This is a genomic window from Stenotrophomonas sp. MH181796 (assembly GCF_009659995.1).
GTDB lineage: Bacteria > Pseudomonadota > Gammaproteobacteria > Xanthomonadales > Xanthomonadaceae > Stenotrophomonas > Stenotrophomonas riyadhensis.
In genome coordinates this window covers 222,146-333,377 of record NZ_RAHU01000007.1, presented here as the reverse complement: position 1 = coordinate 333,377, position 111,232 = coordinate 222,146, and the positions used below count along the sequence as shown (strand labels likewise).

The window sequence follows — 111,232 nt, the reverse complement described above, 5'->3', positions numbered from 1 at the left end:
TACGCAACCCGGGCAGCTCGGCCGACTGGAGCACTCCGCGCTGGGACTACGTCAATCCCAAGCAGGACATCGACTCGGAGATTGCTGGAATGGGCGCAGGGCTGCTGTCGCCCAGCGAATCCCTGCGGCGGCGCGGCTATGACGCCGACGCTGTCTTTGTCGAGATGGGCAAGGACTACGCCCGCATGGAGCAGACGGGCGCGCTCAAGCTCATGAGCTTCCTGCAATCCAGCGCTGCCCGGTCGATGCCGGCCGCAGCCCCTTCACTCAACGAGGAATAGTCATGCCTCAGGCAACACAGCCTTCGGCTATCGAGGGAACCCGGCTGATGCCACAGCAGCTGCGCGAGGCGCGGCTGCTGCCCGCCAGCTTCAACAAGGATGCGCGTACGGTCGAGCTGGTTTGGACCGAGGGTGCTCGCGTCCGTCGCTACGACTGGTGGAACGATACGGCCTATTGGGAAGAACTGGTCGTCGACGACGCTTCCGTGAACATGTCGCGCCTGGAGTCGGGGACCGCGCCTGTCCTTGACAGCCACAACACCTGGAACCTGAGGTCGCAGATGGGCGTGGTCGAGCGTGCGTGGCTTGCCGATGGCAAGGGTCATGCGCTCATCCGTCTTTCCGAGCGCGAAGAGTTGGCCGGGGTCGTGGCCGATATCAAGGCTGGGATCATCCGCAACATCTCGGTTGGCTACAGCGTCCAGCGCTATGAAGTCGAGCGTGCGGTGAACCCGGGTGATCTTCCCGTGTACCGCGCGGTGGAGTGGACACCGACCGAAATCAGTTTCGTCACCGTGCCCGCCGACCAGGGCGCAGCCACCCGCAGCAACCAACCCGCGCAGGGAACCCCTTGCGTGTTCACCCGTAGCGCATCGTCGCAGGAGACCGTTATGCCCCAGCCCACCGCCCGTGCCGCCGATCCGGTGGTGCAGCAGGAGCCCACCCCCAGCACCTCTACCCCGACCGCAGCAGCTCCTGCCGCGCCGGTTCAGCCGCCCCAGGCTGACACCCGCGCAGCGGACATCGTCGATCTGGCTCAGCGCCACGGCCAGAGCGAGCACGCCGCCGACTGGATCCGAGCGGGTCACAGTGTCGACCACGTGCGCGGCCTCATCCTCGACAGCTTGGAGCGCGCGGACAAAGCCGCCGGCGGCAATATCAACCGCATCAGCGTCACCGAGGATGAAAGCGAGCTGCAGCGGGCCGCAGTTACCGATGCGCTGCTGTCGCGTGCACAGGTCATTGATCCCAGCACGAAGCGCACGTTCGTTCTGACCGGCGACAACCCGGTACGCGGGCTGACGCTCATGGACCTGGCACGACGCAGTCTGGAGCGCAGTGGTGTGCGCACCGATGGTATGTCGAAGCTGGAGCTGGTGGGCCGCGCCTTCACCCAGACCGGCAGCGATTTCCCGATCCTGCTGGAAGCGACCATGCACAAGGCACTGCAGTCGGCCTACGCCGTGGCGCCTGATACCTGGTCGCGCTGGTGCGCTACCGGCACTGTCAGCGACTTCCGCCAGCATTCCCGCTATCGCGTGGGTAGCCTCGGCAACCTGGATCCGCTGAACGAGGCCGGTGAGTTCAGGAACAAGACGATTCCGGATGGCGAGAAGGCGACGGTCATTGCTGGCACCAAGGGCAACATCATCAACCTGACCCGCCAGGCCATCATCAACGATGACTTGGGTGCGTTCATCGGATTGGCAACGGCATTCGGTCGCGCGGCCAAGCGAACCATCGAAGCGGATGCCTATGCGTTCCTGGCCAGCAACCCCAAGCTGGAATCTGGCAAGGCGCTGTTCCACGCCGACCACGGCAACATCCTGGCTGCTGCCCTGCCGGGCGTTGAATCGGTGGACGCCCTGCGCGTGCAGTTGGCTGGCCAGAAGGATGTGGGTGGGAACGATGTGCTGGATCTGTCGCCAGCCCTGTGGCTGGGCCCGACCAAGTATGGCAGTGCGGCACGGGTGACCAACAAGGCCGAGTACGACCCGGACACGGCAGGGAAGCTGCAGCGCCCCAACGCAGTGCAGGGCTTGTTCCGCGACATCGTGGATACCGCGCGAATCAAGGATGACAAGTGGTACCTGTTCGCTGATCCCGCCGACTGCCCGGTTATCGAGGTGGCCTTCCTAGACGGTGTTACCGAGCCGTTCCTCGACTACGAAGAAGGCTTCACCGTGGACGGCGTGCGCTGGAAGGCTCGCTTGGACTTCGGCCTGGCCGCCCTCGACTACCGTGGCGCGCAGCGCTGCGGCTAACCCCTCTGGAGCACAACGACATGGCAAAGAACTTCGTTTCCGATGGGGACGTGATCCTCTGGACCAACAACAGCGGGCAGGCCGTTGCCTCCGGCCAGGCGGTGGTGATCGGTCACCAGCTGGGGGTCGCTCTGGTGTCCATCGCTGTCGATGCCGCTGGCAGCGTGGCGCTGGGTGGTGTCTTCACCCTACCCAAGGTGCCGGCCGCGACCTTTGAGCAGGGCGAGAAGCTGGTGTGGGATGCCAGCGCCAATGCCTTCGACGGCAGTGACGCGACCGCTGCGGCTGGCGATATCACGGGTGCGGCGTTTGCCTGGGCTGCTGGTGCTGCCGGGCAGGCCACCGCCGAGGTGCGCCTCTCGCCGGGTAACGCCACCAAGGCGTAACCGAATAGGCCGGCACCGCTCACAGACGCCCGGGTGGCATGGGCGGTGCCGGTTCTTCCACAGCGACAACAGGGGATCGCATGAGCACCACCAGCGCGCCGCGCGGCGTACGCAACAACAATCCTGGCAACATCGACCGCACCAGCACGCCGTGGCAGGGTGAGGATCGATCCGCCGCGGCCATCGCCCGCGAACAGCGCTTCTGCGTGTTCCTGACCCCGCAGGCCGGGTTCCGCGCCCTGGCGAAAACCCTGCTCACCTACCAGCGCAAGCACGGCCTGCGCACGGTGAAGGAGATCATCGGGCGCTGGGCGCCGCCGGTGGAGAACGATACTGGCGCATACGTGCAGCAGGTTGCAAATGCCGTAGGCGTGTCTCCGTCCGAAGTCATCCGGTTGGACAACCCTGTGACGCTGGGTCGTCTTGCGACCGCCATCGCAAAGCACGAGAACGGTGGCATGTACTGGAACGCCGACGTAGTTGCTGCAGGCATCGCCGAGGCGCTGAAGTGATCGGGGGCGCCGAGGCTGCTGGTGCTCCTTGGTGGCTGGCTGCCAGCGCAGTCGCGCTGTGGCTGCTCCGGGAAACGTGGGGTGCGGTTCTGGCGCGTCGCAAAGAGCGCACCGAGACCGATGCCAACGTCGATCTGCTCAACGGGCTCGTTGAGCGGGTGAAATCGTTGGAAACCTCCCAGGCGGAGGTGGTCAAGCAGTACAACGAGGAGGTCCGCTTGCGTATGAAGGCGCAAGAGGACGCCCATAGGTTGAGGCTTCGTGTCATCTCGCTGGAGTCCGCTCTCAAGCAGTTGGGAGTGGTCGTCCCTCCCGTCGAGGAGCCTGTGGCATGAATCGGGTGCTTCTGGCGCTGCTGCTTGGCTTGAGCGTCCTGGTCATTTGGCAGAGGGGTTCGGTTGCTCAAGCGCGTCGGGTTGCCGACATCGCATCGGCTGCCCGAGACAAAGCTCGCGATGAGCGTGATGCCGCTGCCACGGCACTGGCTGACGCGAATGACGTGCTTGCGGCTGAGCGCGGAAGCGCTCAAGCAGCCAATCACCTGGCTGCCACATATGAAAAGGAAAAGAACGATGCACAGAAAGCATCTGATCGCCTTATCGCTGATCTTCGCGCTGGCAACCAGCGCCTGCACCAGCGTTGGCAAGCGTCCGTCGCTACCGCCGAGCTGTCCGCAGCCGCCGCTGCCGCCAGCCAGCCTGATGGTCGAGCCGACGACCGAATTGAGAGTGCGGGCCGAGCTGTTGGCGCCGCCGCCCAGTGCGACGCCCAAGTGAGGGCGCTGCAGGCATATGCGTTGCTTTGTTCGGGAGGTGCCCAGTGAGCGAGGTGGATTTCCTTCGTGACATGGACGCAACCATTCACGCGTCGCTGGCCCTCGCGGGGATGGCTTCCACCGCCAAGGTGACTGCGCTGAAGACGGGGGTGGTTACTGAAGGTGTGCGGGTCTACATCGATCGCGACGTAGAGACCATTGGCGATCTGCGGCAGTTCGTCTCGGGCCGTATCGAAATAGCCTTTCTGCGTGCGGATGTCGAACCGGAACAGGGCGATCTTGTTGAGGTTGGTGGCGAAGTGTTCGTGAATTCGAAGAGGCTCAGTGATGACGGCTCGCGCAGCCTCTGGTTGGTGCGCCGTGGTTGAGCTGGTCGAACCACTCTCCTGGCAGCTGGTCGAGTTCCTGCGCGATCGCGTGAAACTGATCCGTACCTCGGCCGGTTTCCGCACCGATATCGGCAGTGGGCTGATCGTGGTGGACGATGATGAGGTGAGCGAGGACGAATCCGAGCCCGCCACCGTCATCTCGGTCCCGCAACTCTCGCGTAGCGGCGGCAGTAGCGCCCAGGTCAGCTCCGATGCGGCAATCACCATCGAGTTCGAAGTGCCGCGCGGAAGTGGACAGGCGAATCCGAAGCTGCTTGTGCACCGTGCCAGGCACGACTTGATCCGGGTGCTGACCTTCAACCCCAAGCTGCTGCCGAAGGGTGTCACTGCGTTCGAGCTGGTGTCAACCCAGATGGCAACCCTGGAAGACGACGCAGGGCATACCGCCGTCGTCGCTCAGATCACCGCGCGGGCTGGTCTGACCGAGACCTTTGAGCCCGTCCCCAACCCGTAGGAGCAATACCATGGCACAGCCCAAAGTCCGCAAGTTCGCAGGCGATCTGCGTTTCTGGGAGCACGGCGCGAACGGCGCCCGCATTCCTGTCATCCCCGAGCCGGCCGACAAGTTCGGCAACCAGCCGCTCGAACAGTCGTCGCTGACGTTCAGCTACGAAGCTGGCGACTCGGTGGAGATCAAGAGCAAGCGCCGTGATGCGCGGTATCAGCAGATCATCCACAAGGACTCCAATCCCGGTGTCACCAGCGTCTCCATCACTGCGCTGGAGGTGCCGACTGCCATCCTGGCCCGCATGCTGTACGGTACGCTGGTGTCCACGCAGGTCGCTGCCGGCACTGCGACTGACGTTTCCGTAATCGTGGGTAGCTTGGACACGCCGGTGAAGCTGCCGCACAACTTCCTCTTGGCCGATACCGAGCCGACTTTCAAGAAGGGCGCCGTCGACCTGGTCAAAGGCACGGACTACACCCTGGACTCGGTGCATGGCCTGCTGATCCCGAAGCCCGGCGGCGCACTGCAGGCCGATGACGCCGTGGTGGCCAACTACAAGTACGACGCGTACCTGGAAACGGCCATCAGCGGCGGCACCACCCCGAGCAAGTCGTTCCAGATCCTGGGCGACATGCAGGACCGCATCAGCGGCGACGAGGGCCTGCTGACGATCCCGAACGTCGACCTCACTGTGGATGGTGACGTGGACTGGTTCAGCGACGAGCCGATCCAGGTGACCCTGACCGGTCCGGTGATCTTCCAGTCCGGTGAGGCCGATCTCTACACCTTCAAGATTGCCGCGCAGTCGGCGGGCTGAGCGAGCTGGTGACCTTGGCAAGGGGAGGGCGCCCGTACGGCGCCCTCCCCGCATGAATCAGGAAGGGCTTAGTGGCATCCAATCGCGCCAACAACCTGCTCAAGTACTACGTCAGCGGTCGGCGGGCTAAAGGCTTCCACGGCCTGACCGATCTGGCCGGCGAGGTGCTGAACCGGTATGACCTTTCGGTTCAGCGGGCCTTTGTCGGTCTGCAGCGCCGTGCAGGGCCGGCCACCACGCAGGAGGTCCGGGCGTCCTACAACATCCGTGCTGCGGCCCTCCGCGGGAAATACCGCGTGGAGACGGGTGAACGGGGCTACAGCACCGGCAAGCGCAGCAGGGATGACTTCCTGTCGATCTGGGCCAGCACCCGGCAGATCTCGCTGATCGAGTTCGGTGGCCGCTGGGCTGGCAGGAAATCAAAGGGCGCGACGGCCAGCATCGGCCTAGGCGAATCAAAAACCTACGACGGCGCCTTCATCGCCACGATCAAGGGGCGCAAGGCCATCCGGGTGCGCAGCTGGGATCGGGCGCAGCAGAAGCGGTACGGCCGTGGGCCGGTTCGCATCCTGCGCGGGCCTAGCCCCTTCGAGATGCTCTCCGGCGCCGACGGTAACAGCCGCGCCCTCACCGCACGTGGCCGGCTGATGGACCGCCTGCACACCACCTACGTGACTGAACTGCGCCGCCAGTGGCGCATCAACGGAAATACCAATGGCTGATCGGCTGGAAGAAGCAATTCGGGTTGTCATTGAAACCCAGGGCCGCGAGGGTGTGGACGAACTGCGCGCGGCGTTCGGCGACCTGGGTGACGTATCGGTCGAGACGGCCGGCAAGGCCTCGAAACTGCTTGACTCTCTCACCGGGCTGAACGCCGCTGCAGCGAAGGCGGATGCCTTTGATGGCATGTTGACCGACCTGGCCGAGTTGGAACGGCAGTTTGGCGACAACCAGAAGGCCGCGCTTTCGCTCAGCCTCAGTATCGGCGAGATGGAGAAGCCCTCGCGCGAAGTGCTGGCGGCCCAGCGCGACTTGCGCAAGGAGGGTGAGCGGCTGCAGAAGGCACTTACCGAGCAGTGGGATGCGGTTGCCAAGGCTGATGACGAACTGTCCTCGCTTGGCGTCAACACCGCCAACCTGGCTGACCACCAGCAGCGCCTGCGTATCGAGGCAACCCGCAGCGCGGCGGCACTCACTGAGCAGGCGCGGGCCGCTGCGGCAGAGGCCGAGGCGGGGCGTCGGCGCAAGCAGCAGATCGAGGAAGGCGAGGCTGCCTTCCGCAAACAGGCCACCACCAGTAAGGCGGCGGCCAAATCGCTGGCCGAATACCGCGAGCGCGCCGCTGATGCTGCAGCCGGCAGCGGCGACCTGGCCTCGGCTACCGAGAGCACGGTCAGCTGGTTCGGTAAGCTGAAGGCTGTGGCTGCGGGTGCGATCGCGTTTGTCGGCCTGAACCGGGTGGTCGAGGGCATCAAGGCCATCGTGAAGGAAGGCAGCGACGCCGAGCAGGAGCTGGCGCAGCTGGAAGCTGCCTTGCACGCCACGGGGCGCACCAGTGAATTCACGGCGCAGAGCCTGGCCGCCATGCGGAAGGAGCTTCAGGGTGGGTTGTTTGACGATGGGGAAATCAGTGCAGCTCAGGTGCGCCTTCTGTCCTACACCAACATCGTCGGTGAGCAGTTCCCGGCGGCGATGCAGATCACCATCGATCAGGCCCAGCGGTTGGGTATGTCGCTGGAGCAGTCGGCCGAGGTGGTGGGCAAGGCGCTGCAGACGCCGTCCAAGGCCATGGAGAGTCTGAGCAAGCAAGGCTTCACCCTGGATGACAGCCAGAAGGCCCTGATCAAGAGTCTGGAAGCGACGGGTCAGGTTGCGCAGGCACAGTCCATCATCTTGGACCTGCTTGCCGAGTCGTACGGCGGCGCGGCCGCAGCGGCGAAGGTGGGCACCATCGCCGGCCTGTGGAAGGCGGCCACTGATCGGTTCAAGGACTGGAAGCAGGAAGTCGCCGACCAGGGCGTCCTGACCTACTTCAAGGAACAGCTCACCACGCTTCTGGAAACGCTGGACCGTCTGGCCAAGGACGGTAGTCTCACCCGATGGGCCAGGCAGACGGCCCAGGCCATCATCACCATGGCCGAGGCGGTAAAAGGCACGACGCAGTTCGTATTCGAACATGTTCGTGTTATCGGAATGATGATTGCCGTATACGCCCAGTTCAAGATTGTTGGTGCATTGCTTCAGCTCAACGCATGGCGCTTGGCGTTGATCGCGACGACCCAGGCTCAACTTGCGAACAATGCAGCAGTTGCGACTGGTCGGCGGGGGATCAGCAGTTTCGGGGCGCTGCTAAGCAGTCTTCCGAAGACTATCAAGATCAATCTTCCTCTTCTATTCATATGGGCCGCGATTGAAGGGTTGAAGCGGCTGAAGATATTCACCGAGGACGTACTTCGTCACAACAGCACTGAGTTGAAGGCAGCGGGGGAGGCACAACGCGCCTACATCAGCCAAGTGCGTGATTCCGCGTTGCAACTCCGCCAGCAGGCGGTGTCCTTCATTGCTTACCGTGACGTGGTCATCAAGTCAGCCGAGGAAGTCACTAAGCTGGGAGAGGCAGAGCGGCTGGCCTATGAAAAGCGTCTGTCTGGACTTGAACAGTACCTGACCGCGCAGGAGGGCTTCCTGCTAATGCAGAAGAAGTCCGGTATGGCGACGGCAGAGCAGCTGCAGCAGTTGGGCCAGGTGACGCAGCAGCTGCTGGACGTCTCGACAGGTTTTGCAGCGCTGCGGACCGCTGTCCGGACGGCGTCCGACGCGATGAAGAACGGCATCGGCGGCGCGGCGCAGCTGGTTGTCCAGCAGCTGGAGGGGATTGATGGCAACGCCAAGCTGGCGGCCGAGTCCATCCGCAAGATGTTCTCCGGGCTCAATTTTGCCGATACGGCTAGCCTTGCCTCAGTAGGAGAAGCGCTGGGCTTCATCGCTACTCAGGGTGCTGTGGCCGAGCGGAACGTGCGCGATGGCCTTCTCGCTACGCTGCAGCAGTTGTCGGGTGAAGAGCTCGCCCGGTTCCAGGGTGCGACGCAGGCGGCGTTCAACTCGCTGCCACAGGGCGCTGTGAACGCTGCTGCGGTACTGCAGACCACTCTGCTTGCCGCGATGACCAAGCTGGGCGTCGCCTCGGGAAAGCTGGGGGTCGGCTTCACCCAGGCCGGCCGTGATGCTATCGCCGCATTCGGGGCAATTACCGAGAACGCGGTGGCGACCAGCGCCCAGATCGAGGCTGCCTTCAAGGCTGCGCTGGGCAACGTCGCCACGCTGGACGAGGCGCGCACTCTCGGCAATCTGCTGCAAGCAGCGGGCGAGCAGGGACGGGTCGGCTTCGATTCGGCGGCCCGCGCGGCTGCGGCGCTACGTGCGCGGCTTCGCGAGATCGAGGCGGGCCTGAACCCGCTGGCCGATGAATTCCAGCGTCTCGGTATTCAGTCGCAGCAGTCGCTGAATGCTGCACGCGACTCAGCCTGGGAAGCGTTCGAGACTATCCGCAAGGGGGCCTCCAGCGGGAAGGCCTCTGTTGATGACGTGCGCCGTGCGTTCCGCGCGTATGCCGATACCGCCAAGGCCGCTGTGGCCGACAGTGATGCATGGCGCCGGAACCAGGTGCAGTCGCAGCTGGATGTGCAGGGCGCCATCTACGAGACGGGTGACGCGTTGGGTGAACTCGGCACGAAGGGCGAGTCGGCTATGGGGCGCGTGGAGCAGGGAGCGCAGAAGGTCACGGGTGCGCTGAAGGAAGTCAAGCAGGCGTCTGATGAGGCGGGTAGTGGCGTGGAGCGGGTGGCTGCCGGCGCCGCTGCGGCTGGCGACAACCTCGGTAGCGCATCCACAGCTGCCCGTGGATTCTCCCTCAACATGGGAGAAATCTCCGACAAGACCCGAGAACTGTTGGGTCAAATGAACGGGCCGAACAGCCTGCAGCAGTTCGCGAACATCTGGAATTCTCTCTACAGGCAGCGTCAGGACCTGGCGAAGTACACGGAGGAACAGAAGAAGCTGCTGGACGGCATGGACGAGATTTCCGGCAAGCGGAAGGAGCTGGCCGAGCGCTTCGACTTGGTTGGAGCGGGTGAGCTGGATGCCATCGTTCAGCTCGAAAACCAGATCGAGTCCAAGCGATTGGAAAAGGAGAAAGCGGCACAGCAGGCTGCCCAAGAGCGCCGCAAGGCGGCGTTGGCCGAGGCCGAGGCGCAAGCCAAGGCCGATGCTTCTCGCATTCAAGCAGGCGATACGAAAGAGCAGGTTCTGACCATCGATTGGAAGGCTCCCAGCAAGGAAGTGGTAGCGGGCGCGACGGCGGCAGAAATCCAGCAGGCCGAGCGCATTGCAGGTCTGGTTGCCCCCATCGTGCTGCGAAAGATCGAGCGAAGCCGTGCGGTGTCGGTCAGGGGGGCGCGATGAGTCGAGTTGTCCTGGCCGGGGTTGAGCTTCCGGCAGATATGCAATGGACGGACGAGTTCACTGCTTGGCGCGTCGGGCAGCAGGTTCGCACCAGCCTGACTGGGGCGCTGATCGTCCAGGAGTCCGCGCGACAGGCCGGTCGGCCGATCACCCTACAGACCACCCGGGATGGCCAGGCGTACGTCGGCCCGGTGCGGCTGGATGTGCTGCGCCAGCTGCAGGAGCTGAGCGGGCAGCTGCAGGTTGCCCCGTTGACGCTGATTCTGCCGGCGCACAACGGCGGTGACCGCACGTTCCAGGTCCGGTGGCGCCGGACCGAGGGGGCTGCCGTCGAGGCTGAGCCCTGCCGATTCGCGGTGCCGGCGCTCGATGCCGACTACTTCTCCATCACCCTTCGCCTTATGACGGTCTGAACCAATGACGATCCTTGCAACCGATATCAAGATGCGCCAGTCGCAGCGCCTCACCGACAACCCTGATGGCGGCGGCCGTATGGTCCAGGCCGAGATTGTCGATGGAGCGATGAACAACCTGTTCCCCGACATCGGTGATGAAGAGCGGACCACGGGACGCTCCACGCTCCGCAAGATGTTCGTGCATGTGGACACGCCCGGACCGGACGTGCTCAAGGATGCGATCGCGGTGCTGATCGACCCGCCGTCCGACCCGCGCGTCACCGTGACCATGTTCGCCACCGGCTCCTACAGCGATGTGCGCCTGGACGCCAAGAACCGGGTGGAGAGCTACATCACCCGCGGCACAGAATCGCGATTCATCCTGCTGGGCGACCACTTCATCGGCCAGATGACGATCCAGGTCTACACCACCAAGGATGCGCCGAGCCCGGACATCAACGACAACCTGAGCCTGCTGACGCTGGCTGCCTCGGGGCGCGATCCCGGCGAGCAGTACGTGCGGGTGAAGAACGTGCTTTCTCGGACGACACGGACGTTCACCGACGACCAGGGCGCTTTCGAACGTGACGTGCTGGTGATCGAGCTGGTCAACGCGCTGCTGCTCAACTTCTACGGTCAGGAGGTCATTCGGTACACCGCGACGAAACCGGCCACCCGGGTCTATGAAACCAATGTGGTTGATGCCACCAGCTACCACAGCGTGAAGCGCCTCACGGCTGCCGGGAAACCCGGTGACCTGTCCGTGCAGATCGACTCGCCCTATGTGCCGATCGTCCCCACGTCCACCGCTGAAACCGCCGTGAGCGACGTTCTGGCTGGTATGGGGACGTTGAGCCACGTCCCCTCGGGGCCGGTCAACAGCCTGGCCCTGAGCTTCACCAGCGCATTCGTGGCCGGTGTTTCCGTCACTCGCTTCCTGGGCACGGGCATGGCTGTCGGCAGCGTGAAGGTGCTGGTGGGCAGCGTCGAGCTTTCAGATGACGGCACCGGCGGCCTGGCGTCTGGAGCGGTCACGCCCTGGTCGGGCACCGTGGATTATCAGACTGGCGCTGTGTCGCTGGTTCATTCCACCGGTGTGGGCAGCACAAGCGTCAGCATCACCGCCACGCCCGCCGGCACCATTCCCATGCAAGGCTTCACCGATGAGATCGCGGTGACCCAGAACAATCAGGGCATGGTCTGGCTGGCACAGTTGGCGCCGCTGCCGGCGCCGGGCACTGTCGTGGTGGACTACCGTGCGCTTGGACGCTGGTACCGCCTGACCGACAACGGTCGTGGCCAGCTCGTTGGCAAGCCCGGGCAGGGCAGCGGCACCATCAACTACATGACCGGCTCTCTGGTGCTGACCACCGGTGCGCTACCCGACCTGGACAGCAGCGTCATCAGCGCCTGGGGCACATCGATCATCGCCGAGGCCCGTGCAGGCGACACCAACATCAAGCCCCCTGCATTGCGGTTCATGCTGGGCAATGCCGGTGCCGTGCCTGGCACCGTGCGCCTGACGGTGCGGGTGGGCGGCGCGGATGTGAACGTGGTCGACAATGGCGTCGGTGGCCTGCTCATCGCTGGTCAGCTTCGCGGCTCAATCGTCTATGCAACGGGAGAGTGCCTGCTGCAACTGGAGACGCTGCCCGACGCCAATAGCCAGGTGGCGGTCAATTACGACTGGGGTGAGCCGCTTCATGCCGCGCCGCAGCCGGTGCCGGATGGAAACGGCCTGGTCTCATTCACGCTGCCGCAGGGTCCGGTCAAGCCTGGCTCGGTGATGCTGGATTGGGTAATCACCGTCATGCGCGACGCGTACGATCTGGCTTCCGCGCCACAGCCCATGCGCGTCATCGCCAAGGACGACGGCAACGGCAACCTGGTGGCTGTCTCGGTGGGCGACACGGCCGCCACCACCGCGCTGGGGGCTATCAATTACAGCACCGGCGCGGTGAGCCTGCAGGCCGGAAAGTTCATGGTTCGTCAGGTGTCGTACCCGCAGTACGAACTGCGCTCGGGAAGGTTGAAGGTGGTGGGCTATGGCCGCGTGGACGTGCTGGCGCAGTTCTCCGCAGGCACGCTCGTCTCGGTTGGCTGGATTCTGGCTGGTGCTGGCACGGAATCGGCCGAGGAATCGCTGCCACTGCCGCCGGTGTCCCTGCAGCTGACACCGACCATCAGCGACAGCATCGTGCCAGGCAGCGTCAGGTTCAGCTTCCGTGGCCGGACCTACGTGGACCGCAGTGGCGGTCTGTATCACACCGTCGACCCACTGACCGGGGCGGGTGTGTACGCCGGCACCATCGACTACACCGCTGGCGTGGTGAGCTTGACCCAATGGCTGGCCGGTGGCGCCAACGGCGTGCAGATCCAGTCTCTGCTGACGCGTATCGGTGACCCGGGCGTTGCCAACAGCTTCTTCCGTGCGCCCGGCTCGCCGCTGCGGCCGGGTATGTTCACGCTGCGCGCCAACCGCCTGGACGGCGAGCTGCTCACGGCAACGGCCGATATCAACGGCGTGATCTCCGGTGCGCAGATCCGCGGCATGGTGGACTGGGAGAGTGGTGTCGCCAAAGTGCAGTTCGGCCAGTTGGTGCCGGTGGCTGGCAATGAGGGCCAGCCCTGGTTCGATCCAGACCTGGTGGAGGGCGACCGGATCTGGCGCCCGGCGCTGGTGTTGGCCGGCTCCATCTACATGGGGGCGGTCGTCTACCGCTCGATTCCGCTGTCGGAGGTTGTCATCGGCCTGTCGTCGGTGCGGCTCCCGAGCGACGGGCGCGCCCCGGCCTTCAAGCCCGGGCAGACAGTCTTGATCCACCACACCGCCAAGCATGTGGTGGCCTCGCCCCAGGCGAATCAGACAGTTTCCTTCGGTCGTGGGCGGGTGGCGGCCATCGAGGTTCGCGACTCGCTGGGCGCGCCTGTGGATGCGGCATGGTTCGTGGCTGACCTGGACGTGGGCACGCTGAAGTTCAGTGATCCGCTGAACCTTTCTGCCTACGCGCTGCCCATCACGATCAGCGAGCGCGTTGAGGATCGGCGGCTGGTGGTGCAGCCGCAGATCACGGGCGAGATTGAGATCAACACCGGCCTGACCCATGACTATCCAGTGGGCGAGGCGATGATCAGTACCGCCCTGCGTCTGGGCGAGGCCAATGGCTCGCTGGATCTGCAGGCGCGGGTGGTGAACCTGTTTGATCAGGCCGCCTGGTCAAACGTATGGGCCGATGCGCCCTCCGGCAGCGTGGCCCCTGGTACCTACAACGACACCGACTATCCGCTGGTGGTGACCAATGCGGATGCAATCACTGAGCGTTGGGCTGTGCGGTTCACGTCCGCGACGCAGTTCGAGCTGATCGGTGAAACGGTGGGCGTGATCGCTTCAGGCAACACAACGTCTGATCTTGCGCCGGTGAATCCACGCACAGCGCAGCCTTACTTCCGCATGCGGAAAGAGGGGTGGGGCGGTGGTTGGTCGACCAACAATGTGGTGCGGTTCAACACCGTGGGTGGTCTGGCTCCGGTGTGGATGATTCGCACGACGCTGCCTGGGACCCCGGAAGTGGTTACCGATTCAACTCGTATCCAGGTAATCGGCAATATCGAAGGAGCCGCATAATGGCCTCGCTGCCTCGAATCTATCGTTCTACTGACCCTGGTGCCCCGCAGTTGAGCGGCGTGGCTGGCAGCCTTGTGGCACTGCTGGATGCGGTGCTGGTTAATGGGTATGGGGTCGGTGCCGATTTCAAGCCTGGCGCAGGCTGGGTTCGAACCTTCACCGCGACTAACAAGCGCGTATACCGCAACAATCACGTGGATGGTTCGGGCGGCTATCTTCGTGTTGAGGAGCCGAGCGCGACGCCCGGATACGCGTACGCGCGAGCTTACGAAACGATGAGTGATGTCGACGCCGGGACTGGGCCCGCACCCACCACCGGGCAGCGCGCCAATGGAATTCTCCTGTTGAAGTCAAGCGAGAACAACGGAAATTCTCGGCCCTGGGAGATCATTGCCACGGATCAGGCGATGTACCTCTTCGTGAACTATTACAGCCTGCCGTCTTCCAATCCGTACATGGCAATCCCGGCATTTCCATTCTTTGCCGGGGACATCGAGTCATTTCTTCCAGGGGACAAATCGCACTTCATGGTGGGCGGAAACGCGATGGTCACCCCGGCCAACAGTGTTGGGGATGGTTTGCTGCACACGACAACCTCGCTCTATGGTGGCATGCCTAGCAGTGTCTGTTGTTATGCACTCAGGGCCTACACACAGCAGCCCGGATCGATCCCTTTGCATCTGGTAAATCCGAGCTACGGCACCGACGGAAATGCGATTGGATCGGGTGGCGTTGTGTTTCCAGATCCGATCTCTGGCGGTGTCTTGATCGAACGGCCGCTGATGAAGGAAGGGGCCTATCTGGCAAGGGGGTGTCTGCCAGGTGCGTACTCCCCATTGCATGCGCGGCCATTTCTGAGTGGTGAGATGTTGGTCGATCTCGATGCGTTTCCGGGGAAGACTCTTTACGTCAAATCCTTCAATGTGCTGAACAGCAATTCGCCGTCTGCGATAGGGCCGTACGCAGGTCAGTTTCTGATCGATATGACGGCAAAGTGGTGAGCCATGCGTGCCCAAAATCGTTCTTTCAGGATTTCCAAGGCAGTTATTTTCAGGGGGGCTTTCTACCTTGGGGGAGACTTGCCGAGTGACCCGGGAAACCCGGACAGCCCCGATGGCCGTGCGCGCGTGCTCAACCAGCCGGCCGTGGTAAGGGTTCGAGTGTTGGAGCGCCGTACGATGGCTCTCGTGGCCGACGTTCGCAGCAACCCCGATGGCACGTGGCGGGTCGAGCGAATCGCTGACGTTGAGTACATTGTTCTTGGCTTGGATGAGGCTGGCCGCGTTAACGCTGCGATTCAGGATTGGGTCCGGCCTGCTCCCATGGTGCGCTGATGGCAAAGCCTGGTGCGTTTGCATCGCTCAATCTGGGCCCCAAGCATTTGGGGTCTGGCGCATACCTACCTCTGAACTTGGGGGTGGAGTGGGACGACCAGCCTGTCGAACCGGTGATTCGGGGCATTCGACAGCAGTCTCGGCTCACGTGGACGCGTCCAGATCGCCGCAGGACGCTGAGTCAAATTGGATGGGGAAGCGGCGCTTCGCTAACCGTCCAGACCAGTGCTGCGTGGGCGCTCGGTGAGCGCGTTGGGCGCGACACCGCTATTTGCTGGGCCGCATCCGACCTTGCCAGGCAAGAGGTTTCGAGCGCATGGCGTTCCGAGATGGGTTGGGTGGGTAGCGGGACTGACCTGCGGTGGGCGCAGCAGGGGCTACTGACGCCGAACCTTGCATTGCCGTGGGGTGGGCGTCTGCGTTCGGTCGGTCTAGGTAGTCAGCTCCCTTGGCGCGCGCTCGCTACAGCTCGGGAATCGAGCCTTCTTCGCTGGCATGGATGGTGGCCGAAAGCGGACGCGATCACTGAACTGGCGTGGCGCGTTCCTCCCGCGAGTCGCCGTTACGCAAAGTTGCCGTGGGGGGCTGCAGCCAAGCTCTCGTGGGGTGTGCGCCCCGGGCCTGGACCAGACCCTGACCCAGATCCTGAAAGTCCCTTCCCTCGGGGGGATCAGGTCGGTCTGAATCTGGGGTGCTCTGTCGTGGGCGTGCTGGGCCTTGTCCCTCTCAATCTTGGCGTCGCCGCTTGCTATGTGGTGCGCCCTCAACGCAGGACCTATGTCGTGATCAACTCCGTATCTCTTGTCCGCCTCCCTGATCGCGTCCCCATCGAGGTGACCCGCATCTCGCTTGGTGCCAGTCGCGGCACGTGGGGGTGGACGTTCGATATCGAGCTGGCAGATCCGCAGCAGCTCGCGTTGCTGAAGCCCACCGCCGCAGGGCCCAGGCAGTTCGAGGTCAATCTCAATGGCTACGTCTGGACGGGCATCATCGAGAGCTTCCAGAAGCAGAGGGAGTTCAATGGCGGAGGTGTTCGCTTGAGCGGTCGTTCCCGCACCGCCCTCCTGGCAGCGCCGTACGCGCCGGCTCGGGTCAAGGCCACCACGGAAGAACGCAGCATGGCGCAGCTGGTGGCAGAGGAGCTGGCCGATACCGGCTTCACCAGCACGTACGACACCGTCGACTGGAACGTGCCGGCAGGCGCTTGGTTCTACGACGCCAGCACGCCGCTGGACGCCATCAGCGCGCTCGCCGAAGCGAGTGGGGGTGTTGTCCAGTCGGACCCCGCCGCGCTCGCCATGCGCGTGCGGGCTGCCTATCCGGTCAGTCCGTGGGATTGGCGCACCACGCAGCCAGATCACGTACTGCAGGAGGACATCGTGCTGACTGAAAGCCTGCAGATGCGCAGCGCGCCGTTGTACGACGCGGTGGTGGTGACGGGGGAACTGGCAGGGAAGGGAGTGACGTGCAAGGTGCGCAAGTCGGGAGAGGAGGGGCGCCTTTACGCCCAGCAGGTCAGCAGCCCCTTGATCACCGTGCCGGCAGCCGGCGCGGAGCGGGGCAGGAACATCCTGTGCGATCGCGGAGAGCAGGCTGCCGTTGACCTGACGGTGCCGTTGTTCGCGAAGCCACTCAAGGCTGGGGAGGTTGGGCTGCTGCTGCCCCTGGACCTGGTGGAGGTGGTCGGTGCTGATGGCACGTGGCACGGCCAGTGCGAGTCGTTGCGGATCGAGGTGTCTGCCGACGACCGGGCTGTGGTGATTGAGCAGACAGCAACCCTGGAGAGGCACTACACCGATGCGGACTGACCTGTGGGATCAATTCGGTGACCTGGTAGGCGGCAGCCCGAGGCTGATCGCTACCGTCACCGCGCACAACTCTGATGGCACCAGCAGTTTGACCACCTACGACGGGGTGCAGATGCGCGCCTTCGGGCAGCTGCAGCTGACGGTTCCGTACAACGTCTGGGTGCGTGGCGGCAGGTTGGTGGAAGCTGCACCGAATCTGCCGCTCTATGAATTGACTGTCTGACGAAACAGGGCGCTGCCCAGATGCCGGCAAGCATCCAGGCAGCGCCGCAACACAGGTGATCTCAGCACCTGGCATTGGCCGTGGCCCCGTCGCCCTCGCGAGAGCGGCGGGATTGTCGGCTCCTCCTATCGCAAATACTGAGAACCCATGCCCAAGCCCATCATTTCCTGGCCGGGCGGCAAGCGCCGCCTACTGAAGCACCTCTATCCGCACTTCCCAATCCACGACTGCTATGTCGAGGCTTTCGCCGGCGGCGCTGCATCGCTGCTGATGCGGCCATACCCAGCCCAGATGGAAGTGCTCAACGACATCAACGGCGAGCTGGTGTCCCTGTACCGCTGCGTGCGTCATCACCTGGACGAATTCGTGCGCATGTTCCGCTGGTCGCTGGTGTCGCGGCAGATGTTCGAATGGGCACAGATGGAGCGGCCGGAGACCTTGACCGACATTCAGCGCGCAGCGCGCTTCTACTACCTGCAGAAGCTCGCCTTCGGCGGCAAAGTGCAGGGGCAGTCGTTTGGTGTGGTGACTGCCGGCGGTCCACGGTTGAACCTTCTGCGCATCGAGGAGGAGCTGAGCGCCGTGCATCTCCGCCTGGCGAACACGGTGATCGAGTGCCTGCCATGGCAGGAGTGCGTGCGGCGCTACGATCGCCCGGGGACACTGTTCTACCTGGACCCGCCGTACTGGGAGACGGAGGGTTATGGCGTTGAGTTCCCGTTTGCTGAGTACGAGGCGATGGCCGAGCTGATGCGCACCTCGGCCGGCCGCTTCGTGGTCTCGATCAACGACCATCCTGAGATCCGCGAGGTCTTCGCTGGCTTCGACCTGGTGCCGCTGCAGCTCGACTACACCATTGGCGGCGGGCAGGGGAGGGGGAAGAAGTTCGGAGAGTTGATCATCAAGAGCTGGGACGACAGCCAGGCCACCCTGCTGTAGGCGTCACGCAACTTGCTGGAGTAGATCCTCGCGATTGTTGCGTGGCGTGTTGACGGTGCGGCTTACCCGGTACGCTTCCATGGATGGAGGCGAGCTTGCCAGCAGCATCGCCATGGCATCGTCCGGGCTGGCCGCCATCCAGTCATCGATCTGGTCGGCCTGTAGCCAGACCGGCATGCGGTCGTGGATGTCGGCCGAGACGCCGCTACTGTCGCCGGTGATGATGGTGAAGGTGCCCAGGTTGCCATCGGGCAGTAGGGGGCTGGTGTCCTCCCACAGGCCGGCGGCCAGCAGCGGCCCGATTGCATGAATGAACCACGGGTCCTTCTTTCCGTCCTCGGGGCTCACCGACCACTCGTAATAGCCCGCCATGGGGATCACGCAGCGCCGCTTCTTGAACGCCGACCGGAAGGCGGGCTTGGTGGCCACCGTCTCGATACGGGCGTTGATGGTCGAGCCCTGCAGGCCCTTGGCTTTCGCCCAGAAAGGGAGCAGGCCCCACGCTAGGCGGGTAACCTGCCGGCCTTCGCCCCGATCCAGAATCACCGAGGCGCGCTGCGTCGGCGCCAGGTTGTAGCTGGGCTGGATCTCGGCCAGACCGGGGGCAAGGTCAGCCAGCCCCGGCTGGCCGAAGTCGATCACGGGGAGCTGGACGAATCGGCCGCACATGGCCGGAGGGTAGCCCGGCTGAGCGTGGCCGGGACGTGTAGGGCCCGGGCGAACTGTGACGCCGGTCAGGCGGCCTCTACGCGAAACTTACGGTAGCGGTTCTACGCTCGGACTCCCCATGGAGGCCGGAGAGAGACATGCCCAACAGGGCTGTTGTATTTGTCAGCGAAGCGGTCGGCGACCTGACCACGGCCAACCTGTCCAAGATCATGGCGGACGCAGAGCGATTCAATCGCACTGCCGGGGTTACCGGCGTCACGCTGTTTGATGGGCGGAGGTTCCTCGCGTACATGGAGGGGCCGCCCGACGGCCTGGATGTGGCCTTCTCCAGAGCAGCGGGCGCCACAAGCCATTCAAGCCTGATCGAGATTGCACGGGGGCGGGTCGGGCAGCGCCGGCTTCCCTACTGGCCGATGCGTTGCATCCCCCTGTCGCCGCCGGAGCTGGTGCAGCTGGTGCGGGCCGACTGGACTTCCTTCCTGCAGCGGGGAGGCGATCAAGCTGGCCCAGCCACCGCCATGGAGATGCTGGTGGCACTGGTCGAGCCGTTCGCCGAGGCTGCCTGAGCAGCGCCGCACCGGCACCCCGCAAGGCGATTCGGGCAAATTGACGATTTCGTCAAATCGCTGATGCAGCGCTTAACAATCCCTTCCCAGAACGGTTCAGGCAGGTCGCCACTGCGTTCGCAGGATCTGCGACGGCCGGCCGTATCCTTCCGCCCATGCAACACTCCCACGGCTTCCGCACCGCACCTATCCCCTCTGGCTGGGTCCAGACCGGTGAGCGCTGGGCGCTCTGGTACAACGGCCGGGAAACGGCGAACGTCACGCTCGATGGCGGTCCCGGCGTCCGGCTCTGGATGGAAGGCCAGAAGATGTGGCACACAAAGGAAGCGCGCGCCGCCAACGTCCGACAGGCGAAGCGCTACGCGGAGCGCTGGTGCGCGGCCAGGCTGTACCCCGACCTACCGCTGCGCGAGGCCGTCGCCCGTCTGACCGACAGCACCCCGATCCTGCCGCCGCCGCCACTTCCTGGTCTGCCGCCGACCCGCGAGCAGCAGCAACAAGCCCGGCGCTTGGCTGAGGCTGGGGCGGAGGAGGTGGAGCGCATCAAGGCAGCGCTGGAGCCGCGTAAGCCACCGGCCCAGATGAAACCCCGTCCGAGGGACGCACGTAAGGCATGGGTGAGGGCAGGGTTGCGCGATCTACGTGGTTGGTGAGCGGAGAGGGTTCCCGAATACACGGGAGCTGCTCATTGCGAGACTAGGGGCCTGTCCGCAGGCGTCCTGAATTGAACTCAATCTAAGCTATTGACTACAATGCAGAGTCCGCCAGCCTTCTAAGCCGGCGGTTACAGGTTCGATTCCTGTCGGGCGCGCCATCGGCGAGCACCGGGATCGCATCGGCGGATGTGAAGAAGTGCTTGCAAAAGGGTAAAGACTCCACCAGAATATCGGACTCGCTTCGGCGGACCGGAACTTCGGTGACAGTCTCCAGGCAACGGTTTGAGGTTCCAGCGTCAGCGGTATCGGCGATGGAGCAAAAGTTTCAGTGGTGGCTGTAGCTCAGTTGGTTAGAGTACCGGATTGTGATTCCGGTGGTCGGGGGTTCGAATCCCCTCAGCCACCCCACTGATTCAACCGCATCGGCGCAGCCGAAACGGTATTGCAATAAACAGAAAGCACGCTACAATGTGCGTCTGAGTTTCACGGGCCGTTAGCTCAGTTGGTAGAGCAGTTGACTCTTAATCAATAGGTCCAAGGTTCGAATCCTTGACGGCCCACCAAGACGGAAGCCACCTGGTACGCCAGGTGGCTTTTTTCTTATTAGTGTGACCCTTTCGTTTCGATGGATCACAGGTTGCAGAGCCCCGCCTGGCGTGGATCTGCAACGCAGCGGGATCGCAGTGCTGGTTTCAACGATGTTGAAGAAAGTGCTTGCACCCTCCGAGCGGATCGGGTCATAATTCGCGCCCCGATTTCGGGCTGTTAGCTCAGTTGGTAGAGCAGTTGACTCTTAATCAATAGGTCCAAGGTTCGAATCCTTGACAGCCCACCAGACAAAAGCCACTTGGTTCGCCAAGTGGCTTTTTTCTTGCCTGTACGCCGGGTTGCGCGTCATCCACGCATGGCGTGGATCTGCTGAAGCGATGCTGAAATCAGGGGCATACGCGTCATCAGTGTTTTCAATGCTGTGCGCTGCTTCTCAGCGCATCGCGTCCTGCATCGCACCCAATGGATCTTCCGCGTCGATGGCGCATGCACGAAGGAAGATGTTGATGACTGGTATCAATCGATTGCACCGCACGCTGTGGGTTCCCTTCGCGCTGATGGCGCTGGCTGCCTGCACGCCGGGCAATGATCCCGCGCAGACCGTCGAACGCGATGCTGGCACGGAGAGCACTCCGGCGCGCCCGGTGGGTGACGCCATGCAGATGCAGCCGGCTCAGCCTGCGGAAGGGGAGGTCCTGCCCGACGCGGTGGACGTGCAGCGCAATGCGGAGGGTTCGGTGGATGTGCGCAAGGCCGCGCCGGAGTCGGTGGCCCTGCGCCGTACCGACGACGGGGGCGTGGAGATCCGCAAGGTGGATCCTGCGGCCGGGCAGGGGGCCGATACGGCGCCTGCCGAGGCCAGGCCGCAGCACTGAACCACCGCCGCCCCGGCTGAGCGGGCGCTCGCCGGGGCGGTCCCAGCGCGCCAGTCGCGCGCGGATGGCCATGTTCAGTTTTGTGCAGGTCTTCCGCTTCCAGCCCCTGCCTGCGACAATGAACGCCTGTGCCGGCCACGCGAAAGTGGCGGAATTGGTAGACGCCCTGGATTTAGGTTCCAGTGCCGCAAGGCGTGGGGGTTCGAGTCCCCCCTTTCGCACCAGTGCCGGCCTGTCCCCGCCCTGATCGGGCCATCTGCGCCCACTTGACCGGCACGCGCTGGCAGTGCAGGCCGAATTGGGCGAAACTAAAGGGCTGCGGCAAGCAGGCGCGTCCCAGACGTCGTGTCCTTACAACCGTTTCATCCCAATCATCGAGCCGGGGGCCTGGGCCACCGGTGGCAGGAGTCAACATGCAAGCTTCGATCGAATCCACCGGCAACCTGGAACGCCGCCTGAGCTTCTCGCTGCCGGAAGAGCGTCTGCAGAGCCACATCGTCGGCCGCCTGGGCGAAATCGCCCGTACCACCCGCATCAAGGGTTTCCGTCCGGGCAAGGTGCCGGCCAAGGTGATCGAGCAGCGCTTCGGCGCGCAGGTCCGTGGCGAGGCGCTGGACGGCCTGCTGCGCGAAACCTTCGATGCCGCCGTGCGCGAGCACGACCTGCGCATCGTCGGCAGCCCGCGCATCGACAAGGGCGACGAGGGTGAATTCTCCTTCGTGGCCACCGTGGAAGTGGTGCCGGACTTCGGCGATATCGACGTCAGCAAGCTGACCGTCGTGCGCCACAGCGCCGAGATCACCGACGCCGACATCGACCAGATGATCGAGAACCTGCAGAACCAGCGTCGTACCTGGGCCCCGGTCAGCCGTGGCGCGCAGGACGGTGACCTGGTCGCGGTGGAAACCTGGTCGCAGGCCGGCGAAGAGCGCCTGCCGGCCGAAGGCACCGAGAAGGGTTCGATCGTGCTCGGCCAGGGCATGATGTTCGACACCATCGAAAAGGGCCTGGTCGGCCTGGCCAAGGGTGAAGAGAAGACCCTGGACGTCGAGTTCCCGGCTGACTGGCGCGTGCCGGTGCTGGCGGGCAAGACCGTGCAGGTCACCGTCAAGGTCGCTGAAGTGTCCGAGCCGGTCGTGCCGGCGGTCGACGAAGCCTTCATCAAGAGCTTCGGCGTGAAGGGCGGCGACGTCGAGCAGTTCCGCAGTGACATCCGTGCCAACCTGGAGCGCGAGCTGAAGGGGGCCCTGATGAACCGCCTGCGCCGCGAAGTGGGCGAGCAGCTGATCGCCGCCTATTCGTCGGTGGAAATGCCGCCGCGCCTGGTCGAGAACGAAGCCCGCGCCATGCTGGCCCAGCAGGTCGAGCAGATCCGCCGCAACGGCCAGAACGTCGGCGAGATCCCGGCCGATGCCCATGAAGGTTTCAAGGAAGCGGCCGCCAAGCGCGTGCTGGTCGGCCTGCTGGTCGGTGAAGTGGCCCGCATCAACGACCTGCGCCTGGAAGCCAAGCGCCTGAACGAAACGATGCGCCTGATCGCTTCGACCTACGAAGAGCCGGAACAGGTCATTGAGATGTACCGCAACGACCCCCAGCTGATGTCTGGCCTGCAGAACCGCGTGATGGAAGAGCAGGTGATCGACTGGATCGCCGAGCGTGCCCAGCACACCGAAGAGAAGCTGTCGTTCCAGGACGCGATCCGCCAGTAAGCCCGGGCGGATCACCGGATGCCCCGCGCCTTTGCCGGCGCGGGGTTGTTGCCCCCCAAGATAGGTACCTCACGTAATGGACAACCGAACCAAAGCCCTGAACCTGGTTCCGATGGTGGTCGAGCAGACCAGCCGCGGCGAGCGTGCCTACGACATCTATTCGCGCCTGTTGAAGGAGCGCCTGATCTTCCTCGTGGGCCCGATCGACGATCACATGGCCAACGTGGTGGTGGCGCAGTTGCTGTTCCTGGAATCGGAGAACCCGGAAAAGGACATCAACATCTACATCAACTCGCCGGGTGGCGTGGTCACCGCCGGCATGGCGATCTACGACACCATGCAGTACATCAAGCCGAATGTGAGCACCACCTGCATCGGCCAGGCCGCCTCGATGGGCGCCCTGCTGCTGGCCGCGGGCGAAGCCGGCAAGCGCTATGCGCTGCCGAACTCGCGCGTGATGATCCACCAGCCGCTGGGTGGCTACCAGGGCCAGGCCACCGACATCGACATCCACGCGCGTGAGATCCTGACCCTGCGTTCGCGCCTGAACGAGGTGCTGGCCAAGCACACCGGCCAGTCGCTGGAGACGATCGCCCGCGACACCGAGCGCGACAACTTCAAGAGCGCCTTCGAGGCGCAGGCCTACGGTCTGGTCGACCAGGTCCTGGAGCGTCGTCCGGATGAGTCGATCCAGGCCGGCTGACCGGCCTTCACGGGGCCAGGGAGGCCCCGTTCCTGCAGGGTCGGGCGGGACTGGTGTCCCCTCGGCCCTGTGCTATTCTCGAATCGAACCCCCGTTCAGCGGGTGGGGTAACTGGGTAAGCGAAGCATGAGCGAAGACCGCCAAGGTCGTTCCACGGACACCGGCAAGATCCTCTACTGCTCTTTCTGCGGCAAGAGCCAGCATGAAGTGCGCAAGCTGATTGCGGGTCCGAGCGTATTCATCTGCGATGAGTGCGTGGAGCTGTGCAACGACATCATCCGTGAGGAACTTGAGGAAAAGGCGCAGTCGGCGCGCAGTTCGCTGCCCAAGCCGCGCGAGATCCTCGAGGTCCTCGACCAGTACGTGATCGGCCAGAACCGCGCCAAGCGCACCCTGGCCGTGGCCGTGTACAACCACTACAAGCGCATCGAGAGCCGGCAGAAGAACGACGACGTCGAACTGGCGAAGTCGAACATCCTGCTGGTCGGCCCGACCGGTTCGGGCAAGACGCTGCTGGCCGAGACCCTGGCCCGCCTGCTCAACGTGCCGTTCACCATGGCCGACGCCACCACGCTGACCGAAGCCGGTTACGTGGGCGAGGACGTGGAGAACATCATCCAGAAGCTGCTGCAGAAGTGCGACTACGACGTCGAGAAGGCACAGCAGGGCATCGTCTACATCGATGAAATCGACAAGATCTCGCGCAAGAGCGAGAACCCGTCGATCACCCGCGATGTGTCCGGCGAAGGCGTGCAGCAGGCCCTGCTGAAGCTGATCGAAGGCACCGTGGCCAGCGTTCCGCCGCAGGGCGGCCGCAAGCACCCGCAGCAGGAATTCCTGCAGGTGGACACCAAGAACATCCTGTTCATCTGCGGCGGCGCGTTCGCCGGGCTGGACAAGGTGATCCAGGCCCGTTCCACCGACGTCGGCAGCATCGGCTTCGGCGCCAAGGTCAAGAGCAGCGAGCGCAAGCAGGAAGTGGGCAAGGTGCTGGCCGAAGTCGAGCCGGAAGACCTGATCAAGTTCGGCCTGATTCCCGAGTTCGTCGGCCGCCTGCCGGTGGTGGCGACCCTGGAGGAGCTGGACGAGCCGGCCCTGATCAAGATCCTGACCGAGCCGAAGAACGCCATCACCAAGCAGTTCAAGAAGCTGTTCGAGATGGAGAACGTCGAGCTGGAGTTCCGTCCGGACGCGTTGTCGGCCATCGCCAGGAAGGCGCTCAAGCGCAAGACCGGTGCCCGTGGCCTGCGCACCATCGTCGAATCGGTCCTGCTGGACACCATGTATGACCTGCCGTCGCAGGAAAACGTCAGCAAGGTGGTGGTGGACGAGTCGGTGATCGAGCACAAGTCCGAGCCGTACCTGATCTACCAGACCCCGGCGGCCCCTGAACAGAAGGCCGCAGGCGCCGAGTGATCCTTCCAGGTTGTTGATTGGAAAGGATTTTCAAGGAATGCCTTGCATCTGAAAGCCGATGGCCCCATAACGGGGCCATCGGCTTTTTTTGTCTCCGGAAGATGCCCTCCCGGAGGCGGTTTTCCCCTTCCCTGGAGCCCCCATGGCCCGTTCCCCAAGTGAAACCCTCGACCTGCCGGTCCTGCCGCTGCGCGACGTAGTGGTGTTCCCGCACATGGTCATCCCGCTGTTCGTCGGTCGTGACAAGTCCATGCACGCGCTCGAACAGGCAATGGAAGCGGACAAGCGCATCCTGCTGCTGGCGCAGAAGTCGGCCGAGACCGACGACCCGCATGCGGCCGACCTCTACCAGGTCGGTACGCTGGCGCAGGTGCTGCAGCTGCTGAAGCTGCCCGACGGCACCATCAAGGTACTGGTCGAAGGCCTGTCGCGCGTGCAGGTCACCCACGTCGACGAGCGCAACGGCTCGCTGCATGGCCAGGCCGTGGAGATCGACGCCACCGACGAGCGCGAAGCACGCGAGGTGGAGGCGATCGCCCGCTCGCTGATGTCGCTGTTCGAGCAGTACGTGAAGACCAACCGCAAGCTGCCGCCGGAGCTGCTGCAGACGCTGTCGGGCATCGATGAGCCGGCCCGCCTGGCCGACACCATCGCCGCGCACATCAGCGTGCGCCTGGCCGACAAGCAGCGCCTGCTGGAAACGCTGGCCGTCGGTGACCGCCTGGAGATGCTGGTCGGCCTGGTCGACGGCGAGATCGACGTGCAGCAGATGGAAAAGCGCATCCGCGGCCGCGTGAAGTCGCAGATGGAGAAGAGCCAGCGCGAGTACTACCTCAACGAACAGATGAAGGCCATCCAGAAGGAACTGGGTGACCTGGACGATGCACCGGGCGAGCTGGAAGAGCTGGCCCGCAAGATCGCCGAAGCCGGCATGCCGAAGGCGGTTGAAGCCAAGGCACGCAATGAACTGAACAAGCTCAAGCAGATGTCGCCGATGTCGGCCGAAGCGGCGGTCGTGCGCAACTACCTGGAGTGGTTGCTGGGCGTGCCGTGGAAGAAGCGCAGCAAGGTGCGCAAGGACCTGAAGGCCGCGCAGGACACCCTCGATGCCGACCACTACGGCCTGGAGAAGGTCAAGGAACGCATCCTTGAGTACCTGGCGGTGCAGTCGCGCGTGAAGCAGATGAAGGGCCCGATCCTGTGCCTGGTCGGGCCGCCGGGCGTGGGCAAGACCTCGCTCGGCCAGTCCATCGCCAAGGCCACCAACCGCAAGTTCGTGCGCATGTCGCTGGGCGGCGTACGCGACGAGGCCGAGATCCGTGGCCACCGTCGTACCTACGTCGGTTCGATGCCGGGCCGCATCGTGCAGAACCTCAACAAGGTCGGCAGCAAGAACCCGCTGTTCGTGCTCGACGAGATCGACAAGATGTCGATGGACTTCCGTGGCGATCCGTCGTCGGCGCTGCTGGAGGTGCTCGACCCGGAGCAGAACAACGCGTTCAACGACCACTACCTGGAAGTGGACCTGGACCTGTCCGAAGTGATGTTCGTGGCCACCTCGAACTCGCTCAACATTCCGGGCCCGCTGCTGGACCGCATGGAAGTGATTCGCATCCCCGGCTACACCGAGGATGAGAAGCTCAACATCGCCACCCGCTACCTGGTGCCGAAGCAGATCAAGGCCAACGGCCTGCAGCCGGAAGAGCTGGAGATCGGCAGTGATGCGATCCAGGACATCGTGCGCTACTACACGCGCGAATCGGGCGTGCGCAACCTGGAACGCGAGATCGCCAAGATCTGCCGCAAGGTGGTGAAGGAGATCGCGCTGGCTGGCCCGCAGCCGGTGAAGGCGAAGAAGGGGGCGAAGAAGTCCAAGGCGCTGGTCAGTGTGTCCAGCAAGAACCTGGACAAGTACCTGGGCGTGCGTCGCTTCGACTTCGGCCGCGCCGAGGAAGAAAACGAGATCGGCCTGGTCACCGGCCTGGCCTGGACCGAAGTCGGTGGCGATCTGCTGCAGATCGAATCGACGCTGGTGCCGGGCAAGGGCCAGCTGATCCTGACCGGCCAGCTCGGCAACGTGATGAAGGAATCGGCGTCGGCGGCACTGTCGGTGGTACGTTCGCGCGCCGTGGGCTTTGGCATCGACAGCGACTTCCTGCAGAAGCACGACGTGCACCTGCACGTGCCCGATGGCGCCACCCCGAAGGACGGCCCGAGTGCCGGCGCGGCGATGGTCACCTCGCTGGTGTCGATGCTGACCAAGGTGCCGGTGCGCGCCGATGTGGCGATGACCGGCGAGATCACCCTGCGTGGTCGCGTCACCGCCATCGGCGGGTTGAAGGAGAAGCTGCTGGCCGCACTGCGTGGCGGCATCCGCACGGTCATCATCCCGGAAGAGAACCGCAAGGACCTGGCCGACATTCCGGCCAACGTCACCCGCGATCTGGAGATCGTGCCGGTGAAGTACATCGAAGAAGTCCTGGACCTGGCGCTGGAGCGTCCGCTGGCACCGAAGAAGGCGCGCAAGAGTGCGCAACGTGTCACGGTGCGCAGCAAGGCCAAACCGAGTGGAAGCGCGCGCGTCAAGCATTGACGCGCGCTGTCCAATGGCCCGAAACCCGCGTCGTTGCTGGCTTTTCACCTTGCGTGGGGGTAGGGCCGCTGGTATAAAAGCAGCACTCGCGAATGAGTGATCGCTGTCAGCGATCACTGAATCGGCGAACCGTTTCCACATGGCGGCCGCATGCAGAACGCGTGCGGTTGCTTCCCTGTCGAATAAGCGGAACCCACCGCCAAAGGAGTTGTAGAGAATGAACAAGACCGAATTGATCGATGCCGTTGCTGAAGCTGCCGACCTGACCAAGGCCGAGTCCAGCCGCGCTGTCGATGCCGTCGTTGCTGCCGTCACCAAGGCGCTGAAGGACGGCGATGCGGTCACCCTGGTTGGCTTCGGTACCTTCCAGGTCCGCGACCGTGCTGCCCGCACCGGCCGCAACCCGAAGACCGGCGACACCATCAAGATCGCTGCTTCGAAGAATCCGTCGTTCAAGGCTGGCAAGGCCCTGAAGGATGCTGTAAACTAAGCGGCTCGCTGGGGTGCTTAGCTCAGCGGTAGAGCGTCTCCTTTACACGGAGAGGGTCGGGGGTTCGAAACCCTCAGCACCCACCACAGCACCGCGGTAAAAGTTTGAGTGCGGAGCGGTAGTTCAGCTGGTTAGAATGCTGGCCTGTCACGCCGGAGGTCGCGGGTTCGAGTCCCGTCCGCTCCGCCATTCAACGAGGCCTCCGGCCAAAAGCTGGAGGCTTTGTTTTCTTCCCGGCCCAGGCCGGTGGAAAACAAGCAAGGTAACAGTGCGGAGCGGTAGTTCAGCTGGTTAGAATGCTGGCCTGTCACGCCGGAGGTCGCGGGTTCGAGTCCCGTCCGCTCCGCCATTGCAGAATTCTTAAGTCCCTGTGAAAAAACTTTGAAAAAAGTGTTCATCGGGCTGGGTTTCCAGGAAGTCTTCGGATATACTGGGCGCCTGCAAAGTTTCAGTGCGGAGCGGTAGTTCAGCTGGTTAGAATGCTGGCCTGTCACGCCGGAGGTCGCGGGTTCGAGTCCCGTCCGCTCCGCCATTACATCGAGGCCCCCGGCCTAAAGCTGGGGGCCTTGTCTTCTCACCGACAGGCTCGGGAAGAAGACGAAAGGGTTTTTGCAAGAACGGAGCGGTAGTTCAGCTGGTTAGAATGCTGGCCTGTCACGCCGGAGGTCGCGGGTTCGAGTCCCGTCCGCTCCGCCATTGCAGAATTCTTAAGTCCCTGTGAAAAAACTTTGAAAAAAGTGTTCATCGGGCTGGGTTTCCAGGAAGTCTTCGGATATACTGGGCGCCTGCAAAGTTTCAGTGCGGAGCGGTAGTTCAGCTGGTTAGAATGCTGGCCTGTCACGCCGGAGGTCGCGGGTTCGAGTCCCGTCCGCTCCGCCAACTTTAAAAGCCCTCGGCGCAAGCCGGGGGCTTTTTCTTTGTGTCGTTCGCGCGGTCGGACGTGAGGCATGCATCTACCAGTGACGCGTTGCTGCAAGGATGCGGCGCAGGCCGCGCCGGCGCTGCTTTTGGTCCCTGCGGCGAAGCGGGTTACACTGCCGGGCTCGCCAATCAGGCCTTGTGATTCCTCACCATGCTGCAGAAACTCCGCGACAAGACCTCAGGCTGGATCGTCACCGTGATCCTGGGGCTGCTGATGATTCCGTTCCTGTTCGTGATCGACAACAGCTACCTCGGTGGCGTTGGCGCACAGAACGTGGCCAAGGTTTCCGCGCCTCCGACCTGGTGGCGTTCGGCACCGTCGTGGTGGCCGGTGCGCATGCTGTGGCAGCACCACGAGATCAGCGCGCAGGATTTCCGCACGCGTTTCGAGCAGGAGCGCATGCGTGAGCGCCAGCAGCAGGGCGAGAACTTCGACCCGCGCGCGTTCGAAAGCACTGAGAACAAGCTGGCCGTGCTCGATCAGCTGATCGACGAGCAGGTCGTGCGCCTGGTCGGTGAACAGGCGGGCGTGGTGATCGGGGACGGCGCGGTGCGCGAGTACATCGCGACCATGCCGGCGTTCCTCGATTCGAACGGCAAGTTCAACGAGAACAACTACCGCCTGGCCCTGGCCGGTGGCAATCCGCCGCGCACCCCGACCCAGTTCCAGGAGCTGGTGCGCGAGAGCCTGCAGCAGTCGGTGATCCCGTCGGGCCTGCAGAACTCCGGCTTCGTCACCCAGTCCGAGACCGAGCGTCTGCTGAAGCTGCTGGGCGAAACCCGTGACGTCGAGCTGGCCGCGCTGCCGGAAGTGCCGGCCGATACCGCGCCGGTCACCGATGCGCAGATCAAGCAGTGGTACGACGGCCACGGCAAGGATTTCCGCCAGGCCGAGAGCGTGTCGCTGGAATACGTCGAGATCAATGGCGCCAACCTGCCGGCACCGACCGCGGCTGACGAAGCGACCCTGCGCAAGCGCTATGAAGACGAGAAGGCGAAGTTCACCTCGCCGGAACAGCGCCAGGCTGCCCATATCCTGATCACCGGTGACGGTGCCGAAGCCAAGGCGAACAAGCTCGCTGCCGAAGCCAAGGCGGCGGGTGCCGACTTCGCGGCGCTGGCCAAGGCCAACTCGGAAGACCCGGGTTCGAAGGACCAGGGCGGTGATCTGGGCTGGGTCGAGCGTGGCGCGATGGTCAAGCCGTTCGAAGACGCCCTGTTCGCCGCCAAGGCGGGTGACGTGATCGGCCCGGTGAAGACCGACTTCGGCTACCACATCATCAAGGTCGCCGCGGTGCGTGGTGGCCAGGGCAAGTCGTTCGAGGAAGTGCGTGACACGCTGGCCGCCGAGCAGCTGAAGGCCGATGGCGAGCGCGGCTTCAACGAGCTGGCCGGCCACCTGGTCGATGCCATCAACAAGAGCCCGAGCGACCTGGCCGCTGCCGCCAAGGAAGTGAACCTGCCGCTGCAGACCCTGGGCCCGATCACCCGCGCGACCGCCAGTGGCATCGCCGCTGATCCGGCCGTGCTGCGCGCCGCCTTCTCCGAAGTGCTGGTGCAGGACGGTACCGCCAGCGATCCGATCGCCCTGGGCGGTGCCACCAACCACAGCGTGGTCATCCGCGTTGCCGCGCATACCCCGGAACAGGCGATGCCGCTGGACAAGGCCCGCGAGCAGGTGATCGCTGCGATCCGCGCCGACCGCCAGCGCCAGGCCAGCGACAAGGCCGCTGACGCCGTGCTGGCCAAGCTGAAGGCGGGCGCCACCCTGCAGTCGCTGGCTGCCAGCGAGAAGCTGCAGCTGAGCCCGATGCCGGGCCTGCCGCGCAGCCAGCCGGTGCCGACCCCGGAAATCAACCGCGCGATCTTCAGCGCGCCGGTGCCGGCCGAGGGCAAGCCGAGCTACGGCAAGGTCGACGTCAATGGCCACGCGCTGCTGTTCGCGGTGAACAAGGTGAACCCGGGCGACGTGAAGGAAGTGACCGCCGAGCAGCAGAAGCAGCTGAAGGACCAGCTGAGCCAGATCGATGGCATGGCCGCGGCCAAAGCCTACATCGAGGCGATGCGCAAGAAGTTCGTGATCCAGACCACCGAAGCGAACCTGTAAGCCCACCGGCTGCAGGTACGAAAAGGCCCGGCAATGCCGGGCCTTTTTTTGTGCCTTCGCCTCGTTTGTGGCGCGCTTGAGCTCTGGTAGTGGTCGAGCTTGCTCGACCGCCTTTTGTAGAGTCGAGCCGTGCTCGACTGCAGCTGCCGGGCGCAGGCATGAAAAAGCCGAGCATGGGCTCGGCTTTACAGGGAGGGCCTGGCTGGCGCGTCAGTCCTCGACGCGCAGTACCGCACCAGGCTTCAGCACGCTGCTGCCACTCAGGCCGTTCAGCGACAGCAGGGCCTTCACCGGCATGCCGTAGCGGCGGGCGATGGTCCAGGCCGATTCGCCATCACGCACCGTGTGGCGTCGGCTGCGCGGACGATCGGCGATCGCGGCGACGGTCTTGGCCACCTGCGGCGTCGGTGCGGCGGTGGCGACCGGCGCAGCGCTGGCGACCAGGGCCGTTGCGGTGTCCGCCACCGTCGCATTGGCGGCCGAGACCGGGGCCAGCACGCGGGTGGTGCCAGAGGCACGGCTGCCAGAGGCCAGCGCTGGGTTCAGGCGGGCGATCTTCGCCGGGTCCAGGGCGCGCTGTGCGGCCCACTGCTGGACGCTGGTGCCGGCCGGCAGGGTGTGGTCCTTCAGTACCGGCACGGTGCGGTCCAGCGAGGCCATCACGCCGGGCTGGTCTTCCACGTCTTCCAGCACGCAGGCCAGGGCATGCAGCTTCTCGACGTAGGCATGGGTCACCGGCGACAGGCCGGGCAGAGCCGACGGCTTGGCGTTCTGCGCGTTCATGCCGGCCTTGCGCATGGACTGCAGCACCCGGTATTCGCCGGCGTTGTAGGCCATGGTGGCCAGGCGCCAGTCGCCGCCGAACATGCCGTGCAGGGTCTTCAGGTAACGCACCGCGGCCTGGGTCGAATCGACCGCCGACAGGCGGCCGTCATAGCCGTTGGCCATCGGCACGCGGTGGTTGCGCGCCGTGGTGGCGATGAACTGCCACAGGCCGGTCGGGCCACTGCCGTTGCGGGCATTGGGCCGATAGCCGCTTTCCACGAACGGAATCAGCGCGAATTCGGTGGGCAGGTGGGCTTTGCGCAGCTCTTCGACCACGTAGCCGAACAGCACCAGCGCATCGTCATCCTGGTTGGCCAGGCGCGAGGGGGCATGGGCGAACTGCTTCTGCCAGCGCGGGCTGGTGGCCTCGGCGTCGCAGCTGGGCTCGGCCAGGCCGTCGCGGAAGCTGGTGAAGATCTCCTGGCCGTTGCGCACCGAAGCGGCGGGCAGCGCAGCCGGATCCAGCGGCAAGGCCGCAGCGGCGGTCAGGTTCTGGCTGATGCCGGCGCCCAGCGACTGCGCGCCCGCGGTTCCGGCCAACCCCAGGACAAGGCCCAGGGCCAGCGGCAGACTTCGGCGCATCATGCGCGGAAGCCGTCTTTCCAATGCCGGAGACCGGCCATCACGTCGACGTCGTCCACGACGTCACGGCCCAGGTGTGCAGACACCGACGCACGGATCGGCGCCGCGTGCACACGCAGGAAGGGATTGCAGTCGAATTCGTTGGCCAGGGTTACCGGCAGGGTGGAACGGTCATCGCGGCGCATGGCCAAAGCCTCCTCTTGGCGCTGCCACAGGGCAGCGTTGGCGGGGTCGACATGCCGCGCGAAGACGGCATTTGACACGGTGTACTCATGAGCGCAACAAAGCAGCAGTTGCGCGGGCAAGGTACCCAGCTTGCGCATCGATGCCAGCAGCTGGGACGGCGTACCTTCGAACAGACGTCCACAGCCCAGGCTGAACAACGAATCTCCGCTGAAAAGATGTTCAGCAGTGTGAAACGCGATGTGGCTGCGGGTATGCCCGGGCACGGATAGTACGTGGAACGTCCGGCCCAGTGCCTGAACGCGTTCACCTTCGCCGACCCGCTCGGTGGCCGTGGGGATGCGCTCTTCGACCGGCGCGATGACCCGTACACCGGGAAAACGTGCCTGCAGTGCGGGCACGCCACCGATGTGGTCGTCGTGGTGGTGGGTGAGTAGGATCGTGTCCACGCGCAGGCCCTGATCGGCCAGCGCGAGCACTGGCGCGGCATCGCCGGGGTCGACGACCACGGCAGTGCCATCGTCGGCGATCAGCGTCCAGATGTAGTTATCCGCAAATGCGGGCAGGGCAGTCAGTCGCATAGAATTGGACCATGCCCGCGCTGCAGAGCACCCGTCAAGCGAGCCAGACCCCGTGGTTCGACAGTGAACCGGCGGCAGCCTTGCGCGTGCTGGAGCGGCAATTGCTGCTGCCGCAGTTGTCATTGCTGCCAGCGCAGCCCTGGTTGTGGATCGCGCCGAGTGCGGCCTGGCTGGATGACGCGCAGCTCGGTGGACGCGGTCTGCGCCTGTATCGGCAGGGGCAGGGCTATGCAGGCGATACCCGCTGTGCGCTGCCGCTGCCGCTGGCCAATGAGAGTGTCAATGCGATCGTGCTGCAGCATGTCACTGCGGCCGACGCTGATCGGCTGCTCGACGAGTGCGAGCGCGTACTGATGCCGGGCGGCCATCTGTGGCTGAGCAGCCTCAATCCGTTCAGCCCGTATCGCACGCGCTGGCGCCAGCATGGACTGGTGGTGCGTACGCCACAGCGGATCCGTCTGCTGCTCGGCCGGCATGGGCTGGAGTGCGACGATATGCGTTACCTCGGTCCACTCTGGCGCGGGGCTGGCAGCCGCCGTGCCGATGGCTGGGCGCCACTGCGCGCGGCCTGCCTGTTCCATGCGGAAAAACGCACGCTGGCCCTGCCCGGGCCGAAACCGTTGCCGGTGCGTTGGCACGGCACCGTTGCTACCTGATCTGGAGTTGTATTGAAAACCATCGAAATCCACACCGACGGATCCTGCCTCGGCAATCCCGGCCCCGGCGGCTGGGCTGCGTTGCTGCGTTACAAGGGGCATGAGCGCGAACTGAGCGGTGGCGAAGCGCACACCACCAACAACCGGATGGAGCTGATGGCGGCCATTTCGGGGCTGGAGACGCTGACCGAGCCGTGCAACATCGTGCTCTACACCGATTCGCAGTACGTGCGGCAGGGCCTGACCCAGTGGATGCCGGGTTGGATCCGCAAGAACTGGAAGACCGCTGGCGGTGATCCGGTGAAGAACCGTGAGCTTTGGGAGCGGTTGCACGCGGCCACGCTGCGGCACCAGATCGACTGGCGCTGGGTGAAGGGTCATTCCGGCGACCCCGACAATGAACGCGTGGATACCCTGGCGCGCAACGCGGCGATCCAGATCCGCGACGCCAGCCCGGTAAACTGAGCCCATGCGTCAGATCATCCTCGATACCGAAACCACCGGCCTGGAGTGGAAGAAGGGCAACCGCATCGTCGAAATCGGCTGCGTGGAGCTGTTCAAGCGCCGCCCGACCGGCAACAACTACCACCAGTACATCAAGCCGGACTGCGAGTTCGAACAGGGCGCGCAGGAAGTCACCGGCCTGACCCTGGAGTTCCTGGCTGACAAGCCGGACTTCGCACAGATTGCCGACGAGTTCCTGGCGTTCATCGACGGCGCCGAGCTGATCATCCACAACGCGGCGTTCGACCTGGGCTTCCTCGACAACGAGCTGTCGCTGCTTGGGCCACAGTACGGCAGGATCACCGACCGCTGCACGGTGATCGATACCCTGGTGATGGCGCGCGAGCGCTTCCCGGGCCAGCGCAATTCGCTGGATGCGCTGTGCAAGCGACTGGGCGTGGACAACTCGCACCGTGCGCTGCACGGCGGCCTGCTCGATGCGCAGATCCTGGGCGACGTCTACATCGCACTGACCTCGGGTCAGGAAGAGATCGGCTTCGGATTGGGTGACGAAGAGGGGGGCGGTGCCGGTGCGGCGCTGCAGGCCTTCGACACCAGCAAGCTGCTGCCACGCCCGCGTGTGGTCGCCACGCCGTCCGAGTTGGAAGCGCATGCGGCGCGACTGGAGCGGCTGCGCAAGAAGGCCGGCCATGCGCTGTGGGATGGCCCGAAGGTGGAAGAGCCCGCCAGCGCGTAATGCCTGGGATGGGGGAGTGCCGGCCGCTGGCCGGCAGCGCCGCATCCACGCATGGCGTGGATCTACGGGTTAATGGCAGCGCACCAGGATCACGCTGATGTTGTCGCGGCCACCGCCGTCGAGCGCGGCCGCGACCAGCGTGTCCACGCATTCCTGTGCGCTGGCATCCTCAAAGGCGAGGGTGCGGGCAATGCCGCGGTCGTCCACTTCCTCGGTGAGGCCGTCACTGCACAGCAGCAGCTGCATGCCCGGGCGCAGCTCACCACTGGTGGTGGCCACGTTCAGATGCGCCGGATCGGTCACGCCCAGTGCCTGGGTGACCACGTTGCGATGCGGATGCGCGCGTGCCTGTTCGGCAGTCAGGTTGCCCTGGGCGACCAGCTCCTGCACCACGCTGTGGTCCTGGCTGAGCTGCGCCAGTTGGCCATCGCGCCACAGGTAGGCGCGGCTGTCGCCGACCCACGCCACTTCATAACGGTTGCCCTGTACCCGTGCGGCGACCACGGTGGTGCCCATCGGCAGCGTGTCGTTGCGCCGGCGCGAGGCGCGGATGATCTCTTCGTCGGCGGTGCGGATGGCCTGCGCCAGCGGCGCGCCACGGCGGATCTCGCGCACGATGGTTTCGCGCGCCAGCGCGCTGGCCACTTCGCCGCAGGCGTGCCCGCCCATGCCATCGGCCACCAGCCACAGGGCCAGCTCACTGTCACCGTAGTAGGTGTCCTCGTTGAGCTCGCGGCGCATGCCGGGGTGGGTGAGGTGTCCGAATTCGATCATGGGGGCTGTGGCGGGGTATTGCTGGGGAGATAGGCATCATCGGGTGGCTGCAGGCATCCGGCAAGGCATGCGCTCAGGAAATTTTCACTTCGTTGGCCGGAATGACTTGTCGTCGGCCCCACTTCCTCGTATGATGCGCGTCCCCGGTCCGCCGGGGACCACCCGGAGAGGTGGCAGAGTGGTTGAATGTACCTGACTCGAAATCAGGCAGGCGTTTATAGCGCCTCGGGGGTTCGAATCCCCCCCTCTCCGCCAGATTAAAGAAAAAGGGCTGCCGAAAGGCAGCCCTTTTTCTTTAATCTGGCGTGGGACGCGCCGCGCGTTTCGTGCGTCGCCCCACACGTTGCTGCGCAACCTGTGGGCCCCTCCCTTTGCCGGCCTCTCCCCGCCCCTGTCGGGGCAGGTGCATCAGTAGATCCACGCCATGCGTGGATGCTGTTCCTGCCGAGCTGAANCCCCCTCTCCGCCAGATTAAAGAAAAAGGGCTGCCGAAAGGCAGCCCTTTTTCTTTAATCTGGCGTGGGACGCGCCGCGCGTTTCGTGCGTCGCCCCACACGTTGCTGCGCAACCTGTGGGCCCCTCCCTTTGCCGGCCTCTCCCCGCCCCTGTCGGGGCAGGTGCATCAGTAGATCCACGCCATGCGTGGATGCTGTTCCTGCCGAGCTGAACCATCCACGCATGGCGTGGATCTACCCATTCCATCGTGAGCTGCGGGTTAAACTGCCTGCATCACCTGCTGGAGCTTTCCCCATGACCGCTGAAATCCTCGTCCCCGTTTCTTTCGGCGAGTTGCTGGACAAGATCTCGATCCTGCAGATCAAGTCCGAGCGCATCAGTGACGAAGGGAAGCTGGCCAACGTTCGCAAGGAGCTGTCGGCGCTGGAGCAGACCTGGATGGCACACCCGGCGGCGGTGAAGGACATCGCCAAGCTGCGGGCCGAGCTGAAGACGGTCAACGAGCAGCTGTGGGACATCGAAGACGACATCCGCCTGAAGGAAAAGGCGCAGGCATTCGACCAGGGCTTCATCGACCTGGCGCGCAGCGTCTACCTGCGCAACGACGAGCGCGCGCGCATCAAGAAGGCGATCAACCTGGCGCTGGGTTCGGCGTACGTGGAAGAGAAGTCCTACCAGGATTACGCGCAGCGCGCGTAATCCCGGCCAAGGGGTTGATCCACGCCATGCGTGGATGGGGACTGCCGCTCAGCCCAGGTGGTCGGCCACGTAACGCTCGAACGCAGCGATACCGTCTTCCACGGTGATCAGTTCCATCACGTCGTCGAACTCGATCTTGGTCCCCCACTTCAGATCGGTGGCCTGTTTGGCCAGATACTTGCGCGCGGCATCGTCATAGCGGTCCACGCAGTAACGGCGGTCCGAGTACGGGCCACTGCGGTTCGGATTGCTGGCCGCATGCAGGCCCAGTACCTTGGCACCCATTGCATTGGCGATGTGCATCGGGCCCGAGTCCGGCGTCATCACCAGATTGGCGCGGGCCAGCAGCGCGGGCAGTTGCTTCAAGGTGTCCTTGCCGACCAGATCCAGTGCCGGGGTACGCAACTGCGCCTGGATGGCGTCGGCCATGCTGCGTTCGAGTTCACTGCGGCCACCGCACAGCACCACCCGCCAGCCACGCGTGAGCGCGTGGTTGGCCACGGCGGCATAGCGGTCGGCGTACCAGTTGCGGCGTACATGGCTGGAGCACGGCGAGATCATCAGCACCGGGCGGCCATCGTCCTGCCACTGCGCGGCGGCCCACTCATACGCAGACGGTGGCACCGCCAGATCCCAGCTGACCTCGGTCTGGCGCAGGCCCAGCGGCTCGCAGAAGCTGCCGATGGCATCGAGCACGTGGATGCCGGGACGATCTGGGATGCGCTCGTTGATGAAGAGACCGTGCAGGTCCTTCGATCGGCTGCGGTCGTAGCCGATGCGACGCTCTGCGGGAATGAAGGCCGACAGCAGGTTGGCACGGAACGCCACCTGCATCTGCAGCAGCGCTTCGAAGCGCCCCGGTGGCAGCTGCCGGCGCAGCTCCTTGACCCCGGCCATGCCGCTCTTCTTGTCGTAGGCATGGAAGGTGACACCGGGCAGGCCGTCGAGCAGCTTGTGGCCGGCCTTGTCGATGATCCAGTGGATCGGCGTATCCGGGCGCGCAGCCTGCAGGGTGCGCACCAGGGGCACCACATGGGTGACATCGCCGAGTGCGGACAGGCGCAGGAGGCACAAGGAGGAGGACGCTGATGCCATGTGTTGTTAGACTCAATGAAATGGTCGCATTCGACGCCAATGAAGCGCTGACGCCATGCCGCGAGGGTCGCGGCATCGGGGCCATTCTGTTCGACCGCGAGCGGCTGCGGCAAGCCGAGATCGGCCTGTTCTCGCCCCAGCACTGGGGCAGCAGGGCCCGGCCGGTAGGGGACGGTGGTCGTGGCAGCGCCTGGTTCATCGATGCGCCGTTCGGCGCCAGCGTGCTTCGCCACTACCTGCGCGGCGGCATGGCGGCCAGGATCAGCCACGACCAGTACCTCTGGCGCGGCGCGGACCGGACCCGCAGTTTCGCCGAATTCCGGCTGATGCGCGCCCTGCGCGAGAAAAAGCTGCCGGTGCCCCGGCCACTGGCGGCGTTCTACATGCGCGAGGGCCTGCGCTACCGGGCCGCGATCCTGATGGAGCGGATCGAGGGTGTCCGTTCGCTGGCCGACCGCGCGCTGGTCGCCGGCCGCGGCGCGCCCTGGGAGGAGACCGGACGGCTGATCGCCCGCTTCCACCGTGCCGGCCTGGACCATGCCGACCTCAACGCGCACAACATCCTGTTCGATGGCAACGGCCACGGCTGGCTGATCGACTTCGACCGCGGGGTGATCCGCATTCCGGCGACCGCCTGGCGCGAACGCAACCTCAAGCGCCTGCTGCGCTCGCTGGTCAAGCTGCGCGGCGAGCGCAGCGTGGAAGACGTGCAGAAGGACTACGCGCGGCTGCGCCGCGCCTATGACATGGCCTGGAACCGGGGCACCTGATGGACTGGTCGTTGCGTTTCCTCGGCGTCGGCAATGCGTCGGCGGTCGAGCTGGGGTCGCCGATGTCGGTGATCGAACGGGACGGTCGGCCGTGGCTGACCATCGACTGTGGCGGCGAAGGCCTGACCGCGTTCAAGGCGCACTACGGGCACATGCCGCAGGCGCTGTTCGTCACCCATGTGCACCTGGACCACGTGGCCGGCTTCGAGCGCCTGTTCGTGGACACCTTCTTCAATGCGCACCGGCGCGGCAAGGTACGCCTGTACGTGCCCGCCACGGTGGTGCCGCTGCTGCACAAGCGCATCGGTGACTATCCGAACGTGCTGGCCGAGGGCGGTGCCAACTTCTGGGATGCGTTCCAGCTGGTCGTGGTGGGCGAGGCGTTCTGGCACGAGGGCGTGCGCCTGGAAGTGTTCCCGGTGCGCCACCACTGGCCGGAGACGGCCTATGGCCTGCGCCTGCAGGGCGCGCTGACCTGGAGCGGCGATACCCGGCCGATTCCGGAGATGCTGGCCCGCTTCGCCAACGACAATGAACTGATCGCCCACGACTGCGGCCTGCACGGCAACCCGTCGCACACCGGCGTGGACGACCTGGAACGTGAGTACAGTGCCGAACTGCAGGCGCGGATGATGCTCTACCACTACGCCAGCGAGGCCGACGGCCAGGCGCTGGCCGCGCGTGGGCACCGCGTGGCGCAGCCGGGGCAGTGCGTGCCGTTGGCTGACCCGACCGCGCCGCACGTACTGGCGCAGGATCCACCGTGAGCGGAACCGGCCGGCCCGTCGATACGGCGCTGGCCGCCGAGCTGGAAACGCTGGAGCGCGCGCTGCATGCATCACCGGTGCGTGTCGACCGTGAGCGTCTTGCTGCATTGCTGGATGAGGATTTCAGCGAGATCGGAAGTTCCGGCCAGTGCTATGGCCGTGATGCGGCGTTGCAGGAGATCCCGCTGGAGCGCGCGCAGGTGCTGATCGAGTCCGATCAGTACGCGGTATGGCTGTTGGCCGAGGGTCTGGCCCAGGTGCGCTACCGCAGCCGCCATCACCTCGATGGCCATGCGCAACGCTGGGTGCTGCGCAGCTCGCTGTGGCGCCGTCACGGGGACGAATGGCGCATGGTGTTCCACCAGGGCACGCCGGAAGCGCAGTAGCTTGGGGCCATGTCCGGTGCGAACGGCATAAGGGTCAGAGCCCTTTGCCGGGCAAAGGGATCTGACCCCAGTGCAGGAAAGGCGGTGGCCCCGCCGGCTGGCCTCGGCGCCCGCGTCGATCGATACCGTTGCTGCCTTCCGGCCCTGGCGGGGTTTTCGACCTAGCGTCGCGAGGGGCCGACGGGGCCACCATAGAGACGTTGGCCGCCCAAGGGGCGGCCAGTTCACGGATCAGGGGAAGCAGCGCGTGTCGCGCCGGAGACCACAGCCGGACTGCACATCGGCTGGCCGATGGCAGACCGCAACTATAGCGCAGGCAGGTACATCGACGCCAGCTTCGTGCACTGAATCGGCTGTAACCCGCGTCTCCCGACAACGCCCCGTGCCGACCGGCGTTGCTAGAATGCCGGCCAGGAGGAACGACCTCCCCCGCATCGGGAATCAATGACCAGGACGGCCTGGCCCTACCAAGAGGAGGGCTGTCATGGCCTGGATCTATCTGTTGTTCGCCGGCCTGCTGGAAATCGTCTGGGCCGTGTCCATGAAGCAGTCCGAAGGCTTCACCAGGCTCACCCCCACCGTGGTCACCATCATCGGCATGATCGCCAGCTTCTGGCTGCTGGCGGTGGCCATGCGCAGCCTGCCGCTGGGCACCGCCTATACGATCTGGACCGGCATCGGTGCGGTTGGCGCGTTCGTGGTCGGCATTGTGTTCCTCGGTGAGCAGGTCAGCCCGATGCGGATCGGTGCGGCGGTGCTGATCGTTTCCGGCCTGGTGCTGATGAAACTCTCCAGCAGCTGAATGCATTTAGTTGAGCGGGGAATGGATTCCCCGCGTCCTGCAGGTATATGCATTTTCGGCAAAACCATTTTGTCCGCCCGTTTTATTTGACGCGCGTCATGAAAATAACGAGCGTGATTCACATGCCGCTGGCGCCATCGGTCGCACAGTGCCGCCATTCGTCATGCGAAACCGGGGAGTTTTCGCCTTGACGGACACGCCGGCGCACCTTTTCCACGGGCGTCGCGTGAAGATGTGAAGATTTTCAGGAGTTAATGCCGCCACGCCTTGTTCCCGTATCGGGAGCCGGGATGGGCCGCATCGTCTTCAAGAAACCTGCCCGCAGTGCCATCCGGTCTTTTCATGGAGATTCACCGATGAACCGCATTTACCGTCTGGTTTTCAATCGCGCCCTCGGCGTAATGCAGGTTGCATCGGAGGTCGCCCAGAATCCTGGCGGAAGTGCGATTACCGCGAAGCGGCCACCGCGATTGCGGGCGCATCAGCTGGCGGTTGCACTGGCGGCCACCCTGGCCAGCGGTTCGGCGTTCGCAGCGTGCACTACCGCAGGCACCACGGTGACCTGCGCGACTGGCTCCAATACCAATTCGCTGGCCAACAGCATCAATGGCGTGACGCTGGATATCCAGACCGGCGCTGTGCTCAGCGTGCCGCCGATCGTTGGCGGAAGTGCCGTGAATTTGAGCGGTAACGGCATCACCGTGAACAACCAGGGCACGATCGATCCCACCCTCAACGGTGGCCTGAGCCTGGCGGCGTCGGGCATGGTGCTGGGTAACAACTCCGTCGGTGGAAACACGATCAACGTCAACAACCAGGCGGGCGGGGCGATCAAAGGCCTGGTCAATATCGGCTCCATCCTCGGTTTCGGTGGACAGGCGCTGGTGGTGCAGAACGCTTCCGGCGGTGTCAGCAACATCGTCAACGCCGGCAATGTGGACATGTCGATTCTTGGCGCAGGCCTGTTGACCACGGCCGATGCGGCATCGATCGTCAGCTACGGTGGTGCGCAGACCAATCTCAACAACACCGGCACCATTACCGGCCGCATAGGGTTCCAGGGTTCGGCCACGGCGGGGGCCGGCAATACCTTCCTCAATGCGGGAACCATCAACGGCAGCGTGAACCTGGGCAGTTCGGTCACCGGCAACACCTTCACCGCCGTGTCTGGTTCCAGCGTCAATACCGCCGGTATCGGCGTGGCTGGGCAGGTCGGCGCGCTTGCAGTGAATCTGGCCGCGGCCGGCATCGTCGACGGTGGTTCGGCGTCCAACAACAGCCTGGTGCTGCAGAACAGCCCAACCGGCCCGGGCAGCGGTACCGGTGGGGCGGTGACCACGCTGGGCTGGAACCAGTACATCAACTTCCAGAAGCTCACCGTCAACAGCGGTACCTGGAACCTGCAGGGTGCGTGGGCTGGCGCAGGTACGACCACGCTCAATGATGGTCTGATCAATTTCAACAATGCCGGTTCCTTCGGCACAGGGCTGTTCACCGCCAATGGCGGTGCCATCGCCTCCTCCACGGCCGGTCTGAACCTGGCCAACGCTTTCAGCCTCGGTGGCAATCTATCCTTGGCAGGGACCAATGCGTTCGGCCTGGGCGGCGTGCTGTCCGGTACTGGCGGGCTGACGGTCAACAACACCGGCATCGTTACTCTCGGCGGCGCAAACCTGTTCTCCGGCGGCGTCAACCTCAATGCCGGCGGCCTGGTACTGGGTAATGCCGGTGCACTGGGCACCGGCAACCTGACCGTCGGTGGCAGCGCTTCGCTGGATACGACGGCGGGCTTCAGCCTGGGCAACAATCTGGTGATCAATGGCGGGGGCTCGCTGAACCTGCTTGGCAGCAATGCGTTGTCATTGAACGGTTCGATCTCCGGTGCCGGCAACCTGACCAAGAACGGTGCCGGCACGCTGACCTTGAACGGCGCCAATTCGCTGACCGGCAACTTCAACCTGGCCGGAGGCGCGTTGGCGCTGGGCGCGGGCGGCAGCCTGTCGCCCACCGGTGCGATCACGGTCGGCGTCGGTACCACCCTGAACCTGTCGGCGGCCGCCGACCAGACCATCGGTTCGCTGGCGGGCCTCGGCGGTTCGGTCGACCTTGGCAGCCATACGCTCACTCTCGCCGGGCTGGGCGATACCAGCTACAGCGGCACGTTCGCCGCAGGCACGGGTGGCCTGGTCAAGCTGGGCACCGGCGTGCAGACCTTGTCGGGCGTGAACAATCTCAGTGGCGGCGTGGCACTCAACGCCGGTGGCCTGCTGCTGGGCAATGCTGCTGCGCTGGGCAGCGGTACGCTCTCTGTTGGGGGCAGCGCCACACTCGACGGCACGACGGCGCTGGCGCTGACCAATACAGTCAACCTCGGTTCGGGTGCCAGCCTCAATCTGCTCGGCAACCAGGCGCTGACGTTCAACGGCGTGATCGGTGGCACCGGCAGCCTCGCCAAGAATGGTGCGAGCACGCTGACACTCAACGGTGCAAATACCTTTGGTGGTGGGCTGGCGCTCAATGCCGGTGGCCTGGTCCTGGGCAATGCCGGCGCGCTCGGAACCGGCGCGTTGACTGTTGGCGGTGTGACAACGCTCGATGCCAGCGCGGCGCTGAGCGTGGGCAATGGCATCAACCTCGGTGCAGGTGGCCTGCTCAATGTATTGGGTAGCAATGCACTGACGCTGGGCGGCGCCATCGGCGGCACCGGCAGCCTGGTCAAGAACGGTGCCGCCACGCTGACGCTGGGTGGCGCGAATACCTTCACCGGCGGCCTGGCGATCAATGCCGGCAAGGTTGCGGTGAGCAGCGGTGGAAGCCTGTCGGCCGGCGGTGCGGTCAACCTGGCCGGCGCTGGCGCGGACCTGGACATCTCGCTCGGCGGCAACCAGACCATCGGCGCGCTGTCCGGTATCGCCAGCAGCACGGTGACGCTGGGCAGCAGCACGCTCACCTTCGGTGATGCCACCAACCAGACGTTCGCGGGCGTGATCGGTGGTACCGGCGGCCTGGTCAAGCAGGGGACGGGCATCCAGACCCTGAGCGGCGCCAACAGCTTCAGTGGCGGCGTGAATCTGACAGCGGGCGGCCTGCTGCTGGGCAACAACAGTGCGATCGGCAGCGGGGCGCTGACGATCAGCGGCAACAGTTCGCTTGAAGGCAGCGCTGCACTGAACCTGGCCAATGCCATCAATCTGGGCGCGGCGTTGACCTTGCCGGGCAGCCAGAACCTCACCCTCGGCGGCAACATCACCGGCACCGGCAGCCTGACCAAGAACGGTGCCTCGCTGCTGACCCTGAATGGCACCAACACCTTCAGCGGAGGACTGAATCTCAACGCGGGCGGGTTGCTGCTTGGCAATGGCGGCGCGCTTGGCACTGGTGCCCTGAACGTGAGCGGCAGTGCGTCGCTCGATGGCAGCGCGGCGCTGAGCCTGGCCAACAATGTGACCCTGGGCAGTGGGGCCGTGTTGTCGCTGCCGGGTTCGCAGGCGATCACGCTCGGCGGTGTGGTTTCCGGCGCGGGCGGCCTGGTCAAGAACGGTGCCAGCACGCTCACGCTCAACGGTGCCAATGCATTCACCGGAGGCCTGGTACTCAATGGTGGCGGCCTGATGCTGGGCAATGCCGGCGCGCTGGGAACCGGACTGCTTGCAGTCGGTGCAAACGCCACCCTCGACAGTTCGGTGGCATTGAACCTGGGCAACGCCATCGATCTCGACACCGGTGCGCAGCTGAGCCTGGTGAGCAACCAGAACGTCACGCTGGGCGGACTGATCACCGGCACCGGTGGCCTGGTCAAGACCGGTAGCGGTGTTCTGTCATTGAACAACAGCAATACCTTCAGTGGTGGCCTTGCGTTGAACGCGGGCAGTGTGTCGGTGGGCGCCAACGGTGCGCTCGGTACGGGGGCGCTGAACATCGGCGGCAATGTTTCGCTCGATGCGGGCGCAGCGGTTTCGCTGTTCAATGCGGTGAACCTGGGCGCCAACACGCTGACCCTGCCGGGCAGCAACAACCTCACCCTGACCGGTGTGGTGGGAGGAACCGGTGGCCTGATCAAGAACGGCGCCTCGACGCTGACGCTGTCCGGTGCGAACACCTTCCTGGGCGGTGCCACGGTCAATGCCGGCACGCTCGCGCTTGGCGCCGGTGGCAGCCTTGCCGCAACCGGTGCGGTGGACCTCGCCGGTGCCGGCGCGACGCTGGACATCTCCGCGGCGGGGGCCGGGCAGACCATCGGTGCATTGAACGGCATCGCCGGCAGCCATGTGGCGCTGGGTACGCAGACGCTGACCTTCGGCGGCGCCGGCAACGGCAGCTTTGCCGGCCTCATCGATGGCAGTGGTGGATTGATCAAGGCTGGCGCGGGCGTGCAGACGCTGTCCGGAGCCAATACCTTCAGTGGCGGCGTTGCGCTCAATGCCGGCGGCCTGGTCCTCGGCAATGCCGGGGCGTTGGGTACGGGGGCGCTGGGCATTGGCGGCAACGTCAGCCTGGACACGACGGCTGCGCTGGATCTGGCCAATGCGGTGAACTTCGGCGCGGGTTCGCAGCTGACGCTGGGCGGCAGCAATGACCTCAGCCTGGCGGGCGTGCTGGCCGGTGGCGGCAGCCTGGTCAAGAACGGTACGGGCCTGCTGACCCTCAACAACACCAATACCTTCGGTGGCGGCCTGACCTTGAACGGTGGTGGCCTGGTGGTCGGCGCCAATGGTGCGCTCGGTACCGGCTCGCTGGCGGTGAATGCCAGTACCACGCTGGACACGAGTGCTGCGGCGACGCTCGGCAATGCGGTCACGCTGGGCTCGGGCGTTGCACTGACGTTGCCGGGCAGCAACGCGCTGACGCTGTCGGGTCCGATCACTGGCAACGGCAGCCTGATCAAGAATGGTGCGACGACGCTGACGCTGTCCGGTGCCAATCTCTACAACGGTGGCACCACCATCAATGCCGGTACGCTGGCACTCGGTGCGGGTGGCAGCCTTGCCGCAGCGGGTGATGTCACTCTCGCCAACGCCGGTGCGGTCTTCGATATCTCCGCTGCAGGCGGCAGCCAGACCATCGGCGCGCTCAACGGCGTGGGTGGCACCACACTGGCCCTGGGCGGAAACTCGCTGACCTTCGGTACAGCGACGAACGCCGCGTTCGACGGCGTGATCAGTGGCGGCGGCGGTCTGGTCAAAGTGGGCGCGGGCGTGCAGACGTTGTCCGGTGCCAACACGTTTGGCGGCGGCGTGACGCTCAACGCAGGCGGGCTGGTGCTCGGCAATGACGCGGCGCTGGGCACGGGTGCATTGACCGTCGGCGGTGCCGCCACGCTGGATACCACCGGCCTGGCAACGCTGGCCAACAACATCGCGCTCAATGCCGGGCTGACCGTGCTCGGCAGCAATGCGCTGACACTCAACGGTGTCCTTTCCGGGGCTGGCAGCCTGACCAAGAATGGCGTCGCGACGCTGACCTTGAACGGGATCAACACCTACACCGGTGGCACCAACATCAACGCCGGCACGCTGGCGCTGGGTGCCGGTGCCAGCCTGGCGGCGAGCGGTACCGTGAACCTCGCCACCGGCGCCACCCTGGATCTGTCTGCCGGCAGCGGCACGCAGGTGTTCGGCACCCTGGTCGGCAACGGTACGGTGAACCTGGGTGCCAACTCGATCGCAGTCGGCGGGGCCACCAATGGCACGTTCAGTGGCTCGATCGCAGGCACGGGTGGCCTGACCAAGGTCGGTTCGGGCATTGAAACGCTGACCGGCACCAATACCTATACCGGCGGCACCTTCATCAACGCCGGCACGCTGGCGATTGGTCCGGGTGGCAGCCTTGCCGCGACCGGGGCGGTGAACGTGGCTGCACCCGGTGCGGGCTTCGACATCTCGGCCTCCGGTGCCAACCAGACCATCGGTTCGCTGTCCGGCGTGGCCGGTGCGACGGTCAGCCTGGGGGCCAACTCGCTGACCCTTGGCGGTGCCGGCAGCAGTACCTTCGACGGTGCGATTTCCGGTACCGGTGGACTGGTCAAGAACGGCGCAGGCATTCTCACGCTCGGCGGCGCCAACCTGTTCAGCGGTGGCGTTGCATTGAACGGTGGCGGACTGGTGGTCGGCAACAACGCTGCGCTCGGCACCGGTGCGCTGACGGTGGGCGGCAACGCGACGCTGGATGCATCGACAGGCGTCAACCTGGCCAACAACATCGGGCTTGCAGCGGGCGCCAACCTCGACCTGCTGGGTAGCCAGGCGCTGACACTGGGTGGCGTGATTTCCGGTGCCGGCGGCTTGATCAAGGACGGTGCGGCCACCGTTACCCTGAGCGGTGCCAACACCTACACCGGTGGTACCACCATCAACAACGGCACGCTGGCGATCGGCGCCGGTGGCAGCCTGGCGTCGACCGGCGCGGTGAACCTGGCAGGTGCCGGTACCCTCGATATCTCCGCGGGCAACCAGGCCATCGGTTCGCTGGCCGGCGTGGTCGGCAGCACGGTGGCACTCGGTGGCAGCACGCTGACCCTGGGCGGCACGGTGGACAGCAGCTTCAACGGTGCGATCAGCGGCAACGGCGGCCTGATCAAGAACGGCGTCGGCGTGCAGACGCTCAATGGCGCCAGTACCTTCAGTGGTGGGGTAATGCTCAATGCCGGTGGCCTGGTGGTCGGCAACAATGCTGCGCTGGGCACCGGCGCGGTAACGGTGGGGGGCAATGCCACGCTCGATTCGAACACCGCGGTGACGCTGGCCAACAACTTCATCCTCAACAACGGGTTGACTGTACTCGGCAGCAACAACCTCACCCTCAACGGCAGCCTGAGTGGCACCGGCAGCTTGACCAAGGAGGGTGCCGCAACGCTGACCTTGAACGGCGTCAACACCTATACCGGTGGCACCAACATCAACGCCGGCACGTTGGCATTGGGTGCGGGCGCGAGCCTGCACGCCAGCGGCGTCGTCAACCTGGCTTCGGGGGCGACCTTCGACCTGTCGGCGGGCAGCGGCACGCAGCAGTTCGGCACCCTGATCGGCAACGGTACGGTGAACCTGGGCGCCAACACGCTGACGATCGGTGATGCCAGCAACGGCACGTTCAGTGGTTCGGTGGCCGGCTCCGGCGGCCTGGTCAAGGAAGGATCGGGGACCCAGACGCTGACCGGCACCAACACGTTCACCGGGGGTACCACCATCAATGCCGGTACGCTGGCGATCGGTGCAGGCGGCAGCCTGGCGGCAACCGGCGCGGTGAACCTGGCCAATGCCGGTACCGCCTTCGACATCAGCGCGGGCGGCGCGCAGACGATCGGCTCACTGGAGGGCGTGGCCGGCTCGGCCGTGGCGCTGGGCACCAGCACGCTCACCCTCGGCGGCGTCGGCAACACGACGTTCGCCGGCACCATCGGGGGGACCGGTGGCCTGGTGAAGAACGGTGCAGGTGTGCAGACCCTGAGTGGCAGCAATACCTTCAGCGGCGGCGTGGCACTCAACGCCGGTGGCCTTGCCCTGGGCGACAACGCTGCACTGGGCACCGGCACGCTGAACGTGGGCGGCGACGCCAGCCTGGACGCCACCACCGCGCTGACGCTGGCCAACACCGTGCAGTTGAGCAGCGGCACGCTGACCCTGGCGGGCAGCAATCCGCTGACGTTGAATGGTGCAATCAGCGGTGCCGGCGGCCTGCTCAAGGACGGTCCGGCGACGGTTAGCCTGGGCGGTGCCAGCACGTATACCGGCACCACCACCATCAACAGCGGCACATTGGCGGTGGCGGCCGGTGGCAGCCTGTCCGCTGCCAGCACGGTCAACCTGACCGGTGCCAGTACGCTGGATATCAGCGCAGGTGGCAGCCAGAGCATCGGCGGCCTGGCCGGTGTGACCGGATCCAGCGTGGTGCTGGGCGGTGCAACCCTGACCACCGGCGGCAACAATGGCAACACCGTCTTCGGCGGCGTGCTCAGTGGCACCGGCGGCCTGGTGCAGAGCGGTACCGGCACGCTGACCCTGAGCGGCGACAACGTCTATACCGGCGGCACCACCATCAACGGTGGCAGCACGCTGCAGATCGGCAACGGTGGCAGCACCGGTTCGGTGCTGGGCGACATCACCAACAACGGCAGCCTGGTCTACAACCTCGGCACCACGGCAACCGTGGGCGGCGTGGTCAGTGGCAGCGGTGGCCTGACCCAGGCCGGCAGCGGCACGCTGGTGCTGACCGGCAACAACACCTATACCGGCGGCACCACCATCAATGCCGGCGGTACGCTGCAGATCGGCAATGGCGGTGCGACCGGTGCGATCGTTGGCGACATCACCAACAATGGCGCGCTGGTATCCAGCGTGGCCGGCAGCACCACGCTGGGTGGCACCATCAGCGGCAGCGGTGGCCTGACCCAGGCCGGCGCCGGCACGCTGACCCTGACCGGCAACAACACCTATACCGGCGGCACCACCATCAACGCCGGCGGCACGCTGCAGGTCGGCAATGGCGGCGCCACCGGTGCCATCACCGGCAACGTCGCCAACAANCCCAGGCCGGCAGCGGCACGCTGGTGCTGACCGGCAACAACACCTATACCGGCGGCACCACCATCAACGCCGGCGGCACGCTGCAGGTCGGCAATGGCGGCGCCACCGGTGCCATCACCGGCAACGTCGCCAACAACGGCAGCCTGGTCTTCGACGTGGCGGGCAACACCACTGTCGGTGGCGCGATCAGTGGCAGTGGTGGCCTGACCCAGGCGGGCAGCGGCGTGCTGACCCTGGTCGGCAACAACAGCTACACCGGCGGTACCACCATCAATGCCGGCGGCACGCTGCAGGTCGGCAACGGCGGGGCAACCGGCGCCATCGCCGGCGACATCACCAACAATGGTGCGTTGATTTCCAACGTGGCCGGCAACACCGCGCTGGGCGGCACCATCAGCGGCACTGGCGGCCTGACCCAGGCCGGTAGCGGTACGCTGCTGCTGACCGGCACCAACACCTACACCGGCGGTACCACCATCAATGCCGGCGGCACGCTGCAGCTGGGCAACGGCGGTGCGACGGGCTTGATCGTTGGCGATGTCACCAACAATGGCACGTTGCTGTCCAACGTGGCCGGCAACACCACGCTGGGCGGCACCATCAGCGGCAGTGGCGGCCTGACCCAGGCCGGCAGCGGCACGCTGACCGTGACCGGCAACAACACCTATACCGGCCCGACCACCATCAACGCCGGCGGTACCCTGCAGGTCGGCAATGGCGGCGCCACCGGTGCGATCGGCGGCAGTGTGACCAACAACGGCAGCCTGGTGTTCAACGTGGGTGGCAACACCACCGTCGGCGGCGCCATCAGTGGCAGCGGCGGCCTGACCCAGGCCGGCAGCGGCACGCTGACCGTGACCGGCAACAACACCTATACCGGCCCGACCACCATCAACGCCGGCGGTACCCTGCAGGTCGGCAATGGCGGCGCCACCGGTGCGATCGGCGGCAGTGTGACCAACAACGGCAGCCTGGTGTTCAACGTGGGTGGCAACACCACCGTCGGCGGCGCCATCAGTGGCAGCGGCGGCCTGACCCAGGCCGGCAGCGGCACGCTGATCCTGGGCGGCAACAACACCTACACCGGCGGCACCACCATCAACACCGGCGGCACGCTGCAGGTCGGCAACGGCGGCGCGAGCGGATCGATCGCCGGCAACGTCAGCAACAACGGCAGCCTTGTGTTCAACGTGGGTGGCAACACCACCGTGGGTGGCACCATCAGTGGCAGCGGTGGCCTGACCCAGGCTGGCAACGGCACCATTACGCTTACCGGAAACAACACCTACACCGGCGGCACCACCATCAACANGCGGCAGTGGCGGCCTGACCCAGGCCGGCAGCGGCACGCTGACCGTGACCGGCAACAACACCTATACCGGCCCGACCACCATCAACGCCGGCGGTACCCTGCAGGTCGGCAATGGCGGCGCCACCGGTGCGATCGGCGGCAGTGTGACCAACAACGGCAGCCTGGTGTTCAACGTGGGTGGCAACACCACCGTCGGCGGCGCCATCAGTGGCAGCGGCGGCCTGACCCAGGCCGGCAGCGGCACGCTGATCCTGGGCGGCAACAACACCTACACCGGCGGCACCACCATCAACACCGGCGGCACGCTGCAGGTCGGCAACGGCGGCGCGAGCGGATCGATCGCCGGCAACGTCAGCAACAACGGCAGCCTTGTGTTCAACGTGGGTGGCAACACCACCGTGGGTGGCACCATCAGTGGCAGCGGTGGCCTGACCCAGGCTGGCAACGGCACCATTACGCTTACCGGAAACAACACCTACACCGGCGGCACCACCATCAATGCGGGCGGCACCGTGCAGGTCGGCAACGGTGGGGCCAGCGGTTCCATCACCGGCAACATCACCAACAACGGTGGCCTGGTCATCAACACCGGTGGCACCACCACGCTGGGCGGCACCATCAGCGGTGGCGGCAGCATCGTGCAGGCAGGTCCGGGCGGGCTGAATCTCGGCGGCAACAGCGGTGGTTTCAGCGGCACCGGCCAGGTCACCGGCGGTGGTCTGAATGTCACCGGCACTATCGGCGGCCAGTGGACCATCGGCAGCGGAACCACGCTGTCCGGCACCGGCACCATTGGTGGCACAGGCGGCGGGGTGACGGTGTCCAGCGGCGGCGTGCTGTCGCCGGGCAATGGCCCAGGCAACGGCAGTGGTGCGGGCAACGGCACCGGTACGATCACCGTGGGTGGCAATCTCACCCTGTCGCCGGGCAGCACGCTGGGCATCGATCTGGGCGCCACCGGCAGCGATACGGTGCAAGTGGGGGGCAGTGCCAACGTGGGTGGCAGCAGCGTGCAGGTGAACACGATTTCGCCGAGTACCAGCTACCAGCAGGGCCAGCAGTACACCGTGGTCAATGCGGGCGGTGGTGTAAGCGGGCAGTTCGCCTCGGCGACCTCGCCGTCGGCCTTCCTGACCATCACCCCGGTCTACACCGCCAACACCGCCAACCTGCAGATCGACGTGGCGCAGACGGCGGCGTTCACCACGGTGGCCAACACGCGCAACCAGTACAACACCGCTGCAGCGCTGGACAGCCTGCCGCAGAGTGGTCCGGCGCTGGGCCTGTACAACACGGTGCTGATGTATGACGCCGGCACCGCGCGCAGCGCATTCGACCAGCTGTCCGGTGAAGTGCATGCGGCCAGCCGCGCGGTGCTGCTGTACGACAACTACCTGGAAGAGGGCATCCGCCAGCGCCTGGGTAGTGAGCTGCCGACCGTGCGTGGTGAGCGCGCCTCGGCCTGGTTGGCCGGCAGCGGCAAGGTGTTCAAGCAGGATGGCGATGGCAACGGCGATGAGATCCGCTCCAACCGCAATGCGCTGATGGCCGGCGTGGACTGGCAGCTGGGCGAGCACGTGGTGCTGGGTGCAGCGGCCGGCAATGAACGGCTGGATACGCGCCTGTACGATCGCAGCTCGCGGGCGCGCCTGCGTGGCAACACCTTCGGTGTCTACGCACAGGGCCAGTGGAACAACGGCTTTGCGGTCGGTGGCAGCGTATCGCGCGGTGACTACCGCACGCGCACCACGCGAGAGGTGCCGTTGCTGGGCCAGACCCTGTACAGCCGCCAGGATTCGGATGTGACCATCGCGCAGGTGGAGGGCAGCTGGACCTGGACCCACGGCAGGACCCAACTGCAGCCGTACGTGCAGTTCACCAAGCACTGGGTCGACAGCGATCGCGCTGTGGAGCAGGGCGGCACTGCTGCGCTGGAGCTGGAAGGCGGCAAGGACACGCTCAATGTCAGCACCGTGGGCGTTCGCGGGCGCTGGGACGTGGGCAGCGGCGAGCGCTTCCCGGCACAACTGACCGTCGGCCTCGGCTGGCAGCATGCTTCGGGTGACACCGATGTGGCCAGCCGCAACCGCTTCGCGGTCGGCGGCAATGCCTTCGACGTCTACAGTGCAGTGATGGCGCGCAATGCACTGGTCAGCCAGGTGGGCGTGGCAGTGGGACTTGGCCGCAACAGCCAGCTGTCGATGTTCGTGCAGGGCCAGCACGGCGATGGTCGCCGTGATGTCGGTGGCCAGATCAATCTGCGCGTGGGCTTCTGAGCAGGGGAGGCCAGCGGTAGATCCACGCCCCGCGTGGATCTACCTGCTGCGCGAGGCTACAGCACCCGTTCCATGTCCACGGCGTCGATTCCGGCGCCATGGCCATCGCTCACCACGCGCGTCACCTGGAAGCCCAGGCCGGCATAGAAGCCCTGGGTGTGCTGGCTGGTACTGAGCGTGACGCGATCGATCGATGGATCGCCTTCAGCCTGGCGCAGGCGCGCCAGCGCCAGTTCGCGTCCCAGACCGTGCCGGTGCAGCGCGCGCTGCACCATGCCCCAACAGAAGCCGGCGCTGCCGTCGCCACGGCGCGACAGGCCGCCGCAGGCCACGACGCGGTGATCGCGCTCGATCACCTGGAAGGCGCAGTCCATGGCCTGCTCGCGCAGGAAGCGTTCGAAGTCGTTGCGTTCTTCAGGCGCGAAGTAGGTGGGCACGTTGCTGTCGAAGATCGACAGGCAGGCGGGTGCGTCGGCGGGCTGGTAAACGCGAAGGCTCATGCGATCACCATAGCGTGCTGCGGGACCTGGTTGCATCTGGGCTATGCTGTCGGGCGACGGGAGTGACCGTGCGGGAGGAACCCGCCGCCCCCGTTTGTCTTGCCCTACGCAAAGGAGTTGACCAGTGGTACCGGAAATTCCCCTGTCCCGGACCGGTGAGATCGTGCGCGGTCTGCTGTTCGGCATGGTCGGTGTACTGATGCTCGTCGTTGTCGCCTTCGAGTTGAACCATCGTCTTGAATTCCTGCAGGTCGCGCAGAGTGCCGATGGCCATGTCGAGCACTTGAACGCGGGTGGCTCACATCCGGAGGTGGCGTTCACCACCGACAAGGGCGAACAGGTCTCCTATCCGCAAGGGGGCATGATCTTCGGATACAAGCCCGGGCAGGCGGTACGCGTGTTGTATCGACCTGCGCAACCGGCTCTGGAGCCGGTGATCGATACCTTCGGCGCGCTGTGGGGGATGACGCTCATGGTGGCGGTGATCGGGCTGACGTTTGTCTGTATATGCGTGCGGGCACTGATCAAGCGCGGGTGATCGGTACCCGGCTGAGTGCTGCCACCCGACGGGGCGGTCATTGGCGGCAGGCCTCGCACTCAGGCTGAAATGCCCGCCAGCACCGCATACATCACCACGAAGCTCACCAGGAACAGGTAGACGCCGCCGATAGCGAGGTAGCGCAGCACCGTCAGTGCCTTGTTGCCGCCGTACACGCGTTGCTGCATCCACAGCAGGTAGACCGGAACCGCCAACCACAGCAGTGCATACAGCCATTGGCTGGCGGCGGCGAAGGCGGGAGATGCGAGCGCGCTGTTGATGCCCGCGACGAGAAAGGTTGCCAGCAGCACCATCATCAGCCAGCAATGGCTGTACAGCGCCACCACCAGATGTTCCAGATAGCCCATTGGCCGCGGGACGTAGGCGATGCGCAGCACCAGCGCGAACACCGGCATCAGGAAGAACAGGGCGCCCGGCAGTGCAGTCAGGATCGCTTGCATGTACAGGTCGGTCTTGCCGCCCATGCGCTGGATGTTGGCGTTGCTGTTCTGCAGGCGCTTGTTGAGCCAGTTGTTGGCGAACTGTGGCCAGCCGTTGAGGACGATGGGATTGCTATTCGCGTCCCACGGCTTGCCGTTGACGGTGTGGCTGAAGAAGGTGCCGGGCTCGATTGCGGTGGCGTCCTTGCGGGTGCCGGTGAGCTCGGCCCTGCGCTGTGCTGCCGCCGCGTTCACCGCAGCCCTGGCCATCGCGAAGCCGGCGTTGCCGGTGGCGGGTGAGCTGGCCTGCTGTTGGTCGATCATCATCAGCTGTTGCGTGCGTGCGGCTTCGACCTGTTCAACCGTCGTGGCCTTGGCGTACAGCGAATCGCCGCCGCCCATGCGGATGTCGTCGACGTGCACGAACAGCTTGCCGATGAAGAACGTAAACAGGGTGAGGATGACGAACAGCCGCAAGGGCTGCACGTATCCGACCCGGCGGCCCTTGAGGTAGTTCTGCGTGATGCGGCCGGGCACCCAGAGATCGCGCAGCGTGCGGAAGATGCGCCCATCCAGATGCCAGAACGATTCGAACACTTCCTCGATGGCGTGGCCCACGTGCTTGAGCGGGTTGTGCGCCGATTGCCCGCAGCGATGGCAGTAGTGGCCCTGCAGGGCGGTGTTGCAGTTCTCGCAGTCGGCGTGAGCGCTGTCGGTCGAGCTCATGGGCAATGGGCCAGGCGTCGGTTGAAGGCGCCTACCATAGCGAATTTTCAGGTTTCGTTCAGTTTTGTTTTGGGGTGCCTGGAGCGTGCGGAAGCCGATCAAAAGCATCCCCGCGTGGCGTGGGTCTACTGATCGGTCTGCGACAGCGTCGAAGGGGGGATTGTCGGCCGTGCATCCATGCATGTCGCGCATCTGGAGGAACAAGCCCCTCTGTTGAGGGGCTGCCCCGACAGGGGCGGGGAGAGGCCGGCAAAGGGAGGGGCCCAAAGGTTGCGCAGCAACGTTTGGGGCGAAGCGCGCGCAGCGCACTTCGCGTCCCGCGCCAGATAACTGAAAAAGGCCGCCCCCAAGGGCAGCCTTTTTCAGTTATCTGGCGGAGAGAGGGGGATTCGAACCCCCGAAGCGCGGTTTAGACGCTTACACACTTTCCAGGCGTGCTCCTTCAACCACTCGGACACCTCTCCGGATCCCTGCCATCGGCAAACGCCTCAGCAGGGGCGCAGATTCTAGCGGGCTGCGCGGCACTTCACAAGCACCCCGGTCAGGAACCTGCGAAGGACGTGCCGGAGGCGAGGGGGCTGGACAGGCATGGCACAATGGAACATCCGATGGAAAACGGTGGCCTGATGTCCTATCTCGTCCTTGCCCGCAAGTGGCGTCCGAAGCGTTTTGCCGAGCTGGTGGGCCAGGAACACGTGGTCCGTGCGCTCAGCAACGCGCTGGACAGCGGCCGGGTCCACCATGCGTTCCTGTTCACCGGCACCCGCGGCGTGGGCAAGACCACCATCGCGCGCATCTTCGCCAAGTCGCTCAACTGCGAGCAGGGCACCAGCGCAGACCCATGCGGTCAGTGCGCGGCCTGCCTGGACATCGACGCCGGCCGCTACATCGACCTGCTGGAAATCGACGCCGCGTCCAACACCGGCGTGGATGACGTGCGCGAGGTGATCGAGAACGCGCAGTACATGCCCTCGCGCGGCAAGTACAAGGTCTACCTGATCGACGAAGTGCACATGCTGTCCAAGGCGGCGTTCAACGCGCTGCTGAAGACGCTGGAAGAACCGCCGGAACATGTGAAGTTCCTGCTGGCCACCACCGATCCGCAGAAGCTGCCGGTCACCGTGCTCAGCCGTTGCCTGCAGTTCAACCTCAAGCGACTGGACGAGGATCAGATCCAGGGCCAGATGACCCGCATCCTGGCGGCCGAAGAGATCGAAGCCGATGGCAGCGCGATCGTGCAGCTGGCCAAGGCCGCCGACGGCAGCCTGCGTGACGGCCTGTCGCTGCTGGACCAGGCGATCGCCTATGCCGGCGGCGCGCTGCGTGAGGACGTGGTGCGCACCATGCTGGGCACCGTCGACCGCACCCAGGTGTCGGCCATGCTCGATGCGCTGGCCGAGGGCGATGGTCCGCGCCTGTTGCAGGTGGTGGCTGCGCTGGCCGAATTCTCGCCGGACTGGAGCGGCGTGCTGGAAGCGCTGGCCGAAGGCCTGCATCGCATCCAGGTGCAGCAGCTGGTACCGGGTGCCGCAGCGGCTGCCGAAGGCCTGGACGCGACGGCGTTCGCCGAGCGCCTGCGTCCGGAAGTGGTGCAGCTCTGGTATCAGATGGCCTTGAACGGCCGCCGCGATCTGCCGCTGGCGCCGAGCCCGCGCGCCGGCTTTGAAATGGCCGTGCTGCGCATGCTGGCATTCCGTCCGGCCGCAGCGGTACCGCCGGTACCGAAGTCGGTGGAAGGTGCTGCGGGTGGCAACGTTGCCGGTGGTGGCAGCGGAATCGGTACCCAGGAGGCGCCGCCGGCTGCCGCCGCAGCGTCGGCCAGCCCCGCCGTGGCGCAGGTGGCCGCTCCGGTGCAGGCCGCACCGCGCGAACCTGAACCCGAACCTGAGCCGGCTCCGCAACCCGAACCGGACCCGACGCCGGAGCCCGAGCCGGTTCCGGTGGAAGAGCCGGTGTCACCGCCGCCGGTAAAAGCCGAAGCGCCGCCGCCGACCGCCAGCGCAGAGACCAACGACGACCTGCCGCCGTGGGCCACCGACGAAGCTGCGGCCCGCGACGAGGCGCTGGCGGCGGAGATGTCCGGCCCGGACGCCGCCATGGCTGCGCCCTGGCACGAGCCGCCGGCCCTGCCGGTAGCAGCGCCGGCCGAAGCGGCGCCTGCCGAGCTGGAGCGCCCGTTCCGTGCCGATGGCATCGCCATCGCGCCGGTCGAACCCGCGCCAGTGCAGGAGGCCGCGCCGCTGGAAGGTGTCAGCGATCTGGCCAGCGCCGAGGACTGGCTCGATCTGGTCGCCAACAGCGGCCTGAGCGGCCCGTCGCGGCAGTTGGCCGCGAACGCTGCTTTCATCAGCTGCCAGCACGGAACCTTGAAACTGGGCCTTTCGCCCGGATTTGAATACCTGCGTTCGGAGCGCGCGCTGGCCGCCCTGGGCGAGATGCTGGAGAAGGCCCTCGGCCAGGCGCCGAAGATCGTGGTCGAGACCGTGGAAATCGAACACGTTCCGGCTGAGACCCTGCACCAGCGTGCCGACCGCCAGCGTGGCGAGCGGCAACAGGTGGCAGAGGCTGTTTTCATGGACGATCCGGAAGTGCAGGTGCTGATCCAACAGCACGGTGCCCGGGTTGTTTCCGATTCCATCCGTTCTTTTGACGAGTAAGACACTATGCGCGGCAACATCGCCCAACTGATGCAGCAGGCCCAGAAGATGCAGGAAAACCTGCAGAAGGCCCAGGAAGAAATCGCCAAGATCGAAGTGACCGGCAGCGCCGGTGGCGGCATGGTCAGCGTGACCCTGACCGGCGCCAAGGAATGCCGCAAGGTGCGCATCGACCCCTCGCTGGCCAGCGACCCGGAAATGCTGGAAGACCTGATCGCCGCCGCCTTCAACGATGCCTCGAACAAGATCGACGCCGAGTCGAAGTCGAAGATGGGCTCGGCCACCGCTGGCATGCAGCTGCCGCCGGGCATGAAGCTGCCGTTCTGATTTCTGGCGGGGCGCCTGTCGCAGCAGGCGCCCCGTAGCGTCGAGCTTGCTCGACGGCTCCAACCCCCAGTCGAGCATGGCTCGACTCTACACGTAGCCGTCGAGCCTGCTCGGCGCCATCAAAGCATGCCGCCGTGTCCGCACCCCTGCTTGAACAATTGATCGACGCACTACGGGTGCTGCCTGGCGTAGGCCAGAAGACCGCGCAGCGCATGGCCTACCACCTGCTCGAGCGTGAGCGCGAAGGTGGCCAGCGCCTGGCCGAAACCCTGGCGCTGGCGGTGGAGCGCATCGGCCACTGCGCGCAGTGCCGTGACTTCAGTGAAACCGAGCTGTGCCCGACCTGCGCCAACAGCAGCCGCGAGCGCAGCCAGCTGTGCGTGGTTGAATCGCCGGCCGACCGCCTGGCGATCGAGAACGCGACGGGCTTCCGCGGTGTCTACTTCGTGCTGCAGGGGCGTCTGTCGCCGCTCGATGGCATCGGCCCGCGCGAACTGGGCCTGGAACAGCTGGAACAGCGCCTGGCCGAAGGTGAGGTGCAGGAGTTGATCATCGCCACCAGCGCCACCGTCGAAGGTGAAGCCACCGCGCACTACCTGGCGCAGCTGGCACGCGCACGCAGGGTGCAGCCCAGCCGCCTGGCGCAGGGCCTGCCGCTGGGCGGTGAACTGGAATATGTCGATCGCGGCACGCTGTCGCACGCGTTCGGGACGCGCAGCGAATTCCGCGATTGAGCGAAGGCCAGGCATGGCCTGGCGCGGGCGGCCTACAATGCGGACGACATTCCCGCCGAGGCCGACCATGAGCAACGAAACCCTCTTCAGCAAGATCATCCGTCGCGAGATCCCGGCCACCATCGTCTACGAGGATGACGAGGTGCTGGGCTTCAAGGACATCGCACCGCAGGCGCCGGTGCACGTGCTGTTCATTCCGAAGAACGAGATCATCCCGACCCTGGATGACCTGCAGCCGTCGCAGGCGCACCTGATCGGCAAGCTGGCGCTGGCTGCCGCCGAGTACGCGCGCCGCGAGGGCTTCGCTCAGGACGGCTACCGCATCGTGATGAACTGCCGCGAGCATGCCGGGCAGACTGTGTTCCATATCCACATGCATCTGCTGGCCGGTGCGCCGCTGGGGCATTTCGGTACCCCGGGGCGTTGAGCGCCCGGCATCCACGCGCGGTGTGAACCCACTGGATGAAAAAAGGCCGCCCGAGGGCGGCCTTTTCCGTCATGCCTATGCGGTGGCGATCACCACCAGCCCCAACGGCCGTAGCCGCCCCAGTACGGGCCGTACGGACCCGGGCCCCACGGGCCATAGGGGTAGGGCACCACGTCGACCTGGCGCTGTTCCGGCCACAGGTAGATCACATCGGCCGACAGCTTCGGCAGGCGGTAGTCGTAATCACCGATGCGGGTGTTCTGGTAGCCGTCGATCTTGCCGATGAAGGTCACGTCGCGGCCGGCCTCGAACACAGCCGGGTCGTAGAAGCCGGCACGGCAGGCGATGAAGCGGCCGTCGCTGGCGTCGGATGAAGTGGTATTCGGGCGGCCACTGCCATTGAGCGGGCGCGAGATGATCTGGAAGCAGGTCTCGCCCTGGCCGGGCTTGGTTTCGATGATGCGGCCGCCCCAACGGACCGGCGTGCCGACCTGCTGGGTGGCGACCGAGTCGCGCGGGGAGACCAGGCTGAACTGTCCCTGCAGCGGCTTGGGGGCCGTGGCGCAGGCCGACAGGGCCAGCGTGGCCACAGCGGTAAGAAGGAACTTGGTGTTCATGGGGAGGCTCCGGAAGTCGGGCGATGCCTGCGCAGGTCCCGCAATAATGAAGCGAGGTCGGTGCAAGTTCCAGCGTAACGCGCATCAGCGAAACGCTGGCTGAGCGCGAGCAGGGCGGGATCGGGGTGCTGGGCGTGCACCCGACGCGCCCAGTCCCCTGCGGTTTCATGGGGGTGCCGGGCCCGCCCGAGGCGGGCATAGCGTCGGCCCAGTCCATGCCAGGCACGCAGCAGGGGATCACGTTCGCGCTCGCCGCGGGCCAGCAGCCAGGCCATCCACGCCAGTGCCAGTAACGCAGCGACCACGAAGCCGGTGACCAGCTGTCCCGGCCCGAGCTCGTCCAGCCCGAATGGCTTGAGCAGTTGCTGCTGGCGGCGTGCATCGAAGGACAGTACCAGGTCGTTCCAGCCGCGGCGCAGCCAGTCGCCCATCTGCCCCAGCTGCAGCCAGCGCTGCTGCAACGGGCTGTCAGTGCCGGCCTGCAGGCGGTCGTCGAGGGTGTCGAGGATGCGTTCCGGTGCCACGGCGGCGGTGGGATCGATGCGCACCCAGCCACGCTGGGGCAGCCAGACCTCGGCCCAGGCGTGGGCGTCCATCCGGCGTACGACCCAGTAGTCGCCAAGGCGGTTGCGGGTGCCGCCGGCAAAGCCGGTCACCACGCGTGCCGGAATGCCGGCGTTGCGCATCAGCACCACGAAGGCGGCGCTGAAGTGTTCACAGAAGCCGGCCTTGTAGCCGAACAGGAACTCGTCGACCGGATCGCGTCCCGCCGGCGGCGTTTCCAGCGTGTAGGAGAAATCGGTGGTGATCCATTGCAGCGCGCGGCGGACGATGGCCTCGTCATCGCTGCCGGCGTCCTGCCGCCACTGATGGGCCAGGGTCGCCGTACGTGGATTGAAGCCGGCGGGCAGCTGCAGTGTGGCGCGGCGCAGGTAGGGCGACAGTGAGCTGTCGAAGCGTTGCGGTGGCGCCGAATGCAGTCGCCAGCGGCTGAGCGAGGCCAGCGAACGTTCACTGCTCAGGCTCATGTCCGCGTCCAGCGTACTGCCCGCAGGGGCACGGCTGGGCAGGTCCAGGGCCACCAGCTGGCGGCGGTCGGTGGGCTCGTAGTCGATCTGGTAGTCCCAGCCCTGCGCACCGGCATCGACCACTGCCGCGGGCCGTCGCGCGCTGGCCCGGTCGCGCGTCCAGCGCCGGCCATCGAAGGCGGTCAGTACCGGCCCGCGCCAATAGCGCTGCGCCGGCTCGGGCACGGCACCGAAGAACTGCACGCGCAACGCCGGGGTGTCATCGGCCATCAGGTCCAGCCATTGGCCGGGTTCCATGCTGTCGGACAGCCCCGGTGTGCCGACGGCGCGCTCGGGAACGCCCCACAGCGGCGTTGCCAGGCGCGGGAACAGCCAGAAGCAGGCGAGTGCCAGTGGCAGGCCGATCGCCAGCAGGCGGCCGACCCCGCGCAGCTGCCCGCGCAGTGGCAGGCGGCCGGCATGGCCTTCATCCTGGGCCAGGCGTTGCAGGGCGAGCAGCGCGCTGACCCCGGCCAGCGCAGCCAGCGCCGTGGTCAGCGGCCCCTGATCAAGCAGGAAGGCCGCAAACGGCGAGAACAGCGCGAAGCCGAGCAGGCTGCGCGCATCGCGCAGGCTGCGCAGTTCGCTGGATTTGATCGCCAGCATCGCCGCCAGCAGGGCGCAGCCGGTATCACGGCCGGGGCGCACCATGCCCATCTGCCAGATGATGGCGGCGAGCATGGCCAGCACCAGCAGCAGGCGCACCGGCATCGGCAACAGCGTTCGCCATGACAGGACCGCCGTGACGATTGCCGCGGCTGCGATCACGCCCGCCAACAGCGGTGGCAGCTGCAGCAGCAACGGCAACAGCGCCAGCGCCGCGCTGGCCAGGGTCCAGTTGCGGGTCGTGCGGTCGAGCAGGAGAGTGGGGTCAGTCATGCGGCATCAACGCCAGCGCACGCAGGCACAGGTGGTGGTGGCTGGCGCCCTGGCCGGGGCCGAAAGCAGGATGTGCTGGCAGCAGCAGGGTGTAGCGGCGGCCTTCGCGCTCGGCCATGTCCACCCAGCGTGCCAACCGCGCGATGCGTGCTTCATGGCCCAGCGGTGCCAGCGTGCGCCAGTCCAGAAGGACTTCGATGCCGATCGGCTTTTCATATTCGCGAACCAGCAGGCTGTCGCGGCGCGCCGAATGCTTCCAGGAAATGCTGCGCGGGGCATCGCCCGCGCGGTACGGCCGCAGCTGGTGCAGCTCTTCGCCGCTGGCATGGGCGCGGGTGTGCAGCGGATCGCTGCCGCTCTCCGGTAGCGCGGGGCTCAGTGCTTCGGCCAGTGGATAGACCAGCAGTGGCTGTTCCGGCCAGACCCACGACCATGCCCGCACCAGGCCCAGCGGCTGTGTGGTGGACAGGCGGATGCGCGGCAGCTCCAGCCAGCCGCGGCGCTCGCTGGGTACCTGCAGTTCCACTTCGCCGCGGCCGTGGGCAGGTAGCGAGGTCCAGGCCTCGCTGTCGCCCAGTTGCAGGTGCAGGCCGTGACGTGCACGGGGATCGCGCAGTGACAGGTCCACGCGCAGGCGCAGCGGCTGCCCGGCTGGAACCGGTTCGGCGGAGATCGCGTCGATCTGCACGCCGGACAGCTGCAGGTGCGCGGCGATGGCACTGGCGATCGCTGCGGCTGCCAGCAGCAGGGCCAGCAGCAGCGCCGGGTTGTTGTTGTAGTTCAACGCGCCCAGCAGCATTGCTGCCAACAGGGTGGCGACGAACAGGCCGAAGCGGGTGGGCAGTACGTAAATGCGGTGGCGGTCCAGCCGCTGCGGCAGCGCTTCGGGCCTGCGCGGTCGAGCCATCAGCTGCAGTCGTGCCCAGCGCGTGGCCACGCTCAGTCGACCGCAACGGTCTGCAGGATCGCGCGTGCCAGTGCCGGTCCCGAGCTGGACTCGGCTTCCGCTACCAGTCGGTGACCGGCCACCGCCACGAACAGGGTCTGCACGTCTTCGGGCACCACATGGCCGCGCCCCAGCAGCAGTGCATGTGCCTTGGCCGCGCGCAGCAGCGCCAGGCCCGCACGTGGTGACAGGCCCACGCGCACACCGGCATGCTGGCGGCTGCGGGTCAGCAGCGCCTGCACATAGTCGATCAGCGCGTCGCTGGCATGCACCTGGTTCACTGCGTCGCGCAGCGCGCGCACCTGGGTGTCATCCAGTTTCGGTACGGCACGCGCGATCAGGTCGCGGCGATCGGTGCCGCGCAGCAGCTCGCGCTCGGCCTGCGCGCTGGGGTAACCCATCGCCAGTCGCAGCAGGAAGCGGTCCAGCTGCGAATCCGGCAGCGGGAACGTGCCGGACAGATCCACCGGGTTCTGCGTAGCGATCACGAAGAAAGGATCGGGCAGGGCGTGGGTCTGTCCATCCAGGGTGACCTGTTGTTCGGCCATCGCCTCCAGCAGTGCGCTCTGCGTGCGTGGCGGCGCACGGTTGATCTCGTCGGCCAGCAGCACATGGGTGAACACCGGGCCCGGGTGGAACTGGAACTGGCGGCTGCCTGCTTCATACACCGAGACGCCGAGCACATCGGCGGGCAGCAGGTCGGAGGTGAACTGCACGCGCTGGAAGCCGAGGCCGAGGCTGCTGGCCAGTGCATGCGCCAGTGTGGTCTTGCCCAGGCCGGGCAGATCTTCGATCAGCAGATGGCCGCCGGAAAGCAGGGCGACGAAAGCCAGCCTGACTTCCGGCACCTTGCCCAGTACCAGTGCATTCACCTGATCCTGTGCCTCCCGCAGGGCCTGACGCAGTTGATCGGTTAGCATGCTGGGATTGGGGGACGAAGCTGTCATGATCGTCTCAGATCTGGAATCCACACGATTATCCATAGAGCAATGCAAGGCGAACAGCGCGCACGAACGATATTTCTCTGGTTATGGACGCTGGTCACAGCGGCCAAGCTGGTGGTCGCTGCGCGCCTGCCGCTGTTCGTCGATGAAGCGTTCTACTGGCAGGAAGGCCAGCACCTGGCGGCCGCGTATTCGGATCTGCCCGGGCTGACCGCATGGCTGGCACGGCTGGGCGTGGAGATCGGTGGCCATCATGTGCTTGCCCTGCGCCTGCCGTTCCTGGCCATCGGCGCGCTGCTGCCATTGCTGGTGGTGCGCACGGCCACGCGCTGGTTCGGCAATGTGGCGGGATGGCAGGCGGGCAGCCTCACGCTGCTGATGCCGTTGTCGGCGACGCTGGGCCTGCTGGCAGTGCCGGATGTGCCGATGGCGCTGGCGGCAGTGATCTGTCTGCACGCCGGCGCGCGGCTGCTGCACAACGTCGACGCATCGTCGGCGATGAAGCTCGCGCTGGGCCTGGCGATCGGTGCGCTCAGCCACTATCGCTTCATTGGTGTCATCGGCGTCGGCTTCATCGCACTGCTGGCGCTGCCGCAGGGGCGGCGCATGCTGGGTGATCCACGCGTGTGGGTGGCACTGGCGGTGGGCGTGCTGGCATGGCTGCCGCTGCTGGCATGGAATGCAGACAATCACGATGCCGGCCTGAAGTTCCAGGTGGTCGAGCGCCATCCCTGGGCATTCGAGTGGGGTGGGCTGTGGTTCCTGGTGATCCAGCCGATGCTGGTCACCCCGATCCTGTGCATGGCGATGTGGAAGGTGGCGCTGGCCGGTACCCGCAGCGGCGGTGGCGCGCGCGTGCAGTGGCGCTACTTCGGGCTGGTGGGGGGCGTATCCACGCTGGGCATCTTCCTGCTGGGTTTCTTCACCGACGTCGAGCGCATCAGTTTCCACTGGCCGCTGCCGGGCTACCTGGCGTTGCTGGTGGCCGTGCCGGTGGTGCTCAACGGGTGGCCGCGCTGGCTGCGGCGCACCGGCTGGTGGCTGGCAGGCGCAGGCATGGTGCTCGCGTTCGGCTACTACCTGATGGCGTCCACGCCTTCGTTGCGCGAAGAGTTGGCGGGCAGCAAGTACTACCCGCGCAATTTCGCCGGCTGGCAGCCGTTGGCGGTCGCCGTGCACGACGAGTTGCGCCAGATGCCGGAGGGAACGCGCGTGCTGGCGGGCAACTTCAAGGTTGGCGCCGAACTTGGGTTCCAGCTTGGCAACGGGAATATTGAAGTGTTGCCGCATCCGCTCAATGACAAGCATGGACGCACCGCGCAGCTCGCGCAGTGGGGCTTGTTGCATGAAGGCGAGCGCACGGTGCCGATGCTGTTGGTCCTGTCGCCCAGCGATCAGCGCTATCGCGAACTGCTTGAGCGCTATCACGCCATCTGCGAGCAGGTGGGGCCATTGCCCGCGCCGCGGGTGGTCAGCAGCGACCATGGGTTCCAGCGTTTCCTGCTGTTCCGGTTGCCGGTGCAGCGGGCAACCGGGCCGTGTGTGACCCCGGCGATGGCCTGGCTGGATGCACCCGCCAATGGCGAGACGGTGTCCGGCATGTTCGCGATCAAGGGCTGGGCGTTCAAGGACGGTGTCGGTCTGGCACGGGTTGAAGTGCTGGTGGATGGCCGCTCGATCGGTGATGCGCGCTATGGACGCGCCTTCGATGTGCGCCAGACCTGGCCGGACAGCACCGACCCGCAGCATCCCGCAGTCGGCTTCGATGCCTCATTGGACACGACGACGCTGGCACCAGGGCGGCATTGGCTGGGCCTGCGCCTGTACGGCCGCGATGGCAGCGTGGAGGCGTGGCAGGAGCAGCCGTTCGAGGTTCGTTGACGCCTGCTTTTGTGGAGTCGAGCCATGCTCGACTGCTTTTTCCGGGCCGCCTGCCATCTGCAGCAGAAGCAGTCGAGCATGGCTCGACTCTACGTTTCAAGGTGGCGCCCCCCCGCAGTTCAGGGCACCGCGAAACCTGCCTTGCGCAGCAATCCGCACACCGCGATCAACGGCAGGCCGACCAGCGCGGTCGGGTCGCGGTTGTCGATCGTTTCGAACAGGCTGATGCCCAGGCCCTCGCATTTGAAGCTGCCAGCGCAGTCCAGCGGCTGTTCGGCGGCGACATAGCGGGCGATCTCATCCCGTTCCAGCGCGCGGAAACGCACTTCGGTCAGGTCGATGGCCGTGAACGAATCTCCATCGCGGCTGAGACAGACGGCCGTATGGAAGCGCACGGTCTGCCCGGCCATCGCCGCCAGCTGAGCATGGGCGGCCTCGACCGTGCCGGGCTTGCCCAGCGACTGCCCGTTCAGGTCGGCCACCTGGTCCGAGCCGATCACCCAGGCGCCCGGATGGCGGGCAGCCACCTCGGCGGCCTTGGCCGCAGCCAGGCGCGTGGCCAGAGCCTGCAAGGCCTCGCCGTTCAACGGGGTTTCATCCACCTCCGGGCGGGCGCAGTCGAACGGCAGGCCCAGCCGTTGCAGCAGTTCGCGGCGGTAGCGGGAGGTGGAGGCCAGGACCAGTGACATGCGACAATACCGGGGCAGGGCGCGGCAGTCTGGCCCGTCCGCAGCGCCAGCGGCAAGTCCTGTATGGCGGGCATTTGACAGCCGCCGCCCCGATCCTTAGTATTCAGCGGCTTATGTCCGCGAACGTGCCCGAAACGCTGGATGCCTGGCGGATGGTTGTAGCGCGAAGGCGCTTCGACGGTCAGGTCTCCCTGGCTGAATTGACCCGCCTGCAGGGGTTGGTCGCAGATACCGACGGCGAGTGTGCCTACTCGCTTGAATTCGGTCGCGACGACGTCTTGCGGGTATCCTATGTGGAACTGACCATCGACACCGCGTTGCCGCTGACCTGTCAGCGCAGCATGCAGCGATTCCTGTTGCCGGTGAAGGTGACCCAGAGGCTTGGCCTGATCCGCGACGAGGACGAGGAATCGTCCTTGCCGGAGGAATACGAGGCGTTGCTGGTGCCGGAAGACGGCCAGCTGCGTCCGTTGGACCTGGTCGAGGATGAGTTGGTGCTGGCAGTGCCGGTTGTACCGCTGTCGCCCGATGGCGAAGCAGTCGACAAGGACTGGGCGCCGAGCGAAGAAGAAACGAAGAAGGCCAACCCGTTTGCGGCGTTGGCGGCACTGAAGAAACAATAGCAGCCGGATTGTCGTCGGCGGCTGCGGCGAAAGCGAAAGTGTGCTGGGCGCTGGCGTCCTGCGCGACGATACGACGAAGCAAAACGAACCGAGTTTGGAGCAATCCCATGGCTGTGCAGAAATCCCGTGTCACCCCGTCCCGCCGCGGCATGCGTCGTGCCCATGACGCCCTGAGCGCCAAGCAGCTGTCGACCGACCCGACCACCGGCGAAGTGCACCTGCGTCACCACATCACTGCCGATGGTTTCTACCGCGGCAAGAAGGTCATCCAGACCAAGACCTCGGCCGTCGAAGAAGATTGATGTGCCGGGAAGGCCGCTGCCTCCGGGCAGCGGCCTTTGCCTTCTTTCCCGGGCGTGCCGGTGATCGGCGGCCCGCGCAACAGGAAACATGATGAGCAAGCGGATCTACTCGAGGATCGCGGGCACCGGTAGCTATTTGCCGGAAAAAGTCCTGACCAACGCCGACCTGGAAAAAATGGTCGAAACCTCGGATGAGTGGATCCAGTCGCGCACCGGAATTCGTGAACGGCACATTGCGGCCGAAGGCGAAACCACCAGCGACCTTGGCTACAACGCCGCCCTGCGCGCGCTTGAAGCCGCAGGCATCGATGCCTCGCAGCTCGACATGATCGTGGTCGGTACGACCACGCCTGACCTCATTTTCCCGTCCACCGCGTGCCTGATCCAGGCAAAGCTCGGTGTGGCCGGATGCCCCGCCTTCGACGTCAACGCCGCCTGCTCGGGTTTCGTGTTCGCGCTGGGCGTGGCCGACAAGTTCATCCGTTCCGGCGACTGCAAGCACGTGCTGGTGATCGGCACTGAAACGCTGACCCGCATGGTCGACTGGAACGATCGCACCACCTGCGTGCTGTTCGGCGATGGTGCCGGCGCTGTCGTACTCAAGGCCGACGAAGAAACCGGCATCCTCAGCACCCACCTGCATGCCGATGGCAGCAAGAAGGAACTGTTGTGGAACCCGGTCGGTGTCTCGACCGGCTTCAAGGATGGCGCCAACGGTGGCGGCACCATCAACATGAAGGGCAACGACGTGTTCAAGTACGCCGTCAAGGCGCTGGACTCGGTCGTGGACGAGACCCTGGCCGCCAATGGCCTGGACAAGTCCGACCTGGATTGGCTGATTCCGCACCAGGCCAACCTGCGCATCATCGAAGCCACCGCCAAGCGCCTGGACATGTCGATGGACCAGGTGGTGGTCACCGTCGACAAGCACGGCAACACCTCGTCGGGCTCGGTGCCGCTGGCGCTGGATGCCGCCGTGCGTTCCGGCAAGGTCGAGCGCGGCCAACTGCTGCTGCTGGAAGCCTTCGGTGGCGGCTTCACGTGGGGTTCGGCCCTGTTGCGCTATTGATAGTGCAAGTTACGACAACGTGAAGCTTTGTCGTTACGGCCCCTCTGGGGCCGTAACGCGTTCTAAGGAGGACCTGTCATGGTTGAGCCCATCGTCATCGAAGGGCAACGTGCCTGGCTGAAGCAGTACGGCAAGGGAAGCCGAGCAGTTGCCCTGGGCCTGCTCAATTTTGTTGCCCGCCGTTTCCATCTCGATGCCCTGCGCCCGCCACCGCACCGCGGCGGTGATGCAGCGCGCGAAACCGAAGCCCGTCGCCTGGGGGAACTGCAGGCGCAGGGCGTGAACGTGCCCGACGTGCTGGGCACCGGCCATGCCGCGCTGGTGATCGGCGACAACGGCAATTCGTTCAATACCTGCCTGCGCCAGGCCGATGAGGCCGGTCGCGACCGGCTGGTGATGGCGGCGATGCAGGCCATTGCCGAGGCTCATGGACGCGGCGCTTATTTCGGCCAGCCGCTGCCGCGCAACCTCACCTGGGATGGGCAGCAGGTGGGCTTCATCGACTTCGAGGAAGATCCGCTGGAAGTGATGGATCTGTCCGAAGCCCAGGCCCGCGACTGGCTGATGTTCGGCTACGGCGTGGCCAAGTACTACGCCGACCGCCCCGAGCACCTGCAGGCGATGATGGCCGAGGCGATGGGCGACGTTCAGGCGCCGGTACGCGAGCACGTGCACGCGGTCAGCGGCCGCCTGCGCAGCCTCGCCCGGGTGTGCATGAAGCTGGGCCGTTCGGCGCGCGCGCTGGCCCATTCGATCTTCATCACCCATGGCGCCAGCACCACCGGCGTGCTGATGCTGGTGGGCCTGTGCGTGGATTTCCTCGCCGACGGCGATCTGGACGTCCTGCAGCTGTTCTGCTGATGGCTGATAGGGGTCAGATCCCTTTTCCGCAGGAAAAGGGATCTGACCCCGTTGGGCTTGCCCGGCCATTCACCATACGCGTGCATACGCGCACGTACAGACGACACGGCATGTTCCCCCTTATCATGGCCCGCTTCGATTGCAACAAGCGGATGACCGCGTGACCGTATCCACCCTCGCTTTTGTCTTCCCCGGCCAGGGCTCGCAGTCTGTGGGCATGGTGGCCGAGCTGGCCGAACTGCACCCGCAGGTGCGTGAAGCCTTCACCGAGGCATCCGATGGTGCCGGCGTCGACCTGTGGGCGCTGTCCCAGGGCGGCCCGGAGGAAATGCTGAACCGTACCGAATACACCCAGCCGGCCCTGCTGGCCGCAAGCATCGGCGTGTGGCGCGCCTGGAACGCCGTGGGCGGTCCGCGCCCGTCGGTGCTGGCCGGTCACAGCCTGGGCGAGTACACCGCGCTGGTCGCGGCTGGCGCGCTGAGCCTGCATGACGGTGCGCACCTGGTGCGCCTGCGTGGCCAGCTGATGCAGGAAGCCGCACCGGCCGGTGTCGGCGCCATGGCCGCCGTGCTTGGCGCCGAAGACCAGCTGGTGCTGGACGTCTGCGCTGAAGCGGCAGGCAGCCAGGTGGTGGTGCCGGCCAACTTCAACTCGCCGGGCCAGATCGTGATCGGTGGCGACGCCGATGCGGTTGACCGTGCGCTGGCACTGCTGGCCGAGAAGGGCGTGCGCAAGGCGGTCAAGCTGGCCGTCAGCGTGCCCTCGCACACCCCGCTCATGCGCGAAGCCGCCAACCGCCTGGCTGAAGTGATGGCCGGCCTGGCCTGGCAGGCACCGCAGCTGCCGGTGGTGCAGAACGTTGACGCCAAGGTGCATGACGGCATCGACGCGATCCGTACCGCGCTGGTCCAGCAGCTGTACCAGCCGGTGCAGTGGACCGGGTGCGTGCAGGCACTGGCCGGCCGTGGCGTCACCCGGATCGCCGAGTGCGGCCCTGGCAAGGTGCTGACCGGCCTGGTCAAGCGCATCGACAAGGCCATCGACGGCCGTTCGCTGGCCACGCCGGGCGACTTCGAAGCTGCCCGCGAGGCATGGTCGGCCTGATCCCCCTTGTTCCTGCCGACCGTACCGGTGGCCGCTGCACGCGGCACGGGTGCGGCGGCCGCCCCAGCCTGAGGAAAACATCATGAGCAAGCCCCTGCAGGGTGAAATCGCACTGGTCACCGGTGCCAGCCGTGGCATTGGTGCCGCCATCGCCGATCTGCTGGCCGCCCAGGGCGCCACCGTCATCGGCACCGCCACCACCGAATCCGGCGCCGCTGCGATCGGTGAGCGCCTGGCTGCCCACGGCGGCCACGGCCGCGCGCTGAACGTCACCGACGTGGCTGCGCTGGACAGCGTGCTGGACGGCATCGCCAAGGAATTCGGCCCGATCTCGATCCTGGTCAACAATGCCGGCATCACCCGCGACAACCTGCTGATGCGCATGAAGGACGAGGACTGGGCGTCGATCATCGACACCAACCTGACCAGCGTGTTCCGCACCAGCAAGGCGGTGATGCGCGGCATGATGAAGGCGCGCAAGGGCCGCATCATCAACATCGCTTCGGTGGTGGGCGTGACCGGCAATGCCGGCCAGGCCAACTACGCGGCCGCCAAGGCCGGCATCATCGGCTTCAGCAAGTCGCTGGCCAAGGAAATCGGTTCGCGCGGTGTCACCGTCAATGTTGTCGCACCTGGCTTCATCGACACCGACATGACCAAGGCGTTGCCGGAAGAAGCGCGTACCGCGCTGATCAACGACATCGCCCTCGAACGCCTGGGTTCGCCGGAAGACATCGCCCATGCGGTGGCGTTCCTGGCCAGCCCGGCTGCCGGTTACATCACCGGTGAAACCCTCCATGTGAACGGCGGCATGTACATGCCGTAAGCAAGGGGCGCAGGGATTGCGCCGCAAGTGGTTGATCTGCCGGGTTTTTTGCTGCGATGCAAGGCCGCGCCGGTTTCCACTACACTATCCCACGGCCATCGCCTTTGATGGCGACCACTTTTGAACCACAACTCCATCTGGAGCGAGATCCCATGAGCACCATCGAAGAACGCGTCAAGAAAATCGTCGTCGAACAGCTTGGCGTCAAGGAAGAAGAAGTCACCAACAGCGCATCGTTCGTCGATGACCTGGGCGCTGACTCGCTGGACACCGTCGAGCTGGTGATGGCCCTGGAAGAAGAATTCGAGTGCGAGATCCCGGACGAAGAAGCCGAGAAGATCAGCACCGTGCAGGCCGCCATCGACTACGTCAAGGCCCACGTCAAGGCCTGATGTCAGACGGCAGTGCGCGTGCGGGTTGATCCTCGCCGCGCACCGCACCCCATGGGGCCGCTGTTGCGGCCCCGTGTGTTTGGGCATCACATCGAAGCAAACCGAGTTACCCGTAGAAATCATCCGGGTCAGGAGAAACAGCAATGAAGCGTCGCGTCGTCGTAACCGGCCTGGGTATCGTCTCGCCGTTGGGCAATGATCTGGCCAGCAGCTGGGAAGGCATCACCCATGGTCGTTCGGGCATCGGTCCGCTGACCAACGTTTCTGATGCCTACCTGGATCGGTTCACCACCAAGATTGCAGGTGAGGTCAAGGGATTCGACATCACCGCCGACAACGAACTGTTCGGCAGATTCCGGGTCAGCGGCAAGGATGCCAAGAAGATGGACCCGTTCATCCATTACGGCCTCGGTGCCTCGTTCATGGCCCTGCATGACTCGGGCCTGGAAATCTCCGACGCCAATGCCGAGCGCATCGGCGCCATCGTCGGCGCCGGCATCGGCGGCCTGCTCGGCATCGAAGAGCAGACCATCGAGTTCCATGAGGGCAAGAAGATCTCGCCCTTCTACGTGCCCAAGACCATCATCAACATGCTGCCGGGCCAGCTGAGCATCATCACCGGCCTGAAGGGCCCGTCGTTCTCGGCGGTGTCGGCATGCGCGACCTCGAACCATTCGATCGGTACCGCGATGCGCATGATCCAGTACGGCGATGCCGACGTGATGGTGGTCGGTGGTGCCGAACGTGGCTCGTCGCCGACCGCCGTGGGCGGCTTCTGCGCGATGAAGGCCATGAGCACCCGCAACGATGCCCCGGAACAGGCCTCGCGCCCGTGGGACAAGGACCGTGACGGCTTCGTGCTGGGCGACGGTGCCGGCATCCTGATCCTGGAGGAGTACGAGCACGCCAAGGCACGTGGCGCGAAGATCTACTGCGAACTGGCCGGCTTCGGCGCCAGCTCCGACGCGTACCACATGACCGCACCCAGCGAGAACGGCGAAGGCGCCGCACGCTGCATGGTCATGGCCATGAAGGACGCCGGCGTGACCCCGGAACAGGTGGGCTACCTCAACGCGCACGGCACCTCCACGCCGCTGGGCGACCTGGGCGAGACCATGGCGATGAAGACCGCTTTCGGCGACCACGCCTACAAGATGATGGTCAGCTCCACCAAGTCGATGACCGGCCACCTGCTGGGCGCTGCCGGCGGCGTGGAAGCGATCTTCTCGGTGATGGCGCTGCAGGACAACGTGATCCCGCCGACCATCAATCTGCAGCAGCCGGGCGAAGGCTGCGACCTGGACTACGTGCCCAACGAAGCACGCCAGGCCAAGGTCGACGTGGTGATGTCCAATGGCTTCGGCTTTGGCGGCACCAACGGCACGCTGATCTTCAAGCGCGTCTGACCGAGTTGTAGCGGCGAGCCATGCTCGACTCCGCCGTTGTGTAGAGTCGAGCCATGCTCGACCGAACGTGCGTTACGCACGAGGAGGCCGCCGCAAGGCGGCTTCCGTGCATCTGAATCCCCGAACTGGCTGCCATGACCCACGCACCGCTGATCCACCCGCTGCCGCACCCGATCGATCTGCTGGCCCTGCAGCAGCACGACCCGGCACGCTTCCCGCTGCTGATGGAATCCACCGCTTCGGGCACCGCCCAGGGCCGCTGGAGCCTGCTGCTGGCCGCACAAGGCGATGTCCTGCGGTTGGATGCCGACGGCCGGGTGCGCGACCAGCACGACGTGGTACACGCCGGCAGCTTCCTGCAGGTGCTGGACCGCGCCTGGCAGCACGAACGCCTGCCGCATGACGGCAGCCACAGCCTGCCGTTCCGCGGCGGCTGGGCGTTGATGCTGGATTACGAAGTGGCCAGCCAGATCGAGCCGGTGCTGCCGGCGCGTGCGCGCGAGGACGGCCGCCCGACCGCGCTGGCGCTGCGCTGCCCGGCCGCGGTGCTGCACGACCACCACAACGAGGCCAGCTTCGTCATTGCCGAAGCCGGTGAGCAGGCATTGCTGGATGCGCTGGTGGCGATGGCCTCGGCCGCGCTGCCCGAAGCCGGGCTGGGCTGGCAACCGCCGCAGTCGGTCGGCGAGGATGCGCCGCAGCGCTTCACCGACGGCGTGCGCCGGGTGATCGAGTACCTGCGTGCCGGCGATGTGTTCCAGGTGAACCTTTCGCGGCGCTGGAGCGCGCAGTTCGCCGCGCCGGTCAGCCCGCAGGCGCTGTACGCGCAGCTGCGCCGTGCCAACCCGGCACCGTTCGCCGGCCTGTTCAGCGCGCACGGCCGCCACGTGGTCAGTTCCTCGCCCGAGCGGCTGGTGTCGGTGCATGCCGGTCATGCGCAGACCCGGCCGATTGCCGGTACCCGTCCACGCTTCGAAGGCGACGACGATGCTGCGCGCATCCAGGAGCTGGTGGGTCACCCGAAGGAGCGCGCCGAGCACGTGATGCTGATCGACCTGGAGCGCAACGACCTGGGCCGCATCTGCCTGCCCGGTACCGTGGTGGTCGATGAGCTGATGACCGTGGAAAGCTACGCGCACGTGCATCACATCGTCAGCAACGTCAGCGGCCATCTGCGCCCGGAGGTCACGCCCGGCGAGGTGATTGCCGCGACCTTCCCCGGCGGCACCATCACCGGCTGCCCGAAGGTGCGCTGCATGCAGATCATCAGCGAGCTGGAGCAGGTGCCGCGTGGTGCCTACACCGGTGCGTTCGGCTGGCTGAACCGCGATGGCGACCTGGACCTGAACATCCTGATCCGTACCGCCGAAGTGGACGGGCATGAGGTGAGCTTCCGCACCGGCGCCGGCATCGTGGTCGACTCGGACCCGGACAAGGAACTGGACGAGACCCGCGCCAAGGCCCGCGGCCTGCTGCGCGCACTCGGCCAGCAGGGCTGATCGACCGGCTGGTAGTGCCGGCCGCTGGCCGGCAACCTCATTCATCCGGGGCCGCGGTTTTGGTGGGTGCCGACCTTGGTCGGCACGGATGCGGGCATCTGCCACCCGGTCATGACCCCAATCCACCGGCACGGTATCCTGCACGACGGAATCGAGTTCAGAGGTAGTCCATGGCGGGAGCCAAGCGCGGGTGTCTGTTCGTGGTAACGCTGGTGGTGGTGCTGGCCGCTGTCGTGGCCGGCGCGGGCGCGTGGTTCTTCTACCAGCAGACCCGGTTCGCCGACGCCCCGATCACCCCGACCGCCGAGAGTATGGTCATCGCCAGTGGCGATGGCATGAACAGCGTGCTGCGCAAGCTGCGCGATGCCGGTGTGGATGAAGGCCAGGACGCGCAATGGCAGCTGCTGGCGCGCCAGCTCGATGCCGCCGGCAAGCTGAAAGTGGGCGAGTACGCGCTCAACGCCGACCTGACCCCGCGCGAACTGCTGCTGCGCATGCGCGCGGGCAAGGTGCTGCAGCACCGCGTCACGATCGTCGAGGGCTGGAACATCCGCCAGCTGCGTGCTGCGCTCAAGCGCGCCGAGCCGCTGCTGCACACCACCGACACCCTGGATGACGCCGCGCTGATGCAGCGTCTCGGTTTCGGTGGCCAGCATCCGGAAGGCCGCTTCCTGCCGGAGACCTATGTCTACCAGCGCGGCGACAGCGATCTGGACGTGCTCAAGCGTGCCCACGCTGCGATGGAGAAGGCGCTGGACGAAGCGTGGGAAAGCCGCGCGCCGGACCTGCCGATCAACACGCCGTACGAACTGCTGACGATGGCCTCGATCATCGAGAAGGAAACCGCGCTGGCCAGCGAACGCCCGCAGATCGCCGGCGTGTTCATGCGCCGCCTGAAGATCGGCATGCGCCTGCAGACCGACCCGACCGTGATCTACGGCATCGGTGCCGCGTATGACGGCAACATCCGCCGTCGCGACCTGACCACCGATACGCCCTACAACACCTATACCCGTGCCGGCCTGACCCCGACCCCGATCGCCATGCCCAGCCGCGACGCGCTGATGGCCGCCGCGCAGCCGCTGTCGGGCGACGCGCTGTACTTCGTTGCCGTCGGCGATGGCAGTGGTGCGCACGTGTTCTCGCCCAGCCTGGACCAGCACAACGCCGCAGTGGCCCGCTACCTGCAGCAGCTGCGCCAGCAACGTACCAAGGAGACCCCGGCGCAATGAGTCCCGCGCTGCTTCGCCACCCGCGTTTCGTCAGCCTGGAAGGCGGCGAGGGCGCGGGCAAGACCACCGCCATCAATGCCATCCGTGACTGCCTGCGCAGCCACGGCCACGAGGTGGTGCTGACCCGCGAGCCGGGCGGTACGCCGCTGGCCGAGCGCATCCGTGGCCTGGTGCTGAAACCCGATGCCGAGATCGCCGCCGAGCCGCTCAGCGCCGAAGCCGAGCTGCTGCTGGTGTTCGCTGCACGTGCGCAGCATGTGCGCCAGGTGATCCGGCCGGCACTGCAGCGCGGCGCCTATGTGCTGAGCGATCGCTTCACCGATTCCAGCTATGCCTATCAGGGCGGTGGCCGCGGCCTCGATCCGCAGTGGATTGCCGATCTGGAACGACGCGCGGTGGGCCTGCTGCCGGGCCTGACCCTGCTGCTGGATGTGGATGTGGCCGTGGGCCGTGCACGCGCCAATGGCCGCGACCTGTGGCCGGACCGCATCGAAAGCGAACAGGATGATTTCTTCCAGCGCGTGCGCGAAGTGTTCCGCAGCCGCGCGCAGCAGGACCCGCAGCGCTTCGCGCTGATCGACGCCGGCCAAGTACAGGAGCGTGTGGCGGCCGATGTGGTTGCATGCGTCGAGCGTTGGCTGCAGGGCGGGGAGGGCGCATGAGTACGTTCTCGCCGTGGCAGCAGCGCGCGTTCGATCAGACGGTGGCCGCGCTCGATGCCGACCGGCTCGGCCATGGCCTGTTGATCTGCGGCCCGGCCGGGCTGGGCAAGCGCGAGGTGGCGTTGGCGTTGGCCGACCACGTGCTGGCGCGCGGTGATGCCGCGCATGCCACGCGCACGCGCCAGCTGATCGCCGCCGGTACCCATCCGGACCTGCAGCTGGTCAGCTTCATTCCGAACAAGAGCGGCGACAAGCTGCGTACCGAGATCGTCATCGAGCAGGTGCGTGAGATCACCGACAAGCTGGCGCTGACCCCGCAGTACGGCGTGGCGCAGGTGGTGATCGTGGACCCCGCCGATGCGATCAACCGTTCGGCGGCCAACGCGCTGCTGAAGACGCTGGAAGAACCGCAGCCGGGCCGTTACCTGTGGCTGATCAGCAGCGACCCGGCGCGCCTGCCGCAGACCATCCGCAGCCGTTGCCAGCGCCTGGAATTCAAGTTGCCGCCGCAGCACGAAGCGCTGGCCTGGCTGCAACAGCAGGGCCATAGCGAAGCATCTGCGCGCGAAGCGCTGGACGCGGCGCGCGGCCATCCCGGCCAGGCCGACAACTGGCTGCGCGAAGATGGCCTGAGCCTGCGCCGCGAGGTAGGCCGCGAGCTGGAACAGCTGGCGGCCGGCAAGACCGGCGCGGTGGAGCTGGCGCAGAAGTGGTGCGGTGATGACAACGCGGCGCTGCGCCTGCGCTTTGCCGCCGACCTGGCGCTGGCCCAGGCCAGCACCGATGCCTTGACCACGCCGGAGCGATTGCACAAGCTTGCAGCCTGGTTCGATGCGGCCAACCGCACCCGCGACCTGCTGCGCACCACGGTGCGTGCAGACCTTGCCGTGGTCGAGTTGCTGCTGGCCTGGAACAAGGTGAACGAGCGGCCTGCCGCAAGGGGAAATCGATGAGTGCCAGCAACGCCCGCCAGGGCATCCTGTCCCTGGCCGTGAAGGACAAAGCCGCGCTGTACAGCGCGTACATGCCATTCGTGAAGAACGGCGGCATCTTCGTGCCCACGCCCAAGCGCTACTTCCTGGGCGACGAGGTGTTCCTGCTGCTGACCCTGCCCGATTCCAGCGAACGCCTGCCGGTGGCCGGCAAGGTGATCTGGGTGACTCCGGCCGGCGCCCAGGGCAACCGTACCGCCGGCATCGGCGTGCAGCTGGCCGATGGCGCCGAAGGCGAGGGCGTGCGCCACAAGATCGAGACCCTGCTGGCTGGCCTGACCAGCTCGGACAAGCCGACCCACACGATGTGAAGCCGCGCTGGGCGGTCCTGTAGAGCCGAGCCATGCTCGGCTGCATGCCCCGAAACGCCTGTGACCCCGCTCCTCTGTAGAGTCGAGCCATGCTCGACTGCAGTCCCCGAAAACGCCCGTGAACACCTATGTGAAAAACTGTTGACGGCCTCTGAAAAGCCCCTATAATGAGCGGCTCAGCAACACACCGGGCGGTTAGCTCAGCGGTAGAGCATTGCCTTCACACGGCAAGGGTCACAGGTTCGATCCCTGTACCGCCCACCATGTTGCAGAACGAAAAAAGCCTCCAGCAATGGGGGCTTTTTTGTTGCCTGTGGTTCCTCGGCGCTCGCCGAGGCGGGTTCCATCTCAGCCGGGATCCTCCAGCAGTTCGCGGGCCATCATCGCGACACCATCCAACAGGTCGTAGCCACTGCCGGCCCGCACCACCACCGCCAGCAGACTACGACCCACCTCGGCATTGCCGCCGCTCAGTTCCATCCCGCCTTCAAAGCACAGATCGCCCAACCATTCGTGCGCCTGCTGCAGCCCGTGCTTGCGGACGCGGCGGAACTCCGAAAGCAGCTTGGCCTGGCCGGCTTCGTGCTCGCCATCGGCCAGCAGGCCGATGGCACCGCCGTGTGCCGCGCGCCAGATGGCTGGCAGCGGACGACCGTTCGCGTCCACCACGTCTGCCGAGAACGCGGCGCAGTACATTTCGTAGCGTTTGCCTGCCGTACTGCGGGGCACGATGCCAGCCTCCGCGAGCAGGCGTTCGGCTTCATCCAGTGTGTTGAACTTCAAGCGCAGCAGCGCAGGGCGGCTCAGCTGCTGTGCCAGCGCCTGCTGGTTGGCAGCGAACCATACGTTCCAGCCCACGCTTGCGCGGCCTTCCAGTGCGGCCTTGAAGTACTCCAGGTGTTCGGCATCCATTGCGTTCTCCTGCGATTCCCTGCGCGATTGTAGCCACGTGGCGGCCAGTCGCTCAGGCGGTTCCACCTTCCAGGCAATGGTTGGCTTCGCGCACCAGCTGTCGCGCGGCCACGATCAACCCGTCGGTGTGGAAGGCGCCCAGCTGTTCATCCGGGCCGGCCTCGTTGCGCGTGCGTTCGGCGGCCTGCAGCAGATCGAGCACTGCGGTGAGCCCTGCCATCGAGCGACGCAGCGACGCGTGATTGCTGGCGGCAAGGGTGAGGCTGCTGCACGGCTGCCCGTCCTCGCCATCGACGTTGCTGATGGCATTGAGGCACGCGAAAAACGCGGGTGACTGCACGGGCAGGTTCTGCTCGTCCAATGCGCACTCGATCTCGCGTGCGATGTCGTCGGGAACCTGAATGGCGATGTCGGCAATCAAGGCGTACAGGCGTGGAAACGATGCGGCTCGTTTGGTCATGGCGAAACCCTCACTGGCGCAAGGCCACCTTCGGAGTGAAGGTGGCGGACGGTGCGGGTTGGCGTACCAAGGCAGAAAGGCTCACAGGGAGAAAAGGCCCGGCGGATCTTGCGATCCCCACGCACCGCCCGCCATAGAAGGCAGTCGGTGCATTCTCTTTGCTGCGATCTGGATCGCAACATCCTGTGAGCCTGTTCGTTTATTCGAGACGCCAATCCCGACCAGGGCATGCTGCCTTGGCGATGCGATCATCGATCCACGTAAAGACGGAAGTCATTGAGGAAAGTTGCAACAACGCCAGCCAAGACGGGGTTCCACCATCCATGGGGTAATCCGCGCCTTGTCTGAACGAAGCAGCGCCGCTACACAGCCCAAGTAGATGGCAATCACGTCACCCGGCGCGGGCGCAGACAAACGTGCCATCCATGAAAGCAGACGTTCCATCCATGCGCTGTGCGGCCCCTCCCGACGGGCGTAGTCTCGGCTCACTGTCGTCCCATCTGGCCCTGGAGCCCCGCCATGCCGCTTGCCCGCATCGATCTTCGCAAAGGTAAATCCGCCGACTACCTGCAGCGCGTCGGTGAAGCCATCTACCAGGCCATGCGTGTGGTGGGCGTGCCGGAAAATGATCGCTTCCAGATCTTCCAGGAACACGAGCCCGGCACGTTGATCTACGATCCCGGCTACCTGGGCGTGGACCGCACCGACGATTTCATCTGCATCCAGATCACCTGGAACGAAGGGCGCACGCTGGAGCAGAAGAAGGCGCTGTACGCCGGCATCGCCGAGGGCCTGCACGCGGCGGTGGGCATCCGCCGCGAGGACGTGTTCATCAACCTGGTGGAAGTGAAGAAGGAGAACTGGTCGTTCGGGAACGGCCAGGCGCAGTATGTGATCTGATACCGTGCCTGGGCGCATGGGCCCGTCAAGCCAGCAGGGAGTGTCACATGGGGAGCAGGATCTTCCGGACGTTGGGCATTGCCTTGGTCCTGTGGGGCGTGCTGGCGCCCGGCAGAGGCTCGGCAGCCGACCCCATGCGAACCGCGCTGCCCATCGTGACGTTACAGATGAAGGCCGAGCAGATGCTGGACAGCATTCACAGGATGCCGCCGCCGGAGGGTGCTCAGAAGCAGGACATCAGTGGCTTTGTGAAACAGCAGCTGCCGCCCCGGATGGGCCTGTTGAACGTCAAGTCAGCCTTCAAAGATGTTCCCACCGCGCGGATATCCCGACCGGCTGAAGGTGTGCTGGTTGTGCGCGACGAAAGAAGACGCTGGCTGTGGTCCCGTACCCATGTCGTGGTGATGACCTATCGCTTCACCTACATGCCTGAGCAAGCCAAAGTGCACGCAGTCCGATACACGGAGTAGCGCCGGCAGGTCGTAGCAGTGTTACAGCAACTGGATCGGGAGAACCGCATCCGCGCCCCACCTGGATCTACACCTCGCTGCCGACCTGCTCGCCTTCGGTCGCTCGCGCGCTGCTGGCCGCCTTCACTGCGTCGGCACTGTTGGGTTGTTCGCACTCGATGCTGGTCACGTAGCCCTCGTGGCTGATGTTGTGCTCGGCGCGCTTGACCAGCCACCGCCCATCCACGCCGTCGCGGAAGCCCCGCATCACCACCGTGGCTTCGGCCATCAGCGTCTCGCGGCCGGGCAGGGTGTAGCTGAGCGTGCGCGTCTGCCGGGCTTGTTCCTGGTGCTTGGCGCGTGCTGCGGCTTCGGCGGTTTCGCGGTCGGCGTAGGCCATGCGCAGGCGCACGATCGGTTCACCGCTGCCCAACTTCACCTCCTGGCGCGTGGCACCGCGTACATCGCGGTAGTAGGCAATGGTGGTGCCGGTTTTCTCGCGTGAGACGATGCTCACTTTGTAGTTACTGCCATCGGCGGGGGTCAGGGTGACGTCGGGAATGCGCTCACCGCTTGCACTGGTGGAGTCGCCCCGTTTGACGAACATCAGGCGGCCGCCGCCCGGCTTGGCGATGGCATCGTGCTGCTTGGCCAGGCGCAGCAGCAGGTTCATGTCCGATTCCTGCGACTGCACCGTCAGCGGCAGCACGATCGATGCCAGCGATCCACTCACGGCGGCGCTCAGTCCGTGTTCGGCGGCCATGCGCTGCACCATGCCACCGATCGTCGTGCCCTTCTTCCAGGTGCGCGTCTTCTGTGTCTGCAGTTCGTTCTTGCCGCCCTTGCTGGCCTCGAACGGTGCGGCGCGCGCGCGCAGGGTCATGCTGCCCGGGTAGCCGGAAATCTCCACCTCGTCGCAGATGTACAGGCCCATGCGCCGCACTTCGCCGTCATAGCCGATGAAGGCCTCCAGCTCCGCGCCTGCCGGCGGCAGCTGGATCGGATCGGACGGGTCATGGTCGGCCAGCTGCAGCTCCAGCATGTCCGAGCTGTTGTCGGTCTCGTCGGTGATGCGCAGTGATTTGAAGCGCGACATGATCTTGTCGGTGATGTCCTGGCTGTTGGCCACCACGCGGAATGCCGGTGCGATGTTCAATCCCACAGGGCCACTCCCTTGCGTTCGCCGGCAGGGCGCTGCACGTCCGGCAGGGTGATCGCCAGGCCCGCAGGCAGTATCGCGCCGCGCGCGGCCAGGCCCGGGTTGGCATCGAACACCGCGCGCAGGATGGCCGGTGATTGTTCGCCATAGTGCGCGTACGCGATGCGGTCGACGACGTCGCCGTCGCGGGTGTTATACGTTCGTGCCATCGCTGTGCTTCCGCAGGGAGAGGGTGAATTCATGCCGCTGGATTCCCGCATCGACGGTGAAACCGGAGGCGGTGGCGTCGATCTTGTCGATGACCCACAGCCCCAGGTTCCCGCCCTTGCCGGTCAGCAGCCGCTGTGGCTTGCCCTGCGCTGCCAGCTTGCGCAGCTGCGAGAGCTCATTGCCGGCGCCCCGGAACTGATAGTGGATGACGCCGGGCAGCGTCATGCTGGCCTTGCCGGGGCCGGTGTACTGCAGGGCGGCCATCTGCCCGATGCGCTCCTGCGCAGCCCAGCCATACTCGTTGCTCTGCTGGATGTTCTGGAACACGGCGGTGTTGAGGCTGAACTTGAAGCCCCCCAGCATCAGCAGCACCGGGGCGTTGCCGGAGTCGTTGCTCTGGAAACGGGACAACAGCTTGTCGATGGATGCGGTTACGAACTCGCGCTTCATGCTTAGTTCCTGTCTGCCAGGCTGCCACGGGCGGCGAGCGCGTTGCGACGCTGCAGCTCGTCTGCAGTGCGACGTGCCACCGATTCGCTGGATTCACCGGGTTGCTGGTGGATGGTGATGTTGTTGGTCTGTTGCTGCTGCACGGTGGTCGGTGCACGCATCGTGGGCGAGGGCATGTCCGGCGCCCGGCGTCCCTGCGCGCCGCTCAGCTCGGCCATGCGGCGGTTCAGGCCATCGTTGTCGTTGGTGCCGACCGCGTACGCCACGCGTGCCATGTCACCGATGCCACCACCGCCGCGCGCCTTCATGCCGCTGTAGATGTTGGCGGCGCCCACCGCGGTCTGCAGCCCGCCCTCGGCGACCTCCAGCGCTTTGTCCTTGGCAGCCCCTACGCCACCACCAAGCTTGTCCATGAACCAGCCGACGCCTTCGATGACCGGCTTGAGCTTCTCCAGGATGCGGTCGAACGCTGCGGTCGCCTTCTGGCTGATCGACTCCCAGATGTTGCCAAGGGTCTCGTTGATGAAGCCGGCGACGGTGCCGAGCATCTCGCCCAGCCACACCACCGCCCCCACCACGCCGCCGATGACCTGGATCACCAGCCGGAAGTTGGTCAGCAGCGCCTCACCCACCAGCGAGCCGATCTGGGCGACGCGTGACAATTCATTGCCGGTGTACTGCGCCGGTTCCAGCATCTTCGACAGCCAGTCCCAGGCCTGGCCGATCAGCCCGCTCATGACTTCCCAGGCGGGGCGCAGTGGTTCAACCGCGCGCATCAGTTCACCCATCGCCGCGGTGCCTGCACCGCTCAGGCCTTCCCATACGCCGCCCAGGAATGCCTTGATCGGTTCCCAGTACTTGCGCACCAGCAGGGCGCCGGCGGTGATGGCGGCGACCGCAACGGCGATGGGGCCACCGCCGATGGCACCCACGGCAGTGGCGACGATGCGGAAGCCCGATGCCAGGCGCATGGCCATCGGCCCGAAGCGGCCCAGCTGTGCCAGCAGGCTGCCGCCACGGAACAGCTCGAAGGCCTTCTGCACGCCCAGGATCGGGCCCTGCAGGAACGTCCAGGCGTAGCGTGCGCCGAGCACCGCCGTGCGCATGCCCAGCATGCCGACCACGATCTGCGTGGTGTTGGCGATCAGCTTCGGGTTTTCCTGCACGAACGAGGTGACCCCGTTCAGCAGTTCGGTCAGCTTGACCGCGGCCTCGCCCACCGCCGGCAGCAGCGCCGCACCGAACGCCTTGGACAGGTTGTCCACGGCGATCTTCGCGCCTTCGATCTTCTGCGGATCGGTCTGCATCGCATCGGCATAGGCGGCATCGGTGGTACCCGCCGATCCGTTCAGTGCCTTGTCGCGGACGCGGATGTAGGTATCCCAGTTCTCGATCATCGGCTGGACGAAGTCCTTCGCCTGCGCATCGCTGAACAGGGTGCCGATCTTCTTCTGGTCGCCCGCCGTGGCCTTGATGATCCCCTGCATCGCGGCATCGAAGGGATTGCCACCACTCGTCTGTGCCTCGCCGATGATCTTGCGCAGATCCAGGTTCAGGCTCTTCTTGGCCTTCGCCTGCAGGTCCGGGGACAGTACGGCCGACATGAAACTCTTCATGTTGCTGGCGGCCTTGTCGGCACCGCCGGCCGAATCCAGCGTGGCCTCAAGTGCCGCACCCAGCGTGGCGGCCGCTGACGTGCCCTGCAGCTTCATCGCTTCGAACGACGAGCCCAGTGTGGGCAGCACCTCGGCCATGTCCTTCAGGCCCAGGCTGCCCTGCTGGCTGTTCACCACCAGCACGTCCAGCGCGCTCTGCATGCGCGAGGGATCGATGTCGAACGAGCGCTGCAGGCTGGCGGCCGCCTTGGCAACGTCATCGATGCTGGCACCGGTGACGGTGGTGGTCCGTCCAACGGCGCCGAGGCTGGCCTGCGCGGACTGTGCATCCATGCCGGCTGCGACCATCAGCTTGATCGACCGCTGCAGATCGTCGGCGCCCTGGTTGGTTGCGCGCGACTGCTGCAGGATCGCCTGGCCGAGCGCACTCACCTGCGCGCGGCTGAGGTTGGCTGCCACGCCGATCTGCTGGTTCTGGCGGGCGAAGCCGGAGGCGTTCTCGACCGGCTTGGCCAGTGCGGTGACGGCGGTGCCGAGTGTGCCGCGCGCTGCCTTGAACGAGGCGCCGAGTTTCTCGCGCTTCTCCAGGTTGGCAGTGCGCTTGGCTTCGACACGCTCCAGCGCTTCCTGTGAGGCGCGCAGCGCATCGGCCTGCGCGCGCATGCGGGTGTAGGCGGCGCCCGACTTCTTCATCGCGGCGAGCTTGAGCTCCAGCTTGCCGGCTTCATCGCCGAGGCGCTTCACGCCATCATTGGCGAAGGACAATGCGTCCTTCAGCGATTTGGACACCGAGCCGCCGATCGTGATCGTTGTCGTTTGAACGTTATTGGCCATGTACCGGCAACCCCTGAATCCACCAGATGAACTTCGACACCCGCAGCGTCATGATCTCGCGCAGGCCCCAGCCGGTATGACCGGCCAGGGCGAGCACTCCCTGCCTGATCTGCGGCAGGGTCAGGTGGTAAAAAGCGCGACGCCTGCCTGCAGCCGGGCGTAGTCGCGCAGCGGCATCTTGCGCACGTCGTCCGGCGAGATCTCGCACAGGTTGGCGATCATCCGTACCTCGCGCTGTGCATCACTGCCCTTGTCGTCCTGGTAGCGCTCCATGTCTTCCACGGTCGGTTCGCGCATGCGCAGCACGGCGGTTTCCATGCCGTTGACCTGGCGCGGGCGGGTGAGGGTGATCTCGGCAAAGCCATCGCGCTCGATGACGGTGTCGGTGGGGGTCTTGGTCTTGCTGGACATGAAGGCGTTCCTGGAATGCGATGCGGTGCGATGGATGCGGGGGCGCGAGGCGCCCCCGTGTTTCTCGGTGCGGTGCCGGCTCAGATGCCCAGCGCGCCGCGGATGCCGGCCAGCACGTCCACGCCACCCTGGCGCGCGATCATGTTGACCACGTCGATCTCCTGCACGACCTGGGCACCATGGGTCAGCTTGTAGTAGCTCAGCGCCAGGTTGACCTTGATCGTGCCCTTCTCACCAACCTTGGTTTCGCCGCGGTCCAGCAGCTTCACCTTGCCGCGCATGTTGTGCACGACCTGGGTCACCTCGCCGTCGTCGCCTTCCAGCGCCTCGCGGGCGGTGAAGCCGTACTCCTTGCTTTCGATGACGTGGAACTTGCTCATGATCTCCGCGTCGTCGGAGGCGAACTCGACATCGGCGGTGAGCTTTTCATGGCCGAGCACGATCTCGGTCGGGGCGAGCATGCCGCCGGCCTGGAAGTCCTCGGTCTTCAGCGACAGCTTCGGTGCAGTGAAGGACATCACGCTGCCGGCATAGCCCTTGCCGTCGACGTAGAAGTTGAAGTTTTTGCGGATCTTGCGCGCCATGCTTAGAAGATCTCCGAGACGTAGTTGTTGTTCATGTGCATGCGGAAGGTCAGCTGCTCACCCGGGTAGGTCGGGGTGAAGTCGAAGTCCCAGAAGAAGCGGCCCTGGGCCACGCTGTCCGCTGCGTTCAGTTCCGGGTCGATCCAGCAGTTGCCGCCGAGGATTGCGCCCTGGGTCTTCAGGCCGCGCAGGAAGGCGTTGACGCCCTCGCGCACGTCGTCGACGTAGGTCTTGCTGATGCCGCGATCGACGGCCCACAGATGGGCAGCCTCGAGGCTGTCGGCAATGATGTCGGCAGTGCGCACCACGCACAGGAACTGCCACTTCTGGTCGCTGCTGGCGGTACGGTTGCCCCACAGGCGGAAGCCACCTTCGCGGATGATGGTCGCCACATTCGACTGGTTCAGCAGGTTGGCGCGGCTGGTCGCGTCGGACAGGCCGAAGTCGATCGCACGCGCGGTACCGACCACGCCGTTGAGTTCCAGGTTCGACGGCGATGCCCACCAGCCGCGTTCGTTGTCGCTGCGGGCGATGGCGCCGGCCACGGCACCGGAGGCGTAGCGGGTGACGATGGCATCACCGGACTGCACCAGCAGCGCCGGGTCGACCACGTAGACGCGCTTGGAGCCGGTCAGGGCGGTGGTGCTCTTGGCAGCGTCGTCGGTGCTGTTTGGGCCATCCTTGATGATCACCGCGCGCAGCTTGTCGGCGATGCCGAGCAGTTCCGCTACGACCGGGTTGGCCAGCAGTTCGGTGTCGCGCTTTTCGTGGGTGTGGGTGAAGCCCGGCACCGCCAGGATGCGTGGCTTGATGCCCACGACCGACTTTGCCGCCAGCAGTGCATGCACGCCGGTGTAGGCACCGGTCTGCGCGTTCACGCCGCCCAGCACGTTGGCCAGGGTGTCGTTCTCGGTGGCGCCCTTCTCGACGCGGACAACGACGACGACCGCGTTGGACTGGTCGAAGATGGCGTCGAGCTGGCCCGGGAGGGTGCCCTCATCGACTTCGGTGGCGGTGCCGGCGAGCAGTTTGGCTGCCTGCGAACGCGAGGTCACCAGGACCGGGGTGTTGTACGGGAAGGCGATCTTGTCGGCGCGGGGCGCGGTGCCCACGATGCCGATGACGCTGGTCGAGGCAACAGCGATCGAGCGGGAACCACCATCGATGTTGACGACCTGCACGCCATGCAGAAATTCGGCCATGCGTTGTTTTTTCCTTGGTTGGGTGGGTGCTGCGGTCGCGATCTGCGCCGCATGGGTACATGTTCGTATCTGGCCGCGGCTGGATTAATTGCAGCCGTGGCCCGACGTCAGGGTTGCGGCTGCGCGGCCGGGTCGGGTTCGGGTGCAGTGACCATCACCCAGGCGGCACGGGTTTCATCGAAGGTGACCGGGTAGCTGCGATCCGCAGGCGGTGCCAGATCGGTGACCGATGACGGCAGCGCGACCCCACGGGAAACGGGAGTAGCGAAGCTGGCATCGTGCTTGTTCCACAGCGGTCGCGTGCTGTAGTCCGGCAGCAATGTCCATTCGCGGCGGCTGGCATTCCACGCGTTGTATTGCGCGGTGGTGCCATCCAACTTGAATGGCTCGGACAGGGTTACGTCCTTGGGCAACGGCTCGCCCAGCGCAAGGCGATTGGGTATCGCCATCGCGGTGCGTGTGTCCCACAGCATGTGGTTACGGAAATCGGCCACCGTTTCCCAGCGTGAGCCGTCATCGGCCAAGCGCAGTGCCTGGTATTCGCCGGCAGTTTGGCGAGGCGTGACGTCCACGGTGAAGTCGGGCAGGTTCCAGGTACCGTCCGGGGAAGGCTGCAGGCGGACCTTGCCCATGTAGGCGCGGGTATCGGGATCGTAGGAGTGCGCGAAGCGCGGTTCAGTAGGCAAGCTCATGTCCTCAGTACGCGATGCAATAGATCATCCGCAGGCCGGCAGGCAGGTTGCGGTCGCCACCGGTGTTCTCCACCACGATGGTGTGGGTGTGTGCACCGGCATCGGCGGCCGAGGCGGCATGGCCGTGGTCACCGACCTGGGCGATGGAAATGGTGTGCGAGTGGCCGCCGGCGCCGTTCATGCCGATGTTGTGGCCATGTGCGCCTGCGCCGTCGGTGCTGAAGCTATGGGCATGACCGCCGGCGGGTGCTGTGGCGCCGTCCGGATACAGCGCATCGTTGTCGCGTTCGCGATAGACGCCGTAGCCGTTGAGGGCAGGATTGGAGGGAACAACGCCTCCATGCTGGTGGTCGCCGGCCCACGAGGTGCCGCCGGTATGCGCATGGTGGCCCTGCGAGTCGGTCCATGCACCGTGCGCGTGGTCACCGACGGCACTGGCGCTGGCACCGTGGGAGTGCGCGCCGCCTGCGCCCACGGAAATGGCGTGGCTGTGGTTGCCTGCAGTTGCCGCGCTTGCACCGTGGGCATGGCGGATCACTTCACCCTGGGTGAAGCTGCCGACCGCTTCCGGGTTCAGCGTGTGCGTGACCACCGTGCCTTCCTGCATTGCCGGGAGGTTGAAGGTGGTCGCGCCATCACCGGCGCCGTAGCGGGTACCGATGGCGGCGAACAGTGCCGGATAGCTGGCACGCGGAACAGCGGCGCCATTGCACAGCAGCATGCCGTTGGGCGCAGTGGCACCGGCGAACAGAATCACCTGTCCGGGCACGTGCACGCTGGATGGCACGCCGGTCATGTTGCGCCAGTCCAGGTAATGGTTGCCGTGCCTGCCATCGAGCAGATCGGCATCCAGGCCCTTGTCGGCGCCCTCGTCCTTCAACGCTGCCGATTTCAGCCCCAGGGCGGAACGGAACGCGGCATCGGTTGCGATCGACAGCAGCGTGCGCACGAACTGGGTGGGGGCGCTGGCACCAAAGCGCTTGTCGATGAAGGCACGCAGGCCGCGCGGTGTCACCGCACGCTGGGTGTCTGCACCATCTTCGGTCTCCGTCGTAGTGGCCAACTCGACCACGCCCTGCACTTCGGTGGTGGAAGGGGGATAGATGAATTCGGCATTGCCGAATTCGATCAGCGCGGTATCGACTTCACTGAAGCGGGTATCGGTGGAGAGCAGCAGCATCGAGGCTGCGGTCTTCTCCATGATGGGATCGGTCTGGCCGAAGGTTGCAAACAACGTGCCGTCGCCCAGGTACAGGCCGAAGCCGCGCAGGCTGTAGGCGGTAGCGCTGTCGTCGCGGATCGTGACGTGCAGCGTGTCATCTCCCACGGCCTTGCCGCCGAAAGTGGTGACCCGCTTGATCTCGCCGGGCAGGGCGGTCAGCCCCGCCGTCGGCGTGAATGCCGTGGACGTCAGGCCGATCTCGGTGATCAGCACGGCATTGGTGCCGGTGTTGGGTGGATTGACCAGCTTGGCAAAGCCGGCGTCGGTGATTTTCAAGCGCATGCGGGGTTTACTCTCCGATCAGTTGGATGCGGCGGAAGGTGGTGCCCTGGGCACCGACAAGTGCACCGATACCGGCGCTGGCCTGCATGCCCTGGGTGAAGGTGAAGTGCGATCGCACCGGCTTGGTCCGGCTGATCTCGCCGATCACGTCGTCGACGAACTTGGCGGTGGCGGTCTCGCCGCCCTGGTTGGCGATGGTCATCACCGCTTCGAAGGTGTGCGGTGCGCCTTGCGGCTGCATCTCCCACCATTCGCGGATCAGGATCGAGCCACCAAAAGCGGCGACCACGTCGCGCACGCTGCCCCAGGTACCCTTGCGGCGCTGGATGGCGATCGCGGTACGCACGCGCGCACGCTTCACCGTCTCCGGCCAGTAGGCCTTCCATTCGTCCACGGACAAGGCCCAGGCCAGCCAGGGCAGCAGGGTGGCCGGACAGCGGTCGGCGTCCCACAGCGCGGTGATGTCCACCGGCAATGGGCGGGTGACCGCAGCGCGGGCCAGGGCCCGCTCCGCGTGGGTGGCGTTGGGCGGCAGCAGGTTGGCCGTGGTCGGTACCCTGACCAACGCATCGCCGTCGATGATCGAGCCGGGAGCGGGTGCCTGGCTGAGCGTGATCACGTTGTTGAGCACGCTGTAATCAATCACGCCCACAGGCTGGGGCATGGTGCGGATGTAGCTGGTTGCTTCGCGGCCTTCCTCCACCTGCACGCCCCAGAGATGGATGCGGCTGTCCGGCCTCAGGCCGGTGTTTCCGGCTGCCCGTCGATCCAGCACGATACTCACGCCCCGGCGGGCGTCATCTGCGGTTGCGGCATAGGTGTAGCTGTAGCGCTTCCACTCGGTACCCACCTGCAGACGTGTCCTGCCTGCGCCGGTGGTGCGCATGCCGAGGTCGATGGCACATGGCTCGGTTGCGCGCAGCCAGATGCTGACGGTACGCACGGCACCATCGGGAAAGGCGCTTCCATCCTCGTCCACCAGACCGGTGAAGTTCTGATTCGGTCCCCCGATCGCATCGGAGACAGGAAAGGAGCAGGCACTGGAACTGCCATCTGGAGCGGGGTGATTGAACGACAGGTTCGCTGGCTTGGTGTAGAAGCCCTTCCACCAGGTGTTACTGAACGCTGCCGAGAAGCGCTGCAGGTTGCGCCGCAGCGTATCCGACAGCTTCAGCCGCCCCTGCCAATCGGTGCGGTACACCCCCTGCAGGGTGGACAGTGCGCCACCCGGATGGCGGAACTGCAGGTTGTGGCCATCGACCGCGCCGCGCAGGCGCGCATTGATCAGGCGAGTGGTGGAGTCACTCATCGTTGCCGCCATGGGTCAGGGTCACGGCAGTGCAGTAGGTGGCCTGTGTACGGTCGACCACCACGTCCGCTGCCGGGCTGGAAATCTCCACGCGCTGCACACCCTCGGCATGCAGTGCGGCGAACAGGCCCGAGCGGGTGACATCGCGGCCGAGCCGATGCGATTCGGCGATGTAGCGGTCCAGGCGTGTGCGCGCTTCCGCCAGCACGACCTGCGAGTCTGGACCGGCAAAGGTAAACAGCGTGGCGCTGACCGAGAAGTTGACGATTGCCGCGGTACGCACCAGGACATGATCGGTCAGCGGTCGCACATCATCCGCGCTCAGTTTTGCTTCTACGACGTCGAGCAGGCCCTGGGTGGCGGTTCCATCCGCCTCGCGCGACAGCACCGACACCACCACTTCGCCCGGTGCGGGGCTGGTGGCACTCGCATCCAGTACCCGCGAGTCGGCGCTCAGCGCATGGAATACATAGGCACCTTCCGGCCCTGCCACGCTGAATCCTTCCGGGCCCAGCTGGATGCGGCGGCGGAAGTCCTCATCGCTTTCATATCGAGGAGGAATGCCCTGCTGCGGCTTGCCCGGGTCGAGTACCTGACGGACGATGCCGAAGATCGCGGCCAGCTGGTCGAGGTCGCTGCCAACCGCATAGGCCAACATCACGCCACGCGCGGCATCATTGACACGCTGGCGATCGAGCAGGCGCAGGTAGGTGCAGACCTCCAGGATCTTGAAGGCCGGGTCCGACGGCAGCAGCGCGTCGAAGGTGGGATCCAGGGCCTGCAGCGCGGTCAGCGATTCATCGAACATGGCTTCGAAATCGAGCACTTCGATGACCGCCGGGGCAGGCAGCTGGGACAGATTGACACTGGTGAACGAGCCGGATGCCACGGTTAGCGAACCTCGATTCCTTCGATGGTGATGGCCTCGCCGTCCGGCAGGTGGATCCCGGTCACTGCCAGGATCATCACGCCGGGGGCGGGGAGGGAGACGTCGACGTTCTCGACGTGGAGACGCGGTTCCCATCGCGCGAGCGCGTCGACGGTGGCCGCGATCAGGTCCATGCGCAGCGAGCGGTTGGTCGGCGCATCGATCAGTTCGAACACGCGCGAGCCGTATTCGCGGCGCAGTACGCGGGAGCCAAGGGGCGTGGTGAGAATGTCACGCACGGACTGGTGCAGATGGGCGAGCCCATCCAGTGATTTGCCGGTGTTGGCGTCGATTCCTCGCATGGCCTCTATCGTCGTGGAGTGCGGGTTTTCAGGGCATTGCAGGCGTGGCCGCTCAGGCCTGGGCCGGCGTGGTCGGGGCGGTTGGGCCCTGTGCGGTGTGCGTGTGTGCCTTCAGGCCGATGGCACCGGCCTTGATCTCGCCGGGTGTGCTGATGTCCTTGCCGGCGCTGATCGCACCGGTGACATCCAGGTTGCCGGTCGCCTTGATCGACGGCGTATCGAGCACGATCGATTCGCTGGCGATCACCTGCGCATTCGCGCAGGTGACGATGACCTTGCCGCTGCCGACATGGACGTTGAGCGTGGTGGTTTCCTGGTCGTACTCGACGCTGCTGCCGTCGGCGAACGCGGTGCGTTGCCGCAGGCGCGAGTTGGCCGGCGGCGGAAAGCGGTCCTGGTACAGGCTGCCGAGTACCAGCGCCTGGCCGGGGTCGCCATAGGGGCACGCCAGCACGACCTGCTCGCCGGGTTCGGGTGCGCACCAGCTGCGTACGCCCGGTCCCGCCCGGCGTTCCAGCCAGGGAATCCAGTCGGTGAGCATGCCATCGGCATCCACGCGCACGCGGCTGCCCGCTTCGTCCAGCTCGCGCACCACGCCGATCATCAGCAGGTTGCCGATCAAGCGTGCGTGTTCGGCGCTCATGGCGCGCGCTCCGGCAGCGGCTGGTAGCGTGCCTCATGGGCACGGCCGATCTCTGGCGCGAAGCTGTAGGACGCTTGCGGCACCACGCCTCCCACCTCTTCCCAGGCGTTGTCGCCCAGCGCGACCGGCAGTGACCATTCGACGACCCAGCTGCGCAGGCCGGCCTGTGCGGTTGCGGCGTCTTCGGGCAGGGCGGCGATCACGTCGATTGCGCCGCTGCAGGCACCATGGAAGCGGCCGAGCTGGTGCAGCCAGGTGGCCAGTGCAATGGCGGCATTGCGTAGTTGCAGCGCGCCAGCGGTACTGCCCGCTGCTACGACGACGCGTGCTTCGAAACGCAGTACGGCCTGCAGCAGACCAGTGCCGTCGTTGCCTTCGCGGGCGCGGTCACAGCGGGTCATTTCCAGCAGGCAGGCCGGCGTGGGCATGCCTTCGGTGCCGGCGTCGCGATAGAACTGGACGGTTGCGAAGTCCGGAAAGCGTGCGCGGATGGCGCTTTCGATGGCGCCGTGGAGCGTGTCGAGTGTCGGAGAGGGGGAGTCAGTCGCCATGTCAGCTCATGCGGTGAATGAAGAATGGGTGTGGCCCGTGTGGCGCACGCGGTCGGCAGCCAGTGTTGCCATCACCGGAAGGGCGCGGCATTGCAGGCGTGGCCGCCCGCACCGGAATCAGAAGGCAGGCGTTGCGTCGTGGCGGTTGCCGGTGGCGATCTCACAACCCGGAGGTGTCACCGGTGCCGAGCCGTTGAGGGTGATGCCGCGTTGGCTGCCGAGGCTGCACAGCAGCGCGCGCAGCTGGTCGGCCAGCGCGTGGTACTGCTGTGCGACTGCAACGTGATTGCGCAGCAGTGCATCATCAGTAGCTGCCTGCAGGTCTGGCAGCTCGTCCGGCGCACGCAACTGCGCCGGTGCGATGCTGAGATCAACGAGGCAGGGCGCGGCCGGCGTTGGCTTCGCGCCAGATGCGCACGAACTCAGCATCAGCGTCGCCGCGATCACGGCCAGGCGTCTTGGCATGGGTCTCGATGTCCTGTTGCAGGGTGTTGAACTGCCGGGTGCGCTGGGCCTGCGTGGCCAAGCGCTGCGATTCGGCCCGAGCACCGGCGCGGGCGTTGGCGAGGTCCCGCTGATGGGCGGCCTGCGCCGTATCAGCGCGCGATGCCTGCTGTGCGGCCTGGGCGCTGGTAACGGCAAGGTCTGCGCTGCGGTCCCGTAGCGTCCACCCCAGCCAGGCGCAGCCTGCGTGACTTCCGGCTAGGACCAGCAGGCCGATTCGGAACCGCAGGGCGAGGGGCGTCACTGCAGGGCTCCGCCGGCGGCCCGGTAGGCCGCGCGCAGTGTTTCCAGTGCGTGCTCCTTCTGCCCGTAGCCGGCGCCTGGCAGCGACGCCCAGATGCGCCGTGCCGCGGTGACGGCGGCATCGAAGCGTCCCAGCCGGATCAGCTCGTAGGCACCGCACTGTTTCAGCAGGGCGACTGCTGCACGGTCCTGCGAGACCGGGCCGAAATCGGGCAGGCCGAGTCGCGCGCGCAGGTCGTCCCAGGTGCTGCGCAGAAACTGGTAGCGGCCGGCGGCGCTGGATTTGATGCCATAGCGTGGCAGCGACACCAGCACGCGGGGATGGTCGCGGTAGTCGTTGAACAGCTGGCCTCCGACGATCACGTCGTAGCCACGGTCACGCGACCGCTGGCTGGGGATGTCGGTGCCTTCGGACACGGCCAGCATGTCGAGGAATGCGGCGACATTGGCGCCGCCGAGGGCGCTGGCTGCGGCGGCGGTCATGCGGCGGCTCCCGGCTGCTTGCGCACCAGCGCGAGCAGCGCGTCTATCTGCACGCTCTGCTGGGCAACCTGCGCACGCAGGGCGCTGACTTCGCCGCGCAGCTGCCCGATTTCCTGTGCCATTGCCTCGCGTTCGTGCATCAGGCCGTCGGCGCGGGTGCGCTCGGCGGCGAGCTGTTCCTGCAGGGTGCGCAGGGTATTGCTGGTGGCTTCGTCGGCGGTACGGTCGACCTTGGCCGACGACAGCCATTGACGCAGCCACAGCGATACCGCGATCAGCACGCCCGAGGTTCCCCCCAGGTACTTGGCCCAGTCCGGTACACCGGCCAGCAGGTCGCTTTCGTTCATGCGCGCGCGTACCCCTTGAGCAGGGCCGGATGAACCGCCGGCGGTGGTGCGGAGCGGGCTCCGCGCAGGGCGCGCTTGATGGTGGTCTGCGAGACGCCGAACTCACGTGCCACGTGTTCGCGCGGCATGCCACTGGCGATGGCATGCGCGATCCGCTCGCGACGTTCGTGCGCGCCGGCGGCGAAGCAGGACGCCAGGAACAGCAGTTCGCCACCGAAGTGCGTGACCAGCCGCTGGGCAACGTCGTGGCCGAGGATGTCGATCAGGCGATGCTGGTCGGGCAGGGTGGAGGGAACGTAGACGATGACGCGATGGCGGCCGGTGGTGCTGGAGGTGGTCGGCGGCCATGCGCGTACCAGCGTGAGGGCTGCGGATTCGCCGATGACCTCGGCCAGGGTCTGGATGCTGTCGGGCAGGGCGTTCATGAAAGGTGTCGTCAGTGGCATTGATCTCCACTGTTGCCATCCCGTCCCTTCGGTCAACACCTTTCATCTACTTTCGGTTGTGTGTGCTGAAGACATTCATCGGCGCCGCGAGGACGGGTGAGGAGTGCTGCAGGGCGCGGTGTGATGCCTTGCAACCGCTGGCTGTTGCCACCGATGTTTTCCCCTCCTTTCGTACTCGTGGTCCTCACAAGGCGGAAGGAAGAGCAGATCAAGGAGATGCGGCAGGTACAGGGTGAGGACGACGCCCCGTGGGCCGTCCTCATGCAGGCGAGCGGGCCCTGAAACGAAAAAGCCCCGGACGATGCCGGGGCTTCAGGACTGCAGGTGGGGCTGGATCAAAGGTCGAACACCAGGTTGCCGCCGGTCTTGCGCGGGATGTAGCCCGCGTCGCGCAGCCAGCGGGCGGCATTGACCTGGTCCATGCGCTTGACCGGGAAGCGGTTGGCGAACATCAGGAAACGCGCCACGGTGATCGACTCGCCCTTGCCCTTCAAGGCAGCGAGGGTTTCGGTGAACCACGGCGCGGGCGGCTGCTGGCTGCCGGGGCGTGCGGCGGTCCGTGCCTGCCTGGCGCTGCCGGCGTCGCTCTGGGCGTTGGCCTGCGAGCACAGCGAGATGAAGATCGCGTCCAGGCTCACGGTGTCCTTGCCGCCCTTGGGCTGGGACTTGAACAACTCGATGGCCTTCAGGCGCGTCGACGTGAACTGTTCGACCTCCATGGCATTTCCTCTTTGCGAACGGGGTTGGGGATGCAGGGTGACGACAGGTGTCGTCGGTGATGGGGGACGACCTTACATCATTTTCGCCGACGATGGGTCGGAACCTGCGGGCGGGACAGGGCACGCGGCAGGGCAACACGGCCTTGCACAAGGCTCAGATCACGCCGCGCGACAGCAGCTGATCCAGTGTCCTGCGTACCAGGTCGGCCTGGGTACCGTCGTTGTTCACCTCGATGTCGACCAGGTCATCAGGCAGTGGCTGCTCGCTGTCATGGCCGCCATGGCCGGGACGGCTGACGCGGATCACGACACCGCCGCGGCGGCGGATCGCGTGGGCTTCATTGGCGAAGCGGACGTCGGGTACCAGTCCGCCCGCAGGCAGGCGGGCAAACAGCGAGCGTACCCACAGCTCGGGATGGACGCGATCACGCCCCCATTCGGTACCAGCGGTCTGCATCAGGTGGCGTGGAGTGAATTCGGCCAGCCAGTCGATGGCTTCCTCCTTGCGGCCGTCCAGTTCACGCAGGGACAGCCCAAGAAGAGAGGCGACAAACTGTCGAAGCGGGGCGGCGAAGCTGTCGCAGGGCAGCACCAGCGCCGAGGCCAGCCCGTTGGCGAGGGTGTCCTTGCCCGCACGCTTGCCGCCGGCGATGCCGATGTAGAGCGGAGGACGCGCCTGCCGCGCCGCCCGCAGCGCGATGCTGCCCAGAGCGGGGCTGGCGCGGAACGCAGCCAGCGTGTCGGCAATCATGCGATGGCCGCTGTCGAGGGAGGCGGGAATCATGCGGAATCTACTCCTGGAGGAATTCGGCAGTGCGGGCGGGTCAGGAATCGCGACCGGCCGTGCTGCGCGCGCGCAGGATGCGCTGGGTGATGCGGCCACCGCGCGCAGCCGCTGCGATCGGGTCGAAGCACAACATGGCGGAACGTGTACGGCGGCCAGCTGCGAGGTGATCGCGGATGGTGCGTTCCGAAAGCACCGGCACCCGCTGGTGGATCTGCTGCACGGTCAGCTGCTCATCTTCAAAAGTGTGCAGTCGGGGACGGGGCATGGCGGAAGCGCTCCTGGAAGGCGGCGGGGCCGATACAGGCATCTTGCCTTTGTGGATCGCCCCAGTCAACACCTTTCATCTACTATCATCCTGATCGAGGGCAAGGCGTCAGCTGTCGCGCTCGATCCGTGCACGCTCACGGGCAGGTGGCATCAGAACGGACCCGCCGAGTGCCCAGGGAGGCTGAGCTTTCGCGGTGGCATCAACCAGACCTTGGCCCGCTCCTTGCCGACCACCTTCGTGCGCACATCATGTCGCTTGACCACATAGGCGGCGGCCTCGTTGACCTCGCGGCGGTTCGGCTTGTCGATGCCCACCGCGATGACGATCTCGGTGGCACGGTACTGTGCGCTCCACTGTGCGGCGGGGATGGACCAGTCGAAGTGGCGGTCGATCAGCTCGGCGATCGGCGAGATCGGTTCGTGCTCGCTGTTGGTGGCGTTCAGCGCATCCAGTTCCTCGCTGGACAGATGCCAGGTCTCGCCGTCGCAGTAGAGCGCATGGGCCTCGGCCCACACCTGCTGCATGTCGATCCGTGCCGGTTCGCCCAGGCCCACGGCATGTATGGTCCACCAGCGGGTGTTGCCGGTGGCGTCGCGCAGGAAGCGCTCGTCATTGACACTGGCGAACAGGATGGTGCGTCGCGCATAGCGGGATTCCGTGCGCGCATACGGGCGGCGGATCTCATCGTGGCTGCGCGAGATGAACGACTTCAGCGCAGCGATGTCGGTGCGACGGAACGTGGCGTCGACTTCGCCCAGTTCCACGATCCACTTGGAGATGACCTGTTTGACGCTGTCCTTGTTGGCTGGATCGAGCACTACGCCATCGGCGATCAACTGCAGCTCGGCCGGTGCCAGCTGCCGTGCCCAGCGCGTCTTGCCCAGGTTCTGCTTCGAAACGAAGGTCAGTACACCACGCGCCACCACGCCGTCCGGCTCAAACGCCGCGGCCACGCCGGAGATCAGCCAGCGCCGCATCAGCACTTCCTTCAGGATGCGGCCGTCGGCCATGCGTGTGGGTTGGGCTTCCTGCACGGTGTCGAAGAACGCCTGCAGGCGGGACTGGCCATCCCAGGGCCGTGAGCTGATCCAGCTGGCGACAGGATTGTACGGATTGGCCTCGGCGACCTGGCACAGGTTGGTCTCGAAGCTGGCGATGGCCATGCCGGCGCGGTGCATGCAGTCCATCACTTCGCCGGCGGCCACCTCCTTGGCGTTGTCGACCGTGCTCTGCAGCCCCGGGACCAGGATCTCCAGATCCTTGCGGATGACGTTGTAGCGCACGGTGACGCCGGTGCGCCGGCACAGCTCGGCCAGATTGCGCGCGGTCGGCAACGGCCGGCCACGCGCGCTGGTATCGGGAAACGGGGTAAAGGCATCGAATGCGGACAGGTTGCCGGGTACCTGGTAGCGCGCGTTGGACGGCGATGGCGCCTCCTCTTCCCCAGTGCCTGCTTCGGTTGTGGCAGGCGGCAGAGGGAACAGTTGGGTGCGTACTGCCTCCAGTCCTTCGCGCAGGTGCAGATCGTTGAAGTCGGTCGGGCGGTCATCGTCGCCGTGCAGCGTGGTGAACTCGGGCCACACCACGCGTGCGTCGATCTCCGCGGCGGTGCGCGTGGCGTGGGTGACACCGGGATTGTCCAGCGGCTGCCGGGTCCATTGGTCGTTGTCGGCACAGATGACGAAGGAGCCATCGGGAGCCGCGCTGCGCCAGGCACGGGCGACCGCCGCGAGGTTGCCAGCGTCCCATGCCACCACCACGCAGCCGCCCGTGGCCTGGTGGATCGATGCCGCCGTGGCATAGCCCTCGGCGATGGCGATCGGCTCGCCAGGAAGCGCCTTGCCGATGACGTGGAAGCAGCCCTGCTTGCGGCCTCCGCAGAGAAAGTCCTTGTCGCGGCCGAGTGCCGGGTCCGTGCGCGGAAAGATCGCCTGCAGCGAGACGATCCGGCCCGCGGCGTTCATCACCGGCACCAGCAGGGCATTGTCGATGTAGCGGAAGACCAGGCCGTCGCTGTTGCGCACGGGCCATGCCGCTACACGCAGCCCATGTGCGTGGATGCCCTTGCGTACCAGGTAGGGATGGTGCGCGTCTGCAGGAAGGGCACGGTTCCACAACACGTTGGCGGCCTTGGCTGCAGCCTCCTCACGTTCGCGCTGCTGCCGTTCCCGTTCGGCACGGGCGGCTTCCTGGCGTTGCCGGATCGCGCGCTGTTCGGCGGCGTTCAGCGTGGTTTCCGACTTCGCACACCAGGCATGGCGGCTGCCGGTGCGCCAGCTGCCGAACTCACCGGCCGGCACGTGGTCTCCGAACAGTACGGCCCAGCCATTGCGGGTGCCACGGCGGTCGCCTTCCACATGGAAGCGCACCAGCGTGCCATCGGCGTTGAGTGCGTCGCGGCCGCGCGCATCCGGCACGATGCCGTGCGCGTGCATGGCCTGCAGGAACGCGGGAACGATGTCCTGCGCTGGGTGCGGTGTGTGCATTCGACGGGGCCCCTTGGAACGTGGATCGGTCCACAGCAGCCGATGGTGGCCAATGCGCTGTGCAATGCCTGCCGGATGCAGGCCACGCGGCGGCGGACCGACGCGGCGTGGTCAGGATGAGGTGGATGGTGATGACCTGATCATGGTGTCGGAAAGGGCTTTCTTTTGCAACACCTTCCAGCACCTTGCATCCCCGGTGCCCGATGAGGGCGATCCGTCTGCGATGGATCTGCGATGGCCTTCGCAGATCGTCGCCTGCGCGACGTTGCGTCGCAGTTGGCGAGAACCGTTTTCCCGATGATGCGATCACCGTCAGAGACGGCCCTTCGTTTCAATCCACCGCCCCTCGGGGCACCCATGCACAAGGAGCCTGCATGCCTGAAATCCATTGCAACTGCGAGCGCCGATCCGATGCCGAGCCCGCGTCGTCCACTGTCGTGGCGGCGTTCTCAATCGGTGCGACCACCCCCCGATAAAATACAGCTGGCATGACGGACACCATCGACGAAGCGCAGGAACTGGAAGCGCGCCATCTGCAACGCGCATTGGCCCGGCACGCAACGCGGGCCAGCAGCGTTGCGCCTCTCATACCCATTGGGGAATGCCACAACCCGGACTGCAGCGAAGACTTCGACAACCATCCGGCCAGGCTGTTCTGTGGGCCTGCCTGTGCCGAGCGTTTCGAAGCCATCCATCAACACCGCAACGCATAGGAACAGGGGACATGTCTCTGAACAGCAACGACGCTGGCTTCACCGAACGCATCGCCGGATTGTCGGCCGAGCTTGCCGTGCTGGTGGGCCTGGTGGAGAACCACATCCATCTGCAGTTGGCCGACCTGGCCGATTCGGGTGACGTGGATGCGCAGGAGCGATTCGCGGTGGCCGATCCGGAGCGCTGGTTGGAGAACGCCCGCAACAGCCTGCAGGCGGGCGTCATGTTCCTGGAGCGTGCGGTGCAGCAGCCCGTGCGGTTCTAGCACTACGACGCGGGGACGGAAGGGGCCGTACGGTCGCCTTCCGTCCCCCTCGGGAGCAGGGCAACCGCGTGCATCAGACGCTGCGTCATAACGTCGCACCACCTTTCCGGAAACCCTGAACGGGGTCCAAGGTTGGTCAGGGCCCCGTAGAATGGCGGCGTGCGCCGTTCTGTCCTCCACCGCCGGTTCCAGGCCCTGGCATGGCTCGCCATGCTGCTGGTGCTGCTCGCCCCGCTGGTGAGCCGCTGGCTGGCGCATGGGCACGTGGCTGCTGCAGTGCCCGTGGCGGCGATGGACCATGCCACCCACACCCAGCACGCGATGGAAGGCCATCACGACCACCACGCGATGGCGATGCCGCATGGCGAGGCCGCAAAGACGCCGCCCGCTGATCCACATGCCGATCATGAAATGGGCGTGGACTGCGACTACTGCCTGATCGCTGCACGACTGATCACGCTGTTGGTGGCGGCAGTACTGCTGTTGGTACCGACGGCACCGGTGTGCCGCGCGCTGCGCGGTGCGGTGCGGGCGCTGCCGCATCGGATCAGCGGCACATTGGGAGCGCGTGGGCCGCCGGCCTTCATGGCTGCCTGAGCCGCACGCGCGTTGCATTGAACGTTTTTCCATGAGGTTGCCGGCCACGGCCGGCGCCCGCACGCGCGTGTTTGTCCCTTTCTGATTGCTGCCCTGCCATTGCGGGGTGGCCTTGCATGCCGTGAAAAAAATGAAAACGAACCCCAGCTCCGCGCGCCTGCGCAGGGCGGCGCTGCCTGTCCTGTGCGCGTTGCTCCTGCACACCGCCCCCGTACTTGCCGCCGATGCGGCCCCACCGACCACGCTGGATACCGTGCGGGTAATCGATACCCGCAGTGGTGAGCTGTCGTCCACCGCCAACGCCGGTTCCGCGCTGGGCCTGAGCGTGCTGCAGACACCGGCCAGCCTGACCGTCATTTCGCGCGAACAACTGGAGCAGCGCGGCGACAGCAACCTCAACGATGCGATCAGCCGGGCGGGTGCGATCAGTGCGATGCCGCATCCGGGCAATGGGCTGAGTGCGCTGTCCAGCCGCGGCTTCACCGACGGCGCTTCGGTGATGCGGCTGTACGACGGGCTGCGCCAGTACGGCGGCGTGGGCATCACGTTCCCGTTCGATACCTGGTCGATCGAGCGCATCGAAGTGTTGCGCGGACCGGCGTCGGTGATCCATGGCGACGGTGCGATCGGCGGCGTGATCAACATCGTGCCGAAGAAGCCCACGCGCGGTGCGATCGAGAACGAGATCAGCGTGACCGTGGGCAGCGAGGACACCGCGCGCCTGGGCTTCGGCAGCGGCGGCGCGCTGACGCCCGAGCTGGCCTACCGGCTGGATATGAGCGGCAACTACAGCGGTGGCTGGGTCGATCGCGGGCGTAACAGTGACGCGACGTTCTCCGGCGCGCTGCTGTGGCAGCCGCGCGCGGACCTGCAGCTGACCCTCACCCATGCGCAGGGCTACCAGCAACCGATGCGTTACTTCGGCACGCCGCTGGTCGAGGGCCGCCAGCTGGAGGCGCTGCGCCAACGGAACTACAACGTGGAAGACAGCCAGATCCGCTATCGCGACCGCTGGACCCAGCTCGATGCGCTGTGGACGCCGAACGCAAACGTCGAATGGCGCACGCGTCTCTACCAGATCGACAGCCAGCGCGATTGGCGCAATGCAGAGGCCTATGTCTACAACCCCGCCACCGGCCTGATCGATCGCTCCGGCAACACCGAGATCACCCACAACCAGGACCAGACCGGACTGACCTCGACGCTGCGCGTGCAGGGGACCGCAGGTGGCCTGCAGAACAGCTTCGCGGTGGGCCTGGATGCCAACCGCGCGCACTTCAAGCACACCAACAACACCTATGCCGGCAGCTCGGGTCCGGTGGATCCGTTCGACCCGGTGCCGGGCCAGTTCGCCAGCGAAGCGCCGAACCTGCCGCGCTACCGTAATCGCGCCGAGCAGTACGCGCTGTTCGTGGAAGACCGCTTGGCGCTGAGCGAGCGCTGGTCGGTGCTGGGTGGGCTGCGCCACGACCGCGCGCGCATCGACCGTACCGATCTGATCAGCGGCCAGAACGCGTTCTCGAAGACCTACCGCAGCACCGGCTGGCGTGCAGGCACGGTGTTCGCGTTGCAGCCGACGCTGAGCCTGTATGCACAGTACTCGCAGGCAGCAGACCCGGTCAGTGGCCTGCTGATGATCAGCCCGGCCAACGGCGCCTTCGACCTGGCCAAGGGCCGGCAGATCGAGGTGGGCCTGAAGCAGGCGTTCGATGGTGGCGAGTGGACGCTGGCGGCGTACCGCATCCGCAAGACCGGATTGCTCAGCCGCGATCCCGTGCAGCCGGACCGCCGCGTGCAGGTGGGCGCGCAGACCTCACGCGGTATCGAGGCGTCGTTGAACTGGAACGTCGCGCCGCACTGGACGCTGGATGCCAACGCCACGGTGCTGAAGGCCGAGTTCGAGGACTTCCTGGAGACCACCGGTTCGCCGCCGATGCTGGTGTCGCGCGATGGCAACGTGCCGCCGAACGTGGCCGAACGCCTGGCCAATGTGTGGTTGAGCTGGCAGTTCGCACCGGACTGGAGCGCGGCGGGTGGCGTGCGTTATGTCGGCAAGCGCTACGCCGACAACGGCAACACGTTGGAGCTGCCCGGCTACAGCACCACCGACCTCGCGCTGACCTGGCAGGCGGCACCGCGTACGCGACTGTCTGCACGCCTGTTCAACGTATTCGACAAGGCGTACTACGCCACCGCGTACTACACCAGCACGCAGTGGCTGCTGGGCGCGGACCGTCGCGTCGAGTTCACCGTCGACCATCGCTTCTGAGGACGCGCACCATGTCGCTGCGATCCACTGGCAAGCGTTGGACCTATCTGGTGCATCGCTGGCTGGGCATTGGTGGGTGCCTGCTGATGCTGCTGTGGTTCGTCAGCGGCATGGTGATGCTGTTCATCGGCTACCCGAAGCTGACGCCGGGTGAGCGTCTGGCGGCGTTGCCGGTGCTGGCTGATGCCCGCGATCTGCAAGGGCTGTCGGTACTGCCGGCGGCGGTGCAGGCCGAGCCGGAAAGTGTGGCCCTGACCACGCTGCGTGGCGAGCCTGCGTATGTTGTGCGCAATGGTCGCAACGTGGGTGCCTGGTCGGCGTATACCGGCCAGGCCCTGCTGCCGGTGTCGGCACAGCGTGCCGAAGCATCCGCCGCACAGTTCGCGGGCGGCCCAGCCTTCGTCGGCGCGACGCGCGTGGACGAGGACCGCTGGACGCATTCGCGTGCGCTGGACGCGCATCGGCCGCTGTACCGGGTGGAGGTGGGGGGCGCGAAGCCCGGTGACCTGTATGTGTCTTCGCACACTGGCGAAGTGGTGCTGGACGCGCCGCATGTACAGCAGCGCTGGAACTATGTGGGCGCCTGGCTGCATTGGCTGTACTTCCTGCGCATGCAGTCGGTGGACCCGGTGTGGACGTGGGTCGTGATCGTGTTGTCCGCGCTGTGCACGGTGGCGGCGGTCAGCGGCATCGTGGTCGGTGTGTGGCGCTGGCGTTTCCGTGGGCGCTACCGATCCGGTGCGAAGACACCGTACGTGGAACCGTGGATGCGCTGGCACCATCTGATTGGGCTGATGGCTGCGGCCTTCGTGTTCACCTGGATCTTCAGCGGGCTGATGTCGATGAATCCGTTGGGGGTCTTCAGCAGCACGCGTGAAGCGATTGACAGCGGACGCTATCGTGGCGGTACGGTGGCGGTGGATCGCGCACTGGGCGAGCCGGCGACACTTCTGGCCGCCGCCGATGCCGAGCGCTTCCTGCCGGTGGAAATCCAGTGGCGACGGATCGGTGGCGAGCTGTTCGCGGTGCTGCTGGATGGGAAAGGCGATACCCGCATCGTGTCCGGCAACGATGGGCATCTGCAGGTTGCGCGATTGCTGTCGGCCGCGTGGCTGCAGCAGAAGGTGCGGGCGCTGTCCGATGCGCCGATGCAGGGTTTCGTGGTGCAGCGTGCAGCGGACGCCTACTTCTATCCGCGTGCACCGGAAGCCATGAACGGGGCGGCAGTACGGCGCTTCCCGGTGGCGGTGGCGGATTTCGGCGATGCCGAGGCCACGCGCGTCTACCTCGACTTGGCCACCGGCGATCCGTTGCTGACAATGGGGCACCGTGAGCGCGTGGGGCGCTGGCTGTTCTACTTCCTGCACAGCTGGGACCTGCCGGCGATGCTGCGCCAGGAAGGTGCCCGGCTGGCTGTGTTGCTGCTGCTGAGCGCTGCTGGCACCGCGCTGTGTGCCACGGCGACGGTGATCGGCTATCGGCGATTGCAGATGAAGCTGAGACGCCGGCGGCGCTGAGGTCCTGGACTACACCCGCAGCCAACGCGTGGACACCGCCACCAGCAACAGGGCCGTGGCCACGCCGATGAACGCAGCGATCAGGCCGAAATGGTTGGCGGCGAAGCCGATCAAGGCCGGCCCGGCAAGGATGCCGGCAAAGCCCAGTGTGGACACCGCGGTGATCGCCAGCGCACCCGGCATGCGGGTCTGGTGGCCAGCCAGTGAGAACAGTGCCGGTGCGATGTTGGCGCAGCCGAGGCCGACCAGCACATAGCCCACCAACGACGCCTGCCACGGCGTGACCAGGGTCAGCACCAGCACGCCCGCGGCGGCGAGCAGCCCGCCGAACACGATTGCGCGCTGTCGTCCCACGCGCGCCACCAGTGCGTCGCCGAACAGGCGCGCCACGGTCATGGTCAGGGTGAAGGTCACATAGCCGATGCCGGCAAGGCTGGCATCGACGCGACGCACATCGCTGAGGAACACCGCACTCCAGTCCAGCATCGCACCTTCACCGAGGAAGGCGACGAAGGCGAGTACGCCGATGAACAGCACGATGCCGTGGGGCAGGGCCAGCATCGGTGTGCCGTGAGGCATGCGTTCGCTGTGCCAGTACGGCGCCGACAGCAGCATCACCAGCAGCATGGCGCCAACGCCGATCAGCACCGATGCCAGTGGCGGCAGCTGTGCGGACAACAGCACGGTCATGGTGGCCGCGCCGAGGAAGCCACCGATGCTGAAGAAGGCATGGAAGCCGGACATCATCACCCGCCGTGCTTCGCGCTCGACGATGACCGCCTGCACGTTCATCGTGCAGTCCATCGCGCCCACGGCCGCACCGAACGCGAACAGCACCAGGCCCAGCGTCCACGCCGAACCGGCCAGGGCCAGGCCGGGCACGCTCAGGCAGATCAGCAGGCTGCTGGCCACCATCACCCGCCGGCAGCCGAGGCGCGCGGCCAGTACGCCGGATAACGGCATCGCCAGCAGTGAACCGGCACCGAGGCAGAGCAGCACCAGCCCCAGCGTGGCGTCATTGATCCCGGTGCGCGCTTTGGCGAATGGCACCAGGGTGGCCCACAACGCAGTGGCGAAGCCGGGAATGAAGAACGCAGCGCGGGTCGCGTGCTGTTCGGCACGCGCGCGGTTGGCAAGGGACATGAGCGGTACGGTCAGGGCGGAGTGGGGTGCACCGAGATACCGGCGGCGCGGAAGCGAGCCGCCAGTGCGGGCGGTGCGGTGGTGGTCAGCACCAGGTCGTCGATCTCGTCCAAGCTGGCGATCTGCCAGTTGCCGCGCGCACCGAGTTTTTCGGTGGTCGCGGCGACGATGACGCGGCTGCTGCAGGCCACCATTGCGCGCTTCAGCGTGGCTTCTTCCGCATCCATCGCCCACACGCCGGTGTCGCCGTCCACTGCACATGGGCCGGGCAGGTATACGTCGGCGCGCAGGCGCTGCACCTGCGCCAACGCTTCAGCGCCGACCGCGCCGCCACCGCTGGCCAGGCGGCCGCCGATCAGCTGTACTGAAGTGCCTTCGAGCATGCTGGCTGCGGTGGCGATCTGCGGGGCATTGGTGATCACCGTCAGCCCGAGAGCGGCCGGCAGCTGCTGGGCGATCGCCAGGTTGGTTGATCCAGCATCAAGCAGCACCACCTGCCCGGGTTGCAGCAGCGCGCAGACGCGGGCGGCCAGTTCTGCCTTGTCGCCGCGGTCGCGGGTCAGGCGCTCGCGCAGCGGGCGCTCCTTGGGCGGCGGCAGCACGGCGCCGCCGTAGACACGCTGGCACAGGCCTTGCGCGGCCAGTTCGCGCAGGTCACGGCGGATCGAATCTTCGGAGACGGCATAGCGGCGCGCCAGTTCGGCGGCGACCACGCGACCCTGCTGGCGCAGTTCCTCGAGGATCTGCTGGGTCCGCTGGGCGGGGAGGGGGCTGGGATCGGAGCTCATGACGCAAGTCTGCACATTCGTGCATTAACGTGCAACAACGTGCATTTGGCGGGCGTGGCCACAGACCGGCTGGACTGCCGGTGAACCCGACCGCGCCAGCGTCTATGGATCGCCCTCGCGGCCCGGCATCATGGCGGGGCCCCTGGCATGGAATCCACGATGTCCCCCACCGTTCACCGCAAGCTGCGCATCGGCGCAGACCAGTACACCGGCCAGAAGGTGGTCGACCAGCAGTTCCACGAATGCGATTTCTCCGGCGCGGACCTGACCGCCACCGAGTTCATCAACTGCAGCTTCTACGACGCTGAAAACCGCGCCGGTTGCCGCTTCAACGGCGCCACATTGAAGGAAGCCAGCTTCCGTAGTTGCGACATCAGCATGTGCCACTTCAGTTTCATCAAGGCGCTGGGCCTGGAGATCAGCGAGTGCCGTGCGCAGGGCGCGGACTTCAGCAACGCCAGCTTCATGAATCAGATCACCACGCGCAGCTGGTTCTGCAGTGCCTTCATCAAGAAGTCGAACCTGCGCTACGCGAACTTCTCGCGGGTCACGCTGGAGAAGTGCGAGCTGTGGGAGAACCGCTGGGATGGCGCGAATGTGAGCGGTGCCAGTTTCGCCGGCTCGGATCTGTCCGGTGGCCAGTTCGAGGGGATCGACTGGAACAGCGCCAACTTCACCGACTGCAACCTGACCAACTCCGAGCTGGGCGAGCTGGACCTGCGCAGCACCAACCTGCGTGGCGCCACGCTGGACGTGCAGCAGGTGGCGCTGTTGATGCAGCGCATCGGCATCACGGTGGTGCCGTAGGCATCAACCGGCGTACGCCACCCAGCCCTTGAAGCTGAAGCCGGCATAGAACAGCTCCACACCATCGAAGCCGGCCTCCTGCAGCAGTGCGACCTCCTGCTCGGGTGCCAGCAGCGGCAACCTCTCGGCAATGGCGTTGATCGCGCGCTGCGCATCGGCGTGGGCAACCCCCGAGGCTTCGGCGAACGCCGCGTAGCGCTGCAACCAGCGCAGCTTGCCGGCCGGGTCCTGTGGCACGCTGTGGTGCGCCACCACCAGCGGCGCGCCGGGTTGCAGGCGCCGGTGCAGTCCGCGCAGCGTGTGCAGGCGCTGCCCGGCATCGAGGAAGTGCAGGGTCAGCAGGCAGCTGGCGCCGTCGAAGCGCGCATCGGGTGCATCGTCGATATAGCCTTCCAGCAACTGCACGCGCGACATCAGCGGACCCAGTGTCTGCTCGGCCAGGGCCAGCATCGGCGCAGCCGGGTCCACGCCCAGCAACTGCCAGCCCGGCTGCGCCTCGGCGAAGGCCTTCAGCTCCAGCCCACCACCGGCACCCAGCACCAGCACGCGGCCCTGCGCGGGAACACGTTCGGCCAGCAGCAGCCGGCTCATCTGCTGCAGGGCGAGGAAACCCGGCACCTGGCGCAGCGGCGCTTCGGCATAGCGGGCCACGGCCTGCGGATCGGAGAACGTGGACATGCGCGGATTCCTGCGGCGGGCGACATACCACTGTAGCGCGGCGCGCAAGAGGCATTGCGCGCCGCTGCCTCACGGGCAGGACAGGGCTCAGTCCGCTGCGGCCTCAAGCACGTCTTCCAGCCGCACTTCGCCGAGGAATCCACCGCTGCTGGTTGCCGGCTGCTGCGCTTCGATGGCGTGGGCGAACTGCACGCCGGCGTCGTCCTGCAGGCGCTCGAACAACTGCTGCACCCTTGGGAACCCGCGACGATCGACCACCTGGTGATAGTCGTTCCAGCGCGCGATGCCTGCGAAGTAGGCATCGGCAAAGCTGCGCTGTTCGCCCAGCAGCCACGGGCCCGTGCCGATCATCTGCTCCAGCGCCTGATGGGCGTGGCGCACCTTGGTCGTGCCATAGGCACGCAGCGCCTCGCCTTCATCGCCTTCCGCATGCTCCAGTGCGTGCCAGAGCGGCGCGTAGGCACCGAAGAAACTGGTGTTGAGATAGGCCAGCCGATGGTTGAGGCGATCGAAGCCGGAGGTGCCCTGTGTGAAGCCCAGCCCCTGTGCGATGCCCTTCGCGGCCAGGTGGTTGAGGATGGCCAGGCTTTCGCTGAGCAGCTCGCCCTGCGCGGTTCGCAGCGTCGGGGTTTCGCCCAGTGGATTGAGGCGGCGGTAGTCTTCGCCCTGCACCTGGCCGGGCATGTCGATGCGGCACAGGTGATACGGCTGGCGCAGCCACTCCAGCGCAACGATGGAGCCGAACGAGCAGCCCGAGGGCACGCCGTAGAAGAGGGTCGGGGGCATGGCAGGTTTCCGGTTCGAGCCGCGACGCGGCGGGTGAGGAAAGCGTGCCAGCATGGACATTGCGGCTGAAGCCGTCCAAATGGCATCCTGAAGTCCACAAATGTGGACGTTGCGCATGCTCAACCTCAACGATCTGGCCCTGTTCGTGACTGCGGTGGAGCAGGGCGGTTTCGCCGCAGGCGGGCGCCATCTGGGCCTGCCGCGCTCGACCCTGAGCAAGCGCGTGGCGCTGCTGGAAGAACAGCTCCAGGTGCGGCTGCTGCAACGCAGTTCGCGCCGCTTCGCATTGACCGAGGTCGGTCAGGAGTTCTTTGAGCGCGCACGCGCAGCGTTGTCCGAGGTCGAGGCCGCCGAGGCCATCGTCCGCGACCGCCAGGCCGAACCCAGCGGCACCGTACGCATCAGCGCTTCGATTCCGGTGGTACAGGGCGAGCTCGCCGCGTGCCTGCCTGCACTGGCCCGCCGCTATCCACGGCTGCGCATCGAAGTTGAAGTAAGTGATCGCTTCATCGATCTGGCTCAGGAGGGCATCGACATCGCCCTGCGCAGCCACTTCGGTCCGCTGCCGGATTCCGGGTTGGTGCAGCGCTCGCTGGGTAGCGAGCGCATCGTGCTGGTGGCGTCCCCTGGCTATCTGGCAGCCGCGCCGGCAGTGGATACGCCCGAGCAGCTACGTGCGCATGCCGGCCTGCTGACCGCGCGCCATGCAACGCGCTGGACGCTGCACGGCCCCGACGCCCGCACCGTGCAGGTGGAGCCGCAGGTGGCGCTGGTCGGCAATGAATCGCAGCTGCTGATCGCGGCGGCCGAAGCGGGTCTTGGCATCACCGTGTTGCCACACAGCCTGCGTGCCGCAGCCCTTGCCGCCGGCCGCCTGCAGCAGGTGCTGCCGGCGTGGCATGCCGGCGAAGTGACCACCAGCGTGCTGCTGCCGCATCGTCGCGGCCAGTTGCCTGGCGTGCGCGTGGTGGTGGATGCGCTGGTCGCGCATTACCAGCTCAACGCAGCGCGCGCGCCAGTACCTGCCAGATCCTCGGGTCCTGGCACTGCGAAACGTTGAAACGTACATAGTCGGCCGCGCGCTGCGATTGGCTGAACGCGTTGCCCGGCGCCAGCACGATGCCCTCGCGCAGGCATTGCCGCGCCAGTGCAGCGGCATCGCGGCCATCGGGTAGCTGGCACCACAGGAACAGCCCGGCTTCCGGCTGCAGCCACGGCGTGATGCCCAGCGTCTGCAGCTTGCGCAGCGTGTGCCGGCGCGCATCGGCCAGGCGCGAACGTACCGACTGCATGTGGCGGCGGTAGCCACTGTCGGTCAGCGCGATGTGCATCAACTGCATCGCCAGATGGCCGCCGCCGAAACTGGTGGCCAGCTTCAGATCGGTCAGCGCCTCGATCCACTCAGGGCGAGCGGCCACGTAGCCACAGCGCGAAGCCGCCGACAGCGTCTTGGAGAAACTGCCGACGTGGATCACCCGCGACAGCCCATCGAGCGCGGCCAGCCGCGGCGCTGGCTGCAGTTCGAAGTCGGCGAAGATGTCGTCCTCGACGATGATCAGTTCGCTGCGTTCGGCCAGGCCCAGCAGGCGGTGTGCGGTGCTCGCGGAAAGCACCGCGCCGGTCGGGTTGTGCAGGCCGGAGTTGGTGATGTACAGCCGTGGCGAATGCGCTTGCAGGGCCTGGGCGAAGGCGTCCAGGTCGGGACCGGTGTGTGTGTACGGCACGCCCACTGCCTGCACCTGGTGTGCCTTCAGCAACGCGTGGTAGTTGAAGTAACTGGGGTCGTCCACCAGCACGCAGTCGCCGGGTTTGAGCAGGAAGCGGCAGATCAGGTCGACCGCGTGCGTCCCGGATTCGGTCAGCAGGATCTGCTCCATCGGCGCATCGATGCCCAGCGCGGTAGCGCGTCGCTGCAGCAGCTGGCGTAGCGGCGGCAGGCCCAGCGGGCCGGCATAGTCGACCAGATGCGCGGCGTCGACGCGTGCCAGCCGACGCAGGCCCCGGCGCATGCCGTCCTGGTACAGCCAGTCGCTGGGCATCCAGCCGCAGCCCGGCTTGAGATGGCCGGCCGGTGTTTCCAGCGATTGCCGCGACACCCACA

General features: G+C 65.9%; 105 protein-coding genes, 13 tRNA genes, 1 other RNA gene and 3 pseudogenes (2 of these 122 cut by a window edge). 79 read left to right on the top strand and 43 right to left on the bottom strand.

Annotated features, from left to right (window positions below):
* From D5301_RS18780 to D5301_RS18700, 17 genes are all read left to right on the top strand, one after another.
* On the top strand, positions 1 to 281 hold the 3' end of the coding sequence (locus D5301_RS18780) for a phage portal protein (protein ID WP_324187350.1). It extends 1,210 nt beyond the left edge of the window; the window shows 281 of its 1,491 coding nt (coding positions 1,211–1,491); its start codon lies off the left edge, out of view; its stop codon occupies positions 279 to 281.
* Between the two features lie 47 nt (positions 282 to 328).
* A complete protein-coding gene (locus D5301_RS18775) occupies positions 329 to 2,266 on the top strand; it encodes a prohead protease/major capsid protein fusion protein (protein WP_228756444.1) in 1,938 nt (645 codons plus the stop codon).
* A 20-nt stretch (positions 2,267 to 2,286) separates the two neighbouring features.
* Positions 2,287 to 2,652, top strand: coding sequence for a DUF2190 family protein (locus D5301_RS18770; protein WP_153856531.1), 366 nt, complete (start codon positions 2,287 to 2,289; stop codon positions 2,650 to 2,652).
* An 80-nt stretch (positions 2,653 to 2,732) separates the two neighbouring features.
* Positions 2,733 to 3,164 (top strand): structural protein P5, encoded by a 432-nt coding sequence (locus D5301_RS18765; protein WP_153856530.1) that lies wholly within the window; start codon positions 2,733 to 2,735, stop codon positions 3,162 to 3,164.
* Positions 3,161 to 3,499, top strand: coding sequence for a hypothetical protein (locus D5301_RS18760; RefSeq protein WP_180847316.1), 339 nt, complete (start codon positions 3,161 to 3,163; stop codon positions 3,497 to 3,499). The genes D5301_RS18765 and D5301_RS18760 overlap by 4 nt, the downstream gene beginning before the upstream one ends.
* Before the next feature lie 63 nt (positions 3,500 to 3,562).
* Positions 3,563 to 3,940 carry a hypothetical protein gene (locus tag D5301_RS18755; protein WP_153856529.1) on the top strand — a complete coding sequence of 126 codons (378 nt, stop codon included), beginning with the start codon at positions 3,563 to 3,565 and terminating at the stop codon, positions 3,938 to 3,940.
* 43 nt (positions 3,941 to 3,983) lie between these two features.
* Positions 3,984 to 4,307: a hypothetical protein gene (locus tag D5301_RS18750; RefSeq protein WP_180847318.1), complete on the top strand. Its 324-nt coding sequence runs from the start codon at positions 3,984 to 3,986 to the stop codon at positions 4,305 to 4,307.
* Positions 4,300 to 4,782 carry a hypothetical protein gene (locus D5301_RS18745; RefSeq protein ID WP_324187349.1) on the top strand — a complete coding sequence of 161 codons (483 nt, stop codon included), beginning with the start codon at positions 4,300 to 4,302 and terminating at the stop codon, positions 4,780 to 4,782. The genes D5301_RS18750 and D5301_RS18745 overlap by 8 nt, the downstream gene beginning before the upstream one ends.
* Before the next feature lie 10 nt (positions 4,783 to 4,792).
* Positions 4,793 to 5,593 (top strand): hypothetical protein, encoded by an 801-nt coding sequence (locus tag D5301_RS18740; RefSeq protein ID WP_153856528.1) that lies wholly within the window; start codon positions 4,793 to 4,795, stop codon positions 5,591 to 5,593.
* Between the two features lie 71 nt (positions 5,594 to 5,664).
* Positions 5,665 to 6,315 (top strand): hypothetical protein, encoded by a 651-nt coding sequence (locus D5301_RS18735; protein ID WP_279907057.1) that lies wholly within the window; start codon positions 5,665 to 5,667, stop codon positions 6,313 to 6,315.
* Entirely contained in the window at positions 6,308 to 10,054 is a 3,747-nt protein-coding gene (locus tag D5301_RS18730) for a phage tail length tape measure family protein (RefSeq protein ID WP_153856527.1), read from the top strand. The genes D5301_RS18735 and D5301_RS18730 overlap by 8 nt, the downstream gene beginning before the upstream one ends.
* Positions 10,051 to 10,467 (top strand): hypothetical protein, encoded by a 417-nt coding sequence (locus D5301_RS18725; RefSeq protein ID WP_153856526.1) that lies wholly within the window; start codon positions 10,051 to 10,053, stop codon positions 10,465 to 10,467. The genes D5301_RS18730 and D5301_RS18725 overlap by 4 nt, the downstream gene beginning before the upstream one ends.
* Positions 10,468 to 10,471: 4 nt before the next feature.
* On the top strand, positions 10,472 to 14,074 hold the full coding sequence (locus tag D5301_RS18720; protein ID WP_153856525.1) for a hypothetical protein: 3,603 nt from the start codon (positions 10,472 to 10,474) through the stop codon (positions 14,072 to 14,074).
* Positions 14,074 to 15,075 (top strand): hypothetical protein, encoded by a 1,002-nt coding sequence (locus D5301_RS18715; RefSeq protein WP_153856524.1) that lies wholly within the window; start codon positions 14,074 to 14,076, stop codon positions 15,073 to 15,075. The genes D5301_RS18720 and D5301_RS18715 overlap by 1 nt, the downstream gene beginning before the upstream one ends.
* Before the next feature lie 1,115 nt (positions 15,076 to 16,190).
* Complete coding sequence (locus D5301_RS24295; RefSeq protein WP_228756443.1) at positions 16,191 to 17,216, top strand: hypothetical protein; 1,026 nt, start codon at positions 16,191 to 16,193, stop codon at positions 17,214 to 17,216.
* Entirely contained in the window at positions 17,206 to 17,439 is a 234-nt protein-coding gene (locus D5301_RS18705) for a hypothetical protein (RefSeq protein ID WP_004152742.1), read from the top strand. The genes D5301_RS24295 and D5301_RS18705 overlap by 11 nt, the downstream gene beginning before the upstream one ends.
* Before the next feature lie 147 nt (positions 17,440 to 17,586).
* A complete protein-coding gene (locus D5301_RS18700) occupies positions 17,587 to 18,378 on the top strand; it encodes a DNA adenine methylase (RefSeq protein ID WP_153856523.1) in 792 nt (263 codons plus the stop codon).
* 3 nt (positions 18,379 to 18,381) lie between these two features.
* On the opposite strand, the gene D5301_RS18695 is transcribed toward D5301_RS18700, so the two are convergent.
* Positions 18,382 to 19,047, bottom strand: a complete 666-nt coding sequence (locus tag D5301_RS18695; protein ID WP_153856522.1) for an SOS response-associated peptidase — start codon at positions 19,045 to 19,047, stop codon at positions 18,382 to 18,384.
* Between the two features lie 137 nt (positions 19,048 to 19,184).
* Here D5301_RS18695 and D5301_RS18690 point away from each other — a divergent pair, with 137 nt between their 5' ends.
* The 19 genes from D5301_RS18690 (at position 19,185) to D5301_RS18600 (ending at position 31,632) form a co-directional block, all read left to right on the top strand.
* On the top strand, positions 19,185 to 19,613 hold the full coding sequence (locus D5301_RS18690; RefSeq protein ID WP_153856521.1) for a BLUF domain-containing protein: 429 nt from the start codon (positions 19,185 to 19,187) through the stop codon (positions 19,611 to 19,613).
* Between the two features lie 155 nt (positions 19,614 to 19,768).
* Positions 19,769 to 20,266: a hypothetical protein gene (locus tag D5301_RS18685; RefSeq protein ID WP_153856520.1), complete on the top strand. Its 498-nt coding sequence runs from the start codon at positions 19,769 to 19,771 to the stop codon at positions 20,264 to 20,266.
* A 334-nt stretch (positions 20,267 to 20,600) separates the two neighbouring features.
* Positions 20,601 to 20,677: transfer RNA gene (locus D5301_RS18680), tRNA-His, on the top strand.
* Between the two features lie 79 nt (positions 20,678 to 20,756).
* Positions 20,757 to 20,832 (top strand) — tRNA-Lys (locus tag D5301_RS18675).
* A 196-nt stretch (positions 20,833 to 21,028) separates the two neighbouring features.
* Positions 21,029 to 21,104: transfer RNA gene (locus D5301_RS18670), tRNA-Lys, on the top strand.
* 220 nt (positions 21,105 to 21,324) lie between these two features.
* Positions 21,325 to 21,693, top strand: a complete 369-nt coding sequence (locus D5301_RS18665) for a hypothetical protein (RefSeq protein WP_153856519.1) — start codon at positions 21,325 to 21,327, stop codon at positions 21,691 to 21,693.
* A gap of 139 nt (positions 21,694 to 21,832) precedes the next feature.
* Positions 21,833 to 21,917 (top strand) — tRNA-Leu (locus tag D5301_RS18660).
* A 189-nt stretch (positions 21,918 to 22,106) separates the two neighbouring features.
* Positions 22,107 to 23,402: a trigger factor gene (gene tig / locus D5301_RS18655; RefSeq protein ID WP_049400909.1), complete on the top strand. Its 1,296-nt coding sequence runs from the start codon at positions 22,107 to 22,109 to the stop codon at positions 23,400 to 23,402.
* A 76-nt stretch (positions 23,403 to 23,478) separates the two neighbouring features.
* Positions 23,479 to 24,105, top strand: coding sequence for an ATP-dependent Clp endopeptidase proteolytic subunit ClpP (gene clpP, locus D5301_RS18650; protein ID WP_004146318.1), 627 nt, complete (start codon positions 23,479 to 23,481; stop codon positions 24,103 to 24,105).
* Positions 24,106 to 24,231: 126 nt separating this feature from the next.
* Positions 24,232 to 25,521, top strand: a complete 1,290-nt coding sequence (gene clpX / locus D5301_RS18645; protein WP_004154600.1) for an ATP-dependent Clp protease ATP-binding subunit ClpX — start codon at positions 24,232 to 24,234, stop codon at positions 25,519 to 25,521.
* Between the two features lie 142 nt (positions 25,522 to 25,663).
* A complete protein-coding gene (lon, locus tag D5301_RS18640; protein WP_049422624.1) occupies positions 25,664 to 28,114 on the top strand; it encodes an endopeptidase La in 2,451 nt (816 codons plus the stop codon).
* A gap of 217 nt (positions 28,115 to 28,331) precedes the next feature.
* A complete protein-coding gene (locus D5301_RS18635) occupies positions 28,332 to 28,604 on the top strand; it encodes an HU family DNA-binding protein (RefSeq protein WP_004146343.1) in 273 nt (90 codons plus the stop codon).
* A gap of 11 nt (positions 28,605 to 28,615) precedes the next feature.
* Positions 28,616 to 28,690: transfer RNA gene (locus D5301_RS18630), tRNA-Val, on the top strand.
* Positions 28,691 to 28,716: 26 nt separating this feature from the next.
* Positions 28,717 to 28,793: transfer RNA gene (locus D5301_RS18625), tRNA-Asp, on the top strand.
* 83 nt (positions 28,794 to 28,876) lie between these two features.
* Positions 28,877 to 28,953 (top strand) — tRNA-Asp (locus D5301_RS18620).
* A 106-nt stretch (positions 28,954 to 29,059) separates the two neighbouring features.
* A tRNA-Asp gene (locus D5301_RS18615) sits at positions 29,060 to 29,136 on the top strand.
* An 87-nt stretch (positions 29,137 to 29,223) separates the two neighbouring features.
* Positions 29,224 to 29,300, top strand: a tRNA-Asp gene (locus D5301_RS18610).
* A 106-nt stretch (positions 29,301 to 29,406) separates the two neighbouring features.
* A tRNA-Asp gene (locus tag D5301_RS18605) sits at positions 29,407 to 29,483 on the top strand.
* Positions 29,484 to 29,676: 193 nt separating this feature from the next.
* Positions 29,677 to 31,632, top strand: a complete 1,956-nt coding sequence (locus D5301_RS18600) for a peptidyl-prolyl cis-trans isomerase (RefSeq protein WP_153856518.1) — start codon at positions 29,677 to 29,679, stop codon at positions 31,630 to 31,632.
* A 210-nt stretch (positions 31,633 to 31,842) separates the two neighbouring features.
* On the opposite strand, the gene D5301_RS18595 is transcribed toward D5301_RS18600, so the two are convergent.
* Both D5301_RS18595 and gloB read right to left on the bottom strand, forming a co-directional pair.
* Positions 31,843 to 33,042, bottom strand: coding sequence for a lytic transglycosylase domain-containing protein (locus tag D5301_RS18595; RefSeq protein WP_110711227.1), 1,200 nt, complete (start codon positions 33,040 to 33,042; stop codon positions 31,843 to 31,845).
* The gene (gene gloB / locus D5301_RS18590) at positions 33,039 to 33,803 is read right to left on the bottom strand and encodes a hydroxyacylglutathione hydrolase (protein ID WP_005412427.1); all 765 of its coding nucleotides are present in this window, start codon (positions 33,801 to 33,803) and stop codon (positions 33,039 to 33,041) included. Before gloB ends, D5301_RS18595 begins: the two co-directional genes overlap by 4 nt.
* 11 nt (positions 33,804 to 33,814) lie before the next feature.
* Between gloB and D5301_RS18585 the strand changes: the two genes are divergently transcribed.
* The 3 genes from D5301_RS18585 to dnaQ are packed head-to-tail and all read left to right on the top strand — an operon-like array spanning position 33,815 to position 35,660.
* Positions 33,815 to 34,459, top strand: coding sequence for a methyltransferase domain-containing protein (locus D5301_RS18585; protein WP_153856517.1), 645 nt, complete (start codon positions 33,815 to 33,817; stop codon positions 34,457 to 34,459).
* Between the two features lie 12 nt (positions 34,460 to 34,471).
* Entirely contained in the window at positions 34,472 to 34,924 is a 453-nt protein-coding gene (gene rnhA / locus D5301_RS18580; RefSeq protein ID WP_005408275.1) for a ribonuclease HI, read from the top strand.
* Positions 34,925 to 34,928: 4 nt separating this feature from the next.
* Positions 34,929 to 35,660, top strand: coding sequence for a DNA polymerase III subunit epsilon (dnaQ, locus tag D5301_RS18575; protein WP_110711231.1), 732 nt, complete (start codon positions 34,929 to 34,931; stop codon positions 35,658 to 35,660).
* A 69-nt stretch (positions 35,661 to 35,729) separates the two neighbouring features.
* Here dnaQ and D5301_RS18570 read toward each other — a convergent pair whose 3' ends face one another.
* Positions 35,730 to 36,434 carry a PP2C family serine/threonine-protein phosphatase gene (locus D5301_RS18570; protein ID WP_005408277.1) on the bottom strand — a complete coding sequence of 235 codons (705 nt, stop codon included), beginning with the start codon at positions 36,432 to 36,434 and terminating at the stop codon, positions 35,730 to 35,732.
* A 164-nt stretch (positions 36,435 to 36,598) separates the two neighbouring features.
* Here D5301_RS18570 and D5301_RS18565 point away from each other — a divergent pair.
* Together D5301_RS18565 and D5301_RS18560 are read left to right on the top strand one after the other, a co-directional pair.
* A tRNA-Ser gene (locus D5301_RS18565) sits at positions 36,599 to 36,689 on the top strand.
* A 495-nt stretch (positions 36,690 to 37,184) separates the two neighbouring features.
* Complete coding sequence (locus D5301_RS18560; protein ID WP_010483869.1) at positions 37,185 to 37,589, top strand: DUF6165 family protein; 405 nt, start codon at positions 37,185 to 37,187, stop codon at positions 37,587 to 37,589.
* Positions 37,590 to 37,637: 48 nt separating this feature from the next.
* Here the strand turns inward: D5301_RS18560 and D5301_RS18555 are convergent, their stop codons facing one another.
* Positions 37,638 to 38,684, bottom strand: a complete 1,047-nt coding sequence (locus D5301_RS18555) for a glycosyltransferase family 9 protein (RefSeq protein WP_032127782.1) — start codon at positions 38,682 to 38,684, stop codon at positions 37,638 to 37,640.
* A 20-nt stretch (positions 38,685 to 38,704) separates the two neighbouring features.
* Between D5301_RS18555 and D5301_RS18550 the strand changes: the two genes are divergently transcribed.
* The 3 genes from D5301_RS18550 to D5301_RS18540 are packed head-to-tail and all read left to right on the top strand — an operon-like array spanning position 38,705 to position 40,607.
* Complete coding sequence (locus D5301_RS18550; RefSeq protein ID WP_110711233.1) at positions 38,705 to 39,454, top strand: 3-deoxy-D-manno-octulosonic acid kinase; 750 nt, start codon at positions 38,705 to 38,707, stop codon at positions 39,452 to 39,454.
* A complete protein-coding gene (locus D5301_RS18545; RefSeq protein ID WP_110711235.1) occupies positions 39,454 to 40,221 on the top strand; it encodes an MBL fold metallo-hydrolase in 768 nt (255 codons plus the stop codon). The genes D5301_RS18550 and D5301_RS18545 overlap by 1 nt, the downstream gene beginning before the upstream one ends.
* On the top strand, positions 40,218 to 40,607 hold the full coding sequence (locus D5301_RS18540; RefSeq protein WP_164162447.1) for a nuclear transport factor 2 family protein: 390 nt from the start codon (positions 40,218 to 40,220) through the stop codon (positions 40,605 to 40,607). Before D5301_RS18545 ends, D5301_RS18540 begins: the two co-directional genes overlap by 4 nt.
* Positions 40,608 to 40,700: 93 nt before the next feature.
* On the opposite strand, the gene ffs is transcribed toward D5301_RS18540, so the two are convergent.
* An RNA gene (gene ffs / locus D5301_RS18535) (signal recognition particle sRNA small type) lies at positions 40,701 to 40,791 on the bottom strand.
* Between the two features lie 300 nt (positions 40,792 to 41,091).
* Between ffs and sugE the strand changes: the two genes are divergently transcribed.
* The 5 genes and pseudogenes from sugE to D5301_RS24400 all read left to right on the top strand — a co-directional run bounded on the left by sugE (position 41,092) and on the right by D5301_RS24400 (position 53,516).
* Positions 41,092 to 41,409, top strand: a complete 318-nt coding sequence (gene sugE, locus D5301_RS18530; protein WP_005415486.1) for a quaternary ammonium compound efflux SMR transporter SugE — start codon at positions 41,092 to 41,094, stop codon at positions 41,407 to 41,409.
* A gap of 356 nt (positions 41,410 to 41,765) precedes the next feature.
* A pseudogene (locus D5301_RS18525) lies at positions 41,766 to 49,925 on the top strand (autotransporter-associated beta strand repeat-containing protein); the annotation flags it as partial.
* A gap of 26 nt (positions 49,926 to 49,951) precedes the next feature.
* Positions 49,952 to 51,205: pseudogene (locus tag D5301_RS24410) on the top strand (autotransporter-associated beta strand repeat-containing protein); the annotation flags it as partial.
* Positions 51,199 to 51,258, top strand: a pseudogene (locus D5301_RS24405) (hypothetical protein); the annotation flags it as partial. The pseudogenes D5301_RS24410 and D5301_RS24405, both read left to right, overlap by 7 nt.
* A 26-nt stretch (positions 51,259 to 51,284) precedes the next feature.
* Entirely contained in the window at positions 51,285 to 53,516 is a 2,232-nt protein-coding gene (locus tag D5301_RS24400; RefSeq protein ID WP_324187348.1) for an autotransporter domain-containing protein, read from the top strand.
* A 56-nt stretch (positions 53,517 to 53,572) separates the two neighbouring features.
* On the opposite strand, the gene D5301_RS18515 is transcribed toward D5301_RS24400, so the two are convergent.
* Complete coding sequence (locus D5301_RS18515; protein WP_153856516.1) at positions 53,573 to 54,016, bottom strand: GNAT family N-acetyltransferase; 444 nt, start codon at positions 54,014 to 54,016, stop codon at positions 53,573 to 53,575.
* Between the two features lie 163 nt (positions 54,017 to 54,179).
* Between D5301_RS18515 and D5301_RS18510 the strand changes: the two genes are divergently transcribed.
* The gene (locus D5301_RS18510; RefSeq protein WP_324187347.1) at positions 54,180 to 54,554 is read left to right on the top strand and encodes a DUF3592 domain-containing protein; all 375 of its coding nucleotides are present in this window, start codon (positions 54,180 to 54,182) and stop codon (positions 54,552 to 54,554) included.
* A 59-nt stretch (positions 54,555 to 54,613) separates the two neighbouring features.
* On the opposite strand, the gene D5301_RS18505 is transcribed toward D5301_RS18510, so the two are convergent.
* Positions 54,614 to 55,720 carry a DUF3667 domain-containing protein gene (locus D5301_RS18505; protein ID WP_153856515.1) on the bottom strand — a complete coding sequence of 369 codons (1,107 nt, stop codon included), beginning with the start codon at positions 55,718 to 55,720 and terminating at the stop codon, positions 54,614 to 54,616.
* 371 nt (positions 55,721 to 56,091) lie between these two features.
* Positions 56,092 to 56,184: transfer RNA gene (locus D5301_RS18500), tRNA-Ser, on the bottom strand.
* A gap of 144 nt (positions 56,185 to 56,328) precedes the next feature.
* On the opposite strand from D5301_RS18500, the gene dnaX reads away from it, so the two are divergent.
* The 4 genes from dnaX to D5301_RS18480 all read left to right on the top strand — a co-directional run bounded on the left by dnaX (position 56,329) and on the right by D5301_RS18480 (position 59,865).
* On the top strand, positions 56,329 to 58,377 hold the full coding sequence (dnaX, locus tag D5301_RS18495; protein ID WP_153856514.1) for a DNA polymerase III subunit gamma/tau: 2,049 nt from the start codon (positions 56,329 to 56,331) through the stop codon (positions 58,375 to 58,377).
* Between the two features lie 6 nt (positions 58,378 to 58,383).
* Positions 58,384 to 58,704, top strand: a complete 321-nt coding sequence (locus tag D5301_RS18490; protein WP_004154630.1) for a YbaB/EbfC family nucleoid-associated protein — start codon at positions 58,384 to 58,386, stop codon at positions 58,702 to 58,704.
* 134 nt (positions 58,705 to 58,838) lie between these two features.
* The gene (recR, locus tag D5301_RS18485) at positions 58,839 to 59,438 is read left to right on the top strand and encodes a recombination mediator RecR (RefSeq protein ID WP_110711279.1); all 600 of its coding nucleotides are present in this window, start codon (positions 58,839 to 58,841) and stop codon (positions 59,436 to 59,438) included.
* A 67-nt stretch (positions 59,439 to 59,505) separates the two neighbouring features.
* Positions 59,506 to 59,865 carry a histidine triad nucleotide-binding protein gene (locus D5301_RS18480; RefSeq protein WP_014036181.1) on the top strand — a complete coding sequence of 120 codons (360 nt, stop codon included), beginning with the start codon at positions 59,506 to 59,508 and terminating at the stop codon, positions 59,863 to 59,865.
* An 89-nt stretch (positions 59,866 to 59,954) separates the two neighbouring features.
* Here D5301_RS18480 and D5301_RS18475 read toward each other — a convergent pair whose 3' ends face one another.
* The 4 genes from D5301_RS18475 to D5301_RS18460 are packed head-to-tail and all read right to left on the bottom strand — an operon-like array spanning position 59,955 to position 64,321.
* On the bottom strand, positions 59,955 to 60,482 hold the full coding sequence (locus tag D5301_RS18475) for a Slp family lipoprotein (RefSeq protein ID WP_088024728.1): 528 nt from the start codon (positions 60,480 to 60,482) through the stop codon (positions 59,955 to 59,957).
* Positions 60,479 to 62,428, bottom strand: coding sequence for a DUF3488 and transglutaminase-like domain-containing protein (locus tag D5301_RS18470; RefSeq protein ID WP_153856513.1), 1,950 nt, complete (start codon positions 62,426 to 62,428; stop codon positions 60,479 to 60,481). Before D5301_RS18470 ends, D5301_RS18475 begins: the two co-directional genes overlap by 4 nt.
* Positions 62,421 to 63,335: a DUF58 domain-containing protein gene (locus tag D5301_RS18465; protein WP_153856593.1), complete on the bottom strand. Its 915-nt coding sequence runs from the start codon at positions 63,333 to 63,335 to the stop codon at positions 62,421 to 62,423. Before D5301_RS18465 ends, D5301_RS18470 begins: the two co-directional genes overlap by 8 nt.
* A 32-nt stretch (positions 63,336 to 63,367) precedes the next feature.
* The gene (locus D5301_RS18460; RefSeq protein ID WP_153856512.1) at positions 63,368 to 64,321 is read right to left on the bottom strand and encodes a MoxR family ATPase; all 954 of its coding nucleotides are present in this window, start codon (positions 64,319 to 64,321) and stop codon (positions 63,368 to 63,370) included.
* A gap of 42 nt (positions 64,322 to 64,363) precedes the next feature.
* Between D5301_RS18460 and D5301_RS18455 the strand changes: the two genes are divergently transcribed.
* Positions 64,364 to 66,199, top strand: coding sequence for a glycosyltransferase family 39 protein (locus D5301_RS18455; RefSeq protein ID WP_153856511.1), 1,836 nt, complete (start codon positions 64,364 to 64,366; stop codon positions 66,197 to 66,199).
* A 119-nt stretch (positions 66,200 to 66,318) separates the two neighbouring features.
* On the opposite strand, the gene D5301_RS18450 is transcribed toward D5301_RS18455, so the two are convergent.
* A complete protein-coding gene (locus D5301_RS18450; protein WP_153856510.1) occupies positions 66,319 to 66,888 on the bottom strand; it encodes a Maf family nucleotide pyrophosphatase in 570 nt (189 codons plus the stop codon).
* A gap of 113 nt (positions 66,889 to 67,001) precedes the next feature.
* Between D5301_RS18450 and D5301_RS18445 the strand changes: the two genes are divergently transcribed.
* The 14 genes from D5301_RS18445 to D5301_RS18380 all read left to right on the top strand — a co-directional run bounded on the left by D5301_RS18445 (position 67,002) and on the right by D5301_RS18380 (position 78,432).
* Positions 67,002 to 67,511, top strand: a complete 510-nt coding sequence (locus D5301_RS18445) for a YceD family protein (protein WP_094001990.1) — start codon at positions 67,002 to 67,004, stop codon at positions 67,509 to 67,511.
* Positions 67,512 to 67,618: 107 nt separating this feature from the next.
* Positions 67,619 to 67,813 carry a 50S ribosomal protein L32 gene (rpmF, locus tag D5301_RS18440; RefSeq protein WP_004154640.1) on the top strand — a complete coding sequence of 65 codons (195 nt, stop codon included), beginning with the start codon at positions 67,619 to 67,621 and terminating at the stop codon, positions 67,811 to 67,813.
* 91 nt (positions 67,814 to 67,904) lie between these two features.
* Positions 67,905 to 68,882 (top strand): beta-ketoacyl-ACP synthase III, encoded by a 978-nt coding sequence (locus D5301_RS18435; RefSeq protein ID WP_049434317.1) that lies wholly within the window; start codon positions 67,905 to 67,907, stop codon positions 68,880 to 68,882.
* Positions 68,883 to 68,960: 78 nt separating this feature from the next.
* Positions 68,961 to 69,743 carry a serine/threonine protein phosphatase gene (locus tag D5301_RS18430; RefSeq protein WP_110711290.1) on the top strand — a complete coding sequence of 261 codons (783 nt, stop codon included), beginning with the start codon at positions 68,961 to 68,963 and terminating at the stop codon, positions 69,741 to 69,743.
* 160 nt (positions 69,744 to 69,903) lie between these two features.
* The gene (gene fabD, locus D5301_RS18425; RefSeq protein WP_032127764.1) at positions 69,904 to 70,848 is read left to right on the top strand and encodes an ACP S-malonyltransferase; all 945 of its coding nucleotides are present in this window, start codon (positions 69,904 to 69,906) and stop codon (positions 70,846 to 70,848) included.
* An 82-nt stretch (positions 70,849 to 70,930) separates the two neighbouring features.
* Positions 70,931 to 71,674, top strand: a complete 744-nt coding sequence (fabG, locus tag D5301_RS18420) for a 3-oxoacyl-ACP reductase FabG (protein WP_110711292.1) — start codon at positions 70,931 to 70,933, stop codon at positions 71,672 to 71,674.
* A 152-nt stretch (positions 71,675 to 71,826) separates the two neighbouring features.
* A complete protein-coding gene (gene acpP, locus D5301_RS18415; RefSeq protein ID WP_005408313.1) occupies positions 71,827 to 72,066 on the top strand; it encodes an acyl carrier protein in 240 nt (79 codons plus the stop codon).
* A 143-nt stretch (positions 72,067 to 72,209) separates the two neighbouring features.
* Positions 72,210 to 73,472 carry a beta-ketoacyl-ACP synthase II gene (gene fabF, locus D5301_RS18410; RefSeq protein ID WP_153856508.1) on the top strand — a complete coding sequence of 421 codons (1,263 nt, stop codon included), beginning with the start codon at positions 72,210 to 72,212 and terminating at the stop codon, positions 73,470 to 73,472.
* A 134-nt stretch (positions 73,473 to 73,606) separates the two neighbouring features.
* On the top strand, positions 73,607 to 74,971 hold the full coding sequence (locus tag D5301_RS18405; protein ID WP_153856507.1) for an aminodeoxychorismate synthase component I: 1,365 nt from the start codon (positions 73,607 to 73,609) through the stop codon (positions 74,969 to 74,971).
* Positions 74,972 to 75,141: 170 nt separating this feature from the next.
* The gene (mltG, locus tag D5301_RS18400; RefSeq protein ID WP_110711298.1) at positions 75,142 to 76,203 is read left to right on the top strand and encodes an endolytic transglycosylase MltG; all 1,062 of its coding nucleotides are present in this window, start codon (positions 75,142 to 75,144) and stop codon (positions 76,201 to 76,203) included.
* Entirely contained in the window at positions 76,200 to 76,865 is a 666-nt protein-coding gene (gene tmk / locus D5301_RS18395; protein WP_110711300.1) for a dTMP kinase, read from the top strand. Before mltG ends, tmk begins: the two co-directional genes overlap by 4 nt.
* Positions 76,862 to 77,818 carry a DNA polymerase III subunit delta' gene (locus tag D5301_RS18390; protein ID WP_054171118.1) on the top strand — a complete coding sequence of 319 codons (957 nt, stop codon included), beginning with the start codon at positions 76,862 to 76,864 and terminating at the stop codon, positions 77,816 to 77,818. The genes tmk and D5301_RS18390 overlap by 4 nt, the downstream gene beginning before the upstream one ends.
* Complete coding sequence (locus D5301_RS18385) at positions 77,815 to 78,168, top strand: PilZ domain-containing protein (protein WP_004146965.1); 354 nt, start codon at positions 77,815 to 77,817, stop codon at positions 78,166 to 78,168. Before D5301_RS18390 ends, D5301_RS18385 begins: the two co-directional genes overlap by 4 nt.
* A 189-nt stretch (positions 78,169 to 78,357) precedes the next feature.
* Positions 78,358 to 78,432 (top strand) — tRNA-Val (locus D5301_RS18380).
* A gap of 84 nt (positions 78,433 to 78,516) precedes the next feature.
* Here D5301_RS18380 and D5301_RS18375 read toward each other — a convergent pair.
* Together D5301_RS18375 and D5301_RS18370 are read right to left on the bottom strand one after the other, a co-directional pair.
* The gene (locus D5301_RS18375) at positions 78,517 to 79,080 is read right to left on the bottom strand and encodes a hypothetical protein (RefSeq protein ID WP_110711302.1); all 564 of its coding nucleotides are present in this window, start codon (positions 79,078 to 79,080) and stop codon (positions 78,517 to 78,519) included.
* A gap of 52 nt (positions 79,081 to 79,132) precedes the next feature.
* Entirely contained in the window at positions 79,133 to 79,540 is a 408-nt protein-coding gene (locus D5301_RS18370) for a hypothetical protein (RefSeq protein WP_110711303.1), read from the bottom strand.
* Positions 79,541 to 80,059: 519 nt separating this feature from the next.
* On the opposite strand from D5301_RS18370, the gene D5301_RS18365 reads away from it, so the two are divergent.
* A complete protein-coding gene (locus tag D5301_RS18365; protein ID WP_110711305.1) occupies positions 80,060 to 80,440 on the top strand; it encodes a tautomerase family protein in 381 nt (126 codons plus the stop codon).
* Between the two features lie 47 nt (positions 80,441 to 80,487).
* Entirely contained in the window at positions 80,488 to 80,910 is a 423-nt protein-coding gene (locus D5301_RS18360; RefSeq protein WP_153856506.1) for a hypothetical protein, read from the top strand.
* Between the two features lie 67 nt (positions 80,911 to 80,977).
* Here D5301_RS18360 and D5301_RS18355 read toward each other — a convergent pair whose 3' ends face one another.
* From D5301_RS18355 to D5301_RS18285, 15 genes are all read right to left on the bottom strand, one after another.
* The gene (locus tag D5301_RS18355) at positions 80,978 to 82,051 is read right to left on the bottom strand and encodes a contractile injection system protein, VgrG/Pvc8 family (protein WP_324187346.1); all 1,074 of its coding nucleotides are present in this window, start codon (positions 82,049 to 82,051) and stop codon (positions 80,978 to 80,980) included.
* A complete protein-coding gene (locus D5301_RS18350; protein ID WP_153856505.1) occupies positions 82,042 to 82,257 on the bottom strand; it encodes a tail protein X in 216 nt (71 codons plus the stop codon). Before D5301_RS18350 ends, D5301_RS18355 begins: the two co-directional genes overlap by 10 nt.
* Complete coding sequence (locus D5301_RS18345) at positions 82,241 to 82,708, bottom strand: phage tail protein (RefSeq protein WP_110711312.1); 468 nt, start codon at positions 82,706 to 82,708, stop codon at positions 82,241 to 82,243. The genes D5301_RS18350 and D5301_RS18345 overlap by 17 nt, the downstream gene beginning before the upstream one ends.
* Before the next feature lie 2 nt (positions 82,709 to 82,710).
* The gene (locus D5301_RS18340) at positions 82,711 to 85,113 is read right to left on the bottom strand and encodes a phage tail tape measure protein (RefSeq protein WP_239496523.1); all 2,403 of its coding nucleotides are present in this window, start codon (positions 85,111 to 85,113) and stop codon (positions 82,711 to 82,713) included.
* Positions 85,114 to 85,278: 165 nt separating this feature from the next.
* Positions 85,279 to 85,569 (bottom strand): phage tail assembly protein, encoded by a 291-nt coding sequence (locus tag D5301_RS18335; RefSeq protein ID WP_005412456.1) that lies wholly within the window; start codon positions 85,567 to 85,569, stop codon positions 85,279 to 85,281.
* Positions 85,570 to 85,649: 80 nt separating this feature from the next.
* Entirely contained in the window at positions 85,650 to 86,153 is a 504-nt protein-coding gene (locus D5301_RS18330) for a phage major tail tube protein (protein WP_110711318.1), read from the bottom strand.
* A 2-nt stretch (positions 86,154 to 86,155) separates the two neighbouring features.
* Positions 86,156 to 87,355 (bottom strand): phage tail sheath C-terminal domain-containing protein, encoded by a 1,200-nt coding sequence (locus D5301_RS18325; RefSeq protein WP_110711320.1) that lies wholly within the window; start codon positions 87,353 to 87,355, stop codon positions 86,156 to 86,158.
* Positions 87,356 to 87,462: 107 nt separating this feature from the next.
* Positions 87,463 to 88,047, bottom strand: coding sequence for a hypothetical protein (locus D5301_RS18320; RefSeq protein ID WP_088024784.1), 585 nt, complete (start codon positions 88,045 to 88,047; stop codon positions 87,463 to 87,465).
* A 4-nt stretch (positions 88,048 to 88,051) separates the two neighbouring features.
* Positions 88,052 to 89,551: a tail fiber protein gene (locus tag D5301_RS18315; RefSeq protein WP_094002002.1), complete on the bottom strand. Its 1,500-nt coding sequence runs from the start codon at positions 89,549 to 89,551 to the stop codon at positions 88,052 to 88,054.
* Positions 89,552 to 89,558: 7 nt separating this feature from the next.
* The gene (locus tag D5301_RS24510) at positions 89,559 to 90,860 is read right to left on the bottom strand and encodes a phage tail protein I (RefSeq protein ID WP_153856504.1); all 1,302 of its coding nucleotides are present in this window, start codon (positions 90,858 to 90,860) and stop codon (positions 89,559 to 89,561) included.
* Complete coding sequence (locus tag D5301_RS18305) at positions 90,853 to 91,749, bottom strand: baseplate J/gp47 family protein (protein ID WP_164161007.1); 897 nt, start codon at positions 91,747 to 91,749, stop codon at positions 90,853 to 90,855. Before D5301_RS18305 ends, D5301_RS24510 begins: the two co-directional genes overlap by 8 nt.
* A 2-nt stretch (positions 91,750 to 91,751) precedes the next feature.
* Positions 91,752 to 92,090, bottom strand: coding sequence for a GPW/gp25 family protein (locus D5301_RS18300; RefSeq protein ID WP_005408332.1), 339 nt, complete (start codon positions 92,088 to 92,090; stop codon positions 91,752 to 91,754).
* Between the two features lie 52 nt (positions 92,091 to 92,142).
* Positions 92,143 to 92,733 (bottom strand): phage baseplate assembly protein V, encoded by a 591-nt coding sequence (locus D5301_RS18295; protein ID WP_153856503.1) that lies wholly within the window; start codon positions 92,731 to 92,733, stop codon positions 92,143 to 92,145.
* Entirely contained in the window at positions 92,730 to 93,284 is a 555-nt protein-coding gene (locus D5301_RS18290) for a hypothetical protein (protein WP_153856502.1), read from the bottom strand. The genes D5301_RS18295 and D5301_RS18290 overlap by 4 nt, the downstream gene beginning before the upstream one ends.
* A gap of 117 nt (positions 93,285 to 93,401) precedes the next feature.
* Entirely contained in the window at positions 93,402 to 93,749 is a 348-nt protein-coding gene (locus D5301_RS18285; RefSeq protein WP_153856501.1) for a hypothetical protein, read from the bottom strand.
* Between D5301_RS18285 and D5301_RS18280 the strand changes: the two genes are divergently transcribed.
* Complete coding sequence (locus tag D5301_RS18280; protein WP_153856500.1) at positions 93,748 to 93,948, top strand: hypothetical protein; 201 nt, start codon at positions 93,748 to 93,750, stop codon at positions 93,946 to 93,948. The two genes, D5301_RS18285 and D5301_RS18280, sit on opposite strands and share 2 nt — an antisense overlap.
* An 80-nt stretch (positions 93,949 to 94,028) precedes the next feature.
* Here the strand turns inward: D5301_RS18280 and D5301_RS18275 are convergent, their stop codons facing one another.
* From D5301_RS18275 to D5301_RS18245, 7 genes are all read right to left on the bottom strand, one after another.
* Positions 94,029 to 94,514 (bottom strand): glycoside hydrolase family 104 protein, encoded by a 486-nt coding sequence (locus tag D5301_RS18275; protein WP_110711330.1) that lies wholly within the window; start codon positions 94,512 to 94,514, stop codon positions 94,029 to 94,031.
* A complete protein-coding gene (locus tag D5301_RS18270; protein WP_110711331.1) occupies positions 94,511 to 94,861 on the bottom strand; it encodes a hypothetical protein in 351 nt (116 codons plus the stop codon). Before D5301_RS18270 ends, D5301_RS18275 begins: the two co-directional genes overlap by 4 nt.
* On the bottom strand, positions 94,858 to 95,286 hold the full coding sequence (locus D5301_RS18265; RefSeq protein ID WP_228756442.1) for a Mor transcription activator family protein: 429 nt from the start codon (positions 95,284 to 95,286) through the stop codon (positions 94,858 to 94,860). The genes D5301_RS18270 and D5301_RS18265 overlap by 4 nt, the downstream gene beginning before the upstream one ends.
* Positions 95,287 to 95,642: 356 nt before the next feature.
* Complete coding sequence (locus D5301_RS18260) at positions 95,643 to 96,026, bottom strand: hypothetical protein (RefSeq protein ID WP_061479756.1); 384 nt, start codon at positions 96,024 to 96,026, stop codon at positions 95,643 to 95,645.
* Positions 96,027 to 96,180: 154 nt separating this feature from the next.
* The gene (locus tag D5301_RS18255; RefSeq protein WP_153856498.1) at positions 96,181 to 96,810 is read right to left on the bottom strand and encodes a hypothetical protein; all 630 of its coding nucleotides are present in this window, start codon (positions 96,808 to 96,810) and stop codon (positions 96,181 to 96,183) included.
* Positions 96,811 to 96,850: 40 nt separating this feature from the next.
* A complete protein-coding gene (locus D5301_RS18250; RefSeq protein WP_110711338.1) occupies positions 96,851 to 97,078 on the bottom strand; it encodes a hypothetical protein in 228 nt (75 codons plus the stop codon).
* Positions 97,079 to 97,230: 152 nt separating this feature from the next.
* Positions 97,231 to 99,567 (bottom strand): VapE domain-containing protein, encoded by a 2,337-nt coding sequence (locus tag D5301_RS18245; RefSeq protein ID WP_153856497.1) that lies wholly within the window; start codon positions 99,565 to 99,567, stop codon positions 97,231 to 97,233.
* A 488-nt stretch (positions 99,568 to 100,055) separates the two neighbouring features.
* Between D5301_RS18245 and D5301_RS18240 the strand changes: the two genes are divergently transcribed.
* From D5301_RS18240 to D5301_RS18220, 5 genes are all read left to right on the top strand, one after another.
* Positions 100,056 to 100,280, top strand: a complete 225-nt coding sequence (locus tag D5301_RS18240; protein ID WP_110711342.1) for a hypothetical protein — start codon at positions 100,056 to 100,058, stop codon at positions 100,278 to 100,280.
* Positions 100,281 to 100,291: 11 nt separating this feature from the next.
* Complete coding sequence (locus tag D5301_RS18235; protein WP_153856496.1) at positions 100,292 to 100,546, top strand: hypothetical protein; 255 nt, start codon at positions 100,292 to 100,294, stop codon at positions 100,544 to 100,546.
* Between the two features lie 210 nt (positions 100,547 to 100,756).
* Entirely contained in the window at positions 100,757 to 101,143 is a 387-nt protein-coding gene (locus D5301_RS18230) for a DUF2946 family protein (protein WP_153856590.1), read from the top strand.
* Positions 101,144 to 101,273: 130 nt separating this feature from the next.
* Complete coding sequence (locus tag D5301_RS18225) at positions 101,274 to 103,412, top strand: TonB-dependent receptor (RefSeq protein WP_153856495.1); 2,139 nt, start codon at positions 101,274 to 101,276, stop codon at positions 103,410 to 103,412.
* Between the two features lie 11 nt (positions 103,413 to 103,423).
* Positions 103,424 to 104,929: a PepSY-associated TM helix domain-containing protein gene (locus D5301_RS18220; protein WP_153856494.1), complete on the top strand. Its 1,506-nt coding sequence runs from the start codon at positions 103,424 to 103,426 to the stop codon at positions 104,927 to 104,929.
* 9 nt (positions 104,930 to 104,938) lie between these two features.
* Here D5301_RS18220 and D5301_RS18215 read toward each other — a convergent pair whose 3' ends face one another.
* The gene (locus tag D5301_RS18215) at positions 104,939 to 106,072 is read right to left on the bottom strand and encodes an MFS transporter (protein WP_153856493.1); all 1,134 of its coding nucleotides are present in this window, start codon (positions 106,070 to 106,072) and stop codon (positions 104,939 to 104,941) included.
* Between the two features lie 11 nt (positions 106,073 to 106,083).
* Complete coding sequence (locus D5301_RS18210) at positions 106,084 to 106,860, bottom strand: DeoR/GlpR family DNA-binding transcription regulator (protein WP_153856492.1); 777 nt, start codon at positions 106,858 to 106,860, stop codon at positions 106,084 to 106,086.
* Positions 106,861 to 107,019: 159 nt separating this feature from the next.
* Between D5301_RS18210 and smqnr the strand changes: the two genes are divergently transcribed.
* A complete protein-coding gene (gene smqnr / locus D5301_RS18205; RefSeq protein ID WP_121504026.1) occupies positions 107,020 to 107,667 on the top strand; it encodes a SmQnr family pentapeptide repeat protein in 648 nt (215 codons plus the stop codon).
* A 3-nt stretch (positions 107,668 to 107,670) separates the two neighbouring features.
* Here smqnr and D5301_RS18200 read toward each other — a convergent pair whose 3' ends face one another.
* Together D5301_RS18200 and D5301_RS18195 are read right to left on the bottom strand one after the other, a co-directional pair.
* On the bottom strand, positions 107,671 to 108,345 hold the full coding sequence (locus D5301_RS18200) for a class I SAM-dependent methyltransferase (protein ID WP_110711356.1): 675 nt from the start codon (positions 108,343 to 108,345) through the stop codon (positions 107,671 to 107,673).
* 87 nt (positions 108,346 to 108,432) lie between these two features.
* Entirely contained in the window at positions 108,433 to 109,131 is a 699-nt protein-coding gene (locus D5301_RS18195; protein ID WP_153856491.1) for a glutathione S-transferase family protein, read from the bottom strand.
* A 100-nt stretch (positions 109,132 to 109,231) separates the two neighbouring features.
* Here D5301_RS18195 and D5301_RS18190 point away from each other — a divergent pair, with 100 nt between their 5' ends.
* Positions 109,232 to 110,191, top strand: a complete 960-nt coding sequence (locus D5301_RS18190) for a LysR substrate-binding domain-containing protein (protein WP_228756441.1) — start codon at positions 109,232 to 109,234, stop codon at positions 110,189 to 110,191.
* Here D5301_RS18190 and D5301_RS18185 read toward each other — a convergent pair.
* A protein-coding gene (locus D5301_RS18185; RefSeq protein ID WP_153856490.1) for a PLP-dependent aminotransferase family protein crosses the window boundary here: on the bottom strand, positions 110,130 to 111,232 show its 3' portion. 277 nt of this gene lie beyond the right edge of the window; 1,103 of the gene's 1,380 nt are visible here — the last part of the coding sequence; its start codon lies beyond the right edge, outside the window; the stop codon is at positions 110,130 to 110,132. The genes D5301_RS18190 and D5301_RS18185 overlap by 62 nt on opposite strands.

What these genes read in the sequence shown, in the direction of transcription:
- D5301_RS18775 (WP_228756444.1), top strand. Translation starts at nt 329, where the DNA reads ATGCCACAGCAGCTGCGCGAGGCGCGGCTGCTGCCCGCCAGCTTCAAC.
- D5301_RS18770 (WP_153856531.1), top strand. Translation starts at nt 2,287, where the DNA reads ATGGCAAAGAACTTCGTTTCCGATGGGGACGTGATCCTCTGGACCAAC.
- D5301_RS18765 (WP_153856530.1), top strand. Translation starts at nt 2,733, where the DNA reads ATGAGCACCACCAGCGCGCCGCGCGGCGTACGCAACAACAATCCTGGC.
- D5301_RS18740 (WP_153856528.1), top strand. Translation starts at nt 4,793, where the DNA reads ATGGCACAGCCCAAAGTCCGCAAGTTCGCAGGCGATCTGCGTTTCTGG.
- D5301_RS18730 (WP_153856527.1), top strand. Translation starts at nt 6,308, where the DNA reads ATGGCTGATCGGCTGGAAGAAGCAATTCGGGTTGTCATTGAAACCCAG.
- D5301_RS18725 (WP_153856526.1), top strand. Translation starts at nt 10,051, where the DNA reads ATGAGTCGAGTTGTCCTGGCCGGGGTTGAGCTTCCGGCAGATATGCAA.
- D5301_RS18720 (WP_153856525.1), top strand. Translation starts at nt 10,472, where the DNA reads ATGACGATCCTTGCAACCGATATCAAGATGCGCCAGTCGCAGCGCCTC.
- D5301_RS18715 (WP_153856524.1), top strand. Translation starts at nt 14,074, where the DNA reads ATGGCCTCGCTGCCTCGAATCTATCGTTCTACTGACCCTGGTGCCCCG.
- D5301_RS18705 (WP_004152742.1), top strand. Translation starts at nt 17,206, where the DNA reads ATGCGGACTGACCTGTGGGATCAATTCGGTGACCTGGTAGGCGGCAGC.
- D5301_RS18700 (WP_153856523.1), top strand. Translation starts at nt 17,587, where the DNA reads ATGCCCAAGCCCATCATTTCCTGGCCGGGCGGCAAGCGCCGCCTACTG.
- D5301_RS18695 (WP_153856522.1), bottom strand. Translation starts at nt 19,047, where the DNA reads ATGTGCGGCCGATTCGTCCAGCTCCCCGTGATCGACTTCGGCCAGCCG.
- D5301_RS18690 (WP_153856521.1), top strand. Translation starts at nt 19,185, where the DNA reads ATGCCCAACAGGGCTGTTGTATTTGTCAGCGAAGCGGTCGGCGACCTG.
- D5301_RS18685 (WP_153856520.1), top strand. Translation starts at nt 19,769, where the DNA reads ATGCAACACTCCCACGGCTTCCGCACCGCACCTATCCCCTCTGGCTGG.
- D5301_RS18665 (WP_153856519.1), top strand. Translation starts at nt 21,325, where the DNA reads ATGACTGGTATCAATCGATTGCACCGCACGCTGTGGGTTCCCTTCGCG.
- tig (WP_049400909.1), top strand. Translation starts at nt 22,107, where the DNA reads ATGCAAGCTTCGATCGAATCCACCGGCAACCTGGAACGCCGCCTGAGC.
- clpP (WP_004146318.1), top strand. Translation starts at nt 23,479, where the DNA reads ATGGACAACCGAACCAAAGCCCTGAACCTGGTTCCGATGGTGGTCGAG.
- clpX (WP_004154600.1), top strand. Translation starts at nt 24,232, where the DNA reads ATGAGCGAAGACCGCCAAGGTCGTTCCACGGACACCGGCAAGATCCTC.
- lon (WP_049422624.1), top strand. Translation starts at nt 25,664, where the DNA reads ATGGCCCGTTCCCCAAGTGAAACCCTCGACCTGCCGGTCCTGCCGCTG.
- D5301_RS18635 (WP_004146343.1), top strand. Translation starts at nt 28,332, where the DNA reads ATGAACAAGACCGAATTGATCGATGCCGTTGCTGAAGCTGCCGACCTG.
- D5301_RS18600 (WP_153856518.1), top strand. Translation starts at nt 29,677, where the DNA reads ATGCTGCAGAAACTCCGCGACAAGACCTCAGGCTGGATCGTCACCGTG.
- D5301_RS18595 (WP_110711227.1), bottom strand. Translation starts at nt 33,042, where the DNA reads ATGATGCGCCGAAGTCTGCCGCTGGCCCTGGGCCTTGTCCTGGGGTTG.
- gloB (WP_005412427.1), bottom strand. Translation starts at nt 33,803, where the DNA reads ATGCGACTGACTGCCCTGCCCGCATTTGCGGATAACTACATCTGGACG.
- D5301_RS18585 (WP_153856517.1), top strand. Translation starts at nt 33,815, where the DNA reads ATGCCCGCGCTGCAGAGCACCCGTCAAGCGAGCCAGACCCCGTGGTTC.
- dnaQ (WP_110711231.1), top strand. Translation starts at nt 34,929, where the DNA reads ATGCGTCAGATCATCCTCGATACCGAAACCACCGGCCTGGAGTGGAAG.
- D5301_RS18570 (WP_005408277.1), bottom strand. Translation starts at nt 36,434, where the DNA reads ATGATCGAATTCGGACACCTCACCCACCCCGGCATGCGCCGCGAGCTC.
- D5301_RS18560 (WP_010483869.1), top strand. Translation starts at nt 37,185, where the DNA reads ATGACCGCTGAAATCCTCGTCCCCGTTTCTTTCGGCGAGTTGCTGGAC.
- D5301_RS18555 (WP_032127782.1), bottom strand. Translation starts at nt 38,684, where the DNA reads ATGGCATCAGCGTCCTCCTCCTTGTGCCTCCTGCGCCTGTCCGCACTC.
- D5301_RS18550 (WP_110711233.1), top strand. Translation starts at nt 38,705, where the DNA reads ATGGTCGCATTCGACGCCAATGAAGCGCTGACGCCATGCCGCGAGGGT.
- D5301_RS18545 (WP_110711235.1), top strand. Translation starts at nt 39,454, where the DNA reads ATGGACTGGTCGTTGCGTTTCCTCGGCGTCGGCAATGCGTCGGCGGTC.
- sugE (WP_005415486.1), top strand. Translation starts at nt 41,092, where the DNA reads ATGGCCTGGATCTATCTGTTGTTCGCCGGCCTGCTGGAAATCGTCTGG.
- D5301_RS18515 (WP_153856516.1), bottom strand. Translation starts at nt 54,016, where the DNA reads ATGAGCCTTCGCGTTTACCAGCCCGCCGACGCACCCGCCTGCCTGTCG.
- D5301_RS18505 (WP_153856515.1), bottom strand. Translation starts at nt 55,720, where the DNA reads ATGAGCTCGACCGACAGCGCTCACGCCGACTGCGAGAACTGCAACACC.
- dnaX (WP_153856514.1), top strand. Translation starts at nt 56,329, where the DNA reads ATGGAAAACGGTGGCCTGATGTCCTATCTCGTCCTTGCCCGCAAGTGG.
- D5301_RS18490 (WP_004154630.1), top strand. Translation starts at nt 58,384, where the DNA reads ATGCGCGGCAACATCGCCCAACTGATGCAGCAGGCCCAGAAGATGCAG.
- D5301_RS18480 (WP_014036181.1), top strand. Translation starts at nt 59,506, where the DNA reads ATGAGCAACGAAACCCTCTTCAGCAAGATCATCCGTCGCGAGATCCCG.
- D5301_RS18475 (WP_088024728.1), bottom strand. Translation starts at nt 60,482, where the DNA reads ATGAACACCAAGTTCCTTCTTACCGCTGTGGCCACGCTGGCCCTGTCG.
- D5301_RS18470 (WP_153856513.1), bottom strand. Translation starts at nt 62,428, where the DNA reads ATGACTGACCCCACTCTCCTGCTCGACCGCACGACCCGCAACTGGACC.
- D5301_RS18465 (WP_153856593.1), bottom strand. Translation starts at nt 63,335, where the DNA reads ATGGCTCGACCGCGCAGGCCCGAAGCGCTGCCGCAGCGGCTGGACCGC.
- D5301_RS18460 (WP_153856512.1), bottom strand. Translation starts at nt 64,321, where the DNA reads ATGACAGCTTCGTCCCCCAATCCCAGCATGCTAACCGATCAACTGCGT.
- D5301_RS18455 (WP_153856511.1), top strand. Translation starts at nt 64,364, where the DNA reads ATGCAAGGCGAACAGCGCGCACGAACGATATTTCTCTGGTTATGGACG.
- D5301_RS18450 (WP_153856510.1), bottom strand. Translation starts at nt 66,888, where the DNA reads ATGTCACTGGTCCTGGCCTCCACCTCCCGCTACCGCCGCGAACTGCTG.
- D5301_RS18445 (WP_094001990.1), top strand. Translation starts at nt 67,002, where the DNA reads ATGTCCGCGAACGTGCCCGAAACGCTGGATGCCTGGCGGATGGTTGTA.
- rpmF (WP_004154640.1), top strand. Translation starts at nt 67,619, where the DNA reads ATGGCTGTGCAGAAATCCCGTGTCACCCCGTCCCGCCGCGGCATGCGT.
- D5301_RS18435 (WP_049434317.1), top strand. Translation starts at nt 67,905, where the DNA reads ATGAGCAAGCGGATCTACTCGAGGATCGCGGGCACCGGTAGCTATTTG.
- D5301_RS18430 (WP_110711290.1), top strand. Translation starts at nt 68,961, where the DNA reads ATGGTTGAGCCCATCGTCATCGAAGGGCAACGTGCCTGGCTGAAGCAG.
- fabG (WP_110711292.1), top strand. Translation starts at nt 70,931, where the DNA reads ATGAGCAAGCCCCTGCAGGGTGAAATCGCACTGGTCACCGGTGCCAGC.
- acpP (WP_005408313.1), top strand. Translation starts at nt 71,827, where the DNA reads ATGAGCACCATCGAAGAACGCGTCAAGAAAATCGTCGTCGAACAGCTT.
- fabF (WP_153856508.1), top strand. Translation starts at nt 72,210, where the DNA reads ATGAAGCGTCGCGTCGTCGTAACCGGCCTGGGTATCGTCTCGCCGTTG.
- D5301_RS18405 (WP_153856507.1), top strand. Translation starts at nt 73,607, where the DNA reads ATGACCCACGCACCGCTGATCCACCCGCTGCCGCACCCGATCGATCTG.
- mltG (WP_110711298.1), top strand. Translation starts at nt 75,142, where the DNA reads ATGGCGGGAGCCAAGCGCGGGTGTCTGTTCGTGGTAACGCTGGTGGTG.
- tmk (WP_110711300.1), top strand. Translation starts at nt 76,200, where the DNA reads ATGAGTCCCGCGCTGCTTCGCCACCCGCGTTTCGTCAGCCTGGAAGGC.
- D5301_RS18390 (WP_054171118.1), top strand. Translation starts at nt 76,862, where the DNA reads ATGAGTACGTTCTCGCCGTGGCAGCAGCGCGCGTTCGATCAGACGGTG.
- D5301_RS18385 (WP_004146965.1), top strand. Translation starts at nt 77,815, where the DNA reads ATGAGTGCCAGCAACGCCCGCCAGGGCATCCTGTCCCTGGCCGTGAAG.
- D5301_RS18375 (WP_110711302.1), bottom strand. Translation starts at nt 79,080, where the DNA reads ATGGATGCCGAACACCTGGAGTACTTCAAGGCCGCACTGGAAGGCCGC.
- D5301_RS18370 (WP_110711303.1), bottom strand. Translation starts at nt 79,540, where the DNA reads ATGACCAAACGAGCCGCATCGTTTCCACGCCTGTACGCCTTGATTGCC.
- D5301_RS18365 (WP_110711305.1), top strand. Translation starts at nt 80,060, where the DNA reads ATGCCGCTTGCCCGCATCGATCTTCGCAAAGGTAAATCCGCCGACTAC.
- D5301_RS18360 (WP_153856506.1), top strand. Translation starts at nt 80,488, where the DNA reads ATGGGGAGCAGGATCTTCCGGACGTTGGGCATTGCCTTGGTCCTGTGG.
- D5301_RS18350 (WP_153856505.1), bottom strand. Translation starts at nt 82,257, where the DNA reads ATGGCACGAACGTATAACACCCGCGACGGCGACGTCGTCGACCGCATC.
- D5301_RS18345 (WP_110711312.1), bottom strand. Translation starts at nt 82,708, where the DNA reads ATGAAGCGCGAGTTCGTAACCGCATCCATCGACAAGCTGTTGTCCCGT.
- D5301_RS18335 (WP_005412456.1), bottom strand. Translation starts at nt 85,569, where the DNA reads ATGTCCAGCAAGACCAAGACCCCCACCGACACCGTCATCGAGCGCGAT.
- D5301_RS18330 (WP_110711318.1), bottom strand. Translation starts at nt 86,153, where the DNA reads ATGGCGCGCAAGATCCGCAAAAACTTCAACTTCTACGTCGACGGCAAG.
- D5301_RS18325 (WP_110711320.1), bottom strand. Translation starts at nt 87,355, where the DNA reads ATGGCCGAATTTCTGCATGGCGTGCAGGTCGTCAACATCGATGGTGGT.
- D5301_RS18320 (WP_088024784.1), bottom strand. Translation starts at nt 88,047, where the DNA reads ATGAGCTTGCCTACTGAACCGCGCTTCGCGCACTCCTACGATCCCGAT.
- D5301_RS18315 (WP_094002002.1), bottom strand. Translation starts at nt 89,551, where the DNA reads ATGCGCTTGAAAATCACCGACGCCGGCTTTGCCAAGCTGGTCAATCCA.
- D5301_RS24510 (WP_153856504.1), bottom strand. Translation starts at nt 90,860, where the DNA reads ATGAGTGACTCCACCACTCGCCTGATCAATGCGCGCCTGCGCGGCGCG.
- D5301_RS18300 (WP_005408332.1), bottom strand. Translation starts at nt 92,090, where the DNA reads ATGCGAGGAATCGACGCCAACACCGGCAAATCACTGGATGGGCTCGCC.
- D5301_RS18295 (WP_153856503.1), bottom strand. Translation starts at nt 92,733, where the DNA reads ATGAGCGCCGAACACGCACGCTTGATCGGCAACCTGCTGATGATCGGC.
- D5301_RS18290 (WP_153856502.1), bottom strand. Translation starts at nt 93,284, where the DNA reads ATGGCGACTGACTCCCCCTCTCCGACACTCGACACGCTCCACGGCGCC.
- D5301_RS18280 (WP_153856500.1), top strand. Translation starts at nt 93,748, where the DNA reads ATGGGTCTCGATGTCCTGTTGCAGGGTGTTGAACTGCCGGGTGCGCTG.
- D5301_RS18285 (WP_153856501.1), bottom strand. Translation starts at nt 93,749, where the DNA reads ATGCCAAGACGCCTGGCCGTGATCGCGGCGACGCTGATGCTGAGTTCG.
- D5301_RS18275 (WP_110711330.1), bottom strand. Translation starts at nt 94,514, where the DNA reads ATGACCGCCGCCGCAGCCAGCGCCCTCGGCGGCGCCAATGTCGCCGCA.
- D5301_RS18270 (WP_110711331.1), bottom strand. Translation starts at nt 94,861, where the DNA reads ATGAACGAAAGCGACCTGCTGGCCGGTGTACCGGACTGGGCCAAGTAC.
- D5301_RS18265 (WP_228756442.1), bottom strand. Translation starts at nt 95,286, where the DNA reads ATGAACGCCCTGCCCGACAGCATCCAGACCCTGGCCGAGGTCATCGGC.
- D5301_RS18260 (WP_061479756.1), bottom strand. Translation starts at nt 96,026, where the DNA reads ATGGAGGTCGAACAGTTCACGTCGACGCGCCTGAAGGCCATCGAGTTG.
- D5301_RS18255 (WP_153856498.1), bottom strand. Translation starts at nt 96,810, where the DNA reads ATGATTCCCGCCTCCCTCGACAGCGGCCATCGCATGATTGCCGACACG.
- D5301_RS18250 (WP_110711338.1), bottom strand. Translation starts at nt 97,078, where the DNA reads ATGCCCCGTCCCCGACTGCACACTTTTGAAGATGAGCAGCTGACCGTG.
- D5301_RS18245 (WP_153856497.1), bottom strand. Translation starts at nt 99,567, where the DNA reads ATGCACACACCGCACCCAGCGCAGGACATCGTTCCCGCGTTCCTGCAG.
- D5301_RS18240 (WP_110711342.1), top strand. Translation starts at nt 100,056, where the DNA reads ATGACGGACACCATCGACGAAGCGCAGGAACTGGAAGCGCGCCATCTG.
- D5301_RS18235 (WP_153856496.1), top strand. Translation starts at nt 100,292, where the DNA reads ATGTCTCTGAACAGCAACGACGCTGGCTTCACCGAACGCATCGCCGGA.
- D5301_RS18230 (WP_153856590.1), top strand. Translation starts at nt 100,757, where the DNA reads ATGCTGCTGGTGCTGCTCGCCCCGCTGGTGAGCCGCTGGCTGGCGCAT.
- D5301_RS18225 (WP_153856495.1), top strand. Translation starts at nt 101,274, where the DNA reads ATGAAAACGAACCCCAGCTCCGCGCGCCTGCGCAGGGCGGCGCTGCCT.
- D5301_RS18220 (WP_153856494.1), top strand. Translation starts at nt 103,424, where the DNA reads ATGTCGCTGCGATCCACTGGCAAGCGTTGGACCTATCTGGTGCATCGC.
- D5301_RS18215 (WP_153856493.1), bottom strand. Translation starts at nt 106,072, where the DNA reads ATGTCCCTTGCCAACCGCGCGCGTGCCGAACAGCACGCGACCCGCGCT.
- D5301_RS18210 (WP_153856492.1), bottom strand. Translation starts at nt 106,860, where the DNA reads ATGAGCTCCGATCCCAGCCCCCTCCCCGCCCAGCGGACCCAGCAGATC.
- smqnr (WP_121504026.1), top strand. Translation starts at nt 107,020, where the DNA reads ATGTCCCCCACCGTTCACCGCAAGCTGCGCATCGGCGCAGACCAGTAC.
- D5301_RS18200 (WP_110711356.1), bottom strand. Translation starts at nt 108,345, where the DNA reads ATGTCCACGTTCTCCGATCCGCAGGCCGTGGCCCGCTATGCCGAAGCG.
- D5301_RS18195 (WP_153856491.1), bottom strand. Translation starts at nt 109,131, where the DNA reads ATGCCCCCGACCCTCTTCTACGGCGTGCCCTCGGGCTGCTCGTTCGGC.
- D5301_RS18190 (WP_228756441.1), top strand. Translation starts at nt 109,232, where the DNA reads ATGTGGACGTTGCGCATGCTCAACCTCAACGATCTGGCCCTGTTCGTG.